This is a genomic window from Desulfovibrio sp. ZJ200 (assembly GCF_011039095.1).
GTDB lineage: Bacteria > Desulfobacterota > Desulfovibrionia > Desulfovibrionales > Desulfovibrionaceae > Desulfovibrio.
On the sequence record NZ_JAAKEH010000006.1, the window covers coordinates 1 to 101,278 of the forward strand.

The window sequence follows — 101,278 nt, forward strand, 5'->3', positions numbered from 1 at the left end:
AAGTCCGGTCTTGTGTTTGATGACGCTTTGGTTGAAACTTTGCATCGGGAACTCCTTGGGCATGACGCCCGGTTGATGGGTTGCTTACACTTCCATCAAAACGGAGTTCCCTTTCCTTTTCAAGGGGGTACTGTCAGATCAAGTCGAAACTAGAGCAAATAAAAAGGGCTTGTGTTTCAAGCCCTCCTTTATGGGGTTTTCCCCCTATTTTAGTGTTTCTGTACGGGCTTCGTCCTCCTGCGCAACCATTCAATCATATCATCTTTTTTATATACCACTTTTTGGCCTATACGGGCACGCCGGGGGCCTTTGCCCAGAGAGTCGAGATTCGCAAGATAATTCGGAGAAATCAATGTCCCGAAGTACTTACCCATGTCCTTGCGTGTAAGCAGCGACGGCAGGTCACGGACGAGAGCTTCAAAAAAGTCTTCGGGCATTGTTTACGCCGCCTCCACTTCAACGCCAAAGATGGATTCAACCTCTCTCGCCATATCCGCCTCCAAGGTATCTGGTTGTGGTTCTTCGCGGCGGAGAGATGAATTTTTTGCCCCGGCGCGTTGGATCAGAATGCACTCTCCATCAAACAGGATGGATATTGGCGTTCCCGCGGCAAATATCTCTGCCGCACCCATTGCCATCAGTCGGTCTGCCGTAACCATGATTCCGCTTTTGCCTACCTTGTTAGTCCTGTCTGCTTTCTCGTGCGGGATGTCATAGTACGTCCTGTCAAGGTCGTTCAGCTTGTGGCGCAGGGTCTCGAAACCCTGTAGGCTAATGGCCAGTATCGTGCAGATGTCTTCACGGGAACGGCCATGCTTTGCCAGCTCTCTCAACTGGTTGATTTTTTTCGACACGTCCTTCATCGTATTCCGCTTCTTCCTGGGGGGTTGCTGGGATGAGATCTCGTGTTCAGCCATTGAAGTCTCCTCATGGAGTGCGTTGTAGGTTGTTTCGTTGTTTCCGTTCATTGTTTCTTTCTCCTTGGCTTGTGGGTTTGGGGTGGTTTTCGGGGATTCCTCCCGCGTACTTCTCGTGGATGACTCGACTCCTTCCGGCGCTGGTACTGTTCCCCTTGACGCCATTATCCGTGTTTCATCTGTCATTTTTTCTCCTTGCTCCGATTGGAGCCGTTGACGTTGCGGACAAACGCTGTCCGTGACTATAAGATAGGGATTCTCTTGCGAATTGGATATAGTCTTCATTTGCCCCAAATGAGAGGTAAACATTAAATAACTAGCTGAAAAATAAGATAATTAAAAGTTAGGTTCGGTTCTAACTTTTTTTCAGGGGTGGCCATACGGTCAGTCTGGCAGAGGTGCTGAACCCACCTTACCAACGCATCACTTCCCTTCACATTTCGGAGCAGGCAGGAGATGCAAGGAGACTATCATTATAACATACTAATATAGTTGTTAAAACTCGTCGATTCTGGGCTTCCCAAAAAAATACCCCCGCAAAACCCTGCGGGGGCAAAAATTCCAGCTCTTAGAGCATTTTCACTTTGAAAATGCTCTGCTGACGCGAAAGCGGCAGCCGCCGCAACGCGGCGTACATTCAGGCGAAAACCGCGTTTTTCGCCTGAATGCCACCTTTGACTTTCATAAAAAGTCAAAGGTAATCTGCTCTAGATGGCAAATATGAGCCATCTCAGGGGGAGGCTCATTTTTCATCACATTTGGTAACATGAGCGGTTTGCTGTTGAAAACGGCAACCGCTCTGGCGGCCGCGGGAGCGGACGCCCGCGCCGGCGGTAGCCGTTAGCAAGCTTTGCTTGCTTACGGATAGCGACAGCGGTTGCGTTGGCTGGCTGTCGCAGTAACCAGTTGCTGTCTTCATCCGTAGCTTCCTTCGTCGCAACGGCTGAAGCAATGAGCCTGAAAACCACGCTTTTCAGGCGCTTGTCCCGCTTGCGGGGAAATGATGGCAGCGCCGCTTTTGAAATTGAATAATTTCAAAAGCAAAATGCTCATGTGACAGGGAAGGGAGAAAGGCAGCCCGTGAGTTCATTCCGCCTGCCTGTATAACAACTTTCACACTTCGTAACGAAAAAATGTGGGGCCATAGTGGGGCCAAACCCGTGCAGCAATAAGAAAGGGGTTACGGCTTTCACCGTAACCCCTTGAAATCTCTGGTGGAGCTGGACAGAATTGAACTGACGGCCTCTTGAATGCCATTCAAGCGCTCTCCCAACTGAGCTACAGCCCCACGGCAGAAGGCATATTGCCCAAAAGGGCTTTGTCTGTCAAGATTCTTTTTGCAAATTTTCTGTGGCAGCGCGGCTCAATCCGCTGCCAGGCGTGCGTGGTTGGCGGCTTCTCCGCAAAACACAGGGCGGGCGTTTTTTGCCGGTGCCCTTGCAGGGGCGCGGCCCGCGGGTTTTCTCCGGTGCGCCCTGCCTCTGCTCAGCGGTTTTGCCCGGCCAGTTCCGAGAGCAGCTCGCCGGTACGGTTCAGGGCGTCGGCCAACACTTCGTCCGCCACGGCATAGGAGAGGCGGATGCAATTGTCATCGCCGAAGGCCGCGCCCGGCACCAGGGCCACATGCCCCTTGTCCAGCAGCCAGGTGCACAGCTCCGTGGAATTGTTCACCGCGCCGCCGTAACACTTGCGCACATCCACAAAGAGGTAGAAAGCCCCGTCCGGCTTGGGACAGACCGCCCAGGGCCAGTCGCCGATGATCTGCATGGCCAGATCGCGGCGGCGCATGAAAGCCGCGCGCATCTCCGCAATACAATCCTGCGGCCCTTCCAGGGCAGCCACGGCTGCCTTCTGGGCGATGGAGCAGATGCTCGACGTGCTGTGCCCCTGCATGGCGGAAATCTTTTTGATCAGATCCGGGTGCGCGGCCAGAAAGCCCACGCGCCAGCCTGTCATGGCGTAGCTCTTGGAAAGGCCGTTGAGCACGGCCACCAGCTCCGGGCAATGCTCGAACCAGGTGATGGCTGAGGTCATCTGCGCTGGAGGAAAAACGAGCTGCTCGTAAAGCTCGTCGGCAAGCACAAAAATGCCGCGCGCCAGAGCCCAGCGCATGATCCGGGTGAATTCGCTGTCGGTGTAAACCGCGCCCGTGGGATTGCCGGGCGAATTGAGGATCAGCAGCCTGGTCCTGTCGGTGGTCCGCTCCTCAAGCATGAGGGGGGTCACCTTGAAATTGCGTTCCGGCCCGGCATGCACGGTCACGGGCACCCCTCCCGCGAGCTCCACCATGTCCGGATAGCTCAGCCAGTAGGGCGCGGGGATCAGCACTTCGTCGCCCGGATTGAGCGTGGCCTGCAGAAAGTTGTACAGGCAATGCTTGCCGCCTGCGCCGATGATGATTGATTCCGCGGGCACGGGCACGCCGTAGGCCCGCTCGAAATGCCTGCCTGCGGCTTTGCGCAGCTCGGGGATGCCGGGCACTGCGGTATAGCGGCAGAAATTGGCGTCAATGGCGGCTTTGGCCGCCTCGCAAATGTGCCTGGGCGTGGGGAAATCCGGTTCGCCCACGGCCAGGCTGGTCACCTCCACGCCCTGCGCTCTGAGCTCCAGGGCCCGGCTGTTGACACTGAGAGTCAGAGAAGGTTTGATGCTGCGCAAGCGTTCGGAAATCTGCATGGAGGGCTCCTTCACGTTGAGATGTGCGGACGCGGCGATACGGGACGGATTGACGCGCAACATTTTTAGCAGGTTCGGCGCGGGGTGTAAATGCGCAGGATCTGAGCCCAGGGCTGACGCATCTTATGCGGCAGCCCTGGCGGCGATGCGACAGCATCGCCCGAAGCCGCAGGCGTGGCGGGAGCAAAGTGCGGCTGTGCCGCCGAAGCGGCTCTGGCCGCCTTAGAGCATTTTCACTTTGAAAATGCTCTGCTGACGCGAAAGCGGCAGCCGCCGCAACGCGGCGTACATTCAGGCGAAAACCGCGTTTTTCGCCTGAATGCCACCTTTGACTTTTATAAAAAGTCAAAGGTAATCTGCTCTATTGGAATCATCGCAAAACTCCCGGGGTGCACTATGAGGCAGGTCTGTCTTGAATCCGGGCGGCAAAGCCCCGGCAGGCAACGGCCCGCCGGTCCGCTGCTGTCTTTTCCGCCTGACTGCGTCGTCGGGCGCTTTGTGCAGCGGCGCAAGCGCTTCAGCGTGGAATTGCGCCTGAACGGCGAGCAGCTCTGGGTGCACAGCAATAATTCCGGCAGCATGCTCGGCCTGACCCGGCCCGGCGCATTGGTGCTGGCTTCACCGGCCGCCAATCCGGCCCGCAAGCTCAAGTACACCCAGGAATGCGTCTGGCTGGCGGAGACCGCCACGCCGCAGGCGCAGGCCCTGGACCCGGAGCCGCGGTCTTTGGCCCGTAGCGGCGAGGGGCAGACGACCGGACCACGAGGCCGCGGCTTTTGGGTAGGAGTGAACACCAGCGTGCCCAACCGCATGCTGGAAGCGGCTTTTGCGGCCGGGCGGCTCGCCTTTGCCGCCGGGTATACGCGGCTTGCGCGCGAGGCCGGACGCGGGCAAAGCCGCCTGGACGCCTGCCTGAGCGGGCCGGGCTTGCCCTTGCTCTGGGTGGAGTGTAAAAACGTGACTATGGTTGAAGACGACGCGGCCTGCTTCCCGGACGCGGCCAGCGAGCGGGGGCAAAAGCATTTGCGCGAGCTCATGGATATTGTGGCGCAAGGGGAGCGCGCGGCCATGTTCTACCTGGTGCAGCGCCCGGACGGGCAGTGCTTTGCGCCCGCGGACTTCATTGATCCGGCCTATGCCGCGCTGTTTTACGAGGCTGCGGCCGCCGGGGTGGAGATGTACGCTTACCGGGCCGAGGTCAGTCGGCGCGGCATTGAACTGGGCGGGCTGTTGCCGGTACGCGGGCAGTAGCGCCAAGGCCCGGCGCGTGCGGGGCGCTGTTGCGTACAGCACATTCGTTTTGGCCCTTCAGGGCTGCCGCCCAGAGCGTTTAGCTCATTTCATGAGCAAAATGCTCTAGAGCAGATTACCTTTGACTTTTTATGAAAGTCAAAGGTGGCATTCAGGCGAAAAACGCGGTTTTCGCCTGAATGTACGCCGCGTTGCGGCGGCTGCCGCTTTCGCGTCAGTAGAGCATTTTCAAAGTGAAAATGCTCTAAACAGTCGCAATCCGTATGGTTCGAAGACTTGCCTGCGCCTGGCGCGCGTCCTTCGGATAGCAGCTGCCGCACGCAACGGTCTGGCAAAAAGGCAGGCAGTCGCCTGCTTCAGGCCAGAGGTGCGTTGAAACTGCGTCCAAAAGCCGCTGTACGGCAAAGGCTGAAGCGCGGGGAAGGGCATTTTTCCGGGGCACGCGCGGCGTGCCCGCCGCGGCAAAAGCACGGCGCATATCTTCACTCTGAAACCACCGGCCTCGTTTCCGGCGGCCAGTCTGACGGCGGAGCATTCCCGCGCCTCCACACAGGAATGCGCGGGAATGTCCCCGGCCCTTGCATGCGCCCTTGCGCTCGGGACAAAAAAGGGCGCGTGTGCAAGGACATTGGAAAGGCCTCAGGCGCTTTCGCAGAGTCTGGTCATGACGAATTCACGGTGGCCCAGAGCCTCGGCGCTGGGTTTACGACCGTTGCAGGTGCGGATCATCATCTCCCGCAGCTTGTCGCCTGCCGCGTTGAGATCGTACTCACGCTGCAAGAGGCCGGTCACAGCCACGTCGATTGACGTTGCCCTGGCCTGTGGGGAAGAAGTGCACCACAAAGCCCGAGGCCGCCGCCTTTTTCGTGCACAACAAAATCAACGCCTGTGTGTCCTCCAAGAGGGTTGCGCATGCTCCCGGCCGTTACGCATGCGCTGTTTGGGAGATATCCGCCTGGGCCGGCAGGCATAAATTTTTGCCTACAGCACGCCGAGTTTGGCGTAGATGCCGGGCAGTTTTTCCTTGATCTTCTCGTTGATCTGCTCATAGAGATGCGTGCCGTGGCTGTCCATGGCCACGGTCAGCGGCCCGAAGTTCTTCACCCGGAAGCGATAAAGGGCCTCGGGATGCAGCTCTTCGAAGTAGACCTGCTCCACTTCCTCGATTTGTTCGGTTTCCAGGGCCGCCGTGCCGCCCACAATGGCCAGGTAGACAGCCCCGTATTTTTTCATGGCTTCCAGGCTGTCCTGATACAGGCCGCCCTTGCCGATGATGGCCCGCACGCCGTATTGGCCGATGAGCCCGGGCGTGAAGCGCTCCATGCGCGTGCTGGTGGTGGTGCCCACGCAGATTTTTTCCCATTTGTCGCCCACTTTTCGCAGGCTGGGCGCAGTGTGGATGCAGGGCATGCCCGCGAGGCTCACCGGCGGGGGATTGTTGTGGTCAAAAATGTGGATCTGGGTCAGATCCCGGATGCCGAACAGCGGGCCGTCAAAGTAGACGATGTCCCCGGCATGCAGCCCGCGGATGACCTCTTCGGAAAAAGGCGACGTGAGGTGATGAATTTTGCTCATGATTGCCTCCTTAATATCCGTAGGACACCTGACCGGCGGGCGTGACCACGGCGCGGGCCCGGCGGGCGGGCCAGCATTGGGTGTTTACGGCCACGGGATTCTGGGTGATGTGGGTGTAGGCGCTCTCAATATGCACGGCCAGACAGGACACATCGCCGCCCAGGCCCATGGGTCCCCGGCCCGTGGCGTTAATGGCCTCTTCCAGTTCCTCTTCCATTGCGGCCAGCATGGGGTCAGGATTGCGTTGGCCCACGGGTCTGGCAATGGCGTCCTTGGCCAGCTTCATGACCAGATCGGCCGTGCCGCCCAGGCCCACGCCGATGATACCCGGAGGGCAGGGATTGGCGCCGCTTTCAATGACCGCATCCAAAATAAACTTCTTCACGGCCTTGATGCCGTGCTGCGGGTAGAACATTTTCATCTGGCTCATATTTTCCGAGCCTGAGCCCTTGGGGATCATGAGTATGTTCAGGTCCGCGCTTTCCCCGTCAAAGTCGAAGTAGGTCACGGGCAGGCCCGGCCCTACCGAGGTCTGCGGATTGATCCTGGTGATGGTGTGTGTGGAACTGCTGCGGAAGGGGAATTCCTGCGTGGCGCGTTTGGCCCCTTCGTACAGGGCGGCTTTGATCTTCGCCCCGTTCCAGGGATGAGCCGAGCCGATGCGCACCTTGTAGATGGGCAGGCCGGTATCCTGGCAGAGCAGGGTTTTTTTACGGTCCGCGACCTCAATGGCCTTGAACATGGCCTCGAAAACACTGCGTGCAGCGGGCTGGGTTTCCCTGTCGTAGGCCTTTTTCAAGGCCGCGCGCACATCGGGCGGCAGGTCGCAGAGCGCCTTGATGTAAAGCTGCTTGGCCGCTTCTTCCACAATGGCATAATCAAAGGTATCCATACAGAATCCTCCTTAAGAGCCGGACGCGGCTGACGCGCCGGTCTCCGGTTGCCGCGCTTGCCCGGCTTTCGTTGTTCCGAGAATTGCGGACACGGGCTTTTCAACAGCCTTCACGCCCCTGAAATCCAGCGACAGCAAAAAGGCCGCCAGATCCTTGAGCTGCTCGGGCGTGAGGTCATACGCCGGCATGGTGGACGAGGAATAAACCTTGAGCGGATTTTTGATATAGTCCGCCAGATACTGTTCGCTTCTGCCCTTTCTGACTATGTTGCTCATGTCCGGCCCGGTACGGTGGCCGCCCTTGCCCATGATGTTGTGGCAGTAGGAGCATTCACGCTCGGCATAGAGAAACATGCCGCGCTGGGCCTGTTCGCTCATGGGCTTGTCGGGCAGCACGAGGAACTTGTTGTAGGGCGCGGCCTCGGAGTAGGCCATGAGCGTGAGATAGACGATGCAGATCATGAATGTGCTGGCCACGGCCAGGGAAACGGGCCTGTTGCCCACGCCCTTGAGTCTGCTTTCGCTGAAGAAGGGCACGCCGAAGAGCAGAAAGAGCCCGCCGCCGAAGAGGAAGAGACTGCCGATCATCTCCCAGGAACCGCTGAAGTAGGTCAGCAGCTGGAAGAGCCACATATAATACCATTCGGGGCGGGGCAGATAATCGGGAATGAACGTGCCCGCCCTGGCTTCCATATGCGGCGGCGCGTAATGCGCCAGCAGCACCAGGCCCGCGAAGATCAGCCCAAAAGCAAGGGTGGAGCGGTTAATATGCTCGGGATAGAAACGATAGGGCTTGCCGTCGGCGGGTGGCAGTATTTCGCCGGCCAGACGCTCGCGCGGATCCGAGATGTTGTGGATGCGGATCAGATAAATATGCACGGCCATGATCAGCAGCAGACAGACAGGCAGGATCAGGGTATGCACGGAATAGAAGCGCGAGAGCGTAAAGCCCGAGATGTCGTTGCCGCCCAGGATGAAACGGGTGATGTAATTGCCCACTCCGGGATACTGGTTGGGTATGTTGGCACCCACCACGGTGGCCCAGTATGCCTTCATGTCCCAGGGCAGCAGATAGCCGGTGAAGCCCAGGCCCAGGGTGATCAGAAAGAGGCAGACGCCCGTAATCCAGGTCAGCCGCCGGGGCGGGGCGTAGGAACCGTGCACATAGGTCACCATAAGGTGGCAGAAGACCAGCAGGACCATGAGGCCCGCGCCCCAGTGGTGCAGCCCGCGCAGGATTTTGCCCAGCGGCACGTCATTGCTGATGTACTGCACGGAATCCCAGGCCTTGTCCGGCGAGGGCACATAATAAAAGGCCAGAATCATGCCGGTTACTACCAGGAGCATGAAAGTCAGGGCGCAGAGAGTCCCCAGCACGGCGCTCCAGCCGGTGCGATCCGGCAGCCTTTTGTACAGGAAGGGCTTGAGATATTTGTCCCAGCCGATGTCACTTCGCAGGCTCATTAGACCACCTCCACCTTAAGAATGCCGTTTTCCAGCTTCCAGGGCAGACGGGCCAGGGGCGACGGCGGCGGCCCGGCAATGACCTTGCCGTCCCTGTCAAAGGCTCCGCCGTGGCAAGCGCATTTGAAGCGCTGGGAAAGCTCGTCCCAGCTCACGGCGCAGCCCAGATGCGGGCAGCTGCTGCTGAAGCAGATGAAGTCCTGTTCCGAATCGCGGCGCACCAGCACCGGCACTTCTATGTTTTCGGAGTGAAAGGCCTGGCTGCGTTTGTAATGCAGGGTCACGCTGGTGATGCCGCCTATGGGGAAATCCTTTTCCGAACCCGCGCCTACCCATTGGTGAGGCTGATTCGCCAGGGTTGGACCCACAGAGCTGACGCCCAGGATGGCGCCCAGGGAAATCACGATCCCCGCGCCCATCAGACCGCCGGCGCTTTTGAGGAAGGAGCGGCGGGACGCGTCGGAGACATGGCAGGCCCCAAGATCCACGCCTGCCGCGACCGGAGCCGCCTGAGCCCCTTTATCTGCCCCATGTTGTTCGCCAAGCTCTTTGGGATGCGGGGGCAGGGGCTTGACGGACTTGAGGTGCTTCAGGGCCATACGCTGAATGTATTTGATGGCCCGCGTACCGCTGATGGATTTGGGGCAGACTTCCGTACAGTTGAATTCGCTGCGGCAGTTGTAGCAGCTGTCCAGGGCTCTGGTCAGGCGGGCCTCGAAAAGCGCGTCGCGCTTGTCGGCCAGCAGGGTGAAGGCGCGGTTCAGGGCCGCCGGGCCGCAATAGCTATCGTGGCTGTCCACCATGGTGCAACTCGACACGCAGCAGCCGCAGGCGATGCAGTCCGTGGCCATGCCGATGTCCACCCGGAATTTGTCGTCCGGCTTGATGACGTAGGGTTCAGTGCGTTTTTCAAGGGGTTCGAAGAAGGGCAGGGCTTCTTCGTACTTGGCGAAAAACGGGCCCATGTCCACCACCAGATCCTTGATGACGGGGAAGTGATTCAGCGGGCGCAGAGTGATGTCCTGGCTGGCGGGCAGGTCACAGACGTTGGTTTTGCAGGCCAGACCCTCACGCCCGTTAATGACCATGCCGCACGAGCCGCACATGTTTACGCGGCAGGCAAAGCGGAAGGCAATGCTCGGATCCTGTTCCTTCTGGATGCGCAACAACACGTCCAGAATGGTGGTGGTATCAGGATTGGGAATTTCCAGGGTGTAGCTCTGGAAGCTCCCTTCCCCGCCTTTTGCCGGGTCGTAGCGGAATATGCGTACCGTGCGCGTTGTACTTGCAGATTGCATGGCGTCCTCCGTTTAATAGATGGCAAACCAGGCAATCAGCGCGGCGATGCAGCCCAGACCCAGCGTCCAGGGCACCAGGCGACGCGCCGAGGTTATTTTGGCGAAGTTGAAATCAAGAAGAATGATGCGGATGCCCAGGGATGCGTGCAGGGTTACGGCCAGCAGCAGAAGAAACTGGACATAGGGTTTGTATGTGAAGCAGAGATGCAGGATCAGCAGTACGACGATGAAGACCGCGCTGACGCGTTGCAGCAGCCAGGCCCACATGCCCACATGTGCGCGTCCGCGCCGGTACGGATCAATTTCCCCCCACTGCATGGGCTTTCTGTAGTCGAGTTCAGGCGTATTCATCATTTCCCCCATTGTTTGCGTGTGCAACCTTACTTTTTGTGCTTCTGGCAGGCTTCAAGCGATTTGTGCTTGAAGACTACGTCCTTCTTTTCAAAGACCGGCAGTCCGTCGCTGCCGCGCTGCATGAAGGTGTTGAACAGGCCGTAGTCGTCCCGCTGCTCCGGGAAATCCTCGCGTGTGTGCGCACCGCGGGTTTCCTGCCTTTGCAGCGCCGAAACCGCAGCCATGACGGAAACGTCGATCATGTTCAGCGTGTCCAGATGGGTGTTGAAGAGCATGTTGTAGGCCCGGCCCCCGCTCACGGAGGCGTTTTCCACGTCCCGGCGCAGGCTGGCGAAGTCGTCGAGGGCTTCTTTCAGCGCGGATTCCTTGCGCACCACGCCCACCTTGACCCAGTTGGTTTCCTGGATTTCCCGGCGGTTGGCGAAAGGCGATGTGCCGCCCTTACGCGTGAACGGCGCACTGATGCGGGCTATGGCCTCTTGGGCCATGCCCGGCGCGGTATCCTTGATGCAGCGGTTTTCCGGCTTTGACAGCCATGCGGCAATGGATTTGCCGGCCTGGCGGCCGAAGACGCAGGATTCACCGATGCCGTTGCCACCCAGGCGGTTGGCCCCGTGCACGCCGCCTGCGTCCTCGCCGGCCACAAAGAGCTTGTCCAGAGAGGCCCGGCAGTTCACGTCGATGGCGGCCCCGCCCATGAAGAAGTGAGCCGAGGGCGACACGGGCACCATGCCGCGAGCCAGATCATATTTGAACTGGGCGCAGCGTTCGGCCATGCCGGGGAAGGTTTTAAGCACAAATTCCGCGCCGAGGTGGGCCGCGTCAATGCGCACGCCGCCTTCGGGACAGGCGCGCCCGGCCATCATTTCCAGGTAGGCGGAACGGCTCACCACGTCGCGGGTGGCGCGTTCAGCCACGTCCGGCGCGTATCTGAGCATGTAGCGCTCCCCCTCGCCGTTGTAGAGGTGGGCGCCCGCGCCGCGCAGACCCTCCTCCAGGAGAGCTCCGGCCACTACGCTGCCGGGGATGATCAGACCCGTGGGGTGGAACTGGATCATTTCCATATCGCGCATCGTCACTCCCGCCCGGTACAACATGGCGATGCCGTCCGCGGACTTTTCCGGGCCAGGGGCATGGAAGCGATATTGAGTGGGGCCGCCGCCGGTGGCCACCAGCGTGGCCGCGGCCTCCACGGTGATGAAGGCGCCGCTGCGCATATTATAGAGGAGTGCGCCGGTGACCGTGGTGCCCTCGGCGTCCAGCAGCAGTTCCACGGCGCGGGTTTCCTCCAGCACCGGGATCCGGCGTTTGAAAACCTGCTCGGTGGTGCGGCTGATGATTTCAATGCCCGTCAGGTCGCCTTTGTGCACAGTGCGGTCGAAACACTGGCCGGCAAAGGCCTTTTGATGGATGTGCCCATCCGGACGCCGATCAAAGAAGCAACCGCAGACGGTTTCCAGCTCCTTGATCGTGGGCGTGGCCTGCTCCACCAACGTCAGCGCCAGATCCTGATTGTTGATGTACTGGCCGCCCTTGAGCGTATCCATGAGGTGCTTTTCATGGGAATCGCCGGGGTCGAGCACCACGTTGAAACCGCCCTGAACCATGCGGCTGCAACCGCCTTTACCCTTCAGCGCCTTGGTGGCGATGAGGATGTTCAGGTCCGGGTCGGCGTCATGGGCATAGATGGCCGCCAGCTGCGCCGCGGCGCCCATGCCCAGCACCAGTAAATCCACTTTGTAATCAGCATTCATAAGCCCTACCTCTGTAAAACATTACGGCAGTCGCGTTGCCTTGAATGAGCAAAGATGATGCCAGCCCGATGCCATAATATAATTTATTGATTTTTTTTGGTTTTTTGTAATTTTTGCCAACTCTTGAATCCCTCCTGACTAGATATGGGCAAATATTGCCCTTATTCAGGCAAAAATGTCCACAAACCTGCTTAAGGCAGGAAAGGCCAGACGCGCGGGATGATCAGCACAGAGAGGACAAATGCCACGATCTGCCAGAAGAAGCCGTAGCGCACATAGTCCATGAAGGTGTAGTTGCCGGGGCGCAGCACCAGGGTATTGGACGGCGTGGCGATGGGCGTCATGAAACAGGCCGCGGCGTTCATGGCGATGCCCATGACGAAAGGCAGGGGGCTGAGGTTCAGGCCCAGGGCAATGGGAATGACCAGGGGCACCATGATGGCCGTGGTGGCCGTATTGGACATGATATTGGTCAGCACGGCGGTAACGGCCAGGAGGACGCAGAAAAGAATGTAGGGATCGCTGAAATACCCCACAACGAAGTCGGCGATCAGTTGGGCCGCGCCGGACTTGTTCATGGCAAAGCTCATGGAAAGCATGCCCGCGAACAGCCAGACCGTGCTCCAGTCAATGCCTTCCTGAGCCTGCTTGAGCGTCATGCAGCGGGTCAGGATGCAAAGCATGGCTCCCAGCATGGCGGCGGAAGTCAGCGGGACCAGGCCCGTGGACATGCAGATGATGACAAGAAAGTAGATTCCGCCCGCAATCCACATGCGCACGCCGCCCTCGGGAACCTCTATGTCCTTGAGTTCGGCCACGTCCTCGCGTACCGGGGGGATCAAAAAGCGCGGGAACAGGGTGAAGAGAATAATGCCCACCACGGTCAGCGGCAGGCCGTACCAGGCGAACTCAAAGAAGGCGAACTGGCCGTATTCCGGCGCCATCTTGGCCAGGATGCCGTTGGCCACCATGGAGGGAGCCTGACCCACCAGCGATATGCAGCCCCCGAAGCTGGCCGCATAGGCCGTGGGCAGCAAGATGCGGGAGGGGGAAAGGTGCGCCTTGCGGGCAATGGAAATGATCATGGGCAGGGTGATGGCCGTCACGCCCGCATTGTTCAGAAAGGCTGACATGAAGGCGATGATGAGCATGGCAAAGGCCAGGAGGCGGGTTTCGCTGGCCCCGGCCCTGCTGATGACCCAGGACGCCACGCGCTGGGCGAAGCCCGTGGCAAAGGTGGCTTCGCCCAGCATGAACAGGCCCACAATGGTCAGGATGCTGGTGTCGCCGAAACTGACCCAGGCTTCCTTGACGGTGATGACTCCCAGAGTGGAAAGCGCGCAGGGCACCAGAATGGAAGTCACTGCCAGAGGAATCCATTCTGTGAAAAAGAGCACCGCGGCCACCAAAAGGACGCCGAATACAATGTACACATGCGTCATGTTGACCGCTTGCGGCGGCAAAGTGCCGGCCAGCGCCATCCTTGGAAGCAGAAACACAGCAAGGGCAAACAAAAGCATACAAAGTTTTTTCATGAGACTCCCCCATCATTGAAGGTTATGTCCCGAGCTGCCACGAATAGTGTGAAAGTAATACGGATATTGGATATGCGGGAATCAGATGCATAAGGTGATCGAAATGCATAGGATGAAGCAGAGAACAATTTTTCTGAACAGAACGTAGTCGCACTTCTTGTTGATAAGATTGCCGAAGTACGATCCAAGAAGAATCATGGGGATGGCAGGAAGTACCTGCAATAGAGAATTCAGGCTGATGATATCGATGTATACGTATGAAGCGGTCTTGTAGATATTGGTGACAAAGAAAAGGATTATGGTAGTGCCCACAAAAACGCGCCGGTCGCGCGCGGCCGTGATCAGATACAGCGACCAGACCAGTCCGCCGGCATGGGCCAGCACCGTGGAAAGGCCGCCGAGAAAGCCGTAGATATACGCGCCTGTATGTGTTGGATTCTCCTGGCTGGCGCAGCGCGCATTAAATCCGCCGAAGAGTTTTTTCAGCAGAATCGCCACGGGAAAGCGCGGCCAGAGCCGGCTGAGGGCGCAGAGCACGCCGAACAGCCCCACGCCTGTACGGAATATTTCCCCCGGAATCAGTGGCAGCAGCACAACCCCCAGAATCAGGCCGGGCAGGGCGGCGAGGAAAAGGCGCGCCAGATCGGCGCGCGGCAGCCATTGCTTCCAATAATAGCGCAAGCCGATGGCATCCGAGACCAGCATCAGGGGCGCGCCCAGGCCCAGGGCCACCTTGGCGGGAAAAGCCAGCGCCAGGGTGGGCAGCAGAAAAAGACCGGCACCCACGCCTACGCCGGTTTTAATGATTGCTGAAAAAAATCCTGCCAGAGCGATGATGACAATATCCGAAGAGATCATAACTTTACCAGGTGCTGTGATTGAATAATTTTGCGGATAAATGCGCAGTATATATTTATCTGCATAACTATATTAAATTGGCATATCTATTTTTTTAACAGAGTATGTATTCCTGCCGTAGTTTTACTGCAGATAGACATACATTATTAACAATGCTAGTATTTTTACACGCTTCAATACAGGCAAGATTTGTGCCAAACGAGATAGGTTTTTTAACCATCTGAATTTTTTATTGTTCCCTGTTTCACAATGTTTGTGCATTCAATGAGCTGCGCGGCTGGTGAACATTTTTGTCGGTATTTCAGCAAAAACTGCTCTTATGCGGGAAGAAAAGGGATCAGGCCTTTACCAACCGCTCTGACTTAATAGTTTTGCTGATAAATGCGCACCATATCTTTATCGTTATACCTATATTAAATTTGTATATCTATTTTTTAACAGATTATATATTTCTACCGCAGTTTTACTGCAGATAGACAGGCATTGTTAACAATGCTAGTATTTTTACATGCTTCAATACAGGCAAGGTTTGTGCCAAACGAAATCGGTTTTCTAACCGTCCGAATTTTTTATTGTTCCCTGTTTCACAATGTTTGCGCATTCAATGAACTGCGTGGCTGGTGAGCATTTTTGTCGGTATTTCAGCAAAAACTGCTCTTATGCGGGGAGAAAGTGTCATGTCGGATCGAAACGATGGCGTCAGTCTGGACAGCCCTCTGCCGGCCGTGGCCCAGGTCATCCGCCATTTGTCGCGTCTGGTGCCCGGAAAAATGGATCGCAACGCCTTTTTCCAGATCCTTTCCCGGCAATTGCGCGCCTTGTTTCACTACGATCGCTTCTGCATCTACCTCTATGATTCGGAGCGCGAGCTTCTGAATCTGTTCACCACCGCAGACGGCACGGTTGTGGAATTTTTTTCCAACACCCGCATTGTCAAAAATACTGTGGCGGGTCTGGCTATAGCCTCGCGCAAGCCTGTGGTGATTAATGACCTGTCCGCGCAGGATTTTGGGGACGCGCAACTGCCTCTGGCAACCGTGGGGCTCAACGCCACCATTGCTCTGCCCCTGATTCTGAATCGGGAAGTGATCGGCACGCTGCATGTCTCTTTTGTGCGGCAGCCCGAGCATGTGGTGGAAATTCTCAATTTTCTTCTGGAACTTTCGCCGATGCTGACCACGTTTTTATACGCGGTGCTGGTCGAAGAGCGAGCCGCCAATGCCCGCACTGCCAGGGAGCAGCCCGGCGCGGAAGACGGCACCGGCAACGTTGTGCTGGAAAACCGCCTGCTGGAAACCCGCGACATGGCCGGGGTCATGTCCGTGGCGCGCAAAGCGGCCCAACTGCAGATTCCCGTGCTGATCACCGGCGAGACCGGCACCGGCAAAAGCATGCTGGCCCGTTGGCTGCACCGGCACAGCCCCCGGCGGGCGGCCAACTTCGTCAAAGTGAATTGCCCTTCGCTGGCCCCGACCCTTTTTGAAAGCGAGATGTTCGGCTACGCCAAGGGCGCGTTTACCGGCGCGCACGCCAAGCGCATCGGCCGCATTGAAATGGCGCAGAAAGGCACCTTGTTTCTGGATGAAATAGGCGAGCTTTCGCCGGACATGCAGAGCAAGCTTTTGCAGGTCATGGAGGAAAGCTCTTTCGAGCGGGTGGGCGAGGCTGTGCCCGTAGGCGTCGACATCCGGGTGCTCTCGGCCACCAACATCGATCTGCCCCAAGCCCTGGCCCGCGGCCTTTTGCGGCGGGATCTCTTTTACCGGCTGGCCGCGGTGATTTTATCCATGCCTCCCTTGCGGCAGCGCAAAAACGACATCCCTTTGCTGGTAAATTATTTCACCACCCAGTTTTCGCGCCAGTGCGAACTGCGGCCGCCGCGTCTTTCCAAGGCCGTGCTGAACGAATTGTATTGCCATGACTGGCCCGGCAATCTCCGTGAGCTGCGCAATGTGATTACCAAGATTCTGCTGCATTCTCTGGACGCGCCGGTCACTGCGGATTTCGTGCGTGAGACCCTGCACGAATGGGACTGGACGCATGCGGGCAACGAGCCGGAAAGCGTGCTCCCGCCAGCCGCCCGGGCCGGGGAGACAGGGGGGGGGAATCCGTGGCCGGAACAGCCTGCGAAAAGCGAGAATGCCGTTACCCTGGTCAGTCTGGAAGAAAATGAGCGCAGGCATATTGCACAGGCCCTGCGCCTGACCGGAGGCCGCCTTTCAGGCCCGCGCGGGGCCGCGGCGCTGCTCGGCATCCCCCGCTCCACCCTGCAGCACCGCATGTGCAAGCTGGGGCTCAGACCGCTCTGACGTGGGGAGCGGGCCGTGGCAGCGCCATAATGCCAGGGGCTGTCTTTACCTTGCCTGCATTACGGATAACGGCAGCATCCGCAAGCCGTTTGGCGCTCCCCCGACCTGCTGGTCCGGGCAATGCTTTCGCGCACCGCCAGGGCAGGCTCTCTGTATCCGCCCTGTACATGCCTATCCCGTTCTTGAGTTTGTGCGCAATTCCACCTATAAGAAGAGCTTCTCCCAGAAGCGGCATGTCCCGGGCATGACCTGTTCCTGTGCCCGGCTTGCCCCGGTCCGACGAAAATGCGGCCGGATATGTACAAAGTTCCTGGGAAAATCTCGCATTCCGGAGTACGCATGCTCGATTATATCCGTTCCAATGCCCAGTCTTTCGGCGTCAAACTGGCGTTCGGCATCATTATTCTGGTGTTTGTGTTCTGGGGCGTGGGCAGCCTTACCGACAGGGGCGCAGTCAATGTGGTGGCCGTGGTCAATGGGGAGCCCATTCTTTTTCAGCAGTTTGAGCAGGCGTATCGCAATGCGGAAGAATCCATCCTGCGCAACAATCCCGGCGTGACCCGCGAGCAGCTCAAGGAACAGCATTTGGGCCGCCGTGTTTTGCAGGATCTTGTTCTGCAGGCGCTCACCGCGCAGGAGGCCCAACGCGCGGGCATTTCCGTGACGCCGCTGGAACTGCGGTATGCCGTGGGCCAAAACAAGGCTTTTCAGGATGCGCAGGGCCGCTTTGATCCCGAGGCGTACAAGCGCGTGCTGGCCGCGCAGCGCATCAGCCCTGCCCAGTACGAGCAGGACATCAGCAACAGCCTGCTGCGGGAAAAAATCTTCGCCCTGGTCACGGCCCCGGCCTGGGTGGACCCGTCCGAAGCCCGCAACCGGTATAACTTTTTGCGGGAAAAGCGCGTAGTGGACTATCTGTTCATTCCGGCCAGGGATTTCGCTGCCGGCTCCAAGCCCACGGAGCAGGAAGTAGCGGCCTATTATGAAAGCCACAAGCAGGAATTTGCCATCCCGCGCAAGGTGGACGTGGAGTATGTGGCAGTGAAGCCCGAGGCCCTGGTCAGGCCCGAGAGCATCAGCCGCGCGGCGGCCGAAAAATGGTACGCGGACAATAAAAATCGCTTTGAAGAGGTCGAGCAGGTCAAAACCGCGCACATTCTGGTGCCGTTACGCCAGGATGCGCCGGCCGATGAGGTGAAAAAGGCCGAGAAAGAGATGGCCGCCATTCAGGCCGAGCTTAAAAGCGGCAAGGATTTCGCGGCTGTTGCCGATGCCCGTAACAAAGCCAATGCCGCCGGTCCCGGCGGTGAGCTGGGCTGGATCGCGCGCGGCAAAACGGTCAAGCCCTATGAAGACGCGGCCTTTGCCCTTGCGCCCGGTCAGATTTCAGAGCCGGTGCGCAGCCCGTTCGGGCTGCATCTGATCAAGGTGGAAGCAAAGAAGCCCGCCGGTCTCAGGCCCTTCACGGAGGTGGAAACCGAGGTGCGCCAGGCGCTGGCCCAGGAACAGGGCGTGGATAAACTGCACGATGTGCTGGACAGCCTGATTGAAGACAATATTCTGGGCAAGGATCTGAGCGCCAGCGCGGCCCGCTTCGGCCTCGCGGCGCAGCGGACGGGCCTTGCGGATCAGGCCGGGCTGGAGAAAAAACTGAACCTTGCCCCCGAAGCCGCGGCCACGCTGATTGCCACGCCCGCGGGCGCGCCCGTGGATACCGCTCTTGAAGCCGGCGATCAATACCTGGTGGCCAAGGTCATCACCTCTGAACCGGCTTCTACCCGGCCGCTCGACGCGGTGAAGGAGACGATCACAGCCGCCCTGACTTCGGAAAAAGCCCTCAAGACGGCCATGGAAAATGCCGCGGCCCGCCGCAAGGAGCTTGCTGACGGCGAGTTGTCTGAGGCGCTCAAAAAGAGCTTGCATTGCAAGACCGCTCCGGCAATGGAGCGGGGCGGCGCGCTGGCGGATTTCGCCCCGGATGCGGCCCTGGCTGAAGCCGTGTTTGCCGCCCGGCCGGGAACCTGGCTGACTGCGGCTTTTGCCGTGAACGGCACGACCGGGGGCCCGGGCGCGCTGCTCGTTCGGGTGGACGCGGTGCAGCCGCCGGACGCCGCGGAATGGAGCACCGTGCAGGATCTGATGCTCAACGGCGTCACCCGTGAGCGGGTGGACGGCCTCTATCAGGCTTTTCTGCAGAATCTTGTTTCCAAAGCCAAAGTGGAAGTGGTCAATCAGGATGTGGTGGATCGCAAGGATATGTAGAGCGTTTTGCTCATGAAATGAGCTAAATGCTCCAGTGACGCGACCTTGATTTTTTTTCGCGTCAAAGGCTGAGAGCGGCATCAGCATCGGGATTTTGCCGCACGGTCAACGCGCTCTGTTCCAGGAGGAAATATGTGCGGAATTATCGGCTACGCGGGGCACCGCCCGGCAGTGCCTGTCGTGGTGGAGGGCCTGCGCCGCCTGGAATACCGCGGCTATGACTCGGCGGGCGCGGCTTTTCTCCGGCAGGGCGGACTGCGCGTGGTGCGGGCCGAGGGCAAACTGACGGCTCTGGAAGAAAAGCTCGCGCAGGAAGCCGCAATTACGGCCACCTGCGCTATGGGCCATACCCGCTGGGCCACGCACGGGGTTCCGGCCGAGCGCAACGCCCATCCGCATCTCTGCAATGACGGCTCCCTGGCCCTGGTGCATAACGGGATCATTGAAAACTACCAGGAAATCAAGGCGGAACTCAGGGCCAAAGGCTATGTCTTCCATTCCGAGACAGACACTGAGGTGTTGATCAACCTGATCGCCGAACGGCGCAAGAGCGAGCCGGATCTGCTGCACGCTTTTGCCGCGGCCCTGCGCGAAGCGCGCGGCGCGTATGCCGTCTGTCTGATGAGCCGCGACGAGCCGGAAAGCCTCTATGCCGCGCGCATGTCCGCGCCGCTGATTTTCGGCCTGGGCACGGGCGAGAATTTTGTGGCTTCGGATATCCCGGCTTTTCTGCCCTATACCCGTCAGGTGGTCTTTCTGGAGGACGGCGAGCTGGTGCGGGCCACGGCCACGGGCTATGACATACTGCGCCTTGCGGATTTGAGCCCGGTGGAGCATGCGGCGCAGACTATCCAATGGGATATGCAGGCCGCGCAAAAGGGCGGCTACCGGCATTTTATGCTCAAGGAGATTTTCGAGCAGCCGCGCGTGATTGCCGACGGGCTCACAGGGCGGATCAACGCCCCCGGCGGCCGCGTGCTCCTGCCTGAGCTGGATCGGCTCCCCGTGCCGCGCCGCCTGCATATTGTGGCCTGCGGCACATCTTTTCATTCCGGGCTCTGGGGACGACATTTGCTGGAGCATTGGGCCGGCGTGCCCACGCAGGTGGAAATCGCTTCGGAATTCCGCTATCGCGAGACCCTCTTGCTGGACAGGCAAGATATGGTGCTCGTGATCAGCCAGAGCGGCGAGACTGCCGACACCCTGGCGGCCCTGCGCATTGCGCGGGAGCAGGGCGTGACCGTGCTCGGGCTGTGCAATGTGGTGGGATCGTCCATCGCGCGCGAGGCCTCGGCCGTGATCTATACCCAGGCCGGGCCGGAAATCAGCGTGGCCTCCACAAAAGCCATGAGCAGCCAGATGCTGACGCTCTCGCTCATGGCCCTGTATTGGAGCGGCCGCAACACTACCCTGCCCGAAGATCGGCGCCGCGAGTTGATCGGACGGCTGGAATCTCTGCCCGCCCTGTTGCGCGACGCCCTGCCCGGCATGCACGAACGCGCGCGCGAGCTTTCGCGCAAGTACGCGCAGGCCCGCAACTTCTTTTACCTGGGCCGCGGGCATTGCTACCCCCTGGCCCTGGAGGGGGCGCTCAAGCTCAAGGAGCTTTCGTACATTCATGCCGAAGGTTCCGCAGCAGGCGAGATGAAGCACGGGCCCATTGCCATGATTGACCCGTCCTTTCCCACCTTTGCTCTGGCCCTGGACGACGCGCTTTTTCCCAAGGTGAAATCCAATATTGTGGAAGTGCAGGCCAGACAGGGCAAAGTCATTGCCCTGACCAACCAGGGGCTGGATCTGGCGGTGGATGATCCCTGGATTATCCCCGCGCTGCCTGCGCCCCTGGCCGCTTTTGTCGCACTGCCCGCGCTCCAGCTCTTCAGCTACGAAACCGCGGATTATCTGGGCAAAGACGTGGACCAGCCACGCAACCTGGCCAAGAGCGTGACAGTGGAATAGAGCGTTTTGCTTTTGAAATTGAATAATTTCAAAGGGATACTGCTTGAGCGGCGCACAGTGGCTGGGGGCCATGAGGAGTCGCAGGCAAAGGCGTCGGAGTCGTCTGCGTTTTTTGGAGGCTTGAGGCCAATCACTCTACTGCGGGGCGGCTGGGCACAGCAAGCCTGCAAAGATTCGTTTCAAGGCCGGAAGCGCTCAACGCGCGCCGGGGGCAGGTTGCGGAGGACCATGGCGCGTGTTTCCCGTGAACAACCGGCGCGGGCCAGAGTCGAGCGCCCCCACAGCGCGTAGGTAAACTGAATTATGCAGCCCTGCCCGGCAGTCACCTTGCGCATTTGCTCCACAATGGCGTTTTGGGCAGGCGCGGGCAGACTCAACAGCGGCAGGGAGGAAACGACCGCGCTCACCGGGCGATCCGGGGGCAGATAGTCGCCAAGGCGCGCGGCGTCGCCCTGGATGATGGCAAGCTCCGGGAAACGCGTGCGCAGCAAACGGCAGAACGCGGGCAGACGTTCAATAATGATCAGCCGTTCAGGGGCGATGCGGGCTCGCAAAGCCCTGGTCACGGCGCCGGTGCCCGCGCCCAGTTCCACCACCAGCCCATCGCCGGGCGGAACCATGGCCGCCATGCGCCGGGCAAGGCTGATGCCGCTCGGGCATACAGCTCCCACGGCGCGGGGCGCGTGCGCCCATTGCGCCACAAACGCGCCCGCGCGTTCAAAACGGGCCAGAAAAGGGGCCTTGGACAAACAGGGAGTCACTGCGTGCAGGGCCTGTCGGCTCAGAGCCTGGGTCAGAGCCAACAGGCGGCCCTGAGTCGCCTGCGCACGAGAGAGCATTTTCATCCGTTCCCCTTCCGCTGTTTTACAACATGAGAATGTTACAGAGCGTATGGGCAGGCGCGGCGTCAGCAATGCGTCAACCGGCTGCCGGCGGTATGGAGCCACAGAGAGCGTCAGTCTCTTTCCAGCAAACGCGTCCAGTCCGCAAGGGCTTGCATGAGCTGGGCCACCTGTTTGGTCAGGGCCTCGCTCTGTACATTGCCTTGTTGGTCAAAATCCTGGCCGAAGGCGTTGGAAAAGAGCTCGGGCTTGTTGAGCAAGCGCAGGTTCAAGTATACGCAGACCTGACGGGCATGGTACTGGCTGCGGGCGGTGCCCATGCCGCCGCCTGCGCCCAGCAGGCAGGCGGGTTTGCCGTTGAGCGGCGCCAGGTTGGGTTCCCGGGAGAGCCAGTCCAGGGCGTTCTTCAGGGCCGGAGACATGGAGTAATTGTATTCCGTGGCGGCCAGCACCAGAGCGTCGGCGGCAGTGACCTGGGCGATCAGATCCCTGGCAGACTGCGGTTTTTCAATATCTTCATTATAGAAAGGCAGCGCTGACAGATCCGCAATTTCCATGCGCACGCCTTGGGGCAGATGCGACGCGCAACAACGCAACAGGCCTTTATTGCGCGAGGCCTGGCGCAGACTGCCTGCAATGCCGACAAAAGTGAGACTATGCATAATACACTCCTTATACTGTCGCTGTTACTGTGCCATACTAACATTGTTCTTGCCGAAAGCCCAATACCTCTTCGTTGATATTTTCAGACCGGATAGCGGCGCAGGCCCGGAGGCGGGCAAAACCGTCAAGCCTGCCGAGTGTTGAGCGTTCAGCTGAATCTTTTGAGATCGAAGAGAACGGCGCCGCTGAGCCGTTTGCGCGTAAAGCCGGCGGCATGGAGCCTCTGCCGGCTTTATGTCTGGCGCTGTCGTCCTGTTCCGTCAGGGGCGGCTCTGCCGCAAGGGCCGGAACGACGCGAGCGGCGCGTTTATAGAGCATTTTCAAAGAGAAAATGCTCTAGCAAAACGCTTAGCGCTTGAGCTCCATGGCCTTTTGCAGCATCTGATCCGCTGTGGTCACGACCTTGCTGTTGGACTGGAAGCCGCGCTGGGTGACGATCATGTTGACCATCTCCGTGGCCATGTCCACATTGGAGGTTTCAATATTGTAGGCGACCACGGTGCCGTAGTTTTCCGTGCCGGCCACGCCCATTTCCATATCCCCGGTCTCGGGCCCGGCGGAAAAGAGATTGTTGCCTTCCCTGCGCAGGCCGTCCTCGCTGGTGAAACGGCAGACCGGGATCTGCCAGAGGTTCTGATTCTGGCCGTTGGAAAAGCGCCCTTCCACAGTGCCGTCGGCCAGAATGCTGATCCTGTTCAGCAAGCCCTCGCCGTAGCCGTCCTGCCGGGAAAGAACCGTGGCGGACGCGCCTGTGCTGCTGAACACGGTGGCGTCAGCGGCGCGCACGGCTCCTTCGCCCAGGGAGGGCAGCAGGTTTTGATTGACGCCCACGTCCGCGGCCGAAGCCGGAGCATTTTGCCAGCCCCCGGCCGCGCTGATGCCGAAATTAATGGTCATGGCCGCCCCGTCCAGGGTCATCTGGGGCAAGCCCCCGGACAGGGTTGCAGGCGTCCAGTCCGCAAGATTCTTGCTGCCCTCCGTGCTCGGGGTAAAGGCCGACATGTCCGCAAGCTCGCCCTTGCTGTTGAAACTCAGGGTTCCACTCATGAGCAGCCCCTGCCCGGCGGGCGGCGTCGTGCCGTCCTCGGTCGCGGCGGCTTTGGTGGCGATCACATATTCCACCACCGAACCCGGGCCGGCGTTGGGGGCTTTGTCGAAATAGATCGTGGCCTGTTGCGTGCCGCCTTCGGCTCCGTAGAGCGTGATGCCCTGCGAATAGCCATAAGCCCCGGGCGCAAGGGGGGGGGCTGCCGTGGCGTCGTACGCGCCGAGCAGACTGAAATAGGGGCTGGCGGGATTCTCGCTCCTATTGGCGTCAAGCCCCAGCGTGAAGCGCATATCCACCTGACTGGTGGCCTTGGCGGGCATTGTGGCGAATTTGTCGATTTGGACCTGCTGCAAGCCGCCCAGGCTGCCGTCCTCATTATATTTGTAGCCGTTGAGGGCCAGGCCCGCGGGCGTGCGCAGCACGCCCTGGTTGTCGGGACGGAAATTGCCCGCGCGGGTATAAAAAAGATCCACGCCGTCCGTCACCTGGAAAAAGCCCTTGCCGTTGAGAGCCATGTCCGTGACCGTATTGCTGGATTCCATGCCGCCTTGCCTGAAGAGCGTGCGCACGCTGTCCACCTGCACGCCCTTGCCGGTCTGGCCCAGGGCCACGCGCGAATCTTCCTGCGCGTTCCACCACTCGCCCATGCCGGCCTGACTGGTGTAAATCAGGTCCGAGAACAGGATGTCCTGCTGCTTGTAGCCGATGGTGCTGACATTGGCGACGTTGTTGGTGATGACCTGCATGCCCTTGCTCAGGGCCTTCATGCCCACGGCGCCGATAAAGAGTGCCGAATTCACGCTGCTGCCTCCCGAAAAAAACGGGCAAAGGGAAAAAACTTCCTCTTTGCCCCAAATAAGCAGTATTCATGCCAGGCGCCTGCGTCTTCTGCCTGCGCCTTTTTCCGGAGCCGGATCACAGCCAGATGCGGGATGGCGGCAGGATCTGCCCCTGCAAATCCTGCCGCCATCCCGCATCGGAACGTGGGCGCCGCCTGCGCGGCGAGAGGTACAAAACGCAGCGCGCCGCAGCTTATTTTTCCAAAGGCAGACCGGCCTTTTGCCAGGCTTCAATGCCCTCACTCATATGCAGGATATGGGCCGCTCCGGCTTTGCTCATGGCCTCATACGCTCCGGCCGAGCGCTGCCCGGCGCGGCAATAGAGCAACACAGGCCGGTCTTTGGGCATGGCCTCCAACTGGAGGTCAAAACGACCGCCGAAAAAATCCATATTCTGCGCGCCGGGCAGATGCCCCTGCCGAAACTCCCCGGGAGTGCGCACATCAATGATCATCAGGCCCGCGGGCGGGGATTTGAGAAGCGCCGCCGCCTCCTGCACGCTGACGTCTCTGGCCGAAGCGTCCGTTGCCGGAAAGAGCAGACAGAGCAGGACCGCAAGCCCCGCCAGGGCGCGCAGAGGCGCGGCAAACAGCCACGAATACGAAGCACGCATGGTTTATCTCCGTTGGGATATATGCTGTTAGAGCGTTTTGCTCATGAAAGGAGCGAAACGCTCTAATTTTATTGGCAAAACGCTCCAAAAAGAAATATCAGTCCTCGGCCTGAGCCTTGAGCGCCTCGGTCTGGGCGGCTGTGGACAAGGCCTCAAGAAGCGGGGTCAGCTCGCCCTCCATGATCCGATCCAGGGAATACAGCGTCAGGTTGATGCGGTGATCCGTGCAACGGCCCTGCGGGAAATTATAGGTGCGGATGCGCTCGGAACGGTCGCCGGAACCCACCTGGGCCTTGCGATCGGCGGAAAGCTCGGAATTCTGGCGCTCACGCTCGGCGGCCAGAATGCGCGAGGCCAGCACTTTCATGGCCCGGGCCTTATTCTTGTGCTGGGATCGCTCGTCCTGGCAGGTGACCACGGTATTGGTGGGCAAGTGGGTGATGCGCACCGCGGATTCGGTCTTGTTGACGTGCTGGCCGCCCGCGCCGGAAGCGCGGTAAATATCAATGCGCAGATCCTCGGGCCGGATTTCCACGTCCACTTCCTCGGCCTCGGGCATGACGGCCACAGTGGCCGCCGAGGTATGAATGCGCCCTTGCGCCTCCGTGGCGGGCACGCGCTGCACCCGGTGGGTACCGGCCTCAAACTTGAGGCGGCTGTAAACCCGTTCGCCGGAGATCAGGCAGATGATTTCCTTGTACCCCCCGGATTCGGAAGGAGATTCGCTCAAAATCTCCACTTTCCAGCCTTTGACCTCCGCATAGCGGCTGTACATGCGGAAAAGATCGGCCGCAAAGAGCGCGGCCTCCTCCCCGCCGGTGCCTGCCCGGATCTCCAGGATCGTGTTTTTTTCATCCAGGGGATCAGTGGGCAGCAAGGCTACCTTGAGAGCCTGCTCCAGCCTGGGCAGCTCTTCCTCGGCCTTATGGATCTCCTCCTGGGCCAGGGCCTTGAGCTCCGGGTCTTCCTCGTGCAAAAGCTGCTTGTTGTCGGCAATCTCCTGAAGCAGCGCGCGGTGGCGGCGAAAAAGCTCCACCACCTCGCGCAAATCCGCATGCGCTTTGGCCAGCTTGCGGTAGTGCTCCTGATCGTTGAACACATCGGGCTGGGCCAGAGCCTCTTCCAGCTCCAGAGATTTTTTTTCAAGGCCTTCCAGTTTGGCAAACATGGGAGCTCCAGTCAGAATCTGAAATATGCGTGGCAAGAAGCGCGGAACCGACCGCCAGAGGCGCTCGTTCCATGCGCGCGGGCGGGCGCGGCGCTCCCGTATGCGGCAGGGAACGCAAGCGCGCCGGGCAAAGGCAGCCGTACCGGCACGCCGCCACACGATCCGGCATGCGTTGGGCAAGCCCGGGCCGCGCGTGCGCAGCCGTCTTCAGCACAGAGCGCTTTAGCCAACCGTATAGGGCGCGGTGCGGATATTCTCTCCGGCTTCCGGGCCCAGGGCCTCGCGCAAGGCCACCACAGCCACGTCCAGTTGCTCCCGATCCGGTTCATAGGTGGTCAGGCGTTGCAGCGCCAGACCCGGCGCGCGCAGCAGATAAGCCCAAAAACCGTCGGGCAGACACGCCGCATAGCGGATCAGCTCATAGGCCAGGGCGCTGATGGGCGCCATCAGCAGCAGCTTGAAAGCAATGGTCAGGCCGTGCTTGGCCACAAGGCCCTGGGGAGTGTGCACCATCAGCAGCAAAGGCACCAGAACCGCGTGCAGAATAATGGAAATGCAGATCACAAAGAGCAGAAAGGTGGTGCCGCAACGCGGATGCAGACGGCTCATGCGCGCGGCTTGCGCCGCGCTGACTTCGCCCCCTGCCTCAAAGGCATGAATCGCCTTGTGCTCGGCGCCATGATACTGAAACACGCGGCGAATATCCGGCACAAGGGAGATCAGCCAGATATAGCCCATGAAAATGCAGCACTTGAAAAAGCCGTCCCAGAGGTGGAAGGAGAGACCCTCCACATCGCCGCCCAGATGCAGCCAGAGCATAATCAGCGAGAGCAGATGCGGGGCCACCACAAACAGGCCAACGGCCATGAGCAAAGCCAGCCCCAGGGTCAAGGCCAGATGCCAGCCCTCCAGCTTTTCTTCCTGGGCGTCCGCCGTGGCCTCCACCGAGCGGTTCAGGGCCTGAATGCCGTTGACCAGGGTTTCCAGCAAAACCGGAAAACCCCGCAGAAACGGTTTTTTCAGCCAGGGATGCCGCGTCAGGGAAAACCAGGGCAGGCGTTGGGCGCGTATGCCGCCGTCAGGGAGGCGCACGGCCAGAGCATACGCGTCGCCATTGCGCATCATCACGCCTTCCATGACAGCCTGCCCCCCCACAGTGGGGCAGGCTGCCCGCAAGGCAGCCATGCCGGGCAGCAAAGAGCGCCGCATGTCCTTCGGCCCGCGCCTATTTCTGCTCAAATTTGGCGTACTTTTTGCGGAAGCGATCAATGCGTCCGGCCGTGTCCAGAAAACGCTGCTTGCCCGTAAAGAACGGATGGCAGACCGAGCAGACTTCCACATGCACTTGTTCGCCCCTGGTGGAGAGCACTTGCTCCTCATGGCCGCAGGCGCAGGTGATGGTTGCCATGTACACTTTGGGATGGATGCCTTTTTTCATCGCAGAACCTCGTCGCGGCAGGCCGGACCTGGCCCTTGCTGCGGCCCGCGTTGCCGGAATGCGCCGGAACGGGGCGGACCTTTACGGACGCCGCGCAATGTTTGCCCGTCCGACAGGAATATCCGGACAGGGAGAGACTATCTAACGCTTTTTATAGCGGTTGGCAAGTGCGGGGCAGTGTGGGAGCAGGGAATGCAGCGCAATCCCACCTGAGAGGGGCGACCGGAAAAAAATATGCCGCTTCGGCACAACCGTCATTGCCAGCGCCGCGCCGAGCGGCTATATCTGCCTCATGCCCAAAACTTCCCGTCAGCGCGCCGACCAACTGGTTTTCGAGCAGGGCCTGGCTGAAAGCCGGGAGCAGGCCCGCCGTCTGATTATGGCCGGCAAGATCGCGCTTGCCGCAGCCGGGCCCCACGGCGCGCCGCTTGTGCCGTCGGGCGCGCCCCTCGCGCTGGTGCCCAAACCCGGGCATCCCTATCCGGACGGCACGCGCTTCGCGCTTCTGGAGGGCGAGCGCTATGTCAGCCGGGGCGCGTACAAGCTGCTGACGATTCTGGACCGGTTCCGCCTGGATGTGCGCGGCTTTGTCTGCCTGGATGCCGGGGCTTCCACAGGCGGCTTCACGGATTGTCTGCTCCAGAACGGCGCGGCCCGCGTCTATGCCGTGGATGTTGGACGCAATCAGTTGCACGAAAAACTGCGCGCTGATCCGAGAGTGATCAATCTGGAAGGCATCAATCTGCGCCGCGCCCTGCCGACGCTGATCCCGGAACCCGTGGATCTGGTGGTGGCCGATGTTTCCTTCATTTCCCTGACGCTGGCGCTGCCGCCCTGCATGATCTGGCTCAAGCCCGGCGGTCTGGCGGCCGTGCTGATCAAGCCGCAGTTCGAGCTGGGCCCGGGCGAAACGGTCAAAGGCGTGGTGCGCGACGCGGTCGCCCGCCAGCGCGCCGTGGACAAAATTCTGGCCTTTTGCGCCGCCAGCCTCGGCCTGACCTGCGAGGGGGTCCTGCCCGCCGCCATCAAGGGCCCCAAGGGCAATCAGGAGTACATGGCCCTGTTCCGGCTTTCGCATCCCGCGCAGCCGTGACGCCTTCCCCGCCGCTCCAAAGCCGGCCGAAGGCGCGCCCATAGAGCGCGCTTTACCTGCAAATGCCCATGCCGGACGCCTGAAGTCGCCTTTTCCCCTGCGTCATTTTTTCTCTTTGGAGTCAGGCGTAAACAGCCTGCCGCGCTGTACAGCGCTTTTCCCGAAACGGCCCCGCAACCGGTCCAGGGCTTGATCCAGCTTTTGACGGCGCGCCTCTTCAGCGGGATCACGCCTTGCCGCAGCCTTGCCCGCGGCCTGCGGCAAAGCCACGCCCGGCAAAAAAAGCTGGGCCGGGGTCTCGTCAAAGCCGGAAACGCCCAGACCGATCAGGCGCACGGGCTGAGGCAGCGCAAGCGCCTCCAGAAGTTCGCGGCCTGTTTCAAAAATGGTTTGCGTGCTGTTGGTAGCCTCGGCCACGGTGAGCGAGCGGGTGATCTGGCGGAAATCCGCAAACTTGACCTTGAGCGTGACGGTGCGGCCGCTGAGCCCGTGCCTGCGCAGGGAAGCGCCGATCCGCTCGGCATGGGCCATGAGCATGCGGGCCAGAAACTCCCTGTCGCGGGTATCCTGCTCAAAGGTGCATTCCGCGCTCTCGCTCTTCATGGGATGCGAGGGCTCCACCGGGCGCGGATCAATGCCGCGGGCCCGCTCAAAGAGCACCCGGCCCCATTTGCCGTAGCGGCCTGCCAGAAATTCCAGGCTGTAGCGGCGCAACTGCTCCACGGTCACAATGCCCAGATCCCGCAGACCGACCGCCATGCGGCGCCCCACGCCCGGCAGGCGGCCCACCTCCAGAGAGCGCAGAAAAGCATCCATTGCCTCTGGCCGCAGAATGAACACGCCGTCGGGTTTGTTCACATCCGAGCAGATCTTGGCCAGAAACTTCACGGGCGCGGCTCCCACCGAGCAGGTCAGGCCGCCCGTGACCTCGGCCACCCGCGCCTTGATCCGGGCAATGAGCTCTTCCGGCGGGCCGAACAGACGCTCCAGGCCCGCGGCGTCCAGATAGGCCTCGTCAATGCTGGCCGGTTCCACCAGGGGCGAGAACTCGCCCAGAGCCGCCATGATCAGGCCTGAGATCTCCGCATAGCGGCGACGTCGGCCGCGGATGAAAATGCCCTGCGGACAGAGCCGCCGGGCCGTGACAACGGGCATGGCCGAATGCACGCCGTATACCCTGGCCTCGTAGGAAGCCGTGGAAACAACCCCGCGCAGGCCGCCGCCGATGATCACGGGCCTGCCCCGCAATTCCGGGTTGTCCATCTGCTCCACGGCAGCGAAAAAAGCGTCCATATCCAGGTGAATAATCATGAAAACGTCCAGCCGGCACGTCAGAGCGTTTTGCTCATGAAATCAGCTCAACGCTCTAGAGCAGATTACCTTTGACTTTTTATGAAAGTCAAAGGTGGCATTCAGGCGAAAAACGCGGTTTTCGCCTGAATGTACGCCGCGTTGCGGCGGCTGCCGCTTTCGCGTCAGCAGAGCATTTTCAAAGTGAAAATGCTCTAATCCAGCTTTTCCCGCAGGCGGGCCAGCTCCGTCTGCACATAGGCGTCCGGGGCTCCGAGATCGCGCAGCAAAAATTCGGACATGGTCAGGGCCACCTCGCGCTCGCCGCTGAATACCTCGGTGACGCCCATTTTCCGCAGGGCGCGGGCCTCATTCACAAAAGCCGTGTGCACCAGAATACGGATGCCGGAATTGAGCGAGCGGGCAATGGGCGTCACCTCGCGGGCCGGAATGCTCGGCGTGGTCAGCAACAGCGCTTCGGCATGCTCCAGCCCGGCCTCGCGCAGCACTTCGGCCTGCCCGGCGTCGCCGTGCACAGCGGGCCGGCCCTCTTCTCGCAGCATGCGCGCCGTGTCGATGTTGTTCTCCACCACCACCGGCGTGATCCCGTTATGGATCAGGATGCGGCAGAGATTGCGGCCCACCGGGCCGTAGCCCACGACCACCACGCGGGGCGTTGCCGCATCCTCGGCCGGGAGGGATTGCGGCGGCAGGGGCGACTGCGACAGAAAAGCCGGGCCGTGTTTTTCCAGCCAGCGGGCCATGCCCTTGATGCGGCGGTACAACAGCGGGTTGAGCGTAATGGAAATAATGGCCGCCGGAATGATCGCATTGTTCACGGCAGCGCCGAACAGGCCCTCGCTGATCCCGAGCGCGGCCAGAATAAAAGAAAACTCGCCGATCTGCCCCAGGGCCACGGCCACGGAGAGGCTCAGGCGCAACGGTTGTTTGAATGCCGTGGTCATGATCAGCGCGGCCAGGGGTTTGATCAGGATAATGATCCCCAGGGTGACCAGCATCAGGGGCCAGTCGCTGAGCAGCGTCACCGGATCGAAAAGCATGCCCACGGAAACGAAAAAAAGCACGGCGAACGCGTCGCGCAAGGGCAGGGCCTCGGCCGCGGCGCGGGCGCTGAAGTCGGACTGCCCCACCACCATGCCCGCCAGAAACGCGCCCAGCGCCATGGACGCATCGAAAAAGAGCGCCGCAGCCACGGCAATGCCCAGGGCCAGGGCGATGACGGCCAGGGTAAAGAGATCGCGCGCGCCGGAGCGCGCCACATAGCCCAGAAAAATCGGGATCAGCTTCTGGCCCACCACCAGGGTGAATGCCGACAGCGCGGCCAGCTTCAGCAGGGTCAGGCCCAGGGCCGTCCAGAAATTGCCGCCGGGCGAGAGCACGGCGGGCAGGAGCACCAGCAGGAGGATGGTGAAAAGATCCTCCACCACCAGCCAGCCCAGAGCCACATGCCCGGTGCGGGTATGCAGGGCGTGGTTGTCCGAAAGCACGCGGGTCAGCACCACAGTGCTGGCCACGGAAATGGACATGCCGAACACTGCTCCGGCCAGGGGCGAAAAGCCGAACAGGGACAGGATGCCCATGCTCGCCAGGGTGGTCAGCGCGATCTGGGCCAGGGCCCCGCTCAGGGCGATAGCGCGCACTGCCAGCAAATCCTTGAGGTGAAAATGCAGGCCGACGCCAAACATCAGGAGAATAACCCCGATCTCCGCGCATTGCCGGGCCGTGGCCGCGTCGGCCACAAAACCCGGCGAGTGCGGCCCCACGATCATCCCGGCCAGCAAATAGCCCACCAGGGGCGAAAGACGCAGTTTCTGGGTGATGAAACCCAGCACCAGGGCCGCGGAAAGGCCTCCGGCCAGGGTCAGGATCAGGGTCAGTTCATGGGGGGCGCTCATACTCTCAGCTCTCTTCCGCGCCGGGCAGCCATTGCAGCCAGAGGGAACGGCGGCGCGGCCCGTCGCCCTCGCACAGATAGACCGCCTGCCAGGTTCCCAGACAGAGCCGGCCGTCCTCCACCAGAAGCAGCAGGGACGAGCCGTGCAGCGAAGCTTTGATGTGGGCGTCACTGTTGCCTTCGGCGTGGCGATAATCGCCGTCTTCCGGCACAAGGCGGCTGAAAAACGCCAGCATGTCGCGCCTGACGTCCGGGTCCGCGCCCTCGTTGACGGTCAGGCCGCAGGTGGTGTGCGGGCAGAACAGGGCCAGCGCGCCGTGCAGCCAGGCGCGCTCCTCGGCCATGCGGGCCGCAAAGGCGCGCAGTTGCGGCGTGATGTCGCACAGTTCGCAGCGGCTGCGGGTGGCAAATTCAAGCGTATGCATGCTCTTCCTCAACATATATATTCCAATAACGTGGAATGCGTCATCTAGAGCAGATTACCTTTGACTTTTTATGAAAGTCAAAGGTGGCATTCAGGCGAAAAACGCGGTTTTCGCCTGAATGTACGCCGCGTTGCGGCGGCTGCCGCTTTCGCGTCAGCAGAGCATTTTCAAAGTGAAAATGCTCTAGGCTGACGGCCAGACCACGGCCTGAACCTCGGGGCCGTCCTCTGCCGTCAAAGAAGCGGGCAACGGACTTGTGCCGGGCGGCAAAGGCTGCTTGAGCGCGTTCTCGGTGCGTTCAAAAAGGTTGGCGAGGATTGCATTGGAGACGAGCATGCCGCTGCGGGTCAGGCGCAGATAGCCGTGCCGGATGCGGATCAGCCCGTTTTCGTGCAGGGCCTGGATCAGGCGCTGGTGATCGCGCAGAAAGTCGCGGCCCGTCAGCTCGCGATAGGCTTTGAGGCGCAGGCCGCGCGCCGTGCGCAGGCGCAGCATGATCAATTCCAGCACGCGCAGCCTGGGCGTCAGTTTTTCCGCCTCCTGGTCCAGGGAGCCCTGGCGGGTTCTGGCCTGCCAGGCTTGCTGGCTCGCGGGGTTGGTCCAGCGCCGCCCCAGCATGGTGGAGGTGGCCGACGGCCCCAGGCCCAGATAATCCGTGCCCTCCCAATAGCCCATATTGTGCCGGCACTGAAAGCCCATGCGCGCGAAATTGGAAATCTCGTAGTGCAGATAGCCGCGCTCTTCCAGAAAGGCCGCGCCTTCCATGAACATGATGTTCTGATCCCGCTCCGGCGGCAGCGTGAGCCGCCCTTCCTCACAATCCAGCTCCAAAGGCGTGCCCGGCTCCAGCGTCAGGCCGTAGGCGGAAATATGATTGGGCTCCATGCGGGCCACGTCCTTCAGCGTTTGCAGCCATTGGCGCACGCTCTGGCCGGGCAGGCCCCACATCAGATCCACGCTGATATTGGCGCAGCCCGCCTCCCGCGCGGCAAAAGCCGCATGCAGGCTGTCCTGGGCCTTGTGCGGCCGCCCGAGGGTGCGCAGCATGGTCTCGTCCAGACTCTGAATGCCGATGGACAGGCGATTGACGCCCGCGCTCAGATAGCGGGGCACGCTGTCCCGGCCGCGCAGGGATTCGGGATTGGCTTCCAGGGTGACTTCCGCCTTGGGCGCAAGCCGGAAATACCTGGCCAGCCGCTCCAGCACAATGCCCACAATGCGCGGCGGCAGCAGGCTGGGCGTGCCTCCGCCAAAAAAAACGCTCTGCACCTCGCTGCCGCCGAACCGGTCGCCCCAGTGCGCCAGCTCCAGCAGCAGGGTGTCCACATAATCGCGCACCACGGGCGAGCCCGCGGCTTCCACGCCGCGCCCCAGCGGAATGGAATGAAAGGCGCAGTAGCGGCAGCGCGTGCGACAGAAGGGAACATGAATATAGACGAGCATGGGTAGTTTCCGTTGCCAAAAACATGGCCTCCGAACCGGGAGAGCTGCAAGGATTGTGCCTGACGCAAAGATACGCTGCTGAAGGCATTCCCAGGATTGCCCTGCCCCACGTTACGCCGCGCTTGGCAAAAATGCCCGCGCGGCGTATATTCTCGGGCGATCATAACAACAATGCCGCTTTACAGGGCGAGGAGAGTACATGGATATACGTTTCCAGAACCTGGGGCCCGAACACTGGAAAGCCCAGGTCATGCTGGCTCCGGCCTGCCAGGGCGAGGACATCTTACACCAGTGCCCCGAACTGGACAAGGCAGCGCCCTGGCTGGCCGTGGCGCCGGCCCGGCGCGATTTCCAGGGCAAAAACGGCGAATTGGCCCTGTTCCACGGCCATCCTGATTTGCCGGTGCCGCGCGTGCTGGCCGTGGGCCTGGGCCCGCGCGAAAAAGCGGATGCCGCCGTGCTGCGCAAGGCTGTGGCCGCGGCCGTGCAGCGCTGCCGCGAGCAGGGCTTTGCTTCGATCCTTTTGCCGGAGCCGGCCCTGGCGCGGCTGCCCGGAGGCCCGGAGCGCCTGGTGGAGGAAAGCGTCTGCGCGGCCCTGCTGGCGCTGTACCGCTTCACGATGCTGAAAAAAGCCGAAGCGGATGAACCGGTCGATCCCCAATGGCTGGCCCTGGGCTTTGACGGCCAATCCGTGCCCGACGGCGCGCATGCGGCTGCCCGCAGGGGCGAACGCGCGGCCGGGGCCATCTGCCTGGCCCGGGATCTGGCCAATATGCCCGCCAATTTGCTCCCCCCCGAAGCACTGGCCCGGCGTGCGGCGGAACTGGCCAAAGAATGCGGCTTCACCTGCACCATACTGGAGAGCGACGCCCTGGCCGAGCAGGGCATGGGCGCGCTTTTGGCCGTGGGCCAGGGCTCGGCCCGGCCGCCTTGTCTGGTGGTGCTGGAACACGCGCCCCAGGGGCACGAGCAGGAAAAACCGCTGATATTCGTGGGCAAGGGTCTCACCTTCGACACGGGCGGCATCTGCCTCAAGCCCGCGGCCAACATGCAGCAGATGAAATGCGACATGAGCGGCGCGGCCGCCGTGCTGGCGGCCATTGCGGCCCTGGCCCGCGAGGACGCGCCGCGCCGGGTCGTGGGCCTGCTGGCCTGCGCCGAAAACATGCCCGGCGGTCGGGCCATGCGCCCCGGCGACGTGGTGCGCGCGGCCAGCGGCGACAGCGTGGAAATCGTGAATACCGACGCCGAGGGCCGACTGGCGCTCTGCGACGCTCTGGCCTACGCGCAGAAACAATGGACGCCCGCGGCCGTGGTGGATATCGCCACCCTGACCGGCGCCTGCGCCGTGGCCCTGGGCACGGAAGTGGCCGGATTGTTCTGCGACGACGCGGCCCTGGCCGAGCGGATCGTTGCGGCAGGCGGGGCCTGCGGCGAGAACTACTGGCAACTGCCGCTCTGGAAGCCCTATGCTGAAAGCCTGAAAAGCGAGGTGGCGGACATCTGCCACATGGGCCCGCGCGAAGGCGGCGCCATTAATGCCGCGCTCTTTTTGCAGCATTTCCTGCAGAAGGGCGTGCGCTGGGCCCATCTGGACATTGCGGGCGTGGACTGGAACGCCAAAAAAACGCCGCTCTGCCCTGTGGGCGCGTCGGGCTTCGGCGCGCGCACTCTGCTGGAACTGGCCAGAGGGGGCGTGCAATGAAAGTTTTTCTCCTGGGAGCCGGCCCCGGCGATCCCGGCCTGCTGACCCTCAAGGCAAGGGACGTTCTGGCCCGTGCCGACGTGGTGATCTATGACGCGCTGGCCAACGAGAGCCTCTTGCGCCATGCCCGGCCCGAGGCCGAATTGATCTATGTGGGCAAAGTGGCGGGCAATCATGCCCTGCCGCAGGCTGAGATCAACGCGCTTCTGGTACGCAAGGCCAAAGAGGGCAAGGTGGTGGCCCGGCTCAAGGGCGGCGATCCCTATATTTTCGGGCGCGGCGGCGAGGAGGCCGAGGAACTGCTGGCAGCGGGCGTGCCCTTTGAGGAAGTGCCGGGCATCAGCAGCACCGTGGCCGCCCCGGCGTATGCGGGCATCCCCCTGACCCACCGTGATTTGGCCTCTTCCGTGACCATCATCACGGGCCACGAAAATCCGGACAAAGCCGGTTCGGCCCACAACTGGCAGGCCCTGGCCCGCAGCGCCTCCACCCTGGTCTTTGTGATGGGCATGAAAAATCTGCCGCACATCGCCCGCAACCTGACGGCCGCGGGCCTGGACCCGCGCACCCCGGCGGCTCTGATTTACCGGGGCACCACCCCGCAGCAGCGCAGCCTGGTCGCAACTCTGGCAGAACTGCCCCAGGCCGCTGCGGACGCGCATTTCACCAATCCCGCGGTCATTGTGGTGGGCAAGGTGGCGCAACTGCATGACACATTGAACTGGTTCGAGCAAAAGCCGCTTTTCGGCGCAAGCGTGGTGGTGACCCGCGCGCGGGAGCAGGCCAGCGGCCTGGCCCGCAGCCTGGCCGAGCTGGGAGCCGAGGTCATCCAGTGCCCGACCATTGAAATCCGGCCTCTGCCCGACTACGCGGAGCTGGACGCGGCCGTGGCCCGCCTGGCAAGCTATGCCTGGGTGATTTTCACCTCAGTGAACGGGGTGCGGCACTTCTGGCGGCGGCTGGACAAGGCCGGGCTGGACAGCCGGGCCCTGGCCGGATGCAAGGCGGCAGCCATCGGCCCGGCCACGGCCGAGGAGCTGGCCCGGCACGGCATCCGCCCGGATTTCGTGCCCGATCGCTATGTGGCCGAGGGCGTGCTGGAAGGCCTGCTGGCCCGGGAGGCCGGCGCTCTGGCCGGGAAACGCCTTTTGCTGCCGCGCGCGGCCAAAGCCCGCGACGTGCTGCCCAGGGAGCTGCGCAAGGCCGGGGCCGTGGTGGACGTGATCGCGGCTTACGAAACCGTGCCCGCGGCCGCCCGCAAGGATGAGGTGCTGGCCCGGATACAGGCGGGCACGCTCTCCTGCGTGACCTTCGGCTCTTCCTCCACGGTGGAGAATTTTCTGGCTCTGATTCCGGCGGCTGTGCTCAAGGCGCATCCGGAGGTGCAACTGGCGGCCATCGGCCCGGTGACGGTCGAAACCCTGCGCAAAAACGGGCTGGACTGCCACATCCAGCCCGGGGAATATACCATCCCGGCCCTGGTGGAAGCCCTGAAAGACAGACTTGCAACGCGCCCGGCGGCGCACTGAGGAGCCCATGCCCCTGAAGATAGCACTGCTTGCCTCTGGCGGCGGCACCAATGCCCAGGCCATGATCGACAAGGCCGCAAGCGGCATTCTGGATGTGGACATCCGCCTGATCGTTTCCAACCGGCCGGGCGCGGGCGTGATCGGGCGGGCCCGCAAGGCCGGGCTGCCCTTTCTCGAACTGGATCACACGGCCCATGCCGACCGGGAGAGCTTTGACCGCGCGCTGCTCGCCGCCCTGCGCGAGAGCGGCGCGCAGCTCATTGTGCTGGCCGGGTACATGCGCCTGCTCACGCCCGCCTTTCTTCAGGCCTTTGCCGGGCAGGTGGTCAATATTCACCCGGCCCTGCTGCCCAGTTTTCCGGGCGTGCGCGGCGGAGCCGACGCCCTGGCCTACGGGGTGAAAATCTCGGGCTGCACCGTGCATTTCGTGGAGGAAAAGGTGGACAGCGGCCCGGTGATCATCCAGGCCGCCGTGCCGGTCAACGCGGGCGAAGATCCGGACAGCCTGATGCGGCGCATCCACGCCCTGGAGCACCGCATTTATCCGCAGGCCCTGCAATGGCTGGCAGAAGGGCGGATCAGTGTGCGCGGCCGGGAGGTGCGCCTTGCGCCAGGCAAACGCCAACGGCTCGCGCCGGACGGCGACTGGCTGGTCTGGCCGCCGTTGGAAGAGGGCTTTTAGAGCGTTTTGCTGCTGAAATGAGCTAAACGCTCTGGCAGGGCGAAGCCATGCCCGCCGCGCGCGTCAGCCGTTGGCGCACAGCCGCCAACGGCTGACGACAGCAGCGCCATAGTGCTCCGCCGGAAGAAAAGACAAACTTCGACGCGGCCCGCGGGCAAAAAAACGTAACGTCAACACGCCTGGAACGCTGCGGGTCGGGAGTCGCGCATGCTGTTCAATTCCTATCCTTTCCTGTTCTGCTTTTTGCCTTTGCTTCTGCTGGCCTGGCGGCTGGCTGGGGGCTCCTGGCGGCCGGCGCTGATTCTGCTGATTTTCTCAACTGTCTTTTACGGTTCGTGGAGCGCGGGTTTTCTGCTTTTGCTGGCCGCGCTGATCGCCATGAATTACGCTTTCGGTCTGGCGCTGGCCGCGCCCGACGACGCTTTTGCAGTCCCCCCGCAAGCCGGCGGCCAAATCCCCGGCAGGCCAGGGTCTCGCAGGCGCATCAGCCGCAAAGGCTTGCTGGTTCTGGCATTAGGTCTTAATCTGCTGCCCTTGATCTGGTTCAAATATTCCTCGGCCCTGCTCTTTGGCGCGCACTGGAAATTCATGCCCCCGGAACTGCCGCCGGGCATTTCTTTCTACACCTTTATCCAGATCGCCTGGCTGGTGGATGTGTACCGCCGCCGTTTCGTTCCGGCCGGGCTTTCGCGCCACGCGCTCTTTTCCGCCTGCTTCCCCTATGTCCTTTCCGGGCCCATTGTCCGCTATGAGCAGGTGGGCCCGCAGTTTGACGCGCTTGCCGGCCTTACGGCCGAAAATCTTGCGCGCGGTTTCAGCCTGTTCAGCCTGGGCCTTGCCAAAAAGGTGCTGCTGGCCGACGGCATTGCGCCCTATGCCGACGCGGTTTTCAATGCCGCTGAAAACGCCTTTCCCCTGAGCGGCGCCGAAGCCTGGCTCGGTTCATTCTGCTATACCTTTCAACTCTATTTCGATTTTTCAGGCTATACGGACATGGCCCTGGGGCTGGGGCTCATGCTAGGCCTGCGCCTGCCGGAAAACTTCAATTCGCCGTATAAATCCACAGGCATCGTGGACTTCTGGCGGCGCTGGCACATCACGCTCAGCGCCTGGCTGCGCGACTTTCTGTATATTCCCCTGGGCGGCAACCGGGCCGGGCGGCTCATGCAGTACCGCAACCTTTTTCTGACCATGCTGATCGGCGGGGCCTGGCATGGCGCGGGCTGGACCTTTCTGATCTGGGGCGCATTGCACGGCCTGATGCTGTGCGTAAACCACTTTTTCCGTGCGCGCATCAAGGGATCGCCCGCGGAAAGCATTCTGGCCGCCGCGCCGCTGCGCCTGCTGTCCATTGCCTTCACCTTTCTGTGCATCAATTTTTGCTGGGTGGTCTTCCGCGCCTTGAGCCCGGACGGCGCGCTGCGCGTGTATGCGGCCATGTTCACGGGCCCCTTCAACGCGGCGGAGGCGTCCACGCAGGGCCTGAGCGGCATGGCGGCCTTTCTGGCCGCGCTGCTGCCCAACAAGTATTTTCCTGGCTGGCAGCCCTTTGCCCTGCTGGCGATCTGCGCCGTGCTGGTCTGGGCTTTTCCCAACAGCCGCGAAATCCTGCGCGGGCGGCCGGATGGCTCTCTGCCCTGGCTTGCCTGGCGCGCCACCGGCCTTTGGGCCACGGGCCTGGCTGCGCTCGCCTTTCTTTCGCTGATTCTGCTTTCACGGCAATCAAGCTTTTTATATTTTCAGTTCTAACCGCAGAGACTGCCCCTAACGCCATTGGAAGCCGCCATGTCCCGAATCCTGACCAGCTCCGCCTATCTCAAACGCTACTTCAAAACCCTGCTGCAACTGGGGCTGCTGGGGCTGCTGGCAGTACTGCCCTATACCTGGTGGTGGCTGTATCAAAGCGGCGACGTGGCCGTGGAGCGCGTTGTAAAGGCCCAGGCCAAAGGGGATTTCGCCCTGTTCGGCTCGGGCGTTTCCCAGGATTTCGTGGACTACAAGCTGCGCCTCTACGCGGCCGTGAAACCCGACATCACTGCCATAGGCTCCTCGCGGGTCATGCAATTCCGGGCGGCCTGCTTTCGCAAATCCTTCCTGAACATGGGCGGGGTGGCGGGCAATCTGGCGGTGCTGCGCTCCACCATTGACGCCATGCTGCGCATCCACAAGCCCGAGGCGGTCATCCTGGGCCTGGATTTCTGGTGGTTTATGCCCCAGTGGGAGGGCAGACCCTTTAAGGAAGTGCCGCCCACCACCGGCTCGTACACATATAGCTGGGCAGCCTTGCAAAAACCCTGGATCTGGCTGCTGGAGGGCAAGATTTCCCCCGCCGGGCTGGCCGCGCCCTTTTTGCCGGAGTCCGCCGGCGGCTTTCGCGCCGGGCGCTACGGAATCATGGCCCAGCAGACCGACGACGGCTTCGGCCCGGACGGCTCCTGGTATCACAGCGCGCAAATCAGCGGCCAGCAGCGTCCCCCGGACTATCAATTTCAGGACACGCTCAAACGTGTCCGCCACGGCGTAAACCCCTTTTACCGGGCCAGGCCGGATCAGCAGGGCCCCGACGCGGAACATCTGGACGCCTTTGCCGAGATCTGGTGCCGCCTCAGGGCCCGCGGCATTCAGACCTTTGTCTTCATCGCGCCTCTTTCCGAACGCGTGCTCGCGGCCATGCGGGAGCACCCGGAAGACTATCCCCACCTTTTCAGCCTGCGCCAGGCCCTTCTGGCGCGCGGCATCGACGTGCTGGACTTTACGGACCCGCGCGCCTTCGCTTCCGGCGACTGCGAGTTCATCGACGGCTTTCACGGCGGCGAAGTGACCTATGCCCGGATTCTGCGCGACATGGCCGACCGCTGGCCGGCCCTGCTTTCCTATGTGAACATGGAACGGCTGAACGCCGCGATCCGGGACTGGAAAGGCCATGCCGCGGTGCGCGACCCGCGCGTCACGGCCTTGCCGGAAACGGATTTCATGCAGTTCAACTGCCCCAAGCGACAACCCTGATATAAGGAGTACAGAGCGCCGTCATGTGCATTGCCTTTTCCGTTTTGCCGCGCCGCGTATCCGGGCCGTCCTTGTTTCTGCTCCTGACGGTCGCCCTGCTGCTGTGCGGCGCGCCTTCGGGGCTCACAGCCCGGGCCGCCCAGGCCGGGCAGAAGGCCCTTGCGCCGGGCGCGCCCGCCCCCGGAGCCGCAACGCCTGCGCAAAAAAACGCCGCCACTGATCAGGCAGGGTCAAATGCCGCTCCGGCGGCCACGGCGCAGCCTCCGTCAGACCGCCGCACGCCCGCTGCTCCAGACAGCAGGCGCGCGACACGTCACGGCGCGGCAGGGAAAAACGCGCTTCCCGCCGGGGGTTCCACAGGGCCGCAGTCTGATTTCTCCGCGCAGGGAGCCGCCCGGACCGGCGCGGAGCCGGACGCGGCGGCAGAAGCCACGGCCGCGCCGCTGCCCCAGGGCCCGGCCGGGGAAGCAATCCGGGCGTATGCCCGGGGCGATTTTCTCAAAGCGCGGGACATCTGGCAAAAGTTGGCCGAAGCCGGGGACGGCCAGGCCATGAACAATCTCGGCGTGCTCTACGATCAGGCCCAGGGCGTTGAGCCGGATGCCGGCCGCGCCCTGCACTGGTTCGCGCTTTCGGCCAAGGCCGGGCATCCCTCGGGCATGAGCAATTACGGCCGCATGCTGGAGCAAGGCCGGGGCATTGCTGCGGCTCCGCAGGAAGCGGCCCGCTGGTTTGATCTGGCGGCCCGCAAAGGCCAGCCCGAGGCCCAGTACAATCTGGGCCTGCTCTATGAGCAGGGCCGGGGCGTCGCGCAGAGCGATCAGGCGGCCGCGGCCTGGTACAGCCGGGCCGCGGCCCAGCAGCAGACCGAAGCTCTGGCCCGGCTCGGGCATCTGTACCGCACGGGCCGGGGCGTGGCCCGAAACGCCGGGCGCGCCACACTGCTGCTCTATGCCGCGGCCATGAACGGTCAGGCCCAGGCCATGAAGGAACTGGAGGAGATGGCCAGGGAAGGCCCGGCCCGACCGCGGGCCGTGCTTTTCGGCCGGGAGCTCGACAATGTTGACCGCGCGACCCTGCGCGCCACGCTGAAAACAGCCGGTCTGCCCGCAAGCCGGGAGGATGACGCTTTCATTTGCGATCTGTACGACGCGCGCCGCCTGATACCCGGCGCAAGCCAGATGGCCGCCTGCTACGGGCCGGGCGCGCCTGCGCCCCTGGGCTTTGTAAAAATCGACTATCCGGCTTCGGACAAAGCCACGGCCGAGCGCATCCTGCGCATGGTCGAAGAGCGTTTCGGGCCGCCTTCAGCCGGAGAAGGGGACGACGCCCGCCTCTGGAACCTGGGTTCCGTGGTGGTGGCCACCCAATACGCGCCCACCCACAGGCGGATGAGCCTGATGTACATGATCCCGCGCGTGTATCATCTGACCCGCCGCAAGTGAGCCGCGCCTCCGCCCCACGTGCCGGGGCTGGCCCGCGCAACCTGCCGCGCGGGCGGGTTGCGCGAGGAAATGCCCAGGCTCATGGAACTGACGCAAGCTTTGGGCAGGCCCACGGGCCAACTCAAGGAATAGGCCGCACTTCGCCGTTGCGGCGCTTGCGCGCGTCGTGGGCCTTGGGCCCGGCCGGCGGCCGCTCATGACGCGGCGGGGCCAAAGCCCGGCAAAAACCCTCGACCGCCTGGCCCGAAAAGTTGATCCGCCAGCTTGCGGTGCGCCGCGGGCATGGCCAACTGCTCCAGCTCGGCGGGCGTGACCCAGCGCCAGGCGCTGGCGGCCGTGAGCACGGGCGGGGCTGGAGGCGCGGCGCTTTTCTTTGCAGAGCGCGCCGTTTGCCCGGCCAGACCGAGAAGAAAGCAGTGCAGCGTGATCCTGTATGTGGTGTAGCCGTGCCGGATGATGCCGCACGCGCCGTCCACTGCCACGGCAAAGCCGGTCTCCTCACGAAATTCGCGCACAACGGCCTGCGGGGGGCTTTCGCCGGCTTCCACCCGGCCGCCGGGAAATTCCCAGAGGTTGCCCCAGACGCCGGTAGCCAGACGTTTTTGAACAAAAATCAGGCCATTGCGCCGGAGCACGCCGGCCACCACCTCCAGGGGCGTGACAGGGCTTCGTTTGCCGGGCGCCGGGCGTTGATCCGCAATGCCCAGATGCAGGCTGACGCAAAAGGAGGCCAGAGGACAGACCGGGCAGCGCGGTTTTTTGCCGCAGACCAGAGCGCCCAGTTCCATTATGGCCTGATTGTGCTCGCGGGCCTTGCCCTCGGGCACAAGGCGCAGGGCCCAGGCCCGCACGGCAGAGGCCGCGGGCTCCTGCCTGACCGGCGTGTCCAGATCAAAGAGGCGGGCCAGTACCCGCTCCACATTGGCGTCCACGCAGGGCAGCCTTTCATTGAAGGCGATGCTGGCAACGGCTGCGGCCGTGTAGGGGCCCACGCCCGGCAGGGCGCGGATGTCCTCCGGAGCGGACGGGAAGATCCCCTGGTGTTTTTCCATGATTTGCCGGGCCGCGGCCAGCAGATGCCGGGCGCGCGAGTAATAGCCAAGGCCTTCCCAGAGGCGCAGCACCTCATCTTCCGTGGCCGCGGCCAGAGAAGCCACATCCGGAAAGCGGGCCATCCAGCGCTTGAAATAGTTCACGCCGCGCTCCATTTGGGTCTGCTGCAGCATGACTTCGGAAATCCAGACCTCATAGGGCGTGTACGTGACGCGCCAGGGCAGGGGCCGCTGATGCGCGGCAAACCAGGCCAACAGGGCTTCCTGCAATTGAGGCAGATGGCTTTCGGGCGGCAGATGGCGCGGCGGCTGCGCCGCAAGGCCGGGCAGCCGGGCGGGGACAGCGTTTGCGGATTTTACCGGTTTCACAGGCATTGGCGCAGTGTATATCTTGAGGCAGGCATTGTCATCCGGCGGGGCATGCCCTATAGTCAGCATCTGCGCGGTCGCGGCGCCAGGGCGCGCCGCGCGCATCCCCTCAAGAGCTAAGGAGCAATCATGGCTGACAATCCCACTGTCTTGCTGGAAACCTCGTCCGGCGACATTCTGATTGAACTTTTCCAGGACAAGGCCCCCAAAACCGTGGCCAATTTTTTGCAGTATGTGGATGAGGGCTTTTACGCCAATACGATTTTTCATCGCGTGATTCCTGGCTTTATGATCCAGGGCGGCGGCATGGGCGCGCGCATGGACGAAAAAGAGACCAAAAAGCCTGTGGAGAACGAGGCCGACAACGGTCTGAAAAACGAGCGCGGGACCATTGCCATGGCTCGCACCCGCGATCCGCACAGCGCCACGGCCCAGTTTTTCATCAACCTGGTGGACAACGATTTTCTGAACCACAGCGCGCCCACGCCCGACGGCTGGGGCTATTGCGTTTTCGGCCGGGTCACCGAGGGCATGGATGTGGTGGACAGGATCGCCAGGGTCAAAACCAAAAGCCAGGGCATACATGAAAACGTGCCTGTGGACATGGTGCTGATCACCGGCGCAAGCCGTTTTGAATAGAGCATTTTCTCTTTGAAAATGCTCTGCTGACGCGAAGCGGCAGCCGCCGCAACGCGGCGTACATTCAGGCGAAAACCGCGTTTTTCGCCTGAATGCCACCTTTGACTTTCATAAAAAGTCAAAGGTAATCTGCTCTAAGAGCGGTAGAGCCCTTAACAGCCCTGCCCGCGGCTGTGCGGCGGTTTTGTTTTGGCAGTGTCCGGCAGAGAAAAAAACGCCGCTGCCCAAGGGCAGCGGCAGTCGATTGCGTGGGCGCGCGGCTCGCTACTGGATTCGGCAGTTGCCGTCCTTGCAGTCGGGCGCAGGCTGCACAGGGGTGGCCTGAAAGAGCACGACCTGCTGCGTGCCGTTATTGTCGGCAATGACCATGGTATAGCGCATCAGGCCCTGAGGCAGCGGCGGCACGGTGGTTCCCTTGAGGAAACCGTTGCCCGTGAGCAGGCGGGTGTTGCCGATCATGGTTTCGCGCACATTGGTGATGGTCAGGCGATCCACCACCAAAGCCTTGCTCTTGATGCTTTGGATAAAGTGTTTCTTGTCCCGGATATGGCCGTTGGCACTGATATGCCAGTAGTTGGGGGCAAGCAGTTTTTCCAGGACGGGCACATCGCCGGTCATGACGGCCTCGGTGTACAGGGCCACCGTATCGGCCTTGGCATGCGCCACGCCGCCGGCCACACACAAGGCCAGCGCCAGAAGAAGCGGAACCAGTTGCAGTATTTTCATGACAGTCCTCCATCGGCTGCGCACTCGTGGTTTTGGAGCCAGCAGAAGTGCGGAGGCTTCTGTAAGGCGAGTTGTCATACATGTCAAGAGGCCGGCAGAACAATTCGCGCCCGGGAAGCCTTTCCCCCAGGCTTTGGAGCGGTTTGCTGCTTTTATCAGCAAAATGCTCTCGCGCGGGCGCGCCCGGCATGGGGCCCTCCGTGAAGGCCGGTTTTTTCATCAGGATCACACTTTTTCACGCACGAGGATCGCATGTTGACGAGTATTTTACAGACAATCGGCGCCACGCCGCTGGTGCGCCTGGACCTTGCCCACGATCTGCCCGGCACAATCTGGCTCAAGCTGGAAAACCGCAATCCCGGCGGCTCGATCAAGGATCGCGTGGCCTTTCACCTCATCGATCGCGCCCTGGCAACAGGCGAGCTGAAGCCGGGCGGCGTGCTGGTGGAGGCCACAAGCGGCAACATGGGCATCGGCATGGCGCTGGTGGCGGCCCGGCGGGGCTTGCGCTGCGTGCTGGCCATGCCCGAATCCATGAGCCTGGAGCGGCGCAATCTGCTCAAGGCCCTGGGCGCCGAGCTCAGGCTTACCCCGGCGGACAAGGGCATGGGCGCAGCCGTGCAGGAGGCCCGGCGCATCGCCGCGGCCACGGGCGGGCATATCCTCGGCCAGTTCACCAATCCCGAGGCCGTGCAGGCCCATTATCTGAGCACCGGGCCGGAAATTCACAAAGACGGCAACGGCACGATGGACGTGCTGGTGGCAGGCGTGGGATCGGGCTCCTCGATCACGGGCGCGGGCCGTTTTTTGAAAGAGCAAAAGCCCGGCTTCAAGGTCATTGCCGTGGAGCCCGCCGCTTCGCCCGTGCTTTCCGGGGGCAAAGCCGGCCCGCATCCCATTCAGGGCATTGGAGCGGGTTTTGTGCCGGAAATTCTGGATCGCGCCCTGCTGGATGAAATCATCCAGGTGGACGGGCAGGAAGCCATTGCCGCGGCCCGCACGCTCATGCGCAGCCAGGGGATTTGCGCGGGCATTTCGACGGGAGCCAATGTGCTGGCCGCAATGCAGGTGGCGGCCCGACCGGAAATGCGCGGCAAAAATATCGTCACCTTTGCCTGCGATACCGGCGAGCGCTACATGTCCACGGCGCTTTTCCGGGAAGAGGCCTGAGCCCGCTGCCCAGCCTCACGCGCGGCAAAAAGCCCGTGGAATAAAATGCGGGCTGCGCGGGTAATTTTTTTTTGATCCCGGTCGAAAAGAGAGTGTATCCGCGTGGCCCGCGCGCGGCTTTTGTGCCCGTTTGCGCGGCCGCCGGATGCCCGGGGTCCTGTAAATTTTCCGTTATTACCGGTATCGGCTTCAGCGGCCGACGCCGCCTGAGCCGCGGGCCCATCCCGCAAACGGAGTCAGATCATGGCGCAGACCAATATTTTACTTGAAACCGGCACCAATGAGCTGGAAATCGTTGAGTTTTTCATCAACCAGGACGGCTATGAGGGCCATTACGGCCTGAATGTGGCCAAGGTGGTGGAGATCGGCCGCCGTCAGAACGTGACGTCCATGCCGGAAATGCGTCATCCGGCCCTGCTGGGGGCTTTTCCGCACCGCAACGGTCGCATTGTGCCGCTCATTGACATGGCCCGCTTTCTGGGCAGCGGCCCCATCGAAAATGAGGACGCCAAAGTTATTGTCACGGAATTCAATACGGTCTGCACCGGCTTTCTGGTTTCGGGCGTCAACCGCATCTACCGTCTGAGCTGGACGGATGTGGAAGCGCCCGGGAATTTTCTTCAGAACATCAGCCAGAGCTCGGTGACCGGCGTGGTGCGTCTGGAGGAGCGGGTCATCTTTCTGCTGGATCTGGAAGCCATTGTGGCCGAGTTGCACCCGACCATGGCCATCCGTTTCGACGCCTCGGACATGGCGGACTCTGACGGCAAGACGTACAATATCCTGCATGTGGACGATTCCAGCAGCATCCGCTCCCTGGTTCTGGACCTGCTCGGCCGGGAAGGCCGCTTCAAGGTCCGCCAATGCGTCAACGGCCAGGAAGCCTGGGACTATCTCAAAGAACTGCGCGCCAGGAGCGAGGAGGAGGGGCAACCCATTTCCGCGTATTTGCAGGGAATCATCACGGATATTGAAATGCCTTCCATGGACGGCCTGGCCCTGTGCAAGCAGATCAAGGGAGATCCGGTTCTGAAAGCCTTGCCCGTGGCTATCTTCTCATCCATGATCAACGAGAGTCTGGCGCGCAAATGCGCTTCCGTTGGCGCGGACGCCCAGTATAGCAAGCCGGATCTCAAGGCCCTTTCGGTCAAGCTGTACGAGCTGATCCGCGCGGCCTGGGCGTAGAGCGTTTTGCTGATTTCATTGGCTAAACGCTCTCCTGGAGCACTTTGCTTTTGAAATTATTCAATTTCAAAAGCGGCGCTGCCATCATTTCCCCGCAAGCGGGACAAGCCCCCGCAAGCGGGACAAGACCCCGCAAGCGGGACAAACGCCTGAAAAGCGTGGTTTTCAGGCGCATTGCTTCAGCCGTTGCGACGAAGGAAGCTACGGATGAAGACAGCAACTGGTTACTGCGACAGCCAGCCAACGCAACCGCTGTCGCCATCCGTAAGGCTCGCAGACTCGCCAACGGCTGGCGCAAGCAAGCAAAGCTTGCCAACGGCTACCGCCGGCGCGGGCGTCCGCTCCCGCGACCGCCAGAGCGGTTGCCGTTTTTAACAGCAACCCGCTCTATTTAGAGCATTTTTTGATTGAACATATTCATTTTCAATCAAAAAATGCTCTAGGGATTGAGCTCGGAGCGAAATTTGCGCGACAGCCGGAAGACCATGACTTTGCGCGGCGGCAGGGTGATGGCTTCATCGGTCTGCGGATTGCGCCCTCTGCGGGAGGATTTGTCATAGCATTCAAATTTGCCGAAGCCGCTGATCAGCAGGGACCGATCCTTTTTGATGGCGGTCTTCATAATCTCCAGAAGCTTTTCCACCACGTTTTTCACATCCACGCGGTTTTTGTCCGTCTCTTCGTAAATGGCCTCCACAATATCGGCTTTGGTCAATGTTTTTTTCATAACGAGTTTCTCCGACGCTTGCAGACAACGCCCCGGCGGCGTTTTCGACTGTGAACCGCCTGCGGCGCATCCGGCATCCGCATGGGAAAGCGCATCTGCTTCACAGAGTTGGCAGTTTCTTTTATAAATACACGCAACTCCTGGACGGAGCAAGGTTTTTCTTGTTGCGCCGCCAAGCCGCGTTGGCCGTTTTTTGCGGAGCCGGCAACCGGGCCGCATGTGCGGGTTTGTTCTTCAGCCGGAGCAGTCCATGTCTTTCACGCCCACGCCCTCCCAGATGCCCGCATGGGTTCTGCCCTGGCCGCGGCAAGCGCGCTCGCGGTCGATCATTCCTGTTTTCCTGCCTTTTCGGGGATGCGCCGCGCGCTGCATCTTTTGCGCGCAGGACGTCCAGACCGGCCTTGCCGGACAATCCGCCGGGCGATACGGACGGCCTGCGCCGTCCCTGGCCCATATTCTGACGAAAACCGGCGAGCTGTTGCGCGCCCGCGCGGCGCGTGCACTGCCTCCGGCGGAACTGGCCTTTTACGGCGGCACATTCACGGCCATGCCCGACAAGGAGCAGGACGTCTGCCTTGCATTTGCCGCGGAGATGCTTGCGCAAGGGCGGATCAGCGCTTTTCGCTGCTCCACGCGACCCGATTGCGTGGCCGGCGGGGTTTTGGCGCGTCTGCGCGCCGCGGGCTGCGAAACCGTGGAACTCGGCGTGCAGAGCTTCGCGGACGCGGCGCTTGCGGCGTGCCGGCGCGGCTATGACGGCGCTGCGGCGGCTGAAGCCTGCGGTCGGGTCAAGGCCGCGGGCCTGCGCCTTGGCGTGCAGTTGCTGCCGGGCATGCCCGGCGTCAGCCCGGCGATCTTTCTGGCGGATGTGAGCCGCGCTCTTGGCGTTGGGGCTGACATGCTGCGTTTTTATCCCTGTCTGGTTCTTGAGGGCACGGAGCTGGCCCGGATCTGGCGCGGCGGCGGCTACCAGCCCTGGAGCCTTGAAACCACGCTGGAAAGTCTGGCGCGCGGCTGGCTGGCGGCGCGGGCGGCGCACAGGCCGGTAATCCGCATGGGGCTTGCCCCCGAGCCGGAACTGGCCCGCGCCGTGCTGGCCGGGCCCCTGGACCCTGCCCTGGGCGCGCGGATCATGGGCCGGGCACTGCTGGCGGCTGTGCGCGAGGCGGCACGCGGAGAACTTCTGAGCCGCCTGGAAGCGCCGCGCGCGTGTCAGGGGCATTTCTGGGGAAACAGGGGCGAGTTGCGCCCGGCCTGGGCCGCCCTCGGCCTTGCGCCGTCGAACGTGTCATACGCGGACAGGCAGGATCTGCGTCTCTGGCGCACAACCGCGCCGAATGAGCGCGGGGACCTCAGGTTGCAGAAAAGAAGGGATGTTTAGAGCTGTTTGGATAATTTCATTATCAAACCGCTCTAGGGCCTGTTCACGCTTATCAGAAAAAACCTTGTTTTTTCGGGACACTGCCTCGTAATTCTGCCGGGGAAAGAATTTTCGTTGAACCATTTAAAATAGTTGAGAATACGCAGGATAGTGCTAACACGCCCTAGAGCAATTTCACTTTGAAAATGCTCTAACGCTGTCGCCAGAGCGTTTAGCTCATTTCATCAGCAAAACGCTCTGGCAAAAACAGTAGATGCGATCCGGCTCTCCCGTCTTGGGGTTGCGCTTTTTGGAAGACAGTCGACAGGAAACGCCCTCAAGCTTTGTTTTTATGTATTTTCGAATAGTTACGTCGTTCATGGAAGCATGATAACGGCGAATCCCTCAGTCGCGCCGCGGGCTTGCCTCAACAGGCCGCCAATGCTAGGAAAAACAGGTCAGCGCACCGATCCGCGCACAGGAGGAACGCAATGCCCACAGTGGTCATCAAATATGGCGGTCACGCCATGGACAAGCCCGAACTGAGCGAGGCCTTTGCCGCGGATCTTGCCCGGCTTGCAGCGCAGGGCATGCGCCTGGCCGTGGTGCATGGCGGCGGCCCGCAAATCAACGCCCTGCTCGACCGCCTGCATATTGAAAGCCGCTTTGTGGACGGCCTGCGCGTCACGGACGAGGCCTGCATGCAGGCCGTGGAAATGGTGCTCTGCGGCCAGGTCAACAAGGCCGTGGTCAGCGCTTTCGCGCAGCGCGGCGCGCGCGCGGCGGGCATTTCCGGGCGGGACGGCAATCTGCTGCGGGCGCGGCGCAAACATCCGGCCCTGGGCCTGGTGGGGGAGGTGGACGCCGTGGATCCCTCCCTGCCCCGTTGCCTCCTGGACGGCGGTTTTGTGCCGGTGATCGCGCCCGTGGCTTCGGGCCCTGAGGGGGAAGCGCTGAACATCAACGCCGACACCGCGGCCGGAGCCCTGGCCGGCGCCCTGGCAGCCGACTGTTTTGTGCTGATTTCCGACGTGCCCGGCGTGCTGGACGCGCAAGGCAGGCTGATTCCCGGCCTGAACCGCGCGGAAATCACGCGGCTCATGGAGCAGGGCGTGATCAGCGGCGGGATGATCCCCAAGGTGGAGGCCTGCCTCAACGCCCTGGACGCGGGCTGCGGCCGCGCGCTGATTCTGGACGGCCGCGCCCGTTCAAGCCTGCGGCGCTATCTGCTGGATGACGCGCCTCTGGGCACGGTGGTCGTGCGCTGAAGCAGGCACAGGCCCCGGCAGATCCCTGGAGCATTTTGCTTTTGAAACGCTCGCTCCGGCGGGCCGGATCAGGATTCCTCCTCGCCGCGGTCGCGGTTGATCCACCAGTTCCCATCCACATGTCCGTACCACCAGCGATTGTGATCCGTGCGCAGGACGACGTCGGCCAGATCTTTCGCCCAGGGGCTGCGCAGGCGTTTGAGGGCGCTCTTCAGCCATTCCCCGGCAAAGGCGTTGCCTTTGTCCAGCTCAACTTTGAGATTGCAGATCAAATCCAGTTGATCCGCATCATGGGCCAGCACGGCTTCCGGGCTCTGTCCCCGGGCCAGTTCATCCCAGAAGTCCAGCACCTCGCCCGCCAGGCCGGTGCCCGCCACGGCGTCCTGCAGGGCTTCGCGGGCCCGGCACTGATTATAGCGGTGGTTGACGTAATTGAAATCGCCGGTGCGGGCCTCATGCAAATCATGGAACAGGCACAAAAAAGTGACCCGCGCCGGATCGAGCCCGGCCAGCCGCGCCAGCACATAGCCGATGACGCTGGTGCGGTAGGAATGCTCGGCCACATTTTCCCTGCCCGTGCCCAGAAAGGCGTAGCCGCTGCGCGGCGTGTGCCGCAACATTCCCACTTCGTTCAAAAAATCCGCAAGGCGGGCAAGCTGTTCTTGCGGCAGATGCCGTTTTTTTTCAGACATGGCGAATTCCAATGCCGACGCTGCGGCCATTGCGCATCCGGCTTTTTCACAGGTTGATCAGGCCGGAATACACGCTTTGCGCTACCCTTGCGCCGTCCGGGCGGCAGGGTTGTCTTGATACTGCCCGGCCGCAGAAGACGCCGCCTTCATTCCAGGCCGTATTTGCGCAATTTGTTGTGCAGAGTGGCCCGCGTGATGCCCAGACGGCGGGCTGCCTCGCTTTTGTTGTCTCCGACCTGCCGCAGTGTTTCCTCAATGCATTTGCGTTCCACGATGTCCAACGGCAAACCGGCCAGCGAAGCCTCGCCCCCGGGCGCGGCATGCGCTTCTTCCGAGGCCGGGGCCCCGGCAATGCCGGCCGGCAGTTCCGGGCCGAGAATCAAATCGCCGGTGCAGAGGATCACTGCCCGTTCCACGGCGTTTTCCAATTCGCGCACATTGCCCGGCCAGGAATAACGCAGCAGGCTGTCCAGCGCCTGGGGGGCGAAACCCTTGATGCTTTTGCGGTTGCGCTCCGCAAAGCGCTCCAGAAAATGCGCGGCCAGCAAAGGGATGTCTTCGGCCCGCTCGCGCAGGGGAGGCACGTCGATGCTGATCACATTGAGCCGGAAAAACAAATCCTCGCGAAAGCGTTTTTGCGCCACTTCCCGGCGCAAGTCGCGGTTGGTGGCGGCCAGCACGCGCACGTCCACGAGCATGGGCGCGTCGGAGCCCACCCGCTGGATCTCGCCCTGCTGCAGGGCGCGCAAGAGCTTGGCCTGAAGCGAAAGGGGCATTTCACCGATTTCATCCAGAAAGAGCGTGCCGCCGTCCGCTTGCATGAAGCGGCCTTCGCGGCGGCGATCCGCGCCGGTAAAAGAGCCTTTTTCATGGCCGAAGAGCTCGGATTCCAGCAGATTTTCGGCCAGAGCCGCGCAGTTGACCGTCACCAGGGGTTTGTGAGCCCGATTGCCGGCCTCGTGCAGGGCGCGGGCCACCAGTTCCTTGCCGGTGCCCGACTCGCCGGTGATCAGCACTGTGGCTTCCGTGGGCGCGACCGTGCTGATGATCTGCAACATCTCGCTGATGGCCCGGCTGCGCCCCAGAATGCCGGGACCGGCCGCCGCGTCCGTGAGCTGGCGACGCAGCTCGCGGTTTTCAACGCTGAGGCGGGAATGCTCAATGGCCTGTTCCAGCGTGTGCCTGAGCGCCTCAAAGTCCAGCGGCTTGACCAGATAATCATACGCGCCAAGCCGCAAGGCCTCCACCGCGGTTTCCACCGAGGAATACGCCGTCATCAACACCACAGGCAGCGCGGGATTGTATTCCAGAATGCCCCTGAGCGCGTGGATGCCGTCCATGCGCGCCATGCGCACGTCCGTGAGCACGGCGTCAAAGGCTTTTTCGCGCACCAGGGCCACGGCTTCGTCGCCGTCCGAGGCCTCGTCCACCGCATAGCCCCATGAGCGCAACATGATCTTGAGCATGCCGCGGTGGGCATCGTCGTCATCGACCACTAAAACAGTGTTGCTCACTCGTCTCTCCTTCGCGGCGGGCAGCAAAACGCCGCGCGGCCGCGCTTCCCGACGTGTCCGCCTTGAGCGCGCAGGCGGTATCCGGCAGGCCCGAAACGTGCAGCGCCGTTATTTTGCTCTGTCGCGGCGGCGTTGCGGCAATGCAGCCGCAGCGGCCGGAGCCTGCGGCAGCCAGAGCCGGAAGATCGTCTCCCCCTGCCCGCCTGGCGGCGCGGTGCGCGAATAAACATGCATCTCCCCGTTATGGGCCGTCACGATTTTATGCACCATGGCCAGCCCCAAGCCGGTGCCCTGGCCCTTGGTGGTAAAATAGGGATCAAAGATATGCGGCAACTGGCTGGCTTCGATGCCCTTGCCGCTGTCCCGCACCATAAGGCAAACCCGCTTGCGGGATCTGGCAATGGCCAGGGTCAGCCGCCCGCCCCCGGGCATGGCGTCCAGGGCGTTCAGGCACAGATTGAGCAGGGCCTGGCCCAGGCGTTCGGAATCAACCAGGGCATCGGGCACCCGCCGGGCCGTTCTGCACTCCAGGCGTATATTGCGTTTCTCCGCATCCTGGCGGATCAGGCGCATGACATGCGCCACCACATTCTCAAGACAGGCGGGCCGCGGGGAAACGTCGCTCGGCCGCGACAGGCCGATGAGATCCGTTACCACCCGGTTCAGGCGATCCACCTCGCGCACCATGACCGTCGCGGCCTCGCGATCTTCGCTGCCCTCCGGAAAACGCTGGCCGAAATACGTTGCATAGCCCTTGATGGAGCTTAAGGGATTGCGGATCTCATGCGCCACGCCCGCGGCCAGATTGCCCACGGCCGCCAGTTTTTCCTTGCGGCGCACTTCTTCCTCCAGGCGTCGCACCTTGCCCTCGGCCATGTGCTGCCGCTGGCGCGACTCGCGGGCGTGCTGCGCATAATAAAGAGCCAGCAGGCAGGCCAGGCCCACCAGCAGGGTCACCGCAGCCAGAATGGCCACATAGTCGCGGTTCTGGCTGCGGGTGATTTCAAAGGGCGAGACATCCAGACCCAGAAAAATGATCGGCAGGGGAAAAAGCCGGGGCATGTCGCGCAGGCCGGGAGTAAAGTAACGGTAGACCACAAAGGCCCGTTGCCCCTCCATATTCATGATTCCCCAATGTGCGGGCATGCCCGGCTCAAGCTCATACATGCGCGCCTCGTCCACCTCCCGCCCCTCCAGATCCAGGATTTCCCCCAGCCGGACGCGTTTGCTGTGGGCCACGATGGTGCCGTCGGGCATGGTCACGGCCACGAAAAGGATATCCGGGCTGGAGGCCATTTCTTCCAGCAGAACCTGCAGGCGCACTCCTGCCTCGCTGCGCATGCCCGAACGCAAAATGCTTTCAAAAGCCATGATCAGCGAAGAGCCCTTTTCCGCCAGCAGGCGGGCCATGGCCGCCTCGCTGCGCTCAATGGAGATGAAGGCCAGCAGGCTGATCATCAGGGCCAGCACCACGGCGGCGGCGCCCAACAAGCCCCCCAGGGGAGTGCGCACGACGCCCACGCGCATGTCCAGCGCCGTGGGCGGAATATCCGCGACCCTGCCGTCCGCGGTATTTCCTGCGATCGGAGAAGATGCCTGGGGCGCAGCCTGCGCGTCAGCTTGTTCGGAACTCATGCCGTGAGTATACAAGGCGCCGCAAAAAAACCAAAACCGTTTTTTCCAGGCCGCGCGCTGAAAAAACGTCGCCGGATTTCGCCAGAGCGGTTGGCAGGCGCGTTGCCCGGGAAAGCAAGGCGTCGATCAGGCCAGCGCATCTCCTGCCGGACCGTGCCCATGCATTTTTAGCACGTTTTTTGCAAGAAAATCTCTAGACTTTCACGATCCTGGTTGCGCTTTTCTTGAGCTTGCCTCTTGCAAAGCGTCTTGCTATGTAAAAAAAATTACAATCACAGCCGCGAAAATCATAGCCCGCGAGCCGCTTCAAGTACTCGCGATACCAAAGGTTTGCCTTATGCTAAAAGGGTACTTATCGCTATGCCTTTTGCTGACATTCTGTCTGGCGCAGCCTGTGGCGGCGGGTCACGCCGGTCCCGATCCCGTGGGACACGACGGCCATATGAAGCACCGCTACAGGCCCGATATCCGTGATCTGGACGAGTGGATGCAGAGCCTCTCGCCTGTGCAGCAAGCCAGGGCCAAATCCATATTGGCGGAGGCCCGCCCCCGCATCAAGGAACTGCGCAAACGCATTCAGAATAAAATGGTCGAGTTGGAAAGCCTCAATTATGATCGGGCAACCTCCCCGGAAACCTTGCCCCGCCTGGGCAGGGAGCTGCAACTGCTGCGCGACGAGCTTCGCGCGGAGCTCCTGTACATGGATGACCGCATGCTCCGGGAAGTGGGCGTCTCCCTCGGGCCGCCCGTCACGCGGGGCTGCCGGATGGGGCACACCCGCCTGCCGAACCTGGAAGAAGAGGAATAGAGCTTTTTCACTTTGAAAATGCTCTGCTGACGCGCAAGCGGCAGCCGCCGCAACGCGGCGTACATTCAGGCGAAAACCGCGTTTTTCGCCTGAATGCCACCTTTGACTTTCATAAAAAGTCAAAGGTAATCTGCTCTAGACCGGCTCCTTTATCTGCAGTTACTCATAGCAATCCCCCGCGTCAGCGGGGTTTTTTTGCGCCCTTTGCCCGTCATGGCCCGCGGGAAGCTCTGCCGCCTGCCGGGATATGGCGCAAGGAAGAATGTTCCCCAGCCCCGCAGGTTGACAACACGGCACGTTGCGGCCAGGCTTTTTCTGCCCGATCACGAGTCGGGAAAAAGCGTGCGCGCGCCTCGCAGCGCAAGGGAAGATCCCTCACGGCAAAGGCCGTTGCAGGAGGCGCAACCGGACCTGTGCGAAATGTATCCACTTGTACAAATTTTATACAGATGTGTTTGTCTGACTGTATAAAAACCATACGCTGCCTGTTGCGGCCCACTTTATTGGCAAAAACATAAACATCATTGAATAGTAATAGGTTACACGTTAGCGCAGGTTTTGGCACGCGCCTTGCTTTACGAGAGGCAAGACGCACGGAATGCACCGGCGTCAGAGGAAGACAGAAAATACACTGACTGTTTGGACACCAAGGAGAGTACGCATGAAAAGCCCTCGTTTCATTCTGACCGCGTTGCTGGCCGCCGCTCTTGCCGGAGGCGTACTGACAGCCACGGACAGCATGGCCCGGCCCCACTTTACTGATTCCGGCTACGGCTGCTACGGCTGCCCCGGCGGATACGGCCCCGGCTATGGATGGAACGGCAACTCCGGCCTGACGTCCGAACAGCAGGAAAAATATACGAAGATTGTGCAAGACTACGCCAGGCGCATGGAGCCCATTCAAGATCAGATTTTTGTGAAGCGGCAGGAACTTCGCGCCCTGCGGAACGCCACCAACCCTGATGTGAAGACTGTGCGCGAAACCGCCACCGAGTTGACGAAACTCAACAAGCAATTGGGCGACCTGCACGATGAAATGGCCCAGCGAATCGAAAAAGAAGTGGGCAGGCCCGCCGGAGCCAACTCCGGTAACTACGGCCCCGGGTACCACCACGGCATGGGGTACGGATGCGGAATGGGCTATGGACACCGCATGGGCTATGGCATGGGTTACGGCCAAGGAATGATGGATAATAACTAATCAACCGTTACCCGGCCTATCAACTTAGCAATCCGCCGACGGGCGGTCGACATATACGGACAAAAAAAATTTCCGTGCCGCTCTCAGCCCCCCATCGGGAGCGGCACGGTCCCCCCCCTGAAAACCTCCTCCTTTGAACAGAACCCTCTAACCATCGGAACATCCTCCCTCTCAACGACCGCCGGTTGCCCCCGGCGGTCGTTTCCTTATTAGAGCATTTTGCTTTTGAAATTATTCAATTTCAAAAGCGGCGCTGCCATCATTTCGCGTCCAGGCTTCAGCCGTTGCGACGAAGGAAGCTACGGATGAAGACAGCAACTGGTTACTGCGGCAGCCAGTCAACGCAACCGCTGTCGCTATCCGTAAGCAAGCAAAGCTTGCTAACGGCTACCGCAACGCGGTCTGGACGCTCATTCGGCGCGGGCGTCCGCTCCCGCGGCCGCCAGAGCAATTTCAAAGTGAAAATGCTCTAACTGAAAGGGGCGGCAAAGAAGATCTCAGCAAAATCAGGAAGGAAATGCCCCTCCCCTGGATGAGGCGCGCCCAGCCTTGCCTGCCCATGCGCAATACGCTATGCTGGGGGAACTACGCCACAGCAACATCCCACACGCGCAGGCGCGGCCCCGGCAGGCCCGTCCGGCGCAGCCTTTTTGCGCGCCGTCTCACGGCGCGTTGCTCAACCCTGCCGGGGAGCGTATGTCCCAGTCGTTATCCGCCCCATTCCTGCCCGCAGCTCTGTACGGCGTGATCGGCTGGCCCCTGGGCCAGAGTCTTTCGCCGCTGCTGCACAACACCGGCTTTCAGGCCCTGGGCATCCCGGCCGTTTATCTGCGCTGGGAAATCGCGCCCCAACGCCTGGCCGCGTTCATCGACAGCATGCGGCTGCTGGATATTCAGGGCTGCTCTGTGACCATTCCGCACAAAATGGCCCTCATGCCTCTGCTGGATGAGGTCAGCGAGCAGGCGCGCCTGGCCGGAGCCGCCAATACCGTCTATTGGCGGGACGGGCGTTTGTGCGGGGAAAATACGGATGTGGCCGGTTTTCTGGCTCCGTTGGCAGGCCTGCCGCTGGCAGGCATGACTGTGCTGCTGTTGGGCGCGGGCGGCGCGGCCCATGCGGCCGCGGCCGGGCTGGCCGCCGCCGGAACGCGCCGGGTCTGGGTGGCCACGCCCTCGGATCGCTCTCATCTGCCCCTGGCCGAGCGTTTTTCGTTCACGCCTCTGGCCTGGAAGGATCGCCATGAGGCGCCCGCGCAGCTCATTGTCAATGCCACGCCCCTGGGCATGCGCGGCAAGCACGAGACGGAAAGCCCCTATGATTTTTCCGCCAGCGCGCCCGGCACTGTCGCGGATGCGACAGACAGGGCGGGCGGGACTTCCTGCGGTGGCGGTCGGGATGCGGCTGTGCCCTCAGCGCCGCCGCGGGGTCTGGCCTATGACATTGTTTATAACCCGCTGGAAACCCGCTTTTTGCGTCAGGCCCGCCGGGCCGGCTGGCAGTGCGTCTCCGGCCTGGAAATGTTTTTCGGCCAGGCTGACGCCCAGTTCCGGCTCTGGACCGGCCAGCGCCTGCCCCTGGCGGCACGGCAGGCCCTGGAAGCGGCTCTGGGCAAAGAGGCGGCATGCTGACGCGCGCGGCGCATTTACCGGCATACAGTGCGCGGATTCCTCCCAACTTCTTACCCGTGAGCAGTCCATGCCCCATATTCTGATCCTGCACGGCGTCAACCTGAACATGTTCGGCAGACGCGATCCCGTGCACTACGGCACTGCCGATCTCAAGGAAATCAACGCGCGCCTTGAGGCCCTGGCCGCAGAGCTGGGCGCAAGGCTGAGCTTTTTTCAGACCAACCATGAAGGCGCAATGGTGGAGCGCATTCACCGGGCTTTGGATGAGGACATCCGGGGCGTGGTGATCAATGCCGGAGCCTGGACCCACTACAGCTACGCCATTGCCGACGCTCTGGCCATGCTCCGGGACAAAAAGCCTCCCACGCCGGTGGTGGAAGTGCATATGTCCAATGTGCACGCCCGCGAGGCCTTCCGGCAGGCGTCCGTGCTTTCCGCGGTCTGCGCGGGCAGCATTGCGGGCTTTGGGGTGCAAAGTTATCTTTTGGGCCTGCGCGCGGCGTGCGATCTGGCGCTAACCATGCAGAAAGCCGGGAGCGTGTGACCATAGAGCGGTTTGCTGTTGAAAACGGCAACCGCTCTGGCGGCCGCGGGAGCGGACGCCCGCGCCGAATGAGCCTGAAAACCACGTTTTTCAGGCGAAATGATGGCAGCGCCGCTTTTGAAATTGAATAATTTCAAAAGCAAAATGCTCTAGTTGACTTTCTCCGGCCGGTAGCTAGATTTTTACTGTATCTTCCTGTAGACAAAAAAATCTTGGCTTTCATCCGTCCACATCTTCAGCCTCTAACCAGAGAGTTGCCATGAACGACGCCATCAACCTGAGCCGGATGCGCGACGCCGCCTTTACGGCGGAAGTGGAGGCGCAAAGCGGCCAAAACGTGTCCACCTGCTACCAGTGCGGCAATTGCACGGCAGGCTGTCCCGCCGGTTTCGCCTATGACCGGCAGGTCAATCAGATCATGCGCGGCGTGCAGCTCGGTCTGAAAGACGAGGTGCTCAACTCGCGCGCCATCTGGATGTGCCTGTCCTGCTCCACCTGTTCCCTGCGCTGCCCCAACAATATCGACGTGGCGGCCGTCATGGAGACGCTGCGGCACATGGCCCGCAAGGAAGGCCGGGTTGCCGTGCCCAAGGTGGAAAAGTTCTGGTTTTCTTTTCTGGATACGGTGCGCGCTTTCGGCAGGACCTATGAGATCGGGACCATGGCCCTGTACATGATGCGTTCCATGCGCCTGTTCACGGATCTGGATCTTGCGCCCGAGGCCCTGAAAAAGAAAAAGCTGGGCTTCAAGCCCCACGCCATCCCTGACGGCGGCGCCGCGGCCGTGGCCCGCATTTTCAAACGCTACAAGGAACGCGCCAGGCATGAGGGGGTGCGGCCATGAAGTTCGCCTATTATCCCGGCTGTTCGGCCAAGGGCTCCTCGGCGGATTACGAAAAATCCACCCAGGCCGTGTGCGCTGCCCTGGGTATGCGCCTGGAGGAAATCCCGGGCTGGAACTGCTGCGGCTCCACCCCGGCCCATGCCGTGGACACCGAGCTTTCCGCGGCGCTCTGCGCCCGCAATCTGGACATTGCGGCGCGGCAGGAGGCGGAAATTTTGCTCACGCCCTGCCCGAGCTGCCTTTCCAATCTGCGCCACGCTTCCAAACGCATGGAAGACGCCGCATTCCGCGCGCGCGTGGATGCGCTGCTGGACAATCCCGCGGCCGCGCATTTTCCGCCGGTCACCTCGGTGATGCAGGGCATTGCCGCAAACTGCGACGCGGCCGCCATTGCCGCGCGCGTGCGCAAAAGCCTCAAGGGCCTCCGGCTGGCCGCGTATTACGGCTGCCTGATGAGCCGCCCGCCGGAAATCATGGATTTCGGCGATCCTGAAAATCCCACGCTCATGGAAAGCCTGCTGACCGCCTGCGGCGCGGAAATGGTCGATTTTCCGCTCAAGACCGCCTGTTGCGGGGCCTCCTACGGCATTCCCGAGCGGCCCATGACCGCGCGCAATTCCGGTCGCATCCTGGAGCTGGCCACGCGCCTGGGCGTGGACGCCGTGGTGGTGGCCTGCCCGCTCTGCCAGATGAATCTGGATTTGCGGCAGACCCAGGCCTCCAGGGCGGTGGATGCTTTTTTCCGCATGCCCGTGCTCTACTTCACGCAGATGATGGGCCTGGCCTTCGGCTTTGCGCCCGAGCACCTCGGTCTGGAAAAACTCCGCGTGAGCGCCGACGGCCTGATCAACAAGCTGGACGGCCTGCGGCAGGCCGAGGCGCGCGAGGCCGCGGCGCGGGAAGCGAAAACGGCCGCAGCCAAAGCGGCTGAACAGCCGGATCGGGCCGCAGCCGCTGAAGGAGGCAGATCATGAGAATAGGCGTTTTTATCTGCCATTGCGGCAGCAATATCGGCGGCACGGTGGACTGCGCCAAAGTGGCTGAAATGGCCCGCGGCCTGCCGGACGTGGTCTATGCCGACGATCCCATGTACACCTGCGCCGAGCCGGGCCAGGCCGCCATTGAGGCCGCCATCCACGAGCACAGGCTGGACGGCGTGGTCGTGGCCTCCTGCACCCCGCGCATGCACGAGCCCACCTTCCGCCGCACCGTGGAGCGGGCGGGCCTGAACCGCTATATGTTTGAAATGGCCAATATCCGCGAGCATGTCTCCTGGATCGGCAAGGACAAGGAAGCCAATACCAACAAGGCCGCCGAACTGGTGGAAATGGCCGTGGCCAAGCTGCGCAACAACAAGCCGCTGCAGGCCAAATCCTTTGACGTGACCAGAAAGGTGCTGATCATCGGCGGCGGCGTGGCCGGCATTCAGGCCGCCCTGGACTGCGCCGACGGCGGCGTGCCCGTGATTCTGGTGGAGCGCGAGGCCACCATTGGCGGCAAAATGGCCAAGCTGGACAAGACCTTTCCCACGGTGGACTGCTCGGCCTGCATTTTGGGGCCCAAGATGGTGGACGTGGCCCAGCACCCCAACATCACGCTCTACGCCTATTCGGAAGTGGAGGATATTTCCGGCTATGTGGGCAATTTCACGGTCAAGATCCGCAAAAAGGCCACCTATGTGGACTGGAGCAAGTGCACGGGCTGCGGGGCCTGCACCGAAAAATGCCCGAGCAAAAAAACCCCCGACGCCTTCAACGAATTCACGGGCCTGACCACGGCCATCACCATCGCCTTCCCTCAGGCCATTCCCAAGAAGGCGGTGATCAACGCCGCGCACTGCCGCCAGTTGGTCAAGGGCAAGTGCGGGGTCTGCGCCAAGGTCTGCCCTACCGGGGCCATCCGATACGACATGCAGGACGAGGTCGTCACCGAGGAAGTGGGTTCCATTGTGGCGGCCACGGGCTATGATCTCATGGACTGGACCATTTACCAGGAGTACGGCGGCGGTCGCTACCCGGACGTGATCACCTCCCTGCAGTACGAGCGCCTGCTTTCCGCCTCGGGCCCCACGGGCGGGCACATCCTGCGGCCCTCGGACGGTCGCGAGCCGCAGAAGGTGGTCTTCATCCAGTGCGTGGGCTCGCGTGACAAATCCATCGGCCGCCCCTACTGCTCGGGCTTCTGCTGCATGTACACGGCCAAGCAGGCCGTGCTGACCAAGGATCACATTCCCAATTCCCAGTCCTATGTCTTTTACATGGACATCCGCGCGCCGGGCAAGATGTACGACGAATTCACCCGCCGGGCCATGGAGGAATACGGCACGGAATACATCCGGGGCCGCGTTTCGCAGATTTATCCCGACGGCAACGGCCAGTATGTGGTCATGGGCGTGGATACCCTGCTGGGCGAGCCAGTGGAGATCAAGGCCGACCTGGTGGTCCTGGCCGTGGGCATTGAGGCCAGCGAGGGCTCGCCGCAACTGGCCGAGAAACTGCGCATTTCGTATGACCAGTACGGCTTTTTCATGGAAAGCCATGTGAAGCTCAAACCCGTGGAGACCAATACCGCCGGGGTCTTTCTGGCGGGCGTCTGTCAGGGGGCCAAGGACATCCCGGCCTCCGTGGCCCAGGGCTCGGCCGCCGCGGCCAAAGTGCTGGCGCTTTTCGCCCGCGACAAGCTGGAGAGCGATCCGCAGATCGCCCAGGTGGACATCCGCCGCTGCGTGGACTGCGGCAAGTGCATCCGCTGCTGCCCCTTCGGAGCCATCAAGGAAGTGGAGATCCGCGGCGAGCAGAAGGCTCAGGTCATTGAGACCGTCTGCCAGGGCTGCGGGCTGTGCACGTCCACCTGTCCGCAGGGCGCCATCCAGCTTTCGCATTCCACCGACAACCAGATTCTTGCGGAGGTGAACGCGCTATGCCAGTGCTGAACGGCAAAGAACTGCGGATTGTGGGTTTTCTCTGCAACTGGTGCTCCTACGGCGGCGCGGACACCGCGGGCGTGGCCCGCGCCGGGCAGCCCACGGATCTCAGGATCATCCGCGTGCCCTGCTCGGGCCGCATCGACCCGCTCTTCATCGTCAAGGCCCTGCTCAACGGCGCGGACGGCGTGCTGGTTTCCGGCTGCCATCCGCGCGACTGCCACTACGCGGCCGGCAACTTCTATGCCCGCCGCCGTCTGGAAGTGCTCAAGCAGTTTCTGCCCGTGCTGGGCATTGACGACCAGCGCTTCGAGTACACCTGGGTGTCGGCTTCCGAAGGCCAGCGCTGGCAGCAGGTGGTCACGGTCTTCACGGATCGCATCCACAAGCTGGGCCCCGCGCCCCGCCTGGAAGATTCCGAACCCCTGCTGAAAATCGCGGACATGGCCCTGACCTCCCTGCGCCCCCTGGGCACGGGCCAGCACGTCGCCCTGGACCGGCTCAAGGAAGCCATCAAGGCCAGACTGCCGGAACTTGACTGCGTGATCGGCTGGCAGCAGGGCTATGACGGCGCGCATACCGTGCCCTTGTTCATGCGGACCCCTGAAGACGTGGACAAGCTGGTCTGGGGCCCCTTTAACGTGAACAACCCGGCCGTTTACCTGCCCTCGTTCAAGGGCAGGAAAGTGGGCATCGTGGTCAAGGGCTGCGATTCGCGCTCCGTTGTGGAACTCTTGCAGGAGAATCTGATCCGGCGCGAGGACGTGACCATTTTCGCCCTGCCCTGCGAAGGCACGCTGGATATGGCCCGGGTCAATCAGGAGCTGGGCCGCTACAGCAGGATCGACAATGTGGCTTATGACGAGGCCGGCGTGACCGTCACGGCCGACGGCAAGGAACATCGTTTCTGCATGACCGATTTCGCGCAGGGCAAATGCTACGGCTGCGCCATGCCCCTGGCCACTGTGGCTGACACGCGCATCGGCGAGCCGGTCAGGGTGGCGCCCGGCGCGGTCACCCCGCCGGAGCTGGCCCTGCTCGATTCCATGAGCCTGGAAGAGCGCATGGCCTTCTGGCGCGGCCAGATGGAGCGCTGCCTGCGCTGCTACGCCTGCCGCAACGCCTGCCCCATGTGCGTGTGCCGCGACTTCTGTGTGGCCGAAAGCCGCGATCCGCACTGGATGAGCCAGGATGACAGCACGCGCGAAAAACTCTTTTTCCAGACTGTGCATGCCCTGCATCTGGCCGGGCGCTGCACGGGCTGCGGCGAATGCCAGCGCGCCTGCCCGGTGGGCATCCCCATTCTGGCCCTGCGCCAGCAGATCGCCCGGGCCGTGGGGCAGCTCTTTGACGACTACAAGGCCGGTCTTGACCCGGCCGCCGTGCCGCCGCTGCTCGGCTACGAGCTGGAAGAAAAGAACATCCATGAGAGGGACTGGAAATGAGCATCACCCGCTTTGTCACATCCGACGGCCTGCCCGGCCTTCTGGCCTTCCTCTCGCAAAACGGCCGCCGCGTGCTCGTGCCCGTGGAAAAACCGGCCAACAAGCGCTCGGTGGTTTTCGAGGCCTGGAAGCAGGGCCAGCCCTTCACGCTGGAAAAGGCCACCGTGCCGCCCAAGGCGGCTGTGCTGCCCCAGTGCGAAACCCTGCTGACCTACAAAAAAAGCAAGGACCCGGAAAATCCGGAACGCGTGAGCATCAGCCTGGAGGACGGCATCAGGGCGCAGCCCACGGTGGTCTTTGCCTGCCGGCCCTGCGACGCGCGCGGCTTTGCCGTGCTGGATCGGCCCTATCTGGAAGGCCCCTTTGCCGATCCTTACTACAAGGCGCGCCGTGATCAGCTCACGGTGTTTACGCTGACCTGCGCCTCGGGCTGCAACACCTGTTTCTGCCACTGGGTCGGCGGCGGCCCCACCTCGCTTGAGGGCTCGGACGTGCTCATGACCGAGGTGGAAGGCGGCTATGTGCTTCAGGCTGTGACGCCCGGAGGCGAGGAACTGCTGGCCGCCACAGATCTGCCGGACGGCGCGGAGCGCTTCCCCCAGGCCGAAGAAGCGCGCAAGGCGGCCTGGGCCAGTCTGGAACCCGCGCCCAACATCAAGGACGCGCCGCAAAAACTGGCCGCCCTCTTCAGTAATGCGGAGTTCTGGCAGGAGCAGACCGATCGCTGCCTGTCCTGCGGGGCCTGCACCTACTTCTGCCCCACCTGCTATTGCTTCAGCATCACGGACGAGGGCGAGGGCCTGAGCGAAAAGGGCGGCCGCCGCCTGCGCAGTTGGGACAACTGCATGTCCTCCCTGTTCACCCGCGAGGCCAGCGGGCACAACCCGCGCGCGCTCAAGGCCTTTCGCATGCGCAACCGCGTGTCGCACAAGTTCTCCACCTATCCTGAAAACTGGGGAGCTTTCTCCTGCAGCGGTTGCGGCCGCTGCATCAGCAACTGCCCCGTCTGTCTGGACATCCGCGCCATAGTGCTTGCCGCGCTCAACGCCAGCCAGGCCACCGCCGAGTAGGAGCAAAACGCATGGCAACCAAGAAAACCTCCGGCAAAACCAAAGCCGCTTCCAAGTCCGCTTCCAAGCCTGTTTCCAAACCGGCGGCCACGGGCGCTGCGTCCCAAAAGCAGGCCGCCCGGGTTCCGGCTCCGGCCCGCGGGACACAGCCCGCGCTGCGGCCGGATGCGGAACTGGCAACGCGCGAAGTCCATTCCCCCGTGATCCGGGAGGAAGGCGAGCTGGCCCTCAAGGAAAGCGCGGTCCCGGCCACCGTGGAAACGCCGTCCGCTGCCGCCGGGCCGGCTCCCGCAGCCGCAGGCGAGGCCGCGCCCGCAGCCCAGGCCGCCACCCGTGCCCCGGTCACGGGCAAGGGCATGCGGCGGGAGATCTCTCCCCGGCCCAGGCCGCAGGGCAATCCCTACAAACCCATGCCCGCCACTGTGGCGGAAGTGATTCAGGAGACGGGCAACATCAAGACCCTGCGCGTGGTCCTGGACGATGCCGAAGCCATGCGATCCTTCAGCTACGAGCCGGGCCAGGTGGGGCAGCTCTCGGTGTTCGGCGCGGGCGAATCCACGTTTGTGATCAACTCCCCGCCCTCGCAAAAGGATTATCTGCAATTCTCGGTCATGCAGGCCGGGGAAGTGACCGCGGCCATTCATCGCCTCTCGCCCGGCGACAAGGTGGGCGTGCGCGCCCCCCTGGGCAATTACTTCCCCTATGAGAGCTGGAAGGGCAAGGATGTCTTTTTTGTGGGCGGCGGCATCGGCATGGCTCCTATCCGCACGATCATGCTGCATCTGCTGGAGCGCAAGGCCGATTACGGCAAAATCAGCCTGCTGTACGGCGCGCGCACGCCCAGGGACATGGCCTTCAGCTATGAGCTGGACGACTGGCTGCGGCGGCCCGACCTGGACTGCACATTGTGTATTGACGCGCCCTTTGAGGGCTGGGAGCACAAGGTGGGTCTGATCCCCAACGTGCTGCTGGAGCTGAACCCCGACCCGGCCAACTGCGTGGCCGTGCTCTGCGGGCCGCCGATCATGATCAAGTTTACGGTGCAGGCCCTGGAAAAACTGCACTTCGCGCCGGAAAACATCGTCACCACCCTGGAAAAGCGCATGAAATGCGGCATCGGCATCTGCGGACGCTGCAATATCGGCGGCCGTTACGTCTGTGTGGACGGGCCGGTATTTACCTGGAAGGAATTGCAGGAACTGCCGCCGGAGTTATAGAGCGTTTTGCTAATGAAATTAGCTAAACGCTCTGGCGACAGCGTTAGCTGGCGCCCGCGCCGAATGAGCGTCCAGACCGCGTTGCGGTAGCCGTTAGCAAGCTTTGCTTGCTTACGGATAGCGACAGCGGTTGCGTTGGCTGGCTGTCGCGGTAACCAGTTGCTGTCTTCATCCGTAGCTTCCTTCGTCGCAACGGCTGAAGCCTGGACGCGAAATGATGGCAGCGCCGCTTTTGAAATTGAATAATTTCAAAAGCAAAATGCTCTAGTCCCCGTTTCTTTGCATCCTTCACGGCCGCCGATCATTCCCGGCGGCCGTTTTTGTTTGCCTGTTGACAGGTGGCGCTGCATGGGCAATGGAAGAACAGTCGCAACGATCCATCCAAGGGAGAAAACATGAAAAAACTGCTTATTCTCTGCTGTCTGATGCTGGCGCTGCCCGCCGGGCTTCAGGCGGCTGACGAAAAAATCGATCCCTCTGCGTTCATCTGCGCGGAACTGGTGGCCATTGCCAGCGCCACAGGCCAGCCGCCCCTCTTCGAGGGCCTGCAAATCGACGGCTATGTCGCCGCAGCGCAGGGCAAAACCATCGCCGACCCGGCCATCATGGCGCCGCTGCTGGAGCAGGTCTATGCCGCCTGCCAGGCCAAGCCCGCGGAAAAGGTGGTCGCCGTCTGGCAGGCGGCCCGCAAAAGTCAGTCTGCATCCGCCGAGAGCCCCTGGCGCGCGGACAAGACAACCTGCAAGGACTACAGCGCCAATGAGGACGACGGCAGCGGCTTTGTGATCTGGCTGGATGGGTATAACCGCCAGAAGAGCGGCAAGCCCGGCTCGGTGCTGGAGAGCAATGAGACGCTCAAGACCTATCTGGACGCCTGCTCCAAAAAGCCCGATGCCCTGATGATCGACGTGATGCGCGAAAGCGTAAAATAGATCGCTTCGTTAAAAGCGTCTTTGCGGGTATTGCCGCATTCTCGCTGTTGCCGCAAGAGGAAGATGCGACCGCAGCGCTTGCCGTCCAACGGGCGCATCTTCATTGCCGCAGCAGGGCCTTGCAGTTGAGAGCGTTTTGCTGATGCAATTGGCAAAACGCTCTAAAAGCGCCGCAGCACCAGATCCTCAAGCGCGCGTTTGGGCACATGGTGGACGCCTTCGGCGTCGCGCCAATACGTCACTGATCCGTCTGCGGGCATGGGGGCCACGACGCGTTTTTCTTTGGCAACGCCCAGGCCCAGAACCAGGGCTATTTTCAGCCCTTGGGGCACGCCGAGCAAAGCGGGAGCGGCCTGGTGATCAAAGGACTGGATCATGCAACAGCCCCAGCCCCGGCCGGCGGCGGCCAATTGAATGGTCTGGGCGGCAATCCCCACGTCAAAGCAGGTCAGCTCCCTGCCGGTCTGCGGCATCAAAATAGCGATAAAGGCGGTGGGGCGCTCGCCGGGATGCGGACCTCCCCAGTCCTTGAGGGCTCCGGCCCAGCGGGTCAGGCTGAATAACCTTTGGCAGATGTCGCCCGGGCCCACCAGGATAAAGCGAAGCTCCTGGGCATTTTTGGCTGAGGGCGCAAGCCTCGCGCAATCCGTCAGCCAGTCGAGATCCGCCAGGCTTAAGGGCGCGTCTTCCTCAAAACGGCGGCAGGTGCGGGCCGCCTCCACATAGTGTTTGAAATCCATATTTCCTCCTTTCTGAAGATAGAGAGCGTTTTGCTTATGAAAGCAGCTAGAGCGTTTAAAAAAGCAATATGCTCTAAACGCGCTGCACCGTGGCAAGCAAAAACCACAACTGGCCCAACTCAATGGCAGCGCCCAGAAAATCGCCGGAAAGGCCGCCGTGCGCGCGCGCGAGGCGGGCCAAACGGCGCGTGAGCCAGCATTGCCCGGCCAGCAGGGCCAGACCTTGCCAGAAGCCGAGCCCGAGCGCGAGCAGAACAAGGATCGACAGCGCGGCTGCGAGCGTGTACGCGCGTGAAAGCGCGGGACTTGCCCCGGCGCAGGCCCGACCGCCTAAGGAGGAAGTTTCACGAGCGGGCGCGGACGCCGCAAGCCACACAGCGCAGGCCCGGCCCCAGGCCGGGGCCAGCGTCAGCGCCAGCCAGTGCCCGCCCGCCAGATGCCAGGCCAGAGCGACCCAGTGGCCACTGAAAACCAGCAAGAGGCTCAGCGCGCCAAAGGCTCCCAGGCGGCTGTCGCGCAGAATTTCCCAAAAACGCGCTCCCTGCGCGCCGCTGCCGCAGGCGTCGCCCAGATCCGCCACACCGTCCCAATGCAGGCCGCGCGTGCACCAGAGCTCCAGTCCCAGCCAGAGCCAGGCCGCCGCCAGGGCGCCCAGCGTGTGCGCCACGGGGCCTGTGCCCAGGGAAGAGAAAAAGGTCAGCGCCAGAGCGGCCGCCAAGGCAAAAAGGCAACCCAGAACCAGGCCCGCCGCGGCGAACCAGGGCACGCACGCGATCAGGGATGCGTCCGTAAAACTGCGGGGCGGCGCAAGGCGGCTCAAAAAAGCCAGGGCATCCAGAAAATGCGCGAGCCTGCCTGTGACGGCCCCGGCCATTCGGTTTGGCGGCAAAGGTGTTGCGTATCGTCTCATATCTGATGCCGTCCGGGGCTGGGAACAGTCTCTCGGAGTATTTTCTGCTTGAGCAAAGACAAGAAGCCTGGGCTGAAGGCGACCGCGCTCGTCCTTGTTGCGGACTCCGACGACATAAGCCTGCGTGCCGTGCTTGCAAGCAGCTATAGAGCATTTTGCTACTGAAATTAGCAAAATGCTTTACTATTTAGATGCGTCTGCTCTGGAGGCGAAAGGCGGCCCGGCCTTGCCCGGGCCGAGAGGCGGCCAGGCTGCCAAAGCGCGCCGCAGGGGAATTTCAGCGGGTTTGGGTATGGTTGAAAGCCAGGGCATAGAGATGGTGAAAAAAATCCACATACTCCACGTGAACCCGTTCAGGCACTTTAATGCGGGCAGGCGCAAAATTCAGGATCGATGTCAGCCCCGCGTCCATCAGATGTTGGGCGGCGCGTTGCGCGCGTTCCGGCGGGGTGGTGATGATCCCGATCTCAATGCCCAGTTCCGCCACCATGCCTTTGAGATCTTTCGTGCAATGCACTTCAAGGCCGTGAACAATTTCACCGATTTTGAAGGGATCGCAGTCGAAGATGCCCACAATATTGAAGCCGCGGGCGCGGAATTCCCCGTGGTTCAAAATGGCCTTGCCCAAGTTGCCCACGCCGATCAGCGCCATGCGCCATTCGCGGTCCACCCCGAGGGAAGCGGTGATGGCCGCGATCAGCGAGGTCACATGATAGCCCACGCCACGGATGCCGAATTCGCCGAAGTAGGCAAGATCTTTGCGGACTTGCGAGCCGTTGACCCCGCAGGCTTCGGCCAGAGGATTGGAGGAAATGACTTCCACTTCGTCGCGGGCAAAATTTTCAAGCACCTGCACATAGGTGGCAAGTCGCTGGATTGTGGCGCGGGGAATGTGCTTGCTTTTGGGCTGGCTGACCATGAGGATACCTTGCGCTTCGGCGGATGACCAAAAGCGAAATTATGTGAAACTAAAGTATTTACCAGTATACAGGAAAAGCGACGCTTTCGCAAGAGGGAGCCGTGGGGGAGACATTCACGCTTTCAATGAAAATGATATGGCAACAATCTGAAATTCAAAACGAATTTTTTCGAAAATCATCTCAAAGGTGAATCCCTCGAGGCGAGCAATGAGGCCAATCACGGCGGGAAAAGGCGACCTGCCGGAAGAAGCGACGCATGCGGCGGCGCGGAGATAAAAAAAGGAGGCCGAGGCCTCCTTTTTTATTATCGCAATGGAAAAACTACGCGTACGGGTTGGCGTAGAGCAGAATAAAGCTGATGACCAGGGCGTAAATGGCCAGGGATTCAATGAAGGCGAAGGCCAGGATCATGGTGCCGGTGATTTTGCCGCTCACGTCGGGGTTGCGGGCAACACCCTCGCAAGCGCCCTTGAGACCCAGGCCCATGCCGATGCCGCAGCCGAAAGCCGCAATGCCGATGCCCAAGGCCGCGGCCAGGCAGGTATAGCCCAGAGCGGCCGAATCAAGCTGGTTGGCGGCAAAAGCCATGCTGGCCAGACCCAGCAGCGCCACGGTGTTCAGGGCGACCATCAGAAATTTACGCATGAGAGCACTCCTTACACTGGTTTATTGTTGGGTCGCGTGCGACCATTCCCCACAAAGCGACAGAGCGGGCGGCATACGCCGCGCAAAAACTTGCGGCGCGGCCGGCTCCATTCTGCAGGCATTAATGCTCGGCCCCTTCCAGAGCGCCCTTGATGTAAAACATGGTCAGCATAAAGAACACAAAAGCCTGCATGGTTTTGCCCAGAAGAAAGAGCGCGTAGATGGGCAAGGTGCCCAGCAGGGGCGCCATGACGAAAAAGAGAATCATCACGATTTCCTCGCCCCGGATATTGCCGAAAAGACGCAGGGAAAGCGAAACCGGCCGCGAGAGATGCGAGACGATCTCCAGCGGAAACATGAGTGGTATCAGAAATTTGGACGGCCCGGTGAACTGGTTGATATAGTGCGCTTTCCAGCGGATCAGGCCTACGGCGTTATAATAGACCAGCACGAAAAGCGCCATGCAGACCGTGGTGTTCAGATTGGCCGTGGGCGCGTCAAAGCCGGGAATCAGGCCCATGAGGTTCATACAGAAGATGTAGATGAACATCCCTGCCAGCAACGGCACATACTTGCGCCCCACTTCGCCCATGGTCGAACAGACGAAGCGTTCAATAGTGTCAATGAGCGCCTCGAAAAAGTTCTGCAAACCTCCGGGCACCAGGGTCAGACGCCGACGCACCAGCAAAGCCACCACAAAGAGTATGGCCATGCAGACCCAGGAATAGAAGACGTGCTTGAATTCCACCACCTGTCCGCCGATGGTGACTGTGTCCATGTCCATAAATGTGGAGAGCAATACCGGATGCGGCAAACCACCTGCCATGAGCCATGCCTCCTGTCTGGATACAAGCTGAAGCGTCGTTTCGGAGCATTTTCACAGTGAAAATGCTCGGTAGGAGAATCGTTGGCGCAGTATCCCGTCGCTCCGGCGCGGCGAGCCCGCAGTGCCGGAACAGTGCCGAAAAAGCCTCTGAGCATCGGGCCGGGCCTGCGCCGCGCGGCGCCTGCCGCTTCAGGTTCGCCCGTTTCTCGTGGCGTGCGCGTTGCGCGAAACCAGGGCGAACGTCAGCAGGGCCGTGGCCGCGCTCGCGGTCAAGCCGCCCAGAATGGCGGAAGCCGGAGCCTTGCAGACAATCAGGGCCACATAGAGCAGCGCGGCCACAAACAGCAGCCTGCCGCCCCAGTGAAACAAGACCACGCGCAAAAACGCGGCGCTGTACTCGCCCAGACCCGCGCGCAGAAAAAAGCGCGCCAAGCCCCAGAACGTCAGGGTCATAATGCCCAGGCCCACGCCGAACCAGAAAAACCAGGGCGTCAGCGTGAAGGCAAGGCCCCCGCCCAGCAGAAAAAAACCTGTCAGCAAGATCTCGTTGCGCACCAGAGGCCGGATAACCGGGTGGCCGATGCCCCGCCGCCAAAGCCAGGCATCAAGGCCGTGCATCATGCTCTTCAGGGCGCGCATCGCTGCTCGTCTCGCTGGTCTGCTGTGCGACCGGGTCGGCCGCTGCCGCAAGGCCTTTGCGGCGGGCGTCCTCGGCAGCCATTTTTTTTAAAAGATGCCGGGTATCCCGGTAGACATTCAAAAAGCCCGCGGCAATCCCGATCATCAGAAAAATCAACTTGCCCCAGGGGCCCGTGCCCAGCCAGTAATCCAGGCCGTACCCGAGGGCAAAGCCGACCAGCGGGCCGCTGACCAGATGCAGGCCGATGACGCCCGTGGTGGCCAGGGCTTCCATGCCGCTTTGCTGTTGCCTGAGGATATCTTTAAAAGACATTGCCGCCCCCGCGTGATGTCAGGCGGCGCGCATTTCCGGCCAACTGACCCGGAACCCCCAACAAGTGTAAATTATCACAGCCTCGTTGGCGCGTCAACGGCTTTGCAGGGAAATATATGGCTTGCACGCACTTTTTCATGGGCCGCTTCCTCACGCGGCACGTTGCCAGAGGCTCAGGCATTCCAGATGCGGGGTGTGCGGGAACAAATCCACTATGGCCAAGCGCTTCAGGCCGTACTGAGAGGAAATGCCCACAGCGTCCCGGGCCAGGGTGGCGGGGTTGCATGAAATATAGAGCAGCCGCCGTGGGGCGAGCCGCAGCAAATTGCCCAGGGCCCTGGGCGAGAGCCCGGCTCGCGGCGGATCGACAAGGGCCGTGTCCCAGGTCCGGCAGATCGGGCCGCTGCCCGTGCCGGCACGATGCTCCAGAGCCGCGGCGTCATCGGCCAGATAGCGACAGTGGGCAAGGCCCATGATTGCGGCGTTGCTGCGGGCCAGAGCCACGGCCCGCGCGTCGCATTCCAGACCCAGCACGCGCTCGAAAGACGGCGCCAGAACAAGACCCGGCGCGCCCACGCCGCAGTAGAGATCCAGCAGACCGCCGCCCGGCGGGGTGCGAGGGACGAGCATGTCCCGGGCCAGCCGGGCCAGGGTCTGTGCGGCCCCGGTGTTGACCTGAAAGAAAGAGGCCGCGTCCAGGCTGAAGAGGCGATCCGCCAGGGGCAGATGGAGCAGCGCCGCTTCCGGCCGCTCGCGGCCCTGATCGTCCAGGGTCAGCACGCGCCGCTCGCCCGCCGCCAGGTTCTCGCGGCTGCCGCGTTCCTCATGAATGAAGGCGGCCAGGGCCGGAAAGGCTGCCAGCAGATTTTTGCCCAGAACGCGCACCGCGGCGCGCCGGGCCCTGTCGCCCGGACTGGTGACGCACAGGGCCCACCAGCGCGGCGCGGGATTCTCTGCCGTGCGGCCGCGCCGCAGGATCAGAAAGCGCCAGAAACCGTGGTCGCGCTGCCCTGCTGCGCGCTCGTCGCGCTCCGCGCGGGGGACATAGGGCGCAAAATTGCTGCGGGCGGCCAGATCGCGGACAGCGTCGACGATTTCACAGGCCGGCGGCGGCAGCAGCACGCACCCCGGCACCGGTATCGCCTCCAGGCTTCCCCGGCGGCGCAGCCCCAGGATCAGACGCCCATCCCGATCCGACCCGAAGGCGAATTCCATTTTGTTGCGAAATTCCCGCAGCCGGGGCGAAGGATGCACGGCTTCCAGAACAGACTCCAGCATGGCTCGATCCAGCCGGCCGATGCGGGTCAGGGCGTCCAGCGCCAGTTGCCTTTTCCAGTCCAGTTGCCGGGCATAGGGCATGATCTGCAGCGGGCAGCCCCCGCATATCCGCTGATGCGGGCAAAGCGGCGGCACGGCGTCAGGCGCCGGGCGCAAGATATCCAGCGCAACCGCCTCAATGAGCCGCGGCTTGCGACGCACGGCTTGCGCGCGCACGATTTGCCCCGGCAACCCGCCGGATATGAAAACAACGGTTCCGGCAGCCGGGTCGGAGAGTGCGCCCGGGCAGGCCGCGTCGCCATTGCCGAGGCGGCCTACGCCGCGCCCGTCGTGAGCCAGGGCCTGCACGGCCACGGTAAGGATCTCATTCATGATTTTTCTGCATAGCAGCGCCGCTGCCCTTTGCCAAGAGCCATGCCGGGGCAGCCGCCTCCTGGGCGCGGCTCCTTTGGTTGCGGCGGGCCCTTGCGTGATGGTAAAAATTTTGCGGCGCGACTCTTGACTTTTTTCAGGGCATGGGGCAAATGTACCTTTCTCTTTCTGGAGGTTGAGCATGTACGCGATTATCGAGACCGGCGGCAAACAGTACCGCGTCGAGGAAGGTTCCAAAGTTGTTGTGGAAAAACTCGCGGCCCAGGCAGGCAGCGAGATTACCCTGGACAAGGTGCTGATGATCGGCGGCGCTGACTGCAAAGTGGGCGCGCCGTATCTTGCCGGAGCCGCCGTGACCGCGGAAGTGCTGGATCAGGGGCGCGGCCCCAAGATCATGGTGTTCAAACGCTGGCGGCGCAATGACTCGCGCAAGTTGCGCGGGCATCGCCAGGACTGTACCACCATTCGTGTCAAAAGCATCAATAGTTAGTACCCTGTAAGGCATACAGGTACAGGGTATCGTTCGCCGGGCGAAAGTCCGGCGCGTCGCCAAAGGCGGCATGGGTTCTGTCGAAAACAGCGTTTTTTGGCAGAATGCCGATTCGGAATTTTGATAAGAGTTAATGTTACTCTGCTCCGGCGGCAATTTTTGCATTCTGGCATGACAAAAAGCCCAAGGGTTTTGCGGCGGCGCAGCCGTCGTGAGTGAGCGAAAACGACCGAAGGCAGCCCTTCAGGCGCTGGCCCCGTTGGCGACCTGAGGCGTCTGCGGGTTAGGGCTGCAGACCTCAAGCGCATACAGCGCCACAGCACCGAGAAGGACGTTTTTCGCAAACGATCCTGCAAAAATTTCGTTCGTCAGCGTGCGCGAAATTTTTGCCATCAGACAGTACGCTGAATCCGGAAACGGAAGAATCAGCGCCCAGGGAGGCTATCATGGCTCACAAGAAAGCAGGCGGCTCTTCGCGCAACGGCCGCGACAGCGCAGGGCAGCGGCGCGGCGTCAAGCGTTTCGGCGGTCAGCGCGTGCTGGCCGGCAATATTCTGGTTCGTCAGTTGGGCACTACCGTGTACCCCGGCGCGGGCGTCGGCATGGGCAGGGATTTCACCCTGTTCGCCAAGATCGATGGCGTGGTGCGCTTTGAAAAATATATGCGCAAGCGCCGTGTGCTCACGCGCGTGCATGTGGAGGCTGCCGCCTGAGAGCGCGGCCGCAGGAATTTGTAAAAGGGAAGGGGCCGACGCGGTTGCGCGGCCCCTTTTCTTTTTGCGTTTTTGCAGGCAAATTGAATCACTTCCGCCTGTAAAAGTCGCGTTCAAGCCGCTTGCGGCAGGAACGCCGGCTCCCGGCGCGGAAGGCACTGCCCCGTTTCACAGCGCCAGGGCCGCCGTCCCGGTTGCGAAATATATTACCTGTACTTGCCCTTTGGGCCAAAGGCTCTGTTATGAGATTTGTGGATGAAGCAAAAATACGGATCAAAGCCGGGAATGGCGGGCATGGCTGCGTGTCCTTCCGGCGGGAAAAGTTCGTGCCCCGCGGCGGCCCGGACGGCGGCGACGGCGGCGACGGCGGTTCGGTGCTGCTCAAAGCCGACAGTCGTCTGCTCTCGCTCTACGATTTCCGTTTGAAACGCCAATATGAAGCGCAGAACGGGCGACCCGGCCAGGGCAGCCAGTGCGGCGGCAAAAAAGGCGACGATCTGGTGCTGCATCTGCCTGTGGGCACCCTGGTCTTTGTGGAGGAGCCGGAAGGCGAACGCCTGCTGGCGGATCTCAGCGAGCCGGACGCTGAAGTGCTCGTGGCGCGCGGCGGCAGAGGCGGCAAAGGCAATGAGCATTTCAAGTCCTCCACCATGCGGGCGCCGCGTTTTGCTCAACCCGGCGAGCCCGGCGAGGAGTTCAACCTGCGCCTGGAGCTGAAAATCCTGGCGGATGCCGGACTGATCGGCCTGCCCAATGCGGGCAAGTCAACATTGATTGCGCAGCTTTCCGCGGCGCGCCCGAAGATTGCGGACTATCCCTTCACCACGCTCACGCCCAATCTGGGGGTGATGATCGATGAAAGCGATCCGGATCGCCGCATGGTCATTGCCGATATTCCCGGGCTCATTGAAGGGGCGCACCAGGGGCAGGGATTGGGGCACCGTTTTCTGAAACATGTGGAACGGACGCGCTTTCTGGTGCATGTTCTGAGCATTGAAGATGTGGGCGACGCCGACCCCTGGGCCGGTTTCACGCTGGTTAACGAGGAATTGCGGCATTTTGATCCCGAGCTGGCCGAGCGGCGGCAAATTGAAGTGATCAATAAAACAGATCTGGCGGACGAGGCAAGGCTTGCGGCCTTGAAGGACCGCGCGGAAGCTGACGGACGCCGCATCTATTTTATTTCGGCACGCGAAGGGCAGGCCCTGGAACCTCTGGTGGCCGAGCTCTGGAAGTTGCGCGACGAGAGTATGCGCCACGAGCCGCTGATCAGGACGGCGCAGGCAGAAGCGGAAGCCGTGGAAGAATTCCCGGAGATCGAAGTGATCTATACCCGCGAATAAGCGAGAGGCGGCCAGAGCATTTTCAAAGTGAAAATGTTCTGACAATATTGTAGGCTCCCAGCCCGCGCGCAAGCGCGGATTCGGCGGAGGCGGCATGGAAGCGCGGCAACCCGGATTCCGGGAAGACTGGCGGCAGGAGCGGGCGCGTGTGACTGCCCTGGCCCGGATTGTGGTCATCAAGGTGGGCAGTGCTGTGCTGGCTGACTCCAGGGGGCTCAATGCCCAGGTGCTGGACAGCCTTGCCCGGCAGGTGGCGGATTTGCAGCGGCGCGGGGATGATCCCGCAGGCCGCCGCCTGGTGCTGGTTTCGTCCGGGGCCGTGGCCGCCGGACGCGCCGCTCTGGCCGCGCGCGGGCAAAGCGTGGAGACGGTGGGCCTGGCGGCCCGCCAGGCCGCGGCCGCCGTGGGCCAGGGGCAATTGATGCGGGCCTGGGACAAGGCTTTTTACGCCCACGGCCTGCCCACGGCCCAGGTGCTCCTGACCCGCGACGATCTGCGCGCGCGCGCACGCTTTCTGAACGCCCGGAACACCTTTGCGGAACTGCTGCAATGGCGCGTGCTGCCCATTGTCAATGAAAACGACACGGTCTCGGTGAGTGAGCTCAAGTTCGGCGACAACGACTGCCTGGCCAGCCTGCTGGTCAATCTCACTGGCGCGGACCTTTTCGTCAACCTGACCTCCTCGCCCGGTGTGCTGGCCGAGGCTCCCCAGTGGAAGCCGGACGCGCCGGTGCTGGATCATATTGACGACGTGGCGGCTCTGGATCTGAATCAGCTTTGCGGGGGCAAGACCTCCGTGGGCACGGGCGGCATGTATTCCAAATTGCTGGCCGCGCGTCGCGCCGCGCAGATCGGCGTGCCCACCCTGATCCTGCCGGGCCGCGCCCCTGATGTGCTGGCCCGCGCCTTTGCCGTTGCGGCAGAAGAAAGCTCTTCGCCGGATCTTCCCGGAACCTGGGTGCGCCCTGCGCAACATGCCATCCCGCGCCGGAAATTCTGGCTGGCCTATCAGTCCGAACCCGCGGGCAGCGTGATTGTGGACGAAGGCGCGGCCCAGGCCCTGTTGCGCAAAGGCGGCAGTCTTTTGCCCGGCGGCGTGCGGCAGGTGGAGGGAGCGTTCCAGAAAGGCGCGCTGGTGCGGGTCAGCCATGCGGGCCGAAGCCTTGGCGTGGGCCTTTCCAATTACAGCGCCGCGGACCTCAGGAAAATCATGGGCCTCAAGCGGCATGAAGTGGCGGCCATTCTGGGCGACGCGCACTATCCGGAAGTGATCCACAGGGATAATTTGCTTCTGGATGCGGCGGTGTAAAGCGTGTTCCGCGCAAAAAGCCCAGGCTGCCTCGGGCGGAGGCCTGCGCCGTGAGCCGCCGAGGCAGGTTTGCGCCTGCGGCCCGGGGACTTAGAGCATTTTCACTTTGAAATTGCTCTGGCGGCCGCGGGAGCGGACGCCCGCGCCGAATGAGCGTCCAGACCGCGTTGCGGTAGCCGTTAGCAAGCTTTGCTTGCTTACGGATAGCGACAGCGGTTGCGTTGACTGGCTGCCGCAGTAACCAGTTGCTGTCTTCATCCGTAGCTTCCTTCGTCGCAACGGCTGAAGCCTGGACGCGAAATGATGGCAGCGCCGCTTTTGAAATTGAATAATTTCAAAAGCAAAATGCTCTAGAACATATTGCTTTTAAAACGCTCCGGCGCTGCACAGCGCCACAAACGCGCAGGGCGCGCCCCTCATCGTGAAGACGGGGGCGCGCCCTGTGCGCGTCAGGCAGGGGGCAGGCCTCAGATGCGGATGCTGTCGCGGATGTCTTCCAGGCGGGCCTTGGCGAACATCAGATAGGACAGAACCAGCTCGCCGGAGTTGAAAGACGAGGTGATGTAGAGCGGGTCATAGGTGCAGATGCGGTTCAGGTACTCCATGACCGCGGCCATGTTGTCCTCATTGTTTTTGGCCCGGATCTCGGGATACAGAACATACAGGGTATTGATGAAGTCCCGCAGCACCAGCGCGATGCCCTGCACTTCGTAGATGCGGTTATCCAGCTCATGAAAAGACATGTTCTGGGCATTTTCCAGCAGGCCCAGGGCGTAGCCCAGCAGGTTTTCGCCGGTGACAGTGACAAAGGAGGCGTACAGATCGTCGGTGCGGCAATTATAGACGCCCGTGCCCTTGTCCAGAGAGTCTTTATACTGCTCCAGCAGCGTGAGGCCCTTTTTGTAGGCGCCCTCGGCCGAAGGGAACATGAAGCTGCGCGGATCCAGGGCAAAGCTGTTGATGCGCGCTTTATAGAGAAATTCGCTTTCGCGGTCGCTGGAGCCCAGTTTGGCGATCTGGCTGGAATAGAGATCCAGCAGGAATTTTGTGGCGTGGTAGACGCCATATTGGCGGTAGGCGCGGTTATCCAGCACGAAACGGTTGAAGATGATGTCGTTGAAGCTCCAGCCGAAGGGGGAATCCAGCTCATAGCGCAGTTGATGGGTAATGGCGTCCAGCAGGATTTTGCCTTTTTCATTGTCGGCAAGCTGGTCGGCATTTTCGGGCACGGCTACGGGCTCCGGAAAGGTGGTGGCGTCCACCATGCCATAAACGCGTTGCAGGCCCCAGATCACAACCAGAATGCCCACCAGAAGACTGGCCTGCACGGCCAGGGTTTTCAGCACAACGCGCATTTTCAACACCGGGGGAAGTTCAGGCAGTTTCATGAAAAAAATCCTCGCTTGAGAGACGGTGAGCTGCGCCGTTCCGGCTGAACGGCCTCGCCTTATACTAAGAACGTATCGGCCCGGCGGAAGGGGCAGGGCTGAAAAAACTCTCATCTTGGCACATACGGCCTTTCAAAGCCGATCTGCTCTGGCATGTCCGCACACTGCGCTTTCCAGTCACACGAAATGATAGCCTTCTTCCAGAGCTCTGGCATTGATCGGGAGCAACGCGGCGTAATGCGCGCTGATCACGCGCTTGAGCGCGTCCTGCACGACCGCGAGCGGCAACGCGCCCGTGGCCTTGAGCCAGGCGCCCAGGGCCACCATATTGGCCAGCTTCACATTGCCCAGCGCGTGCGCCATGTCGTTGACCGGAATGTAGACGCTGCGCAGCCCGGCGTCCAGCAGGGTTTTGTCGATCAGCGAGGCATTGACGATCTGCACGCCTTCGGGGCGAAGGCGCGCCTGGAATTTGCGCAGCGAGGGCTCGTTGAGCATAATGGTGGAAAGCGGCTCCCGCACCAGAGGGGAGCCGATGGGATGCGTATCCAGCACAACCGTGCAGTTGGCCGTGCCCCCGCGCATTTCCGCGCCGTAGACCGGAATGAAGCTCACTTCCAGGCCCTGCTCCATGCCCGCCTGCGCCAGCAGATTGCCGATCAGCATCACGCCCTGGCCGCCGAAACCGGCAATAATCACGTCCCGGTACTCAGTCACGGGGAACCTCCCTGGCTTTTGCGCCGCCCGTGCCGCTCGCATCCTTGAACACGCCCAGGGGAAAGACCGGGATCATGACTTCGGCAATGCGCCTGTTGGCCGCCACCGGGTCCAGATGCCAGTTGGTCGGGCAGCCGGCGAGCAGTTCCACAAAGCCGAAGCCCAGGCCCGCGATCTGTGCCTCAAAGGCTTTGCGCACCGCCCTTTTGGCCGCCAGCACATGTTTGACCGAATCCAGGGCGCAGCGCTCGGCATAGGCCACGCCCTGCAACTGGGCCATGATTTCCGTGAGGCGCACCGGCCCGCCCTCGTTGCTCAGGGAACGGCCCTGGCGGGTGGTGGTGGTTTTCTGCCCCACCAGGGTCGTGGGGGCCATCTGGCCGCCGGTCATGCCGTACACCGTATTGTTGATGAAGATCGTGGTGATCTTTTCGCCCCGGTTGGCCGCGTGCAGGGACTCGGCCAGACCGATGGCCGCCATGTCGCCGTCGCCCTGATAGGTGAAGACCACGGCTTCGGGCCGCGCGCGGCGCACGCCCGTGGCCACGGCGCAGGCCCGGCCGTGCGGGGCCTCCAGGCCGTCCACGTTGAAATAATCATAGGTAAAGGTGGCGCAGCCCACCGAGGCCACCAGGATGGTCCTTTCGGCCACGCCCAGCTCGTGCAGCACCTCGCTGACCAGACGGTGCGCAATGCCGTGATGGCAGCCGGGGCAGTAATGCGTGACGCGCCCGTTGAGCACGGGATTGCCGTCGAAAACAAGGCGTTCGCCCTCGCGCGGGCGCAGGAGCGCTGCCGTTTGCGGGTCTTGCATGATCACTTCTCCTTGAGGGCCTGGAGCATGGGGTCCACAAGCTCTTCCGCGCCGATAAACAGGCCGGGCATCACCCCGTGCCAGCGCGTTTCGGCCGTGCCGTTCAGGGCCAGGCGCACATCCTCAACCATCTGGCCAATGTTCTGCTCAATGACCAGAAAACGCCGCCCCGGCGCCAGGGCGCGCAGCGCCTCATCCGGGAAGGGGTAGAGCGTCACGGGTCTGAACAGCCCCAGCTTGTGGCCCTGGCCGCGCAAACGCCGGATGGCGCTGCGCGCGATGCGGGCCATGGAGCCGAATGCCACCACAACCAGTTGCGCGTCGTCCACGTCCGATTGCTCCCAGGCGGTTTCCGCGCGCATGGCCTCATAGGAGCGCATCAGCATACGATTGCGCTCGGCCAGCGCGCCTTCGGCCAGATACACGGATTTGAGCAGACGCGGCGCCGCGTTCCCGCCGCGCGCGCCATAGCCCTCCAGCCGCCAGTCAGCGGCCAGGGCCCGGATCTGCTCAGGGCGCAGCGCGCCCGCGGGTGGCACGCGGCGCACCGGTTCCTTGATCTGGCCAACCATGGCGTCGCCCAGCACCATGACCGGATTGGCGTACCTGAAGGCCAGGGCAAAGGCCCGGAACATGAAGTCATAGCACTCCTGCGCCGTGGCCGGAGCCAGCGCCAGGTTGCGGTGATCGCCGTGGCCGCCGCCCTTGACCGCCTGGAAATAATCCCCCTGGGAAGGGCCTATATCTCCGAGACCCGGGCCGCCGCGCTGCATATTGACGATCACGCCGGGGATCCGGCTGCCCGCCATATAGGAAATGGCTTCCTGCATCAGTGAGATGCCGCAGCCCGAGGAGGAGGTCATGGCCGGGATGCCGCAGGCCGCCGCGCCCAGGAGCATGTTGGAGGCGGCCACCTCACTTTCGGCCTGCACGAACTGCCCCCCGTTTTCCGGCAGCAACCAGGAAAGCGTCTCGGGGATTTCGTTCTGCGGCGTGATCGGATAGCCGAAATAGCAGCGGCAGCCCGCATCCACCGCGCCGAAGGCCACAGCCTCATTGCCCTTGATCAGCACGCGCCCGGGCGCGTTTTCGGCGTGCGCCGCGCTCATGCCGCGCCTCCCTTGTGTTTGCCGCTTTTAAACACGCGGATGGCCACGTCCGGACAGATAATCGCGCAGGAGGCGCAGCCGGTGCATACGCCGGCCATCTCCATGACTTCGTACCCCTGCCGGTTGTAGCGGCCCGACGGGCGCAGGATGCCCACAGGGCAGACCTCCACGCAGAGCTTGCAGCCTTTGCAGCGCTCTTCCAGAAAAACGACTCGTGACATGTGCGCTCCCTGGGAAGCGCCGGCCGTCCGCGTCAGCGGATCAACATGGCGTCCCCGTAAGAAAAGAATCTGTAGCCCCGCGCCACGGCCTCGGCATAGGCGGCCAGCACGCGCTTGCGCCCGGCAAAGGCCGAGATCAGCATGAGCAGGGATGATTCAGGCAGATGGAAGTTGGTCAGCACGGCATCCGTCACGCGGAAGCCCCGGCCGGGATACAGGAAGATGTCGGTCCAGCCCGTATAGGGCTGCACCCGGCCGCACAACTCGGCCACGCCTTCCAGGGCGCGCACGCTGGTGGTGCCGACCGCGACCACCGGGCGCTTCTCGGCCCTGGCCCTGGCCACAGCTTCGGCGGTTGCCTCGGGAATTTCCACATATTCCCGGTGCATACGGTGGCCGCGGATATCCTCGCTGCGCACCGGGCTGAACGTGCCGTACCCCACATACAGCGTTACTTCGGCCCACTGAAAGCCCGCCCGCGTCAGCTCCCGGCGCAGCTCGGGCGTAAAATGCAGCCCGGCCGTGGGCGCGGCCACGGAGCCGGTCTTGTCGTCCCTGGCGTAGACTGTCTGATAGCGGTTGAGATCTTCCTCGCCGTCGGCCCGTTTGATATAGGGCGGCAGGGGAATGTGCCCGGTGGCGGCAAAGGCTTTGGCCAGATCTCCCTGCCAGCGCAGGCGCACCCGGCGGCGGCCAAACGGGCCGGACTGCAGCACGGTTACCCTGATGCCCGCGCCGAAGTCAAAGGTTTCGCCTTCGCGCACGCTGCCGCCCGCGCGCACCAGCCCTTCAGCCTCGGCGCTGAAAGCGCCCTCCGCTCCGGCCCGCGCATCAGGCGCGGCCTGCGCCAGCACCAGCGGCAGGGGCGTGAGCAGCAGAAATTCCACCTTGCCGCCCGTGGCCCGCGAGCCCAGCAGGCGGGCCTGGAGCACGCGCGAATTGTTGACCACGATCAGCGCGTTTTCCGGCAACAGGCCGGGCAGATCGCTGAAGCGCGCATGGCGCAGATCGAGATCGCCCGTCCGGGGCATGACCAGCAGCCGGGACGCTCCCCGCTCTTCCGGCGGGAACTGGGCAATCTGCTCCGGCGGCAGCTCGAAATCATAGCTGCTCAGAAAAAAATCCGCTTCTTCGGTGATCATGACTGTCCTAAGCCCCATCAATATGTCCGGCGCGCGGCCGGGCTTGTCAGCGCGCCGCGGAGCGGCTAGGATGGGTTCGATAATCCGGGCGGGCCAGGCCCGGCGGCCAAACCCTCGGCCCCCGGCCCCCCGGCCTGAACGATCCGCGCTATCCGGGGAGGAAGGAGTATAGCCATGCGACGCACGCTTGTCACCCTCGCTCTGGGGCTGCTTTTTGCCGCGGCCACGGGCTGCGCCTCCCTTGGGGTCGGCAACCCCTTCAGCAATGACCCGCTGACCGGCGGCACGGCGGCCGGGGTCAGTCAATTGCTGGACGTGCCCCTGCCCATGGGCATGGAACGCTATGCCTCGCACGGCTATCTGACCTACGGCGCGGACGGCGGCCGTGAAGGCCTGGAAACCCTGCGCGGCAATGTGGACGCCTCACGGGCGGCGCAAAGCCTGTTCACAACCTTGCAGAGCCAGGGCTGGCAGTTGCGTCTTTCCCTGCGCAAAGGGGATCGCGCCGTGTACGTCTATGAAAAAGGCACGACGCTGGCCGTCCTGGCCTTTCGCCGCCAGACGGTCCTGACCATCCTGGAAATCTGGTCCGGCAGCCGCCTGCCCGACGGCGCGAGCCTGAGCCTGCCCGGCTCGGAAAGCCCCACAGCGGAACTGCCCGGCGAGGCATATCCCCCGCTGGACACTGCCGGCGCGGCAGAGCCTGCCGCAAGCCCGCGGCCCGCGCCCGGCGCCACCGAGCATTGGGGCGACGGCGCCACGGGTTCCGGCGGCCTGCAGGAGCGCAACCTGTGACCCCTTTCGGGCAAAGCACGCATTTTGCCAACAGCCGCCTGCATTTGGGCGTCTGCGGCTCCGTGGCCTGCTGCAAGGCCCCGGAACTGTTGCGGGCCTGGCGCGCGCTCGGCATCCATGTTTCGGTGACGCTCACCGCCGGGGCGCAGCGTTTTGTGACGCCGCTGCTCTTTGAATCCCTGGGCGCGGCCCCGGTCTACACGGACATGTTCGCGCCCGGCCAGGAAGTATTCGCGCATCTGGAGCCGGGGCAGCACGCCCAGGCTCTGGCGCTGGCTCCGGCCTCGGCCGACGCGCTCTCGCGTCTGGCGGCCGGCGCGGCTTCGGATCTGCTCTCGGCGCAGGCCCTGGCCTTTGACGGCCCCCTGATCCTGGCTCCGGCCATGAATCCGCGCATGTGGGCCCACCCGGCCACACGGGCCAATACGGCCTTGCTGCGGGAGCGCGGCGCGCGGCTGGTGGCGCCCGCTTGCGGCGGCACGGCCTGCGGCGACCAGGGCGAGGGCAGGCTGGCCGAGCTGCCGGAAATTTTTCTCGCGGTCTTGCAGGCCCTGGCCCCGCAGGATATGGCCGGAAAAAAGGTGCTGGTCACCCTGGGGCCAACCCGTGAAGCCTGGGACGGCGTGCGTTTCTGGTCCAATCCCTCCAGCGGCCTGATGGGCGCGGCGCTGGCGATCTGCGCCTGGCTGCGCGGGGCCGAGGTGACGGCCGTCTGCGGCCCTGGCGGCGCGGCGCTTTTGCCGCAAGGCGTGCATCGCTGCGAGGTTTGCGGCGCGCGGGACATGTTCGAGGCCGCGCGCGCCCTCTGGCCGGGCATGGACATGGGCATGTTCGCCGCGGCTGTGGCGGATTTTTCACCCATTCCGCTGGGCGCGCGCAAATTCAAAAAATCCGAGGCGCCGGAGGGCTTCAGCATAGCGTTTACGCCCAACCCCGATATTTTGCAGACCCTGGCCGCCGCGCGCCGCAACGGCCCGGACGCGCAAAAAGTTCTCGGCTTCGCCGCGGAATGCGCGCCCGGCACAGAGGCGCTCCTGCCTTTGGCACGCGCCAAACTGGCCCGCAAAAAGGCGGATCTGCTGGCCGCCAATCAAATCAACGCGCCCGCCTGCGGTTTTTGTTCCCCTACCAACAGCATGGCGGTGGTGGACGCTCACGGCCGCGAGGAAATCTGGCCCTCGCAGAGCAAGGCCGACGTGGCCTGGGAGTTGTGCTCATGGCTTTTGCGGATCTGAACCCGCTGGGCGCGCTCTGGCAAGGCCGCGGCCTGCACTGTCTGTTGCTGCCCCAGGACGCGCCCGCGTCCTGCTCCCTTTGTCGGGAGCCCACGCCGGGCGCGCCGCCTGCGCCGAAAAAAAAACCGGCTCCGGCGGCTGCGCCCCATGTCCGTCTGGCCCCTGCCGGCGCCGCGCCGCCGCGCGGCATGCGGACAGCCCCGGGCTACGCCGCCCGGGCGGCGGAAAATGAGGCACGTCAGCGGGCGCGCGGGGAACGGACGGGGCAGAAAGAGCAGGCCGCCGGCCCTGTTCAGCCTGCGTTGGACAGATCTGCCCCTGCCCGGAACGAAGACGCCTGGCGGCCTTTGCCCCCGCATGCCTGGCCCGCGCCCTGGCAGCAGCGCCTGGCGGCCACGCGACCGGGTCTGGTGCTCTGGACCTATTGGAAGCTGGGCCAGGATCTTGAAGGTCTGCGGGACGAAGGCCAGGCCGCGCGGCGCGCTTTTTTGCAGCGTTTGCTGGCCGACCTGGGCCATCCCGGCGGCACCCACACATTCTGGCCCGCCTGCCTGCCCACGGCGTCCGCATTGCGCTCAGGGTCTCCCACAGCCGCGGGGGATGCGCTTGCGGCATCCCCCGCAAGCAGTGGGGCGGCGGCCCCTCACGGCATGGAAGGCTCGGCCCCCTGCGCCGACGCCGCGGCCAACCCCGACGCCTTCTGGTCCGGCGTGAGCAGGCTCGGCGCGCGCGGCGTGGTGGTCATGGGCTCGGCGGCGGTCAAGGCCCTGGCCTTGCCCGGCACGCTGCGCCCCTTGCAGCAGACCCGCCACCGCGGGCATCTGGTCTGGGTGCTCTGGGACGTGGATTATCTTCTGCATGAGGAGCAGCGGTATGCGGCCATGCTGGCCTTTTTGCGCCGGGCCTTGCGGCAGGTGACGCGCGCCTGAACGCCGCCGCGGGGGAGTGGACAACACGTGTTCATCGCCATCGGCATCATGTTCCTGGGCCTTTTGCTCGGTTTTCTGTTGCGCGGCCAACGCCTTCTCACCGCGCTCACGCGCTGCGTCACGCCCGCGATCATGCTTTTGCTTTTTTCCCTGGGCGTGGCCGTGGGCGGCAATGAGACCCTGATGCGCAATCTGCCTCTGCTGGGCGGCAAGGCGCTGCTTCTGACCCTGGCGGGCGTTGCCGGATCTCTGGCCTGCGTGGCCGTGATCCGCCGCTGGTTCTGCGATTTGCCGGCAACGCCCTGCCCGCGGGCAGGGCGGAAAAGCGACGGCAAAACACCCCGGCCGCAGCGCGGCCAATGACGCGCCGCCCGCGTCTGCCGCAACAACATTGCCGCGTGCGCGCGGCTTGCAGCCGGGGCGGGGCAACCGCGCCCCCGGGGCGCAATACCGTATTGGGGGCGAAGTTCCGTATGTCCGGCAGCCTGCTGATTCTGGCTTTTTTCGGGGCGGGCATGGCCCTGGCCTGGCTGGGCCTGATTCCACGGTATTTTGTGGAGCATGACGCCACGCTGTATGTACTCTGGCTGCTGATGTTTCTGGTGGGTCTGTCCATCGGCTCGGATCGGCGGCTGGGCGAAATCCTGCGCACCTTGCGCCCGCGCGTGCTGCTTGCCCCGCTTGCCACCACTGTGGGCACATTTGCGGGCGTGGCCCTGGCCGGCATTTTTCTGGCATACAGTCTTGCGGACTGTCTGGCCGTGGGCGCGGGTTTCGCCTATTATTCGCTCTCGTCCATCGTCATCACCCAGTACAAGGGCGCGGAACTGGGCACCGTGGCGCTGATCAGCAACATCATGCGCGAAATTCTGACCCTTTTGCTCACGCCGCTGCTGGTCCGCTTTCTTGGGCCGCTGGCCGCCATCTCCTGCGGCGGAGCCTCGACCATGGATACAACCTTGCCGATCATCACCCGCTACGCGGGTCGGCAATGGATTTTCGTCTCCATTGTGCACGCCCTGATTCTGGATTTCAGCGTGCCCTTCTGGGTGGTTTTTTTCTGCACTCTCTGATCCCGTGACTCTGGCGCTCATCTTCCCGCCTTTTCTGCCAGAGCGGTTTGCTAGAGCATTTTCACTTTGAAAATGCTCTGCTGACGCGAAAGCGGCAGCCGCCGCAACGCGGCGTGCATTCAGGCGAAAACCGCGTTTTTTGCCTGAATGCCACCTTTGACTTTCATAAAAAGTCAAAGGTAATCTGCTCTAATGAAATTAGAGCAGATTGCTTGCGCAGCCACTGCCCGGACGCGGTTTTTTCGCGGCCAGCATTAGAGCGTTTAGCTAATTTTATTAGCAAAACGAACCACCGGCTCCCCTGCCGCATTTTTCTTTGCGCATGCCCCCGCTTGCCAGAAGAGAAAAAAACCATAACTATCAGGCAGACGCCGGTACATCCGGCACGGAGGACGAAGCATGGCCCGAATGCGTTTTGCCAAGCAAAAACTCAGACATGCGTTGCAAAGTCCGCAATGGCAGGAACATCTGGACGACATCGCCCAGCGCGGCCTTGAAAACGTGGGCCCGCTCTTTTCCTGCCTGCTTCTGGGGCCGTTAACCATGCATCGCGCCGCGGTGGCTCTGGGCCGGACAACGGCCTTGCTGGCAACGCGGCAGCCCGAGGCGGCCCGCAATATCATCCGCCGCCTGATGTGGCATCTCAATGAGGACTCCGGCAATACCGGCTGGGGCATACCCGAAGCTTTCGGTGAAATTCTGGCCGCCAGCGAGCCGCTGGCCAAAGAGTATCACCGGGTGCTGGCCTCCTACATCATTGATCTGGGTCGGGATGACAATTATTGCGACAATACTCTGCTGCGGCGCTCCGCCTACTGGGCCATCGGCCGTCTGGCCCGGGCCAGGCCTGAGCTCTGCATGGCTGCGCGGCCCTGGCTGCGCAAAGGGCTGGAGGATGAGGACCTGATCTGCCGGGGCATGGCCGCCTGGGCCCTGGCCCAATTGCCGCCGGATCTGATGGACGCGCCGGGGCTGCGCCGTCTGGCAGAGGCCGGGCATGAGGAAACCTGCGAGCTTTTCGATGGAGAAAATCTTTATGAAAAAAGCGTGAGCCAACTGGCCCTGGAGGCCCTGGAGCATACAGGATCATAGAGCATTTTGCTTTTGAAATTATTCAATTTCAAAAGCGGCGCTGCCATCATTTCGCGTCCAGGCTTCAGCCGTTGCGACGAAGGAAGCTACGGATGAAGACAGCAACTGGTTACTGCGGCAGCCAGTCAACGCAACCGCTGTCGCTATCCGTAAGCAAGCAAAGCTTGCTAACGGCTACCGCAACGCGGTCTGGACGCTCATTCGGCGCGGGCGTCCGCTCCCGCGGCCGCCAGAGCGTTTAGCTAATTTTATTAGCAAAACGCTCTTGAGCAGATTACCTTTGACTTTTTATGAAAGTCAAAGGTGGCATTCAGGCGAAAAACGCGGTTTTCGCCTGAATGTACGCCGCGTTGCGGCGGCTGCCGCTTTCGCGTCAGCAGAGCATTTTCAAAGTGAAATTGCTCTAAAGGCCTTTGTCCTGCATCAGGCAGACCAGATCACAGACCCGGTTGGAATAGCCCCATTCATTGTCATACCAGGCCACGGCCTTGATCAAATGCCCGTCCTGCACCGTGGTGTAGGAAGCCTCCAGGATGGAGGAAGCCGGATTGCCCTTGAAATCCATGGAAACCAGGGCCTTGTCGTTGTATTCCAGAATACCCTTGAGGTAGGTTTCCGAGGCCTGTTTGAGCTTGCCCAGCACGGTTTCGGTATCGGTCTGCTTTTCCAGCATGCCGGAAAAATCCACCACCGAGACCGTGGGCGTGGGCACGCGCAACGAGTAGCCGCTGAACTTGCCCTTGAGCTCGGGAATGACTTTGGCCACAGCCTGGGCCGCGCCCGTGGACGTGGGGATGATGTTGCAGGCCGCGGCGCGCGCCCGGCGCAGATCCTTATGCGCCATGTCCAGAATGCGCTGATCGTTGGTATAGGAGTGGATGGTGACCATATTGCCGATCTGGATGCCGAACTCGCGTTGCAGCACCAGGGCCACCGGGGCCAGGCAGTTGGTGGTGCAGGAGGCGTTGGACACGATATGGTGTTTGGCCGGATCGTACTGCTCCTGATTCACGCCCATGACGATGGTGATATCTTCCTCTTTGGCGGGCGCGGTGATGATCACCTTTTTCGCGCCATTGTCCCGGTGCACGGCGGCCTGCGGCGCAGTGCGGAAAATGCCCGTGCTTTCAATGACCACATCCACGCCGTACTCGCCCCAGGTCAGTTGCTTGGGGTCGCGCTCGGCAAAGCAGTGGATGTTCCAGTCGCCCACAGTCACGTTCTGGCCGTCGACCCTGGCGTCCAAAAAAGCCCGGCCGTAGACCGAGTCATATTCGGCCAGATGGAAGTTGGTCTCCGCGTCGAAGAGATCGTTGACGGCCACCACTTCCACGCGCTCCCTGTAACTTTTGTGCAGGGCGCGGAAAACCTGGCGGCCGATGCGGCCGAAGCCGTTGATGCCCACTTTGACTTTTTTCATATTGCTATCCTCAGCATAAAAAAGGGAAAATTCGGGATTGCCGCGCCGTATGCGCGATGTTTTGCCGGCAGCACGGCAAACGGGTTTTCAGGCGGGAGGGACTCTTTTTGTCCATGCCCGAAAAAAAACGGGTTCCACGCCGCCGGCGGCGAAAAAGGCCACATGCGGTCCAGGCATACATCACCGGCGCGGGCGAAGCCTGCCGCTCCGGCGGGCAAGGGGCCGGGCCTGTTCAGTCTTCGTAGACCGAATAGGCATGTTTGGCCATCAGCTCGTAATTGTTGCGCAGGGCCTCATGCAGACGCGCGTTTTCAATGGCCAGGGCCGAAACGGCGGCCACGGCTTCCATGAAGGTCTCCTCATCCGGGGTGAACTCGCGCTCCACAGCGGAATAGACGCGGATCAGGCCGATGGCCTTGCCGTCAACCATCAGCGGCGCGGAAAGCACGGAAACCAGGCCTTCGGCCTTGGCCGAAGCCGGGTACTGAAAGCGGCCGTCGGCCGCTGCATCCTTGAGATGAATGGTCTTGCCGGCCAGGACCTCGCCGTCCATGCCGCTGCGTTTGATCTCCACCGGGCCTTTGCGCAGGTACGAATCCGAAAGGCCGTAGGCCGCGCTGGGCAGGAGAAAACGCCCGGTGCTGTCCAGCAGCCGGATGGTGCTGGCCTTGCAGCCCATGGTGGCTGCGGTTTGCTCGGTGATTTTATGCAGGACATCCCTGGGTTCCAGGCTGGAATTGATCACCAGCGCCACGTCCCTGAGCGCGCGGAAATAATCTTGTGCCATAAATGTCTCCTTGGGAAAGAGCTGTATGCCGCGCCCGACGCCGGCGCCGGGCGCGCAGTGTTGTCAGCGGGGCAGGGCGGTTACCCGTCCGCCTGCGCCGTGGGCGCGAAGCTCAATCGGCAAGGGAGGCGTCAGGGCCGCAGTCGCTGTATCCAAGGATAGATATACGCTATTTTTTCCAGCCCGGCAATCCGGGGCCAGGCGGACTCCAGGGCTGCCGCACAAGCTGCGTCAGCTCTGCTTCATCCCGGCCGGGCTCTTGGCCTTGCCGGGGTTTTTCATAGTGATTTGCCCGTCAATGACGCCGCCTTCCTCGGTGAGCAGATTGGGCGTCTGCAGGATGCCTTCCAGCACGCCGGAAGAATAGACAACCACCCGGCGCTTGGCCGTGATTTCGCCGGAAAAATGGCCGGAAAGCAGCAGCTCGCCTACTTCGAGCGTCCCATCCACCTGGGCGTCCTTGCCCACGTTCAGGGTGCCGTCGCTCTGAATTTCACCACTGTATTTGCCTTCAATGCGCACCGTGCCCTTGAAGGTGAGTTTGCCCTCATACACGGTATCGGAACCTAGATATGCGATTTCATCTTTGCCCACAATGTTTCTCCGTTGTACGCGTGGTTTTTTCAACTTTTAAACATGAAGCGCCGCATGGACACATTAAGCACAATGCCCAGCAGGGTAAAGTTGACCACAGTGGCGCTGCCGCCATAGCTGATGAAGGGCAGCGGAATGCCCACCACCGGCATCAGCCCGATCACCATGCCCATATTGATGAAAATTTGCCAGAAAAAATAAAAGAAGACCCCCACCACCAGCATACTGCCAAAGCGATCCTTGGCCTGCACGGCTGTGGAAAAAATGGAGAGCAGAAAAAGACAGAACAGGGTGACCAGGGCCACGCAGCCCACAAAGCCCCATTCCTCGCCGAATACGGCCACCGCGAAGTCGGAATGGCGCTCGGGCAGAAAGCGCAGCTGGCTTTGGGTCCCTTCCCGGAAGCCCTTGCCCCAGAGCTGGCCCGAACCGATGGCAATGCGTGACTGGAGGATATGGTAGCCGGTTCCGCGCGGATCATTGCCCGGGTCCAGAAAGGTCAGGATGCGCTGGCGCTGGTAATCGTGCATGCCCACGAACCACATCACAGTCGCCGCGCAAGGCACGGCCAGCAGACAGGTTTTCAGCACATAGCCCCTGATCCCGTGAAAGAGGATCATGCCCCCCAGGATCAGCAGGATCATCAGCGTGGTGCCCAAATCCGGCTGTATAATGATCAAGGCGCAGGGGATCAGGCCCACGCAGAGCACGGCGCTGAAGTCCTTCCAGCCCAGGGGGCGGCCGTCGCGCGCCAGCAGACGCGCGGCCAGCACCAGCACGGCCAGCTTGGCCAGCTCCGAGGGCTGGATGCTCATAAAGCCCAGCGAGATCCAGCGCCTGGCCCCGTACACGGTTTTGCCCGCCAGGGGCACCAGCAGAAGCAGGGCCACGGCCAGCAGAAAAAAGGGCCAGGCCAGATTGCGCAACTGGCGGTAATCGAAACTCATGGCAAGCAGCATAAAGCCCAGGCCACAGACGCCCCAAATCAACTGGCGCTGATAAAAGCCGGAAAAGGCCAGGCCGTCCTCCAGCCGCGTGCCGCTGGCCGAGTAAAGGTTGCCCACGCCCAGAAGATAGAGCAGCAGCATGCAGGCCAGCAAGCCCCAGTTGAGATAGCTGAAAAGACGTTTGTCCATGAAAATGCTTCCGCGGCAAGGCCGCAAAGGATGTTCCCCGAGGCAGTGCCGGTGCAGGTTGCCGTTGCAAACGCTCTTGCGCTGCGGCCCTGCGCCGATGGCCACGGCAAGGCTTAGAGCATTTTCACTTTGAAAATGCTCTGCTGACGCGAAAGCGGCAGCCGCCGCAACGCGGCGTAGATTCAGGCGAAAACCGCGTTTTTCGCCTGAATGCCACCTTTGACTTTCATAAAAAGTCAAAGGTACTCTGCTCTAGAGCGGTTTGCTGTTGAAAACAGCAACCGCTCTGGCGGCCGCTTTCGCCGTCCGCGCCGCTGCCGCGCTACCCGGTCGGGCTCCGGTTTGCCCGGGCGGCCGGCGTGGCGGCGGGCTGCGCCACAGGCGGGCCGGCGTCCGGCCCGAACAGATGCTCGAAAATCTTTTTGGCTATGGGCCCGGCAACGCTTGAGCCGCCGCCGCCGTGCTCCACCATGACCACCACCACATAGGCTTTGCCGTTTTTGGAGCCCCAGGTGGCGATCCAGGCATGGTCGCGCTGGTTGTATTCCATTTCAGAGGAGCGCAGGCGGCGGTCTCCGGCTGCCAGTTTCAGTTTGACCACCTGCGCCGTGCCGGTTTTGCCCCCCATGTCCGCATCCTTGCGGCCCACCACGCGCGCCGTGCCGATGCTGGCCGTTTTGCGCATGGCATTCACCACGAATTGCAAGGTCTCGGGCCTGGTCGGGACACGGCCCCTGACCTCGCGCGGGGCGTCGTTCAAAAGCTGGGGCTTGAGCAGATCCCCGCCGTTGAGCAGGGCCGAAACATAGACCGCGATCTGCACCGGCGTGACTTGCGTGTAGCCCTGCCCGATAGAGACATTATAGGTTTCGCCGCGCACCCAGTCCCTGCCGAAGCGTTGTTTTTTCCACCGGCGGGAAGGCACAAGGCCGGATCTTTCGTGCGGCAGATCAATACCCGTGGGCTTGCCAAAGCCGGAAGCCCTGGCAAATTCTTCAAGCTTGTCGATGCCGAGCCGCTCGGCCATGAGATAAAAATAGACGTCGCACGAGTTGACCAGCGCGTTTTCGAGGTTCATGGCCCCGTGGCCGCCGCGCTTCCAGCAGCGGAAAATCTGGTTGCCCAATTTGATCTGGCCGGGGCAGAACACGGTTTCGCGGGAGCTGATGCCGCGTTCCAGAAACAACGCGGCCATGACCAGCTTCCAGACTGAGCCCGGCGGATACGCGCTCTGGATTACCCGGTTCTGCATGGGAAAGCGGTTGCTGGTGCGCAGCGCGTCCCAGTCGCGCCGGGAAATGCCGGCCGCGAAAAGATTATTGTCATAGGCCGGGGACGTCACCAGGGCGCGCAGCTTGCCCGTATCCGGCTCCATGACCACCACGCAGGCCGCTTCGCCGCCCAGGGCGTCCCAGGCGGCCTGTTGCAGGTCGCGATCCAGCGAAAGGTTCACTTCCCGGCCGCTGTGGGGCTCCTCGCGCAGCATTTTGCCGAGTACCCGGGCGTGCGCGTCCACTTCCACGTCATACAGACCTTTGCGGCCGCGCAGCGTTTTCTCCAGTTCCAGCTCCAGGCCCTGCTTGCCCACCAGATCGCCCATGGCCAGGGCCTCGTCCCTGGCCATTTCCTGCTCGTTGACCTCGGCCACATAGCCCAGAACATGCGCGAAAAGATCTTTTTCCGGATAGCTGCGCTTGGTGCGCACCACGATTTCCAGGCCGGGCCAGGCGTAAATTTCCGATTCGATGCGGGCCACCAGATCAAAGTCGATGTCCGTGATCATCAGGAGCGGTTCAAAGGATTTTACCTTGAAGCGATCCTGCTGGTATTTCTCTCGGATTTGCGCGAGAGGAATGCCGGACCAGGCGCTGATCTGGGCCAGGGCGGCCGGGATGTCGCGGCAGTCCTCGCGTACCAGGGAGAGGCCGTAGGCGGTGCGGTTGTCGGCCAGAACCTTGTCGCGATCATCCAGAATGCGGCCGCGCGGCGCGAAAATACGCTCCTGGCGCAGGCGGTTTTCCTGGGCCTGCCGGGCGAATTCCTCGCCGCGGTGGACCTGAAGGTACCAGAAACGGACCACAAAGAGAAAAAAAAGCAGGCCCACCAGCACCTGCAGCAAAATCACGCCCCCGCGCGGGGGCTGGTAGCCCTCGCTTTCCACCTGGATTTTCAGCCAGGAGCGGATGCCCTGTTTGCGTTCGGGCGCAGCGTCGCCGGAATCGGGCGGGAGCGGTTGCTTAGGGTCAGTCCTCATTAATCCACCTGCTGCAAAGCCGCCTTTTTCCGTCCGGCGGCGTTGCAAGGCCAACATTGACCTTGCGGTATGTTCAATACAGCTTCGCCCAATGTTGGCCTTGCGCCTTGCCGGCCGAAAAAAATCGGCTTTTCGCGGACGGTGTTTTCATGAGGGCTGACCCTAGTTTTCCTCATTATTCGTCCACTGCCGGGTCAGGACCAGAAAACGCCAGGCAAAGGGCAGGAAAAGCGCCTGGATCAGGCTTTTGTCCAGGGTGTCCTGCACGTTGAAGGTCAGGTTCTGCAAGGGGGCCATGAGCCAGGCCACGGCGTAACAGGCCGCGCCCAGACAGGCGGAAAGCAGAAAGACGAAGATGAAATTTTCCACTTCAAACAGCCAGCGCCCCAGTTTGAAAAGCGCGATCACGGCCGCGTACCAGACGATGGCCGCGCCGAAAACCCGCGTGCCCATGCCCTCCTGCAAGAGCACAAAGAGCGGCAGCAGCCAGAGCATATTTTTATAGTCCCGCTCCTGCAGGAGGATGATCAGCCCGGCCGCCAGCACGTCCAGGCCGGGCGCCAGCGCCTGCAAGCCGATGGCCAGGACTATGAAGCCAAACCACCAGACGGTGTTGCGGAATTTGCTCATGGCGTCACGGCGGTTCGGGGCGCGGGCGGTCCCACAAAGGGAGGCGGCGGCCCGGAGGGCTCCGCAGCAGCGGGAACAATGCCTGTGGGCTCCAGCAGGAGCACTTCTTCAAGGTGCTGCAAATCCACCAGAGGCTCGGCGTAGACGGCCATGAACTGGGTGTAGTCCGAGGGGGCCACGCTGAGCACGCGGGCCACGGGAATGCCCTTGGGATACTTGCCATCCAGGCCAGAGGTGATCAGCACCTCGTTTTTTGTGACATCCGCGTCGCGCTGCACGAAATTCACTTCCAGATTCCGTCCCGTGCCCCGGCCCGCCAGAATGCCGGGCGCGCGGCCATCCTGCGAGAAAACCGCAATGCGGCTGCCCGGATCCGTGAGCAGCAGGGCTGTGGCGGTATGGGCGCTGGCCCTGAGCACCCGCCCCACCAGCCCCAGGTGGGTGACCAGCGGCGTGCCCGGGCGCGCGCCCGTGGCATAGCCGCGGCTGATGGTGATGCTGTCCAGCACGGCATTGGGGCCCATGCGCCCGGCCAGAACGCGCGCGCCCAACGGCCGCCAGCTTTCGTCCACCGGCAGTTGGATCAGGGCGCGCAGGCGCTTGAGTTCCGCCAGATCCTCGCCGTGCGCCAGAAGGCGGGATTCCAGCTCCGCCACCCGGGCTTTGAGGCGCTGGTTTTCCTCGCGCACGCCCACCAGGTCAAAATAGCGATCCCAGAAGCCCACGCTCACATCCTGAAGAGAGCGCATGGGCTTGAGCACCGCGCCGGTCAGTTCCAGGCCGAGGCCGGCCGCGAGATCGTCAAGCGTGCGGGTGCGCTGGTTCCAGGAGTACATGCCCAGAAAAAGAATCAGCAGAATGCCCGCGAAGATCAGAATGCGCCGCAATGTCACAGGCGTGTGCCCTCAGGGATCAAAAGCGCGGTATGCGGATAGGGACGACGCCGCGGCGGAATCGGCGCCAACGCAACGTCAGGGGTCGCTTGCAGCACAGCTAATCAATACACACTTCTTTGAGTATGGGCAGATTATCAAGCGCTTTGCCCGTGCCCACCACCACGGTGGAAAGCGGATCGTCAACAACAGTGATGGGCAGGGAAGTTTCTTCGCGCAAGAGTTGATCCAGGCCCTTGAGCAGCGCGCCGCCGCCGGTGAGCACAATGCCGCGATCCACGATGTCCGCGGCCAGTTCCGGCGGGGTCTGCTCCAGGGCGATGCGCACGGCCTGCACAATGCTGTCCACCTGCTCGGAAATGGCCTTGCGCACTTCTTCGGAGGTGATGATGATATTCTGCGGGATGCCGGTGACCAGATCCCGGCCCTTGACCTCGATCTGCTGTTCCGGGTCCAGGGGATAGGCCGAGGCGATCTTGATCTTGATCTCTTCAGCCGAGGACTCGCCGATCAACATATTGTACTTGCGCTTGACGTGGGTCATGATCGCTTCGTCCATCTTGTCCCCGCCCACGCGCACCGAACGCGAGTACACGATGCCGGAAAGGGAGATCACCGCCACTTCCGTGGTGCCGCCGCCGATATCCACCACCATGTTGGAGGTGGGCTCCTGAATGGGCAGATCCGCGCCGATGGCCGCGGCCATCGGCTCCTCAATGAGATAGACCTCGCGCGCTCCGGCGGACTGGGCCGATTCCTTGACTGCGCGCTTTTCCACCTGGGTGATGCCCGTGGGCACGCAAATCATGATTCTGGGGCGCACCAGGCGGCGGGAATTGTGCACTTTGGAAATAAAGTGGCGCAGCATGGCCTCGGTGATTTCAAAATCGGCAATGACGCCGTCTTTCATGGGCCGGATGGCCCAGATGTTGCCCGGCGTCCTGCCGAGCATGCGCTTGGCGTCCTGGCCCACAGCCAGGACCACGTTGTTGCCGCGGGGGTCTTTTTTGACCGCCACCACCGAGGGCTCGCGCAGCACGATGCCCTGCCCCTTGACATAGACGCAGGTATTGGCCGTGCCCAGGTCAATGGCCAGATCATTAGAAAACATCCCCAATGCGAAATCCAGAATTTTGGACATTACTCTTGTTTGCCTCACTGTGCTGGTGTGCGTCTGTTTCCGGCCTGTTCAAACAAGGGCCGGAACAGACGCCTGCGCATCCCGATCCGCGGCGTTGCGGACAAATCGCGGCGGCGCTCCGTTGCTGCATCCGCACTTTGTATGGTCCGCCACACGGACGGCCCCGCCGGCGTGCGGCGCGCCATCGGCGTGAACCGGCATTGGCGGCGCCGGCGCGGAATCGTTCTGGTTGCTTGACTGAAAACTGTTGGGCCAAAACGTGGTTGAAGTCAAGGTATCGGGCAAGGGGTTCAAAATCTTTGTCCCGGTCCCTTCAGCCGCCGTGGGCCTGAAAGGCGCGGTATCATGCCGCGCCGGCATGTTCGGGACGCCTGTTTTTCTCGCATGCGCGGCCTGCGCGTGCAAAAAATTCCACGTGACGCGGCCGCGGCGTGCCCCCGCCGCCACGGCCCGCTTCCGGCGCGGGCTGCGCGCCCTGCAAGGCGGGGGGCCGGTTCCGGCCCCCCGCGCGCGGGCTTTCAGCGGGCTGCGCAGTGCAAGGCCCGGCGGCGAAAATACAGGGCTGCCGCCCCTTGCCGCCGGCACATGGGCTACCCGCAATCCTTTTTCTATACCTGTGGCTTACCTGCCCGTCTGCAAATTTTGCTCCAAAGCGTGAGGAGTCTGCCGGAGCGCCGGAGCGAGCGTTTCAAAAGCAAAACGCTCTCCTGTTATGCGTTACATGGAATCCGCCTGCGCAAACGGCCGCTCCGATCCGGCCGGGACAGGGCAGACGTGTCTAGATGTTAAGTTCAATAATTTTGCTATGTTATCATAAAGTCTGGGAAGAGCCGCTTCGGCGGCGGAGCCGCACTTCGCTCCCACGAAGCCTGCGGCTTCGGGCGATGCTGTAGCATCGCCGTCAGGGCTGCCGCACAAGATGCGTCAGCCCTGACGGTCGGGAAAGCCGCGCTTGCTTCCATGCCGCGAATCCGGCATACTTTTCCGGCGAGCCAAGATCTTTCTGGCCATTGCGGAGCGTGGTATGCAGCCGGAACTCCTGCTCTTCGATATAGGAAATACCTCCATCAAGATTGGCCTTGCCAATGAACGGCATGTGCTGACCTCATATACGTTGCGTACTGATGCCGGGCAGACCGCGGACGGTCTGGGGCTCATGCTGCTGTCCGTATTGCGGCATGCCAGGGTGAAGCCTGCCTCTCTCAAGGCCTGCGTGGCCTCCTCCGTGGTGCCGGGTTTTGACCCCTTGTTGCGCGAGGCCGTGGCCCGCTATATGGATTGCCCCCTGTACTGCGTCGGGGAGGATCTTCCCATCCCCCTGGAGAATCGTTACGAGCGCCCCTCGGAAGTGGGGGCCGACCGCCTGGTGGGGGCCTTTGCCGCGCGCAGACTCTGCCCGGAGGCCGCCTCGCTGATCGTGGTGGATTTCGGCACGGCCGTCACCTTTGACTGCGTGAGCGGCGAGGCCTATCTGGGGGGCCTGATTTTTCCCGGTCCCCTTACGGCTCTGGCCGCGCTTTCGCGCGAGGCGGCCAAGCTGCCCCGGGTCAACCTGGACATCCGCGCGCAGGAGCCGTCGCCGGGGCGCGACACGGTCACCAGTATCCAGCACGGCCTGGTTTTCGGCTTTGTCTGCATGGTGGAGGGCCTGACGCAACGCTTGCGGCGGCAGTTGCAGGGCCGGACAAAGGTGCTGGCCACAGGCGGTTTCGCCCCGGCCATCGCCAGAGTGAGCTCTGTTTTTGATCAGGTGCTGCCCGCCCTGCTTCTGGAAGGGCTGCGTCGTCTGTATTACGAGAGACGTGACAGCCTTTGAATTTTTTGGGGCGGCACAGCCGCCGGAAACGAGCCAGAAACCACGTTTTTTGGCGAAGTGATTGAAAATGGATATTTTCAATCAAAAAATGCTTCAGGAACAAAAAAACACTCAAGGCAAAGGAGCCCACATGAGCATCATCGCCTCTGTATTCGGCCGTGAAATATTGGATTCGCGCGGCAATCCCACAGTGGAAGTGGAAGTGAGCCTGGAGTCCGGGCAGAGCGCGCGCGCCGCCGTGCCTTCCGGGGCCTCCACCGGCAGCCGCGAAGCTCTGGAAATGCGCGACGGTGATAAAAAACGTTACGGCGGCAAGGGCGTGACCAAGGCCGTGGAGCATGTCAATGGCGAGATCGCCGACGCGCTCGTGGGCCAGGACGTGCTGCGCCAGGTGCAGATCGACAACTGCCTCATCGATCTGGACGGCACGGACAACAAGTCCCGCCTGGGCGCCAACGCCATGCTGGGCGCTTCCATGGCCTGCGCGCGCGCGGCTGCCTCCTGCCTGGGCCTGCCCCTTTACAACTATCTGGGGGGCGTCAACGCCAAGGTGCTGCCCGCGCCCATGATGAACATCATCAACGGCGGCGCGCACGCGCCCAACAATCTGGATATCCAGGAATTCATGATCATGCCCGTGGGCGCCATGACCTTTCGCGATTCCCTGCGCATGGGCGCGGAAATTTTTCATACCCTCCAGGCCATCCTGAAAGCCGACGGTCTTGTGACCAGCGTGGGCGACGAGGGCGGTTTCGCCCCCAACCTCAAAAACCATGATCAGGCCTTTGCCTATATCATCAAGGCCATTGAAGAGGCGGGCTACAATCCCGGCGGCGAAGTGGCCCTGGCCATTGACGCGGCGGCCTCGGAATTTTACGAGGACGGCAAATATGTGCTCAAGGGCGAGGGCAAAACCTTCAGCAATGCGGAGATGGTCGAATGGCTCGCCGGGTTCACCCGCAAATATCCCCTGATCTCCATTGAGGACGGCATGGCCGAAAGCGACTGGGACGGCTGGGGCATGCTCACTGCCAGCCTCGGGGAGAGCACCCAGCTTGTGGGCGACGATGTTTTTGTGACCAATCCCTCGATCCTGGCCGAAGGCATTGCCGAAGGCGTGGGCAACTCCATTCTGATCAAGCTGAATCAGATCGGCACGGTCACCGAAACCCTGGATACCATTGAAATGGCCAAGGAAGCGGCCTACACCACCGTGATCTCGCACCGTTCCGGCGAGACGGAAGACAGCTTCATCGCGGATCTGGCTGTGGGCGTCAATGCCGGACAGATTAAAACCGGCTCGCTCTGCCGTTCCGAGCGCATGGCCAAGTATAACCAGCTGCTGCGCATTGAGGAGGAACTGGGCGACGAGGCCGAGTTCTTCGGCCCCATGCTCGCCGAGTATTACTCACTGGGCAATGCCGAAGAGTAAACGGCCCGGCCCCGGGAGCGCTGCACAGCGGCCCGGCGTTGCAATGGTTTAGCGCGGTTTGATAATGAAACTATCCAAACCGCTCTGGCGACAGCGGTTTCGTTGCATGTTTTTTGTGGTAACTGATTGCTGTCTCCATCCGTAGCTTCCTTCATCGCAACGGCTGAAGCCTGGACGCGAAATGATGGCAGCGAAGTGATTGAAAATGGATATTTTCAATCAAAAAATGCTCTAAGGCTCTTGTGCCTCCCACAGTGAAAAGGCCGTCCGCTGAGCGCGGGCGGCCTTTTCAAAAGTCCGGCCGGATATGACGTTCTGCCGCGCGCCGCACAACGTCTGTGAGATACATGCAGCCAAGGCCTTTTTTCCGCCAGTCCGGATTGAGAGCATGCTCCGCCATAAGCCTTAGAGCGGTTTAGCTAGAGCAGATTACCTTTGACTTTTTATGAAAGTCAAAGGTAATCTGCTCTAGTTGCGCTGCCCGACCTTTTCCTTCCAGATGGCCTTGCCGTCAAGCAGGGTTTGCCTGGGCGTCCGTCCGCTGCGCATCTTGCCCTGGCGGCGATGCGACAGCATCGCCCGAAGCCGCAGGCTTCGTGGGAGCGAAGCGCGGCTGTGCCGCCGAAGAAGTCATGAAAAAACCTGAAGGGAGCCGCTCGGCTGAAGAAACAAAAAAGCCGCGCGCGGCGGCTTGAAAGGCTTTCAGATGTGGATTAGAGCATTTTGCTTTTAACTTTTTACATAGCCACAGGATTTAAACCATCCTTCAGCGTCTTTTTGTGTGATACAACTTAATGCTTTTCCAATGGATTTGTACAGTTCATCACATGTTTTTGATTTCATACCCCGAAGTAATTGTTTCACTTTGCTCCACATCTTTTCAATGGGATTTAAATCCGGGCTGTATTCTGGAAGGAAAATATACTTGCAGCCTTTTTCCGTTATCAACTTTTGGGCTGTTTTT

93 protein-coding genes and 1 tRNA gene are annotated in these 101,278 nt (G+C 62.2%); 39 read left to right on the forward strand and 55 right to left on the reverse strand.

What is annotated here, in order from left to right:
• Positions 1-440: 440 nt before the first annotated feature.
• The 4 genes from G7Y52_RS02945 to G7Y52_RS02960 form a co-directional block, all read right to left on the reverse strand.
• Positions 441-1,103 (reverse strand): hypothetical protein, encoded by a 663-nt coding sequence (locus tag G7Y52_RS02945; protein WP_165065810.1) that lies wholly within the window; start codon positions 1,101-1,103, stop codon positions 441-443.
• A 287-nt stretch (positions 1,104-1,390) separates the two neighbouring features.
• Positions 1,391-1,612 (reverse strand): hypothetical protein, encoded by a 222-nt coding sequence (locus G7Y52_RS02950; protein ID WP_165065813.1) that lies wholly within the window; start codon positions 1,610-1,612, stop codon positions 1,391-1,393.
• A gap of 517 nt (positions 1,613-2,129) precedes the next feature.
• A tRNA-Ala gene (locus G7Y52_RS02955) sits at positions 2,130-2,205 on the reverse strand.
• A gap of 197 nt (positions 2,206-2,402) precedes the next feature.
• A complete protein-coding gene (locus G7Y52_RS02960; protein WP_165065816.1) occupies positions 2,403-3,593 on the reverse strand; it encodes a pyridoxal phosphate-dependent aminotransferase in 1,191 nt (396 codons plus the stop codon).
• Positions 3,594-3,989: 396 nt separating this feature from the next.
• Here G7Y52_RS02960 and G7Y52_RS02965 point away from each other — a divergent pair, with 396 nt between their 5' ends.
• On the forward strand, positions 3,990-4,844 hold the full coding sequence (locus G7Y52_RS02965) for a DNA/RNA nuclease SfsA (RefSeq protein ID WP_165066070.1): 855 nt from the start codon (positions 3,990-3,992) through the stop codon (positions 4,842-4,844).
• 89 nt (positions 4,845-4,933) lie between these two features.
• Here the strand turns inward: G7Y52_RS02965 and G7Y52_RS02970 are convergent, their stop codons facing one another.
• The 10 genes from G7Y52_RS02970 to G7Y52_RS03015 form a co-directional block, all read right to left on the reverse strand.
• Entirely contained in the window at positions 4,934-5,164 is a 231-nt protein-coding gene (locus G7Y52_RS02970) for a hypothetical protein (protein WP_165065819.1), read from the reverse strand.
• A gap of 319 nt (positions 5,165-5,483) precedes the next feature.
• Entirely contained in the window at positions 5,484-5,687 is a 204-nt protein-coding gene (locus G7Y52_RS02975; RefSeq protein WP_277424278.1) for a UxaA family hydrolase, read from the reverse strand.
• 138 nt (positions 5,688-5,825) lie between these two features.
• Positions 5,826-6,419: a FumA C-terminus/TtdB family hydratase beta subunit gene (locus G7Y52_RS02980; RefSeq protein ID WP_165065822.1), complete on the reverse strand. Its 594-nt coding sequence runs from the start codon at positions 6,417-6,419 to the stop codon at positions 5,826-5,828.
• A 10-nt stretch (positions 6,420-6,429) separates the two neighbouring features.
• On the reverse strand, positions 6,430-7,311 hold the full coding sequence (locus G7Y52_RS02985; protein ID WP_165065825.1) for a fumarate hydratase: 882 nt from the start codon (positions 7,309-7,311) through the stop codon (positions 6,430-6,432).
• A 12-nt stretch (positions 7,312-7,323) separates the two neighbouring features.
• Complete coding sequence (locus G7Y52_RS02990; RefSeq protein WP_165065828.1) at positions 7,324-8,775, reverse strand: cytochrome b N-terminal domain-containing protein; 1,452 nt, start codon at positions 8,773-8,775, stop codon at positions 7,324-7,326.
• Positions 8,775-10,073, reverse strand: coding sequence for a 2Fe-2S iron-sulfur cluster-binding protein (locus G7Y52_RS02995; RefSeq protein WP_165065831.1), 1,299 nt, complete (start codon positions 10,071-10,073; stop codon positions 8,775-8,777). The genes G7Y52_RS02990 and G7Y52_RS02995 overlap by 1 nt, the downstream gene beginning before the upstream one ends.
• A 12-nt stretch (positions 10,074-10,085) precedes the next feature.
• Entirely contained in the window at positions 10,086-10,427 is a 342-nt protein-coding gene (locus tag G7Y52_RS03000; RefSeq protein ID WP_241159571.1) for a succinate dehydrogenase, read from the reverse strand.
• Between the two features lie 26 nt (positions 10,428-10,453).
• Positions 10,454-12,181: an FAD-binding protein gene (locus tag G7Y52_RS03005; RefSeq protein WP_165065835.1), complete on the reverse strand. Its 1,728-nt coding sequence runs from the start codon at positions 12,179-12,181 to the stop codon at positions 10,454-10,456.
• Positions 12,182-12,372: 191 nt separating this feature from the next.
• Positions 12,373-13,716 carry an SLC13 family permease gene (locus G7Y52_RS03010; RefSeq protein ID WP_165065839.1) on the reverse strand — a complete coding sequence of 448 codons (1,344 nt, stop codon included), beginning with the start codon at positions 13,714-13,716 and terminating at the stop codon, positions 12,373-12,375.
• An 81-nt stretch (positions 13,717-13,797) separates the two neighbouring features.
• Positions 13,798-14,574, reverse strand: a complete 777-nt coding sequence (locus tag G7Y52_RS03015; RefSeq protein WP_165065842.1) for a sulfite exporter TauE/SafE family protein — start codon at positions 14,572-14,574, stop codon at positions 13,798-13,800.
• A gap of 677 nt (positions 14,575-15,251) precedes the next feature.
• On the opposite strand from G7Y52_RS03015, the gene G7Y52_RS03020 reads away from it, so the two are divergent.
• The 3 genes from G7Y52_RS03020 (at position 15,252) to glmS (ending at position 21,104) form a co-directional block, all read left to right on the forward strand.
• Positions 15,252-16,883: a sigma-54-dependent Fis family transcriptional regulator gene (locus G7Y52_RS03020; protein WP_165065845.1), complete on the forward strand. Its 1,632-nt coding sequence runs from the start codon at positions 15,252-15,254 to the stop codon at positions 16,881-16,883.
• Between the two features lie 339 nt (positions 16,884-17,222).
• Complete coding sequence (locus G7Y52_RS03025; protein WP_165065848.1) at positions 17,223-19,145, forward strand: SurA N-terminal domain-containing protein; 1,923 nt, start codon at positions 17,223-17,225, stop codon at positions 19,143-19,145.
• Between the two features lie 132 nt (positions 19,146-19,277).
• A complete protein-coding gene (glmS, locus tag G7Y52_RS03030; RefSeq protein WP_165065851.1) occupies positions 19,278-21,104 on the forward strand; it encodes a glutamine--fructose-6-phosphate transaminase (isomerizing) in 1,827 nt (608 codons plus the stop codon).
• Positions 21,105-21,283: 179 nt separating this feature from the next.
• Here glmS and G7Y52_RS03035 read toward each other — a convergent pair whose 3' ends face one another.
• The 7 genes from G7Y52_RS03035 to rpmE form a co-directional block, all read right to left on the reverse strand.
• Entirely contained in the window at positions 21,284-21,949 is a 666-nt protein-coding gene (locus G7Y52_RS03035) for a methyltransferase domain-containing protein (RefSeq protein WP_165065854.1), read from the reverse strand.
• 110 nt (positions 21,950-22,059) lie between these two features.
• Positions 22,060-22,608, reverse strand: a complete 549-nt coding sequence (locus tag G7Y52_RS03040; protein WP_206215176.1) for an NADPH-dependent FMN reductase — start codon at positions 22,606-22,608, stop codon at positions 22,060-22,062.
• 349 nt (positions 22,609-22,957) lie between these two features.
• Entirely contained in the window at positions 22,958-24,457 is a 1,500-nt protein-coding gene (locus tag G7Y52_RS03045) for a flagellar hook-basal body complex protein (RefSeq protein ID WP_165065857.1), read from the reverse strand.
• A gap of 232 nt (positions 24,458-24,689) precedes the next feature.
• Positions 24,690-25,109 carry a rhodanese-like domain-containing protein gene (locus tag G7Y52_RS03050; RefSeq protein ID WP_165065860.1) on the reverse strand — a complete coding sequence of 140 codons (420 nt, stop codon included), beginning with the start codon at positions 25,107-25,109 and terminating at the stop codon, positions 24,690-24,692.
• A gap of 97 nt (positions 25,110-25,206) precedes the next feature.
• Positions 25,207-26,277, reverse strand: coding sequence for a peptide chain release factor 1 (prfA, locus tag G7Y52_RS03055; protein ID WP_165065863.1), 1,071 nt, complete (start codon positions 26,275-26,277; stop codon positions 25,207-25,209).
• Between the two features lie 222 nt (positions 26,278-26,499).
• Positions 26,500-27,414 (reverse strand): DUF1385 domain-containing protein, encoded by a 915-nt coding sequence (locus tag G7Y52_RS03060; RefSeq protein ID WP_241159576.1) that lies wholly within the window; start codon positions 27,412-27,414, stop codon positions 26,500-26,502.
• A gap of 88 nt (positions 27,415-27,502) precedes the next feature.
• Entirely contained in the window at positions 27,503-27,715 is a 213-nt protein-coding gene (gene rpmE, locus G7Y52_RS03065; RefSeq protein WP_165065868.1) for a 50S ribosomal protein L31, read from the reverse strand.
• Positions 27,716-28,007: 292 nt separating this feature from the next.
• Between rpmE and G7Y52_RS03070 the strand changes: the two genes are divergently transcribed.
• Positions 28,008-28,808, forward strand: a complete 801-nt coding sequence (locus G7Y52_RS03070; RefSeq protein WP_165065871.1) for a TlyA family RNA methyltransferase — start codon at positions 28,008-28,010, stop codon at positions 28,806-28,808.
• Between the two features lie 102 nt (positions 28,809-28,910).
• On the opposite strand, the gene dinB is transcribed toward G7Y52_RS03070, so the two are convergent.
• The 4 genes from dinB to hemW all read right to left on the reverse strand — a co-directional run bounded on the left by dinB (position 28,911) and on the right by hemW (position 33,881).
• Positions 28,911-30,119: a DNA polymerase IV gene (gene dinB, locus G7Y52_RS03075; protein WP_165065874.1), complete on the reverse strand. Its 1,209-nt coding sequence runs from the start codon at positions 30,117-30,119 to the stop codon at positions 28,911-28,913.
• A gap of 194 nt (positions 30,120-30,313) precedes the next feature.
• Positions 30,314-32,014: a cation:proton antiporter gene (locus G7Y52_RS03080; RefSeq protein WP_165065877.1), complete on the reverse strand. Its 1,701-nt coding sequence runs from the start codon at positions 32,012-32,014 to the stop codon at positions 30,314-30,316.
• 4 nt (positions 32,015-32,018) lie between these two features.
• Positions 32,019-32,438: a secondary thiamine-phosphate synthase enzyme YjbQ gene (locus G7Y52_RS03085; protein WP_165065880.1), complete on the reverse strand. Its 420-nt coding sequence runs from the start codon at positions 32,436-32,438 to the stop codon at positions 32,019-32,021.
• Between the two features lie 183 nt (positions 32,439-32,621).
• Complete coding sequence (gene hemW, locus G7Y52_RS03090; protein WP_165065883.1) at positions 32,622-33,881, reverse strand: radical SAM family heme chaperone HemW; 1,260 nt, start codon at positions 33,879-33,881, stop codon at positions 32,622-32,624.
• Positions 33,882-34,080: 199 nt separating this feature from the next.
• Here hemW and G7Y52_RS03095 point away from each other — a divergent pair, with 199 nt between their 5' ends.
• The 6 genes from G7Y52_RS03095 (at position 34,081) to G7Y52_RS03120 (ending at position 42,248) form a co-directional block, all read left to right on the forward strand.
• The gene (locus tag G7Y52_RS03095) at positions 34,081-35,586 is read left to right on the forward strand and encodes a leucyl aminopeptidase (protein WP_165065886.1); all 1,506 of its coding nucleotides are present in this window, start codon (positions 34,081-34,083) and stop codon (positions 35,584-35,586) included.
• Positions 35,583-37,115, forward strand: coding sequence for a uroporphyrinogen-III C-methyltransferase (gene cobA, locus G7Y52_RS03100; protein ID WP_165065889.1), 1,533 nt, complete (start codon positions 35,583-35,585; stop codon positions 37,113-37,115). The genes G7Y52_RS03095 and cobA overlap by 4 nt, the downstream gene beginning before the upstream one ends.
• Before the next feature lie 7 nt (positions 37,116-37,122).
• Complete coding sequence (gene purN, locus G7Y52_RS03105; protein ID WP_165065893.1) at positions 37,123-37,797, forward strand: phosphoribosylglycinamide formyltransferase; 675 nt, start codon at positions 37,123-37,125, stop codon at positions 37,795-37,797.
• A 207-nt stretch (positions 37,798-38,004) separates the two neighbouring features.
• Entirely contained in the window at positions 38,005-39,546 is a 1,542-nt protein-coding gene (locus tag G7Y52_RS03110; RefSeq protein ID WP_165065896.1) for an MBOAT family protein, read from the forward strand.
• Positions 39,547-39,582: 36 nt separating this feature from the next.
• Positions 39,583-40,803: a hypothetical protein gene (locus tag G7Y52_RS03115; RefSeq protein ID WP_165065899.1), complete on the forward strand. Its 1,221-nt coding sequence runs from the start codon at positions 39,583-39,585 to the stop codon at positions 40,801-40,803.
• 23 nt (positions 40,804-40,826) lie between these two features.
• On the forward strand, positions 40,827-42,248 hold the full coding sequence (locus tag G7Y52_RS03120; RefSeq protein ID WP_165065902.1) for a tetratricopeptide repeat protein: 1,422 nt from the start codon (positions 40,827-40,829) through the stop codon (positions 42,246-42,248).
• 194 nt (positions 42,249-42,442) lie between these two features.
• On the opposite strand, the gene mutY is transcribed toward G7Y52_RS03120, so the two are convergent.
• A complete protein-coding gene (gene mutY / locus G7Y52_RS03125; RefSeq protein WP_241159577.1) occupies positions 42,443-43,597 on the reverse strand; it encodes an A/G-specific adenine glycosylase in 1,155 nt (384 codons plus the stop codon).
• Positions 43,598-43,798: 201 nt separating this feature from the next.
• Between mutY and G7Y52_RS03130 the strand changes: the two genes are divergently transcribed.
• A complete protein-coding gene (locus G7Y52_RS03130; RefSeq protein WP_165065908.1) occupies positions 43,799-44,308 on the forward strand; it encodes a peptidylprolyl isomerase in 510 nt (169 codons plus the stop codon).
• Between the two features lie 264 nt (positions 44,309-44,572).
• On the opposite strand, the gene G7Y52_RS03135 is transcribed toward G7Y52_RS03130, so the two are convergent.
• Complete coding sequence (locus tag G7Y52_RS03135; protein WP_165065911.1) at positions 44,573-45,034, reverse strand: nuclear transport factor 2 family protein; 462 nt, start codon at positions 45,032-45,034, stop codon at positions 44,573-44,575.
• Positions 45,035-45,286: 252 nt separating this feature from the next.
• Between G7Y52_RS03135 and cysK the strand changes: the two genes are divergently transcribed.
• Positions 45,287-46,204 carry a cysteine synthase A gene (gene cysK / locus G7Y52_RS03140; protein ID WP_165065914.1) on the forward strand — a complete coding sequence of 306 codons (918 nt, stop codon included), beginning with the start codon at positions 45,287-45,289 and terminating at the stop codon, positions 46,202-46,204.
• 243 nt (positions 46,205-46,447) lie between these two features.
• Positions 46,448-47,389, forward strand: a complete 942-nt coding sequence (locus G7Y52_RS03145; RefSeq protein ID WP_165065917.1) for a chemotaxis protein — start codon at positions 46,448-46,450, stop codon at positions 47,387-47,389.
• Positions 47,390-47,828: 439 nt separating this feature from the next.
• On the opposite strand, the gene G7Y52_RS03150 is transcribed toward G7Y52_RS03145, so the two are convergent.
• Positions 47,829-48,116, reverse strand: a complete 288-nt coding sequence (locus G7Y52_RS03150; RefSeq protein ID WP_165065921.1) for an integration host factor subunit alpha — start codon at positions 48,114-48,116, stop codon at positions 47,829-47,831.
• Positions 48,117-48,366: 250 nt separating this feature from the next.
• On the opposite strand from G7Y52_RS03150, the gene G7Y52_RS03155 reads away from it, so the two are divergent.
• Positions 48,367-49,497 carry a radical SAM protein gene (locus tag G7Y52_RS03155; RefSeq protein ID WP_165065925.1) on the forward strand — a complete coding sequence of 377 codons (1,131 nt, stop codon included), beginning with the start codon at positions 48,367-48,369 and terminating at the stop codon, positions 49,495-49,497.
• 470 nt (positions 49,498-49,967) lie between these two features.
• On the forward strand, positions 49,968-50,744 hold the full coding sequence (gene argB / locus G7Y52_RS03160) for an acetylglutamate kinase (RefSeq protein WP_165065928.1): 777 nt from the start codon (positions 49,968-49,970) through the stop codon (positions 50,742-50,744).
• Between the two features lie 68 nt (positions 50,745-50,812).
• Here the strand turns inward: argB and G7Y52_RS03165 are convergent, their stop codons facing one another.
• The 3 genes from G7Y52_RS03165 to zraS form a co-directional block, all read right to left on the reverse strand.
• Positions 50,813-51,436 carry an HD domain-containing protein gene (locus G7Y52_RS03165; RefSeq protein WP_165065932.1) on the reverse strand — a complete coding sequence of 208 codons (624 nt, stop codon included), beginning with the start codon at positions 51,434-51,436 and terminating at the stop codon, positions 50,813-50,815.
• Between the two features lie 146 nt (positions 51,437-51,582).
• On the reverse strand, positions 51,583-52,950 hold the full coding sequence (locus tag G7Y52_RS03170; protein ID WP_165065935.1) for a sigma-54 dependent transcriptional regulator: 1,368 nt from the start codon (positions 52,948-52,950) through the stop codon (positions 51,583-51,585).
• A gap of 108 nt (positions 52,951-53,058) precedes the next feature.
• Positions 53,059-54,600 carry a two-component system sensor histidine kinase ZraS gene (zraS, locus tag G7Y52_RS03175; RefSeq protein ID WP_241159572.1) on the reverse strand — a complete coding sequence of 514 codons (1,542 nt, stop codon included), beginning with the start codon at positions 54,598-54,600 and terminating at the stop codon, positions 53,059-53,061.
• Between the two features lie 352 nt (positions 54,601-54,952).
• Between zraS and G7Y52_RS03180 the strand changes: the two genes are divergently transcribed.
• The 11 genes from G7Y52_RS03180 (at position 54,953) to G7Y52_RS03230 (ending at position 67,198) form a co-directional block, all read left to right on the forward strand.
• A complete protein-coding gene (locus G7Y52_RS03180; protein WP_241159573.1) occupies positions 54,953-55,393 on the forward strand; it encodes a zinc resistance protein in 441 nt (146 codons plus the stop codon).
• 661 nt (positions 55,394-56,054) lie between these two features.
• Positions 56,055-56,594 (forward strand): periplasmic heavy metal sensor, encoded by a 540-nt coding sequence (locus G7Y52_RS03185; protein WP_165065944.1) that lies wholly within the window; start codon positions 56,055-56,057, stop codon positions 56,592-56,594.
• A gap of 696 nt (positions 56,595-57,290) precedes the next feature.
• Complete coding sequence (locus G7Y52_RS03190; RefSeq protein WP_165065947.1) at positions 57,291-58,223, forward strand: shikimate dehydrogenase; 933 nt, start codon at positions 57,291-57,293, stop codon at positions 58,221-58,223.
• A gap of 67 nt (positions 58,224-58,290) precedes the next feature.
• Positions 58,291-58,767 carry a type II 3-dehydroquinate dehydratase gene (gene aroQ / locus G7Y52_RS03195; RefSeq protein WP_165065950.1) on the forward strand — a complete coding sequence of 159 codons (477 nt, stop codon included), beginning with the start codon at positions 58,291-58,293 and terminating at the stop codon, positions 58,765-58,767.
• A gap of 259 nt (positions 58,768-59,026) precedes the next feature.
• The gene (locus tag G7Y52_RS03200; protein ID WP_165065953.1) at positions 59,027-59,611 is read left to right on the forward strand and encodes a 4Fe-4S dicluster domain-containing protein; all 585 of its coding nucleotides are present in this window, start codon (positions 59,027-59,029) and stop codon (positions 59,609-59,611) included.
• Positions 59,608-60,585, forward strand: coding sequence for a CoB--CoM heterodisulfide reductase iron-sulfur subunit B family protein (locus tag G7Y52_RS03205; protein WP_165065956.1), 978 nt, complete (start codon positions 59,608-59,610; stop codon positions 60,583-60,585). Before G7Y52_RS03200 ends, G7Y52_RS03205 begins: the two co-directional genes overlap by 4 nt.
• A complete protein-coding gene (locus G7Y52_RS03210; RefSeq protein WP_165065959.1) occupies positions 60,582-62,543 on the forward strand; it encodes a CoB--CoM heterodisulfide reductase iron-sulfur subunit A family protein in 1,962 nt (653 codons plus the stop codon). Before G7Y52_RS03205 ends, G7Y52_RS03210 begins: the two co-directional genes overlap by 4 nt.
• Positions 62,531-63,979 carry a hydrogenase iron-sulfur subunit gene (locus tag G7Y52_RS03215; RefSeq protein ID WP_165065962.1) on the forward strand — a complete coding sequence of 483 codons (1,449 nt, stop codon included), beginning with the start codon at positions 62,531-62,533 and terminating at the stop codon, positions 63,977-63,979. The genes G7Y52_RS03210 and G7Y52_RS03215 overlap by 13 nt, the downstream gene beginning before the upstream one ends.
• Positions 63,976-65,049 carry a 4Fe-4S dicluster domain-containing protein gene (locus G7Y52_RS03220; RefSeq protein WP_165065965.1) on the forward strand — a complete coding sequence of 358 codons (1,074 nt, stop codon included), beginning with the start codon at positions 63,976-63,978 and terminating at the stop codon, positions 65,047-65,049. The genes G7Y52_RS03215 and G7Y52_RS03220 overlap by 4 nt, the downstream gene beginning before the upstream one ends.
• A gap of 356 nt (positions 65,050-65,405) precedes the next feature.
• On the forward strand, positions 65,406-66,266 hold the full coding sequence (locus tag G7Y52_RS03225; protein WP_165066077.1) for an FAD/NAD(P)-binding protein: 861 nt from the start codon (positions 65,406-65,408) through the stop codon (positions 66,264-66,266).
• A 395-nt stretch (positions 66,267-66,661) separates the two neighbouring features.
• A complete protein-coding gene (locus tag G7Y52_RS03230) occupies positions 66,662-67,198 on the forward strand; it encodes an HdeA/HdeB family chaperone (RefSeq protein ID WP_165065968.1) in 537 nt (178 codons plus the stop codon).
• Between the two features lie 161 nt (positions 67,199-67,359).
• Here the strand turns inward: G7Y52_RS03230 and G7Y52_RS03235 are convergent, their stop codons facing one another.
• The 8 genes from G7Y52_RS03235 to rlmD all read right to left on the reverse strand — a co-directional run bounded on the left by G7Y52_RS03235 (position 67,360) and on the right by rlmD (position 73,841).
• The gene (locus tag G7Y52_RS03235; protein ID WP_165065971.1) at positions 67,360-67,938 is read right to left on the reverse strand and encodes a nitroreductase family protein; all 579 of its coding nucleotides are present in this window, start codon (positions 67,936-67,938) and stop codon (positions 67,360-67,362) included.
• Between the two features lie 73 nt (positions 67,939-68,011).
• A complete protein-coding gene (locus G7Y52_RS03240) occupies positions 68,012-68,827 on the reverse strand; it encodes an adenosylcobinamide-GDP ribazoletransferase (RefSeq protein ID WP_241159574.1) in 816 nt (271 codons plus the stop codon).
• Between the two features lie 298 nt (positions 68,828-69,125).
• Entirely contained in the window at positions 69,126-69,767 is a 642-nt protein-coding gene (locus G7Y52_RS03245; RefSeq protein ID WP_165065974.1) for a redox-sensing transcriptional repressor Rex, read from the reverse strand.
• 322 nt (positions 69,768-70,089) lie between these two features.
• Positions 70,090-70,413, reverse strand: a complete 324-nt coding sequence (gene atpE / locus G7Y52_RS03250; protein ID WP_165065977.1) for an ATP synthase F0 subunit C — start codon at positions 70,411-70,413, stop codon at positions 70,090-70,092.
• Between the two features lie 121 nt (positions 70,414-70,534).
• Positions 70,535-71,239 (reverse strand): F0F1 ATP synthase subunit A, encoded by a 705-nt coding sequence (atpB, locus tag G7Y52_RS03255; protein ID WP_165065980.1) that lies wholly within the window; start codon positions 71,237-71,239, stop codon positions 70,535-70,537.
• A 189-nt stretch (positions 71,240-71,428) separates the two neighbouring features.
• On the reverse strand, positions 71,429-71,878 hold the full coding sequence (locus G7Y52_RS03260) for a hypothetical protein (RefSeq protein WP_165065983.1): 450 nt from the start codon (positions 71,876-71,878) through the stop codon (positions 71,429-71,431).
• Entirely contained in the window at positions 71,844-72,191 is a 348-nt protein-coding gene (locus tag G7Y52_RS03265; RefSeq protein WP_165065986.1) for an AtpZ/AtpI family protein, read from the reverse strand. The genes G7Y52_RS03260 and G7Y52_RS03265 overlap by 35 nt, the downstream gene beginning before the upstream one ends.
• Positions 72,192-72,341: 150 nt before the next feature.
• Positions 72,342-73,841, reverse strand: a complete 1,500-nt coding sequence (gene rlmD, locus G7Y52_RS03270; protein WP_165065989.1) for a 23S rRNA (uracil(1939)-C(5))-methyltransferase RlmD — start codon at positions 73,839-73,841, stop codon at positions 72,342-72,344.
• Between the two features lie 181 nt (positions 73,842-74,022).
• On the opposite strand from rlmD, the gene rplU reads away from it, so the two are divergent.
• The 4 genes from rplU (at position 74,023) to proB (ending at position 77,696) form a co-directional block, all read left to right on the forward strand.
• Positions 74,023-74,331, forward strand: a complete 309-nt coding sequence (gene rplU / locus G7Y52_RS03275) for a 50S ribosomal protein L21 (RefSeq protein WP_165065992.1) — start codon at positions 74,023-74,025, stop codon at positions 74,329-74,331.
• A 446-nt stretch (positions 74,332-74,777) separates the two neighbouring features.
• Complete coding sequence (gene rpmA, locus G7Y52_RS03280; RefSeq protein ID WP_165065995.1) at positions 74,778-75,044, forward strand: 50S ribosomal protein L27; 267 nt, start codon at positions 74,778-74,780, stop codon at positions 75,042-75,044.
• 242 nt (positions 75,045-75,286) lie between these two features.
• A complete protein-coding gene (gene obgE / locus G7Y52_RS03285) occupies positions 75,287-76,387 on the forward strand; it encodes a GTPase ObgE (protein WP_165065998.1) in 1,101 nt (366 codons plus the stop codon).
• A gap of 94 nt (positions 76,388-76,481) precedes the next feature.
• Positions 76,482-77,696 (forward strand): glutamate 5-kinase, encoded by a 1,215-nt coding sequence (gene proB / locus G7Y52_RS03290; RefSeq protein WP_165066001.1) that lies wholly within the window; start codon positions 76,482-76,484, stop codon positions 77,694-77,696.
• A gap of 467 nt (positions 77,697-78,163) precedes the next feature.
• Here the strand turns inward: proB and G7Y52_RS03295 are convergent, their stop codons facing one another.
• From G7Y52_RS03295 to queA, 6 genes are all read right to left on the reverse strand, one after another.
• Positions 78,164-79,084 (reverse strand): DUF2333 family protein, encoded by a 921-nt coding sequence (locus G7Y52_RS03295; RefSeq protein WP_165066004.1) that lies wholly within the window; start codon positions 79,082-79,084, stop codon positions 78,164-78,166.
• 177 nt (positions 79,085-79,261) lie between these two features.
• Entirely contained in the window at positions 79,262-79,801 is a 540-nt protein-coding gene (locus tag G7Y52_RS03300; RefSeq protein ID WP_165066007.1) for a 2-oxoacid:acceptor oxidoreductase family protein, read from the reverse strand.
• Positions 79,794-80,615: a thiamine pyrophosphate-dependent enzyme gene (locus tag G7Y52_RS03305; RefSeq protein WP_165066010.1), complete on the reverse strand. Its 822-nt coding sequence runs from the start codon at positions 80,613-80,615 to the stop codon at positions 79,794-79,796. Before G7Y52_RS03305 ends, G7Y52_RS03300 begins: the two co-directional genes overlap by 8 nt.
• Before the next feature lie 2 nt (positions 80,616-80,617).
• Positions 80,618-81,724 carry a 3-methyl-2-oxobutanoate dehydrogenase subunit VorB gene (gene vorB, locus G7Y52_RS03310; protein WP_165066013.1) on the reverse strand — a complete coding sequence of 369 codons (1,107 nt, stop codon included), beginning with the start codon at positions 81,722-81,724 and terminating at the stop codon, positions 80,618-80,620.
• Positions 81,721-81,945: a ferredoxin family protein gene (locus tag G7Y52_RS03315; RefSeq protein ID WP_165066017.1), complete on the reverse strand. Its 225-nt coding sequence runs from the start codon at positions 81,943-81,945 to the stop codon at positions 81,721-81,723. The genes vorB and G7Y52_RS03315 overlap by 4 nt, the downstream gene beginning before the upstream one ends.
• 32 nt (positions 81,946-81,977) lie before the next feature.
• A complete protein-coding gene (queA, locus tag G7Y52_RS03320) occupies positions 81,978-83,087 on the reverse strand; it encodes a tRNA preQ1(34) S-adenosylmethionine ribosyltransferase-isomerase QueA (protein WP_165066020.1) in 1,110 nt (369 codons plus the stop codon).
• 174 nt (positions 83,088-83,261) lie between these two features.
• Between queA and G7Y52_RS03325 the strand changes: the two genes are divergently transcribed.
• From G7Y52_RS03325 to G7Y52_RS03350, 6 genes are all read left to right on the forward strand, one after another.
• Positions 83,262-83,882, forward strand: coding sequence for a hypothetical protein (locus tag G7Y52_RS03325; RefSeq protein WP_165066023.1), 621 nt, complete (start codon positions 83,262-83,264; stop codon positions 83,880-83,882).
• Positions 83,879-85,117, forward strand: coding sequence for a bifunctional phosphopantothenoylcysteine decarboxylase/phosphopantothenate--cysteine ligase CoaBC (gene coaBC, locus G7Y52_RS03330; RefSeq protein WP_165066026.1), 1,239 nt, complete (start codon positions 83,879-83,881; stop codon positions 85,115-85,117). Before G7Y52_RS03325 ends, coaBC begins: the two co-directional genes overlap by 4 nt.
• Complete coding sequence (locus G7Y52_RS03335; RefSeq protein ID WP_165066029.1) at positions 85,099-86,046, forward strand: hypothetical protein; 948 nt, start codon at positions 85,099-85,101, stop codon at positions 86,044-86,046. The genes coaBC and G7Y52_RS03335 overlap by 19 nt, the downstream gene beginning before the upstream one ends.
• A gap of 27 nt (positions 86,047-86,073) precedes the next feature.
• The gene (locus tag G7Y52_RS03340; RefSeq protein WP_165066032.1) at positions 86,074-86,409 is read left to right on the forward strand and encodes a LysO family transporter; all 336 of its coding nucleotides are present in this window, start codon (positions 86,074-86,076) and stop codon (positions 86,407-86,409) included.
• On the forward strand, positions 86,406-87,119 hold the full coding sequence (locus tag G7Y52_RS03345; RefSeq protein ID WP_241159575.1) for a lysine exporter LysO family protein: 714 nt from the start codon (positions 86,406-86,408) through the stop codon (positions 87,117-87,119). The genes G7Y52_RS03340 and G7Y52_RS03345 overlap by 4 nt, the downstream gene beginning before the upstream one ends.
• Before the next feature lie 399 nt (positions 87,120-87,518).
• A complete protein-coding gene (locus G7Y52_RS03350) occupies positions 87,519-88,211 on the forward strand; it encodes a DVU0298 family protein (protein WP_165066038.1) in 693 nt (230 codons plus the stop codon).
• Positions 88,212-88,614: 403 nt separating this feature from the next.
• Here the strand turns inward: G7Y52_RS03350 and gap are convergent, their stop codons facing one another.
• The 9 genes from gap to G7Y52_RS14850 form a co-directional block, all read right to left on the reverse strand.
• Entirely contained in the window at positions 88,615-89,631 is a 1,017-nt protein-coding gene (gene gap, locus G7Y52_RS03355) for a type I glyceraldehyde-3-phosphate dehydrogenase (RefSeq protein ID WP_165066042.1), read from the reverse strand.
• A 232-nt stretch (positions 89,632-89,863) separates the two neighbouring features.
• Positions 89,864-90,418, reverse strand: coding sequence for a GAF domain-containing protein (locus G7Y52_RS03360; protein ID WP_165066045.1), 555 nt, complete (start codon positions 90,416-90,418; stop codon positions 89,864-89,866).
• Between the two features lie 231 nt (positions 90,419-90,649).
• Positions 90,650-91,012: a polymer-forming cytoskeletal protein gene (locus G7Y52_RS03365; RefSeq protein WP_165066048.1), complete on the reverse strand. Its 363-nt coding sequence runs from the start codon at positions 91,010-91,012 to the stop codon at positions 90,650-90,652.
• 29 nt (positions 91,013-91,041) lie between these two features.
• Positions 91,042-92,148, reverse strand: coding sequence for a rod shape-determining protein RodA (rodA, locus tag G7Y52_RS03370; protein WP_165066083.1), 1,107 nt, complete (start codon positions 92,146-92,148; stop codon positions 91,042-91,044).
• Positions 92,149-92,470: 322 nt separating this feature from the next.
• On the reverse strand, positions 92,471-94,402 hold the full coding sequence (mrdA, locus tag G7Y52_RS03375) for a penicillin-binding protein 2 (RefSeq protein WP_165066052.1): 1,932 nt from the start codon (positions 94,400-94,402) through the stop codon (positions 92,471-92,473).
• 162 nt (positions 94,403-94,564) lie between these two features.
• On the reverse strand, positions 94,565-95,032 hold the full coding sequence (locus tag G7Y52_RS03380; RefSeq protein ID WP_165066055.1) for a hypothetical protein: 468 nt from the start codon (positions 95,030-95,032) through the stop codon (positions 94,565-94,567).
• Positions 95,029-95,925 (reverse strand): rod shape-determining protein MreC, encoded by an 897-nt coding sequence (gene mreC, locus G7Y52_RS03385; protein ID WP_165066058.1) that lies wholly within the window; start codon positions 95,923-95,925, stop codon positions 95,029-95,031. The genes G7Y52_RS03380 and mreC overlap by 4 nt, the downstream gene beginning before the upstream one ends.
• A gap of 100 nt (positions 95,926-96,025) precedes the next feature.
• Complete coding sequence (locus G7Y52_RS03390) at positions 96,026-97,066, reverse strand: rod shape-determining protein (protein WP_165066061.1); 1,041 nt, start codon at positions 97,064-97,066, stop codon at positions 96,026-96,028.
• Between the two features lie 901 nt (positions 97,067-97,967).
• Complete coding sequence (locus tag G7Y52_RS14850) at positions 97,968-98,162, reverse strand: hypothetical protein (RefSeq protein WP_206215178.1); 195 nt, start codon at positions 98,160-98,162, stop codon at positions 97,968-97,970.
• Here G7Y52_RS14850 and G7Y52_RS03395 point away from each other — a divergent pair.
• A complete protein-coding gene (locus tag G7Y52_RS03395; RefSeq protein ID WP_165066064.1) occupies positions 98,091-98,882 on the forward strand; it encodes a type III pantothenate kinase in 792 nt (263 codons plus the stop codon). The genes G7Y52_RS14850 and G7Y52_RS03395 overlap by 72 nt on opposite strands.
• A 130-nt stretch (positions 98,883-99,012) precedes the next feature.
• Positions 99,013-100,314, forward strand: coding sequence for a phosphopyruvate hydratase (eno, locus tag G7Y52_RS03400; RefSeq protein WP_165066067.1), 1,302 nt, complete (start codon positions 99,013-99,015; stop codon positions 100,312-100,314).
• Positions 100,315-101,043: 729 nt separating this feature from the next.
• Here eno and G7Y52_RS03405 read toward each other — a convergent pair.
• A partial coding sequence (locus tag G7Y52_RS03405; RefSeq protein ID WP_206215177.1) for a transposase occupies positions 101,044-101,278 on the reverse strand: 235 nt, incomplete at its 5' end.

Bases quoted from the DNA above. Each gene is read 5' to 3' on its own strand.
- G7Y52_RS02945 (WP_165065810.1), bottom strand. From the start codon at position 1,103: ATGACAGATGAAACACGGATAATGGCGTCAAGGGGAACAGTACCAGCG.
- G7Y52_RS02960 (WP_165065816.1), bottom strand. From the start codon at position 3,593: ATGCAGATTTCCGAACGCTTGCGCAGCATCAAACCTTCTCTGACTCTC.
- G7Y52_RS02965 (WP_165066070.1), top strand. From the start codon at position 3,990: ATGAGGCAGGTCTGTCTTGAATCCGGGCGGCAAAGCCCCGGCAGGCAA.
- G7Y52_RS02980 (WP_165065822.1), bottom strand. From the start codon at position 6,419: ATGAGCAAAATTCATCACCTCACGTCGCCTTTTTCCGAAGAGGTCATC.
- G7Y52_RS02985 (WP_165065825.1), bottom strand. From the start codon at position 7,311: ATGGATACCTTTGATTATGCCATTGTGGAAGAAGCGGCCAAGCAGCTT.
- G7Y52_RS02990 (WP_165065828.1), bottom strand. From the start codon at position 8,775: ATGAGCCTGCGAAGTGACATCGGCTGGGACAAATATCTCAAGCCCTTC.
- G7Y52_RS02995 (WP_165065831.1), bottom strand. From the start codon at position 10,073: ATGCAATCTGCAAGTACAACGCGCACGGTACGCATATTCCGCTACGAC.
- G7Y52_RS03000 (WP_241159571.1), bottom strand. From the start codon at position 10,427: ATGATGAATACGCCTGAACTCGACTACAGAAAGCCCATGCAGTGGGGG.
- G7Y52_RS03005 (WP_165065835.1), bottom strand. From the start codon at position 12,181: ATGAATGCTGATTACAAAGTGGATTTACTGGTGCTGGGCATGGGCGCC.
- G7Y52_RS03010 (WP_165065839.1), bottom strand. From the start codon at position 13,716: ATGAAAAAACTTTGTATGCTTTTGTTTGCCCTTGCTGTGTTTCTGCTT.
- G7Y52_RS03015 (WP_165065842.1), bottom strand. From the start codon at position 14,574: ATGATCTCTTCGGATATTGTCATCATCGCTCTGGCAGGATTTTTTTCA.
- G7Y52_RS03020 (WP_165065845.1), top strand. From the start codon at position 15,252: ATGTCGGATCGAAACGATGGCGTCAGTCTGGACAGCCCTCTGCCGGCC.
- G7Y52_RS03025 (WP_165065848.1), top strand. From the start codon at position 17,223: ATGCTCGATTATATCCGTTCCAATGCCCAGTCTTTCGGCGTCAAACTG.
- glmS (WP_165065851.1), top strand. From the start codon at position 19,278: ATGTGCGGAATTATCGGCTACGCGGGGCACCGCCCGGCAGTGCCTGTC.
- G7Y52_RS03035 (WP_165065854.1), bottom strand. From the start codon at position 21,949: ATGAAAATGCTCTCTCGTGCGCAGGCGACTCAGGGCCGCCTGTTGGCT.
- G7Y52_RS03040 (WP_206215176.1), bottom strand. From the start codon at position 22,608: ATGCATAGTCTCACTTTTGTCGGCATTGCAGGCAGTCTGCGCCAGGCC.
- G7Y52_RS03050 (WP_165065860.1), bottom strand. From the start codon at position 25,109: ATGCGTGCTTCGTATTCGTGGCTGTTTGCCGCGCCTCTGCGCGCCCTG.
- prfA (WP_165065863.1), bottom strand. From the start codon at position 26,277: ATGTTTGCCAAACTGGAAGGCCTTGAAAAAAAATCTCTGGAGCTGGAA.
- G7Y52_RS03060 (WP_241159576.1), bottom strand. From the start codon at position 27,414: ATGGAAGGCGTGATGATGCGCAATGGCGACGCGTATGCTCTGGCCGTG.
- rpmE (WP_165065868.1), bottom strand. From the start codon at position 27,715: ATGAAAAAAGGCATCCATCCCAAAGTGTACATGGCAACCATCACCTGC.
- G7Y52_RS03070 (WP_165065871.1), top strand. From the start codon at position 28,008: ATGCCCAAAACTTCCCGTCAGCGCGCCGACCAACTGGTTTTCGAGCAG.
- dinB (WP_165065874.1), bottom strand. From the start codon at position 30,119: ATGATTATTCACCTGGATATGGACGCTTTTTTCGCTGCCGTGGAGCAG.
- G7Y52_RS03080 (WP_165065877.1), bottom strand. From the start codon at position 32,014: ATGAGCGCCCCCCATGAACTGACCCTGATCCTGACCCTGGCCGGAGGC.
- G7Y52_RS03085 (WP_165065880.1), bottom strand. From the start codon at position 32,438: ATGCATACGCTTGAATTTGCCACCCGCAGCCGCTGCGAACTGTGCGAC.
- hemW (WP_165065883.1), bottom strand. From the start codon at position 33,881: ATGCTCGTCTATATTCATGTTCCCTTCTGTCGCACGCGCTGCCGCTAC.
- G7Y52_RS03095 (WP_165065886.1), top strand. From the start codon at position 34,081: ATGGATATACGTTTCCAGAACCTGGGGCCCGAACACTGGAAAGCCCAG.
- cobA (WP_165065889.1), top strand. From the start codon at position 35,583: ATGAAAGTTTTTCTCCTGGGAGCCGGCCCCGGCGATCCCGGCCTGCTG.
- purN (WP_165065893.1), top strand. From the start codon at position 37,123: ATGCCCCTGAAGATAGCACTGCTTGCCTCTGGCGGCGGCACCAATGCC.
- G7Y52_RS03110 (WP_165065896.1), top strand. From the start codon at position 38,005: ATGCTGTTCAATTCCTATCCTTTCCTGTTCTGCTTTTTGCCTTTGCTT.
- G7Y52_RS03115 (WP_165065899.1), top strand. From the start codon at position 39,583: ATGTCCCGAATCCTGACCAGCTCCGCCTATCTCAAACGCTACTTCAAA.
- G7Y52_RS03120 (WP_165065902.1), top strand. From the start codon at position 40,827: ATGTGCATTGCCTTTTCCGTTTTGCCGCGCCGCGTATCCGGGCCGTCC.
- G7Y52_RS03130 (WP_165065908.1), top strand. From the start codon at position 43,799: ATGGCTGACAATCCCACTGTCTTGCTGGAAACCTCGTCCGGCGACATT.
- G7Y52_RS03135 (WP_165065911.1), bottom strand. From the start codon at position 45,034: ATGAAAATACTGCAACTGGTTCCGCTTCTTCTGGCGCTGGCCTTGTGT.
- cysK (WP_165065914.1), top strand. From the start codon at position 45,287: ATGTTGACGAGTATTTTACAGACAATCGGCGCCACGCCGCTGGTGCGC.
- G7Y52_RS03145 (WP_165065917.1), top strand. From the start codon at position 46,448: ATGGCGCAGACCAATATTTTACTTGAAACCGGCACCAATGAGCTGGAA.
- G7Y52_RS03150 (WP_165065921.1), bottom strand. From the start codon at position 48,116: ATGAAAAAAACATTGACCAAAGCCGATATTGTGGAGGCCATTTACGAA.
- G7Y52_RS03155 (WP_165065925.1), top strand. From the start codon at position 48,367: ATGTCTTTCACGCCCACGCCCTCCCAGATGCCCGCATGGGTTCTGCCC.
- argB (WP_165065928.1), top strand. From the start codon at position 49,968: ATGCCCACAGTGGTCATCAAATATGGCGGTCACGCCATGGACAAGCCC.
- G7Y52_RS03165 (WP_165065932.1), bottom strand. From the start codon at position 51,436: ATGTCTGAAAAAAAACGGCATCTGCCGCAAGAACAGCTTGCCCGCCTT.
- G7Y52_RS03185 (WP_165065944.1), top strand. From the start codon at position 56,055: ATGAAAAGCCCTCGTTTCATTCTGACCGCGTTGCTGGCCGCCGCTCTT.
- G7Y52_RS03190 (WP_165065947.1), top strand. From the start codon at position 57,291: ATGTCCCAGTCGTTATCCGCCCCATTCCTGCCCGCAGCTCTGTACGGC.
- aroQ (WP_165065950.1), top strand. From the start codon at position 58,291: ATGCCCCATATTCTGATCCTGCACGGCGTCAACCTGAACATGTTCGGC.
- G7Y52_RS03200 (WP_165065953.1), top strand. From the start codon at position 59,027: ATGAACGACGCCATCAACCTGAGCCGGATGCGCGACGCCGCCTTTACG.
- G7Y52_RS03205 (WP_165065956.1), top strand. From the start codon at position 59,608: ATGAAGTTCGCCTATTATCCCGGCTGTTCGGCCAAGGGCTCCTCGGCG.
- G7Y52_RS03210 (WP_165065959.1), top strand. From the start codon at position 60,582: ATGAGAATAGGCGTTTTTATCTGCCATTGCGGCAGCAATATCGGCGGC.
- G7Y52_RS03215 (WP_165065962.1), top strand. From the start codon at position 62,531: ATGCCAGTGCTGAACGGCAAAGAACTGCGGATTGTGGGTTTTCTCTGC.
- G7Y52_RS03220 (WP_165065965.1), top strand. From the start codon at position 63,976: ATGAGCATCACCCGCTTTGTCACATCCGACGGCCTGCCCGGCCTTCTG.
- G7Y52_RS03225 (WP_165066077.1), top strand. From the start codon at position 65,406: ATGCGGCGGGAGATCTCTCCCCGGCCCAGGCCGCAGGGCAATCCCTAC.
- G7Y52_RS03230 (WP_165065968.1), top strand. From the start codon at position 66,662: ATGAAAAAACTGCTTATTCTCTGCTGTCTGATGCTGGCGCTGCCCGCC.
- G7Y52_RS03235 (WP_165065971.1), bottom strand. From the start codon at position 67,938: ATGGATTTCAAACACTATGTGGAGGCGGCCCGCACCTGCCGCCGTTTT.
- G7Y52_RS03245 (WP_165065974.1), bottom strand. From the start codon at position 69,767: ATGGTCAGCCAGCCCAAAAGCAAGCACATTCCCCGCGCCACAATCCAG.
- atpE (WP_165065977.1), bottom strand. From the start codon at position 70,413: ATGCGTAAATTTCTGATGGTCGCCCTGAACACCGTGGCGCTGCTGGGT.
- atpB (WP_165065980.1), bottom strand. From the start codon at position 71,239: ATGGCAGGTGGTTTGCCGCATCCGGTATTGCTCTCCACATTTATGGAC.
- G7Y52_RS03260 (WP_165065983.1), bottom strand. From the start codon at position 71,878: ATGCGCGCCCTGAAGAGCATGATGCACGGCCTTGATGCCTGGCTTTGG.
- G7Y52_RS03265 (WP_165065986.1), bottom strand. From the start codon at position 72,191: ATGTCTTTTAAAGATATCCTCAGGCAACAGCAAAGCGGCATGGAAGCC.
- rlmD (WP_165065989.1), bottom strand. From the start codon at position 73,841: ATGAATGAGATCCTTACCGTGGCCGTGCAGGCCCTGGCTCACGACGGG.
- rplU (WP_165065992.1), top strand. From the start codon at position 74,023: ATGTACGCGATTATCGAGACCGGCGGCAAACAGTACCGCGTCGAGGAA.
- rpmA (WP_165065995.1), top strand. From the start codon at position 74,778: ATGGCTCACAAGAAAGCAGGCGGCTCTTCGCGCAACGGCCGCGACAGC.
- obgE (WP_165065998.1), top strand. From the start codon at position 75,287: ATGAGATTTGTGGATGAAGCAAAAATACGGATCAAAGCCGGGAATGGC.
- proB (WP_165066001.1), top strand. From the start codon at position 76,482: ATGGAAGCGCGGCAACCCGGATTCCGGGAAGACTGGCGGCAGGAGCGG.
- G7Y52_RS03295 (WP_165066004.1), bottom strand. From the start codon at position 79,084: ATGAAACTGCCTGAACTTCCCCCGGTGTTGAAAATGCGCGTTGTGCTG.
- G7Y52_RS03305 (WP_165066010.1), bottom strand. From the start codon at position 80,615: ATGCAAGACCCGCAAACGGCAGCGCTCCTGCGCCCGCGCGAGGGCGAA.
- vorB (WP_165066013.1), bottom strand. From the start codon at position 81,724: ATGAGCGCGGCGCACGCCGAAAACGCGCCCGGGCGCGTGCTGATCAAG.
- G7Y52_RS03315 (WP_165066017.1), bottom strand. From the start codon at position 81,945: ATGTCACGAGTCGTTTTTCTGGAAGAGCGCTGCAAAGGCTGCAAGCTC.
- queA (WP_165066020.1), bottom strand. From the start codon at position 83,087: ATGATCACCGAAGAAGCGGATTTTTTTCTGAGCAGCTATGATTTCGAG.
- G7Y52_RS03325 (WP_165066023.1), top strand. From the start codon at position 83,262: ATGCGACGCACGCTTGTCACCCTCGCTCTGGGGCTGCTTTTTGCCGCG.
- G7Y52_RS03335 (WP_165066029.1), top strand. From the start codon at position 85,099: ATGGCTTTTGCGGATCTGAACCCGCTGGGCGCGCTCTGGCAAGGCCGC.
- G7Y52_RS03345 (WP_241159575.1), top strand. From the start codon at position 86,406: ATGACGCGCCGCCCGCGTCTGCCGCAACAACATTGCCGCGTGCGCGCG.
- G7Y52_RS03350 (WP_165066038.1), top strand. From the start codon at position 87,519: ATGGCCCGAATGCGTTTTGCCAAGCAAAAACTCAGACATGCGTTGCAA.
- gap (WP_165066042.1), bottom strand. From the start codon at position 89,631: ATGAAAAAAGTCAAAGTGGGCATCAACGGCTTCGGCCGCATCGGCCGC.
- G7Y52_RS03360 (WP_165066045.1), bottom strand. From the start codon at position 90,418: ATGGCACAAGATTATTTCCGCGCGCTCAGGGACGTGGCGCTGGTGATC.
- rodA (WP_165066083.1), bottom strand. From the start codon at position 92,148: ATGGACAAACGTCTTTTCAGCTATCTCAACTGGGGCTTGCTGGCCTGC.
- mrdA (WP_165066052.1), bottom strand. From the start codon at position 94,402: ATGAGGACTGACCCTAAGCAACCGCTCCCGCCCGATTCCGGCGACGCT.
- G7Y52_RS03380 (WP_165066055.1), bottom strand. From the start codon at position 95,032: ATGAGCAAATTCCGCAACACCGTCTGGTGGTTTGGCTTCATAGTCCTG.
- G7Y52_RS03390 (WP_165066061.1), bottom strand. From the start codon at position 97,066: ATGTCCAAAATTCTGGATTTCGCATTGGGGATGTTTTCTAATGATCTG.
- G7Y52_RS03395 (WP_165066064.1), top strand. From the start codon at position 98,091: ATGCAGCCGGAACTCCTGCTCTTCGATATAGGAAATACCTCCATCAAG.
- G7Y52_RS14850 (WP_206215178.1), bottom strand. From the start codon at position 98,162: ATGCCGTTCATTGGCAAGGCCAATCTTGATGGAGGTATTTCCTATATC.
- eno (WP_165066067.1), top strand. From the start codon at position 99,013: ATGAGCATCATCGCCTCTGTATTCGGCCGTGAAATATTGGATTCGCGC.